Source organism: Chryseobacterium joostei, assembly GCF_003815775.1.
GTDB classification, from domain to species: domain Bacteria; phylum Bacteroidota; class Bacteroidia; order Flavobacteriales; family Weeksellaceae; genus Chryseobacterium; species Chryseobacterium joostei.
The window spans coordinates 1,730,141-1,845,483 of the sequence record NZ_CP033926.1 but is presented as its reverse complement, the minus strand read 5'-3'; the positions used below and the strand labels follow the sequence as shown (position 1 = coordinate 1,845,483).

The following is a 115,343-nucleotide window of genomic DNA, read 5'->3' as shown; positions in this document are numbered from 1 at the left end:
CATATCATAGTTCTCAGGAATGATATCTTCCCCAATTCCTTCTGTAATGTAAGTATAAGCATGATCGTAATGAAGTTCTCCTGTTTCGTGGAATTCCTTAAGAATAGATCCGTAAGTATCAACACCAATTACCTTGATTTCTTTATTTTTTTCCTTAAAGAATGTTCCACATCCTGTAATAGTACCTCCTGTTCCTGCACCTGCTACAAAGTGAGTTAGTTTACCTTCCGTCTGTTCCCAGATCTCAGGAGCTGTAGATTCATAGTGAGCAGTTCTGTTGGATAAGTTGTCATATTGGTTTACATACCATCCGTTTTCTGTTTCCTTAGCCAGTCTTTTTGACACTGAGTAATAAGAACGCGGGTCAGTAGGCTTTACATCTGTAGGGCAAACAATTACTTCTGCTCCTACAGCACGAAGAATATCACACTTTTCCTTAGATTGTTTAGAATTGGTTACAAAAATACATTTGTAGCCTTTGATGATAGCAGCAAGTGCCAATCCCATTCCTGTATTTCCGGAAGTTCCCTCAATGATGGTTCCTCCTGGTTTTAATCTGCCGTCTTTTTCGGCATCTTCTATCATTTTAAGAGCCATTCTGTCCTTTACAGAGTTTCCGGGATTGAATGTCTCAACTTTTGCTAAAACTAGTGCTGGGAAGTCTTCACCTAACACCTTGTTAAGTTTTACCAGCGGTGTGTTACCTATCGTTTCAAGGATATTTTTTGCGTATTTCATAAATGTTTTATATGCGGTGCAAAGATAATGCTTTTAAAATTATCTCTGTCCTGTATGATTTGCAGACGAAACTGAAGCATTGAAAAGAGTTCCAATGATCAACAAACATCAACTTCTAATAATTAATTGTACTTAATTGCTTTCACTGGAGAGATCTTACTGATCAGATAACTCGGAATAATTAAAGCAAGTGCTGAGATCGCCAGAATCCCTAATGAAATGGAAACAATGGCAATAGGGTTAAGATCTACCGGAACTGTACTTACGTAATAGTTTTCTGGATTCAACTTGATAACCCCAAAGAATTTTTGAATTAGAATTAATCCTAATCCAATGGCATTTCCATACAAAAGCCCTGGAATCATGATGATTAGTGTATAGTTGATAAAGGTAGCTCGGATCTGTGCGTTATTGGCACCCAATGTTTTTAGCAAACCGATGGAATTTGTTCTTTCAATAATAAGGATAAGAAGAACCATAATAATATTGATGACTACCACAATCAGCATGATGATGATAATGAGTGCAATATTAGTATCAAAAATACTGATCCAGTCATTGATCTGGGGAAACTTTTCAGTGGCTTTTTCTGCATAGTTTTTATAGCCGATGAGTTTTTCAATGTCAGGAAAATCCTTGTCGATATCATTGACATTTTTCAGGAAAATATCCACCCCACCAATCTCGTCGCCTTTCATATCCAGAATTTTTCTTACATGATTGATTCCGCCAATAACGAACTGTTCATCAATCATTTTAATATCTGTTCTATAGATTCCGATAATTTTGAATTTTCGGTAGATCGGCTTTTGATCAGTCTTCAAAAATACAGTAACTATGCTGTCATTTACCTTAAGGTGAAGATCATTGGCTACTTTTTGTGAAATGGCAACATCATTATTGAATCCTACTTCAGTAACCTTTGGTGTGGTACCGGCAAGAAGAAATTTTTTAAACCTTAAGCTGTCAAAATCCTTTCCTATTCCTTTAAAAATGATTCCTGCGAAATTATGTTCATTACGCATAATACCTGTTACGGTTGCATATTTTTGAACAGTTTCCACATCAGGAAGCTCCTTTATTTTTGAAATATTTAATCCTTGATTATCCAATACCGAAGTATTGTATGAAGAATTGGATCGTGTAGATCTTACTGTAATATGTCCGCTGAAATCTGCAAGTCTCTCCTTGATCGCCTTTTTGGAACCTAATCCGGTGGCTACAGTAATCAGGGAAACAATGATTCCAAGAGCTACAGAAAGCCTGCCAATGAAGATGATAACCCGTGATAGGTTATTTTTGTTATCTTTGGAAAATGCTATTTTTCTAGAGAAATATAAAGGAAACTTCAAGCTTATGAATTTAGATTTCAAAATTAAAAATTTACTTCTGATTTGCCTAATTTTTTTAGGAGTATTCAACCAATATTATTCTCAAACTCAAGTTCAATCGGATTTTAAAACCGGTGCGGACCAACCTGAGCTTTATTTGCCCTTATTAAAAGGAAAAACAATTGGTGTAGTAACCAATCAGACAGGTTTGATGAGTGACAGAACTCATCTGGTAGACTTTTTAGTGAAAAATGGTGTTAAGATCAAATCTATTTTTGCACCGGAACATGGTTTCAGGGGAGACGCTGATGCAGGGGCTAAAGTAAAAAATGGAGTAGACGTTAAAACAGGAATTCCAATTGTTTCTTTGTATGCGAGCAATAAGAAACCCAAGCCAGAACAACTGGCAGGGATAGATATTGTTGTGTTTGATATTCAGGATGTTGGGGTAAGGTTTTATACATATATCTCAACGTTAACATACCTGATGGAGGCTGGAGCTGAAAATAATGTGGAAGTCATGGTACTAGACCGTCCGAACCCCCATGATGGATATACCGACGGGCCTGTTTTGAGAAAGAAATGGACAAGTTTTGTAGGAATGCATGAAGTTCCTGTAGTATATGGATTAACAATAGGTGAATACGGAAAAATGGTAAACGGTGAAAAGTGGCTGAAAAATGAAGTTCAGGCGAAATACACCTTAATTCCAATGAAAAATTATCATAAAAAACAACGTTATCCAATATTAGATAAACCATCACCTAATTTACCTAATGATAAAGCCATTAACTTGTATCCGAGTTTATGCTTTTTTGAAGGAACCCAGGTTTCTGTAGGAAGGGGAACGGAGCAGCCTTTTCAGATTTATGGTTCTCCATGGACAGAAAGTTTACCTTATCAATTTACTCCAAAACCAAGTTATGGCGCAAAAGATCCTTTCTTGAACGGAAAGCTTTGCTATGGAGAAAACCTATCTAATTATCCTAAAGATCTAAGAGAACTTAATTTGGAATGGGTAATAAAAGCCTATCAAAACTATAAGAACCCACAATTAGATTTCTTTTTGAAGAACTTATGGTTTGATACCCTGTCCGGAACTGATGAATTCAGAAAGCAGATTATTGCTGGAAAATCAATTCCGGAAATTAAGGCGTCATGGAAAAAAGATTTAGAGGGTTTTGAAAAAATCAGAACCCGATATGTTATTTATGAAGATTAATCAAAATTTTGGGGTGGAGTCTTATCATTTTTGCCCCTATTTAATATAAAAAGTCCAATGGTAAGACCAACAACACCTGCAAAGGCTGTTAATAAGGCTCTTTGTAATTTGTCAGGAAGATCATTTCCAAGATAGTTCATTAAAAAAAGGATCACAAAAGTGATCACTGAAATGATAATATGGTTTTTTCCGAATAACTTCATTGTTTTATTTAAATTTGTAAGAGATCATTACGCCCCCTCTGTAAGGCATAATTTCACCACTTTTATTAAATTTTTCAGCCCCATCGTAGCGTTTTCCTGTTGTGCGATCATAACCTTTATAAAAACCTTGGGAAGTTCCTACTGTAGCGTATAGATCAAGATTCCAACGGTCTGATAATTGAAACTGATAACCACCTGTAACACCCAACATCACAGAAAATCCTTTTTGATAAAGATTGGAGTTTACAATAGTTTCACCATTCTCGTTTATGGCAGATTTATCGTTCCAGTAGTTCCATTTTTGTGCATTATAGGCAGCAAAAGAAAGGTTGGCTCCTACATACCAATGCTTGAAAGCTTCATTAAAATAATATCTTCCTTCAACAGAAGCTGAGTAAAACTGTAATTCATGTCCTGCAAATGATTTCCATGGTGAAATAAAGACATCTCCCTGAATAGTATATTTTGGACTGATCTGTTTTTCTAAAGCCAGGTTAACAATACCTAGTGGTAAAAAAAGAGCATTGCCCTTTATATATAAACTTTTTTCCTCATTTTGCTCTTGTGCATTAAGAGTTCCTATTGCCAAAAATGCCAAGGCACCTGCTAATACTCTGTACTTCATCAATATGTGTTATTTTATTTGATTTAATAATTCTTCTGCTAATTTGGAGTCCTTATTGGACTGAGTGGCTATATTCCTAGACATTTCAGCATAATTTTTTGCCATTTCCTTGTTACCAGTTAAAAAGTAAAGCTTACCAAGGATATAGGTGTTTTCAGAGGTTTCTCCTCTCATCACTGATTTTTCTGCCCATTCAGTGGCTTTTTTCAAGGAGGATGGGGTTTTTACATGGTCTAAGAATACCCATGATGCTCTTAACAACTCATCAGGATTAAATGAATCTGAGTTTTTATAATAATCCAAGGCTGCTTTTTCATACTCAGGGAAATTGGCATTTTGCTCATAATAGCTAAGTTTAGTCTGGTTAAGCTTTGCGGTAGCTAGTTGCTTGCCTACTAATGGTTCAGCCGTTTTCAGAAAATACTCATCATTGATTCTTTTATTTTTATCATCAATGGATTGTTCTACAATTTTTGATAGCTTCAGTTGAGCATCAAATTCATTGTAGGTTTGTTCCGGAAGGTACTTTATAATTTCTGCCTTTCTTGCAGAAAAAGTTTTATAATTGGAATCTTCAGTTGATTTTAGGAAAAATAATAAAAATCCTATTTCATCCTTTGAAAACTCTTCCGTATTTTTTTTGTTTTCAAAATATCTTTCAGAGGCTTTCTTGGCAAACTCATAATCAGTATCAGAATTAAGTTTCATAATATTGATAAGGAAAGTAGGATCCTTTTCGCCCTTGGCAAAGCGGTCTTTTAGAGAGTTTTTATTGTTCCCCGGTGAATTGATATCCTGAGCCATTGCTACAAATAGACTTTCCTCCATATAGCCGGTATTTCTGGAAACAAGCTCGCCGTCACCATTCAGGAAAAGATAAGTAGGGTAGGAACGAACTCCATATTTGGCGGCAATGTCTCTTCCTTCTCCTTTTTCCATATCAAATCTTGCATTGATGAAGTTGGTATTGTAATAGTCTTTTACCGATTTCTGAGGAAAAACATTTTTTTCCATCATTTTGCAGGGGCCACACCAAGAAGCATATGCATCAATAAAAACCAATTTTTTTTCCTTTTTGGCTTTTGCTATAATTTCCTTGAAAGGGAGTTCCTGGAACTGAATAGATTCCTGTGCTGAAATAATGATAGAGCAAAAAATAGAGATTCCGGAGATGATCTTCTTCATTTTCAAATTAGATTTGTAGGCGAAGATAATTAATTTCAGAATATTTAAGAGCGTAATCTGCTGATTGAATATCTATATTAACTAATTTTAAGATTTATAGCTTTCCTGATCCTATTGTAAGACATAGAAAAACTTATTTTTTAGAAAAAATATTTTGACCGTACATTTCTCTCCTCAAAAGAGCTCTGTTTATCGATTGTTTCATATATTTTTAATTCACTTTTTGGTCCTGAAATCTTTGTTATATCTTTGCAAACTAATAAATTATCTACGGAAGAATTACAAAAATAGGCTTTGCTATAAGTATTGCCCGTATCTTTCTTTTGAGGAAATAACAATGTAGAAGAGCTTGAGCATTCAATTTAAACATACCCTATCCCGAAAATCCGTTTACATTACAGCGCTTTCTGTCTGCTTCATTGCAGTGGCAGCATTTGCTGTTCTAAGTCTTTTAATTACAGAAGACAGCCGGAAAAATACTGAGGATTTTGCAAGAAAAACTTTCTTCCGAAAATATGAATCGGTAGAAAATGAATTTAGAAATATTGAAGATTACCAATACCTGCTTCGTGAATTGATTCAAAAAGACGGACTGAAGAATTATAAGGACTACTCTTTGGTTTTAAATGGTTTAAACAAAAAAAGAAATCTTTTAACTTACAGCTGGTACTATTATGACAAGAATGGAACGGGAAAGTCGGAAAGCAATAATCCTTTAGCTGATCTTTTTAAAAATAGGGAAAGTACTGGAAAGTCTGTTGCTATAAAAAATAATGGCCCGGGACACTTTAAAGATCTTCTGATCACTCGCAGAGATAGCATGTACTGGGTAAGTTATGATTCCCTTGTGCTTCCTGGTAAAAATAGGCTGTATTATGGTTCTACAGTGAGCCTGGATGATCTTCACCAGTATTTTATCAATGTAGATAAAAGCTCAAATACCTACGCCTATGTGTTCACAAAGGAGGGGATTTGTATGACTCATCCGGAAAAAAAATATCTTGGAAAGAATATTTTCGATTTTACAGATATCAAACCACAAGATACGATATGCAATACTGTAAAGTCAGGTTATACAGAAAGAACTGCTGTTTCTGAATATCTTGGAGTGGAAGTCACCCGATTTATAAAGCCTTTAAAAACGGATAATTTTGATGGATATACGGTCGTAAATCATGTTAACTTTATTATTGATGAAAATACTAACAAAGTAAAAGCTTATACTGTTTACATATTTCTGGCGGCTTTATTTCTGATTGTAACGGTTTTTATTTTATTTCAAAGATCAGCAAATATTGCTTACAGGGAAAAGGAAAAGATACAAACAGAAAAAAATCTACTGCTAATTGAGAATGAAAAAATGCACAAGGCAGAGGTGATTAATCAGTTGCAGCAGCTTAAAAATAACATCAATCCACATTTTTTGTTCAATTCATTGAACTCACTTTATATGCTGATTGGGATTAATAAGGATAATGCTCAAAAGTTTACCATGAACCTTTCCAAGATTTACAGGTATTTGATTGTTCCCCCAAAGGAAAATATTGTTTCCGTTGCCAAGGAGATTGATTTTATCAAAAAATATATGGAGCTTCTGAAAAGTAGGTTTGATGAGGAGCTGAGATTTGAACTCATCATCAATTGCCCGGAAAGTTTAGAAAAACGGATTCCTTATCTATCCCTGCAAATTGTAGTGGAAAATGCTATAAAACATAATATTGCGACGATAGATCAACCGTTGGAGATCATTATTATAATAGAAAAGAACGAGATTATGGTGAAGAACACCTGGCAGCCCAAAACGGAAGTTGTTCAGGGTGAGAAATTCGGGATTGATTATTTGAATCAGGTTTATGAGTATTTTAAGAATAATCTGCTTCATATTTCTGTAGATGGTGAAAATTTCATATGTTTTTTGCCATTAATGAAGTAAAATAAAAAAATCCATTCACTCCCAAAAAACAACCTCTCACTCCCTAATATTATTTAATAATTCACTATACCTATAGCTTTGCTAGCTGAAACTAAGATATTTACTATTTGGAATGAATCGGACTATTTTAATGAAGAATTACAGACTTGCCCTGTATCTAGGACTTGCATTGGCTTCGCCGGCGGTAATGGCACAGAAAAAGGATACTGTAAAAACGGCCAAGGACAAAGCTGAAAAAACAGATGTTTCATCATCAAAAAAAACAAAAAAAATTGACGAACTGATCAAAAAAGGTACCTATAAAAAAGGTCTTTTTAATACGATACAGGTAAAAACGGATGTTTATTTTGAAATACCTGACAGTTTGATGGGACGCCAGTTTTTGGTGGTCAATAAACTATCTCAGGTACCTATGCAGGTGAATGAAGCGGGTTTAAATAAGGGAATGAACTATGAAAATAAGATCATTTCTTTTCACCGTGACAGATTAGCCAAGAAAGTATGGGTTAAAACCTCTGAAGCTAAAGTGTCGTCACCTAAAAATGATGCCATTACAAAATCTGTTAAGGATAACTTTTCAGAGTCTGTAATTGAGGTTTTTGATATTGAAGCACAAAACAATGACTCCACTTCAGTAGCCATTAAGGTGAACAAGGTTTTTGATGGAAATCAGAAGAGTTTTAATGATGTTTTGGCGAATGTAGGCCTTGGTGGATCAGTAAAATCAAGTCTTTCCTATATAGAAGGAGTAAAAACATTTCCCCAAAACCTTGTTGTGAAGTCTCAATTGAGTACTTCCGTGAATGAGGGAGGTGTAGATTTACCGGTGACGTTGGGGGTTACAAGTAATCTTGTATTGCTTCCTAGCGTACCTATGAAACCCAGAGTTTCAGACGCGAGAGTAGGGTTTTTCTCTGAAAAGCACTGGACTTTCAATGACCGTCAGCAGAAAATGGACGAAAAATTCTTCATCACAAGATGGAACCTTGAACCTAAAGATGAAGACAAGGAGAAATATCTGAGAGGAGAATTGGTAGAACCTAAAAAACAGATTGTTTATTATATAGATCCTGCCACTCCAAAACAATGGCGTGAAAAGATCATTGCAGGAGTACATGATTGGCAGGTTGCCTTTGAGCAGGCTGGTTTTAAAAATGCTGTAATTGCAAAAATGCCGGACGAAAAGGATGAAGATTTTGATATTGATGATGTAAGATATTCTGTAATCACCTATGCGGCTTCACCTAAGTCGAATGCCATGGGGCCATCAGTAGTAGATCCAAGAAGTGGTGAAATTATTGAAGCCGATATCATTTGGTGGCATAATGTAATGACTTCTCTTCATGACTGGATGAGGATTCAGACAGGGGCAATAGATCCAAAAGCCAGAGGAAATAAGTTTAGTGATGAACATATGGGAGAAGCTATCCGATTTGTTTCATCCCATGAAGTAGGACATACTTTTGGATTGAAGCATAATATGGGAGCATCTTTCTCATTCCCTGTAGAATCACTTCGCTCAAAGGAATTTACGGATAGAATGGGTGGAACTGCACCTTCCATTATGGATTATGCACGTTACAACTATGTGGCTCAGCCGGAAGATGGTGTTACGGCAATCACTCCGAAAATCGGGCTTTATGATAAATATGCCATTGAATGGGGTTATCGTTGGTACCCGGATGAGTTTGTTGAGAAAAAAGCATTGAGAAACCTGATTGAAAAACATCAAGATGATCCAATGTACTTCTACGGAGAACAGCAGAGTTATCTGGAAACAATAGATCCGCGTTCGCAGTCTGAAGACTTGGGAGATGATGCAATGAAGGCCAGCGAATACGGAATGAAAAACCTGAAAGTAGTGGTAGATAATCTTTTAAAATGGACCTATGAAGATGGTAAAGATTACACAGCAACAGGTAAATTGTATTTGGAAGCTATCGGGCAATGGGACTTGTATACAGGTCATGTAATGGCGAATGTAGGAGGGATTTACCTGAATAACACTGTTTTTGGTAACAATAAAAAGGCATACGAACCAGTTCCTGCCGAAATACAAAGAAGAGCAGTTGATTACCTTGTTAAGAATTCAATCAACCTTCCGGAATGGTTATTCTTCAATCCAATTACAGAGAAGACCTATCCGGTTAAAAACTCACCGATGGGACCATTTGAGCAGACGCCTTATACCCTGGCAAGAGGAATGCAGTATGCCAACATTTATTCCCTGTTTATGGATGACAGATTGCTTAGGTTGCTTGAAAATGAGTTAAAGCATGAAGTTTCAGGTTCTAAGGATGAGATTTATACTGTTGAAAATCTATTTGATCAGGTAAGAGGAGCCATTTTTAATAAAAGAGGAAGCCTTACAATCTTTGAAAAAATGGCACAGAAGAACTATGTAGATGCGATGATTGTTTCAGTGAATAAACTGTTCGAAAAAACAGCAGTGAAGGGGTTAAAGACAGATCATAATCTGAATATGCCCATGATCTGTAATTATCATGAAGAAGATAAGAACCTTAGAAACATTAATTACTCATCCATGAAAAGAGTATCTGAAGTAACTACCTATAAAAGAGCAGAGCTACAGAAAGTTCTGGACTTACTGAATAGAACCAGATACAAAGGTGATGACTCTTCAAGAGCTCATTACACAGATTTAATCATTCGTATTGAAGAGGCTTTAAAATAAATAAACAGCTATGAAAAAAACTCTAATACTTTTACCTCTTTTAGCTGCTCAGGTTGCGTTTGCTCAGGAAAAGAAAACGATCACAGGAAAGATAGAAGATGGTAATACTTCCGGCGCAATTGCCGGTGCATCTATAAAAATAGAAGCCCAATCTGTTTCTACAAAAACGGATCTGGACGGAATTATTGAAAGTGTATCAGTAGGTACAGTTGCCGATAAGGACGGAAAGTTTATACTGGAAGTACCAACCGGTACAAAATCTATATTGGTAAGTTATCCAGGATATGAATCCAGGATGATTCTGATCAATGAAGACAAAACCAATTATACGGTGAGACTGAGCTCTGAGGTTTCAGATAAAAATAAAATTCAGGAGGTTATCATTACCGGATATCAGAAGATTGAAAAGCGTAAGCAAACTTCAGCAGTTGCTACGGTAAAAATGGATAATATCAACCAGGCTGGGGTAGCGAGTGTAGACCAAATGTTGGCTGGACAGATTGCAGGGGTTGCAGTTGCTCCTCAGACCGGGGCTCCTGGTGCACCGGCAAAAATCAGAATTCGTGGAACAGCTTCATTGTCCGGTCCACAGGATCCGCTATGGGTAATTGACGGGCTTCCATTAGAAGGAAATGACGTACCGAACTTCACCGATAAGGATAATATTGATCAGCTTCAGAATTTTTCTATTGCAGGATTAAACCCTAACGATATTGAGGATATTACGATCCTGAAAGATGCTGCTGCAACAGCAATTTACGGAGCAAGAGCTGCTAATGGTGTAATTTCCATTACAACAAAAAAAGGGAAAAAGGGAAGCATGAAATTAAACTTCTCGGCTGATACTTTCATCACAGCCCGCCCTGATTTTGATCGTCTGAACCTTTTGAATGCATCTGAAAAAGTAGACCTTGAGCTAATGCTTGCAAAACGTGCAGATCTTACTTACCGTGCAGACAAAGGTGAAGTGATGAGAATTTTAACTCAGAATCACCAGCTTGATGATTTCAGAAGTGGAGGCTTGGATGCTTTGAATCCATTGACACGTCAGCAGCTTAACTCGTTAAGAAATAATAATACCGACTGGGGGAAATTACTATACAGAAATGCCATAAACAAACAATATGGAGTAAGTATTTCCGGAGGTAGTGATAATTCTGACTATTACTTCTCGCTAGGGTATTTTGATGAAGAGGGAACAACAATTGGGACTGGTTTTAAAAGATATAACCTTACCCTAAAAAATAATTATAAACTAAGTGATAAGTTAAATGCAGGAATCTCTATTTTCGGTACACAGAGCGAGAGACAATCGTTCATGACGGATGCAGATGCTGCAGCGAGCCCTGTTAACTATTCAAGAAATGCCAATCCGTACATGAATCCGTTCAATCCGGATGGAAGTTACAGATATGATAAGGATATAGATGGTTTTGCAGATACTTATATTCCCTTCAATTTCCTTGAAGAAAGAGAGAATACAAGTTATACACTGAAAAATCACTCGTTAAAGGCAATATTGGACTTAGAGTATAAGGCAACCAAAAATCTGAGATTTACTTCACAGTTGGGACTTCAATATGATACCAATAAGACGGAGAAATATGCCGGACAGGAGACCTACTTTACCAGAAAGATGAAGGAGGGAACCCGTTACTATAAAGATGGTGCATACCGCTATTTCCTGCCTGCCGGAGATATTAAGCAAAACTGGAATAACGACTTCTTTCAATATAACTGGAAGCTACAGGGAACCTACAATACAAAAATCAATTCTGTACATGAAATTGATTTGATGGCAGGAACAGAACTTCGTAAAACGGAAGATAATACTACGCTTACAAGAGCTTTTGGTTATAATAAAAATACGAGAACAGGAACTCCTATAGCTTTCCCTACTGCTAATTTTGCAGCAGACAAGAGGTATGAAACCTATCGTGAAATCCCTCCTGTAGAGAACGCTTATGCATCCATGTTTGCTACGGCTTCCTATACCTATGACCAAAAATATACCTTTTTTGGAAGTGTGAGATATGATGGGACCAATTTATTCGGGGTTAATAAAAAGTATAAGTATCTTCCAATATGGGCTGTTTCAGGATCTTGGTTGGTAACGAAGGAAAACTTCATGAAGAATATCACAGCTGTTTCCAATCTTAGGCTAAGAGCTTCTTATGGTTTGCAGGGGAATATTGACCGTAATACTTCACCATTCTTTATTGGTGAATACAACTATGCAAACATTCTTCCGGGGATGAGAGAAGATGTTATTAACGTAATCAGCCCGCCAAATGATAAACTTCGTTGGGAAAAAACAACCAATATCAACTTTGGACTTGATTTGGGGTTATTTAATAACCGTGTGAATCTTACTGCTGATGTTTACAACAGAAAAGGGACGGATATGATCAGCATGAAGGAAACTCCGCTTGAAACCGGATTTGAATATACCATGATGAACTGGGGAAGCCTTACCAACAAAGGTTTTGAATTGGCACTATCCACCAGAAACATCAACAAGGAGAACTTTAAATGGTCAACGACCATCAACTTTGCCCATAACAAAAGTAACGTTCTTAGCGAACAGCCTCGTGACAATGCAATGCTTCCGTCCAGAGAAGGACTTCCTGTAAACGCTGTTTTTGCTCTAAAAACTGCAGGAATGGACGAAAATGGAAACCCAATGTTCTGGAAAGGAAATGAAAAAGTAAAAGCTGCAGATTTCTTCAAGCTTTATGATGTATATGCAGATTTTCTTCCGGGTCAGTTTGTAGATACACAACTTTCAAATGAAGAATTGAGAAACCTGTTTACCTATGTAGGAGATAGAGACCCTAAGTTTACCGGAGGTATTATCAACACCTTTAAGGTTCATAATTTTGACCTTACTGTTGCTGCTACATTCAATTTCAAGCAGACAGTAATGCGTACTCCATCTTATAGAGGGATGGATCTGGACAGAGGAAGAAACTATACAAGGGAGATTTACGAAGCAGGAAATTCATTGCCGGGCATTACAAGTCCTGACATGGATGCAAATCCTGATGGATGGATGGCTAACAAATGGTTTGCTGGTAATCGTTCCAATACCTATGGTTTACTGGATATATGGGCTAAAGAGGTGAGCTATGTAAGAATCAGCAGTATTCGTTTAGGATATACACTTCCTAAGGAATTTACCGCTCCTATGGGAATCACTAGTCTTAGGCTAAGCGTTGAAGGACGTAACCTGTTTGTATTCAGTAATGGCTACGAAGGATATTTTGATCCGGAAACCTATGGTAATATCTATGCACAGCCTATTACCAAATCTGTTACAATAGGATTTAATGTTTCTTTTTAAAACTTGAAAACAATGAAAAAAATCACTACAATTATAGCCTTAGCAGCAATCAGTTTTACCAGTATAGGGTGTGACAGATTTTTGGATGTACAGCCGGAGGGAAAAGTTATCCCGGTAACGGTAGAAGATTATCGTAAAGTTCTTACATCTGCTTATGCAAAATATCCGTCTCACAAATCTTTGTCTGTGCTTCGTACAGATGAGGTAACCATTAATGAAAATATAAGTGACTTCAACGTTTATCGTGAAATCGCAATGTGGAAGGATACCAATAATGACTCGGCAACAGCAGAATTTCCTTGGGTAAAGTTTTATTCAGTGGTTTTTTATCTGAACCAGATCATTAACGAAGGAAGCAAGACCATGCAAGACTCTCCAGAGAAGCAGCAGATCCTTGCAGAAGCTTATGCATTACGTGCCTATGTATATTTCGATATGGTGAATCTATATGGGAAACCATACAATAGTGCTACAGCCTCTACAGACAGAGGAGTTCCTATCAATCTTGAAATGGATCTTGAAGCAGTATTGAAACCGTCTTCTGTACAAGAAGTATATAATCAGGTTCATGCAGATATGAGCAAAGCAGAAGGGCTTATGGTAGAGCAGCAGCAGTCTGCAGGTATCAATTATAGATTCTCCAAGGTAGCATTGTTGGCTTTACAGGCTAGAACTGCCCTTTATGAGAATGACTGGAATAAAGCCTTATCCTACGCAGATCAGGTATTGGCAGTAAAAGGAGAGCTGAGCAACTTAAACACGAGCAATACAGCCCCTCATCATTATATGTCTGTAGAGTCTATTATGGCTTTGGATGATGTATTTGACAGTGCTGCACAGAACTTATCCTTTGCATCTACAGATTTGATTTCAAAATACAACGACGCTACAGATAAAAGGTTTAAAATTTATTTTGAAAAAAATGGCAGCCAGTATAAAATCATTAAAAGAGGAAGTTCTGAATTCAAAGTATCCTTTAGAACTACTGAAATGTATTTTATAAAATCTGAAGCATTATTGAAGCTTGGGAAACTTAGTGAGGCAAAAGAGATCTTATCAAAGGTATTAAAAAACAGATATACCCCTGAAGGATATACTTCAGTTCAAAATAATATTATCCCAATGAATGCTACAGACTTCATGAACTTTATTCTTGATGAAAGGTTCAGAGAGTTTGCAGCAGAGGGACATAGATGGTTCGATCTTAGAAGAGCAAACCAGAAAAAAATTACACATACCATTAATGGTAAGGAATATATTCTTCAGCAGAATGACGTGAGATATACCATAGAATATCCGATGAGTGCGAAGAAGAATAATCCTAATTTATAACACTTCATATTAACAACCCTTGAAACCGCTTGAACTTGATTGTTTTAGCGGTTTTTTTGTACTTTTGCAATGTTATGAAAATTGCAATTATAGAAGATGAATTGCTGGCAGTTAATTATCTGAAGAATTTATTAGATACACAAAACATCGTCTCTGTCTCTGAGACTGTGGTTCTTCGGTCAAAAAAACAGGCAATAGAATTCTTCGAAAACGACTCAGCAGACCTTATCTTTATGGATATCCATTTGGGAGATGGGATGAGTCTTGAAATCTTTGAACAGGTTGAGCTTTTTACCCCAATTATTTTCATAACTGCCTTTGATGACTATGCTATGAGAGTTTTCAGGCATTTTACCATAGATTATCTTCTTAAGCCTTTTGAAGAAGAAGACTTACATAAAGCATTACAGAAATTCATTTCCATTAGTAATTTTGACCCCGAACCAGTATTGAGGTCCATTTCTACCTTGCGTCAGGATGATTCTGAGGTGATGAAGCGCTTCATGGTAAGAGAAGGAAATAAGCTTAAATCTGTGGATGAACAGAATATTGCATACTTCTTTGCTTCCGGAAAATATCTTTTTCTTACTACAAAAGATCATCAAACCTATATTTATGACGATACCATCAAGGATATTATTCAAAAACTGAATCTACAGGTTTTCTTTAAAATAAACCGTAAGTTTATCATCAATAAAGAAGCAGTCACAGAAATCATTAAGCATTCAAGCCAGAAAGTAGAACTTAGGCTTTCTCCTGAACCTGAAGTAAATACAGGTGTTTTTATTAGTAAAGTGCAAATCACTGAGTGTCTGAACTGGTTAAGAAACTAATGAAATAGAGTGACATAAGCATTGATGATGTATATTACCATGTACAGATTGATCCCATGATAAAAATTAATAGGGCGATATGAGAGTCTTAAGGAAAAATAAATTGATTGCCTTATTTCTATTATTAATTCTTTCTTCTTGTAACTCATTGGATAATGATGAATACAAGATCTTAAATAAGTAAATATGTCTTTAAGGAATTAGATCCGGAAGAAATATCCAAAATAGCCAATCAGTATAAAGTAAGCAGCAGTGAAGCTATAGATATTATAGACGCCAGAATGAAAAATGAGCAATATACCTTTACCATGTCTGATACACTGGATGCAGTAGATATTTCAAAGGATAATTGGGACGCTCTTCATTATACTTATATTTTTAATGAAATTAAGAACCGATCAGATCAGGCAATTCCAGTCGATTTTAGCAGGATTGAAGATTTTAAAAATATAAAAAGGGTTACGAAAGCTATTGATAACAAAAACTACGTAGGACATTATAAATTTCATAGAGTGTTGTTTGACAAAAGTGGAAAAAGAGCCTACCTTCAGATTGACCTCCCAAAAGATCAAATTAGATTTGGGACTGTTGGGTTAAGGTTAAAGAAAGAAAGTGGAAAATGGGAATTTGAAAAGTAACTTGGTATATAACGTATAAGCCCATTCATATTCTATATCACATTGGATCATAAAAGCAAAAAAACCTCTGACTAATCAGAGGTTTTAAAGTGGTTTCTCCAGGAATCGAACCAGGGACACATGGATTTTCAATCCATTGCTCTACCAACTGAGCTAAGAAACCATTATATTTTTGTTTGACTTACTTCGTTGTTTTAAAGTGATGCAAAAGTATAACATTTTGTAATACCATGCAAGTTTTTGTTTGGTTTTTTTGATGAAATCTAATGATGGCTAAAAACTATTTTTTAATTGGCTGATATGCAGCAGATTTGTTTTATGATGAAATTTAAAAAACATCCATTATTTTAAACCTAAATATTATTTTGAGTATTTACCATATTTACTTTTTTACAGCAGGAGTACGTTTTTTATGATGATTAAATAAGGGATTGTAGGAGATTTTAATGTTAAATATCAAAGTTATGTGAAATAAATTAACATTGTGTTTGGATTATTTTTATATTAGTAGTCAGTTAGTTAACACTAAAAACCATAATCATGAATACAGAAAATTTTAGTACACTTGAGCTTCTGTACAAGGAGTTTAGGTACCCGTTCCCCACGTTAAAAAATCCCTATGCCGAACAATTGCAGGAAATTACCGAGAATCAATGGATTGATGGTGAATACCTGTGGCTTTATGAGCAAAACCCTGATCTTCGCAAAAAATACAAGAAGACTAAAACAGCGCATATTGCCGCTCAATGGTTTCCTACCGCAACACCAGAACGGTTCAGGCCTATTTGTAGATTAATGCTTTGGACCCTTTATAATGATGATCTTTATGAAGAAAGCGAGCCGGAAGATATTGGATATGTACATGCCCAATCAGTAGCTGTTTTAAAAGGAGAGCTAAGCGGTGAAGATTCAGGAATACCCTTAGGAAAGATGCTGGCTACCCTGAGGGTAGAATTGCTGCAGTTTATTCCGGAAGAATCAATTTCTCGTTTCACACAAATGATCAGTAAATATTTTTTAGGGTTAGAAACTGAGTTGAAGTACAAAAAAAATAAAACCTATCCCAGTGTATCAGAGTGTATCGCTCTGCGCGAAAATTCCATCTGTCTATATCCTTTTCTTCAGCTTACAGAAGTAGAAACAGGCGTTACCCTTCCCCCGGAGATTCATGCCCATCCGGTGATCCAACGTTTACAAGCCTTAGCCTGCCATTTAGTTACTTTTTTTAATGAAGTACAATCTGTTATAAAAGATGAGGCAACGGGTAGTATTTATTACAATATTGTAAAAGTAATCCAGAATGAACACCAAATGTCCCTGAAAGAAGCTTGCCTTGAAGATCTGCGCCTACATAACAAAGACCTGAAAGAATTTTTGGAACTACAAGCTTCTCTTCCTGATTTTGGAATATGGCAGGAAGCTGTGGTCAATTGGGTACACTACATGAGTATGGTACTCAGTGGGTGGAAAAACATTTCTACCAAGCTGGACCGCTATAATATGATGGAGTTTCCTAATGTTGCCGAACTTAAGGAAAAGCTGAATAAAATATAAAGAAACAGCAAACTGGAAATAAATTTATAATCATTAATACAAAGAACTAAAACAACATGAAACCAGAAGAATATAATTCCAAAGATTATTTGCCACGCGGTCATTATCCTTGGCCTGATCTTATCAATCCTCATGCAGAACAGATGGGAAAAGATATGGATGGATGGATTGACAATGATTACACTTTCCTGACGGAAAAACAGCGTGGGATATACAAGAAAATGAAGCTGCACATGTGTACGGCACGTATGTGGCCCGATTTAACTTATGAACAAACTATTCCATGCAATAGATTTATGCTTCAATACGTTGCTCTTGATGATCAGGTAGAAAACTCCTCTCAGGAGGAAATTCAGCAATTACGGATTCGTTGTGTAGATATTCTTAGAGGTGATCAGCCGAGACCGGAGGAGAATGCTCTCTATCAGCATATGGCTTTGATAAGGGATGAGTTCCGTGCTTTAATGCCTGATATATGGGTTGAGCGCTTTATTTACTATTTCTATCAATCTTTCAGATATGGAATTGAATTGGAGTATCCTTATAAAATAGCACAACGTCCACCATCTCTTACACTTTTCAAGACCATTCGTGAATATTCTGTTCTTATGCGTCCCTATTTGATCTTGGGTGAAATTGAATCAGGCCTCGTTCTTCCTGAGCATATTTTTGAGCATATTGTCGTTCAGAAAATGATATCTCATATGACCCTGGTTGTTGCATGGCAAAACGATATCCACTCCCTTCCGAAAGAAATGGCAAAAGGAACAGAGGTCTTTAACTTGGTATTTGTATTGCAGCAAGAATACAATCTTTCACTAAAGGATGCCTGTGATCAAGCGTTTCGTATACATAATGAAGAATTGGCAAAATTACTTGCCTTACATGCCGAGTATCGTGAGTTTGGTGAATATCAGGAACATGTAGATAAATTCGTTTATTATGCAGGAGTTGGGCTTCAGGGAGTAAACTCTTTTTATCTTGAAACTGAAAGATATCAGCATGGGGGAGTAGGTTTTGCATGGCCGGAAATAAGTAATATGTAATCAGAAAATTTTTATAAAATATTTACCCCCTTAAATTTTAACTTTAAGGGGGTATTATTATATTTAACCGTATTTGTTGATTTAAAAGCCATTGAATTGAATAAAATAATACTAATGAACATGATGAAAAAGCCCCTTTTAAAAATACTTTTTATAGCTTCTTTAGCAAGCGTTATATATTCCTGTAAAAAAGAAATAAAGAAAACTGTTATTCTTAAAAATGATAGTCATGGTGTAAAGAAAGATAGTAACGCTGCAAAAAACGATCAAAATGTAGAAAACCATCAAGTAGTCTATAATGAGATTAAAGCCCTTAAAAAGGCAAGTAATTATGCCGATGGGCCCATTCAAAGCTTTGATATGAGCTTTACAAATCAAATTTTTAAGGTCAGATATATTGAAGACAGGGCATATATTCGATATGAGATTGATGGTAAGGTTATTCAGGACTGGCAGTTTTTAAATGTCAACTTTTATTACGACAGTTCCTATGAAATAGCACAGAAGGATTCTCATATGCTTTACAATGAATCCAATTCTTCGGGAATTTTATTGTTTCCGAGCTTTACTGAAGAATATGCAGCCTATTTTGTGTATGAATTCAATAATAATAAACTTCAATATGTAAAAGAGATTATACTCAATATGAGCATGCCTGCTGAGGTTTGGTCCAATGTTCATATATTTAAAGCGGTTCGAGAAAAAAACACAATGCAGATCAGTCTTTCGGATAATAAGGGCAAAGAATATCTATTCCAAGACAGGGAAGAGGTACGGGAAAATGAGTCACCTGAAAATAGAAACCTTTCTAAGGATTTGATCCTGTTAAATAGTAAAAAGTAAATGCATTAAAGCTTTGTTTTTAGAGTAGTAAATATTTCCAAATCTATACATCTACTTCCCAAATATGTAAACGCAAAAAAACCTCTGACTAATCAGAGGTTTTAAAGTGGTTTCTCCAGGAATCGAACCAGGGACACATGGATTTTCAATCCATTGCTCTACCAACTGAGCTAAGAAACCATTATATTTTTGTTTGACTTACTTCGTTGTTTTTAAAGTGATGCAAAAGTAATACATTTTTTTAGATTCTTCTAAGATTTTTACATTTTTTTATTACTGCTAGTCTTATTTTAGACCTAAGAGCAAGAATAACAGGCTATAAAATTTCACAAATAAAGTCCTGGATCTACTTAACTCTCATTTTCAACTCTATTTTGCAGATTGAAATTTTGATGTTTGCGAGCTTTTTTCTGAAAAACAAAAAAACCTCTGACTAATCAGAGGTTTTAAAGTGGTTTCTCCAGGAATCGAACCAGGGACACATGGATTTTCAATCCATTGCTCTACCAACTGAGCTAAGAAACCATTATATTTTTGTTTGACTTACTTCGTTGTTTTAAAGTGATGCAAAAGTAGCGCGTTTTAGTATACAAAGCAAGTATTCATCGTACTTTTTTTACTAAAGTTAAAAAACTTATTGATTATCAGCCGGATTATTTTCCTGCTCCTTTCGGATTTGCTCACTCATCTCTTCCAATACAGGTTTTATCGTGTTTTCAGGAAGATCACTGATTCTGATATACATCAGTCCGTCAATCGCATCATTGAAGTTAGGGTCAACGTTGAAAGCAATCACTTTTGCGTTTTGCTTAATGTATTTTTTGATCAAAACAGGTAATCTCAATTCAGGTTCAAGATCATCAATAATCTTGTCCAACTTGTTAAGATCCGATTCCATTTCTTCAAAGAAGATATTTTTATCCCTGTCACGAAGCTTCACCTTATATTCATTTCTCGGAGTGATGTATTGAGCCACTGCAGAGTCAAAATAATTAGAACGCATGAATTCGATCATCAGAGACTTTGAAAATTCTGAGAACTTATTGGAGATACTTACACCACCCATTAGGAATTTGTGATCAGGATTTCTCAGACATACATGTACAATTCCTCGCCACAAAAGGAAAAGAGGAAGAGGTTTCTGCTGATATTCCTGGCAGATGTAGGCACGACCCATTTCGATCACCTTTTTAAAGAAAGGGTGAATGTCCTGCTCAAATTCAAATAAAGAACTTGTATAGAAGCCTTTGATGCCATATTTTTTCATTACCTCTCTACCAAGAGCCATTCTGTAAGCTCCTGCCAGTTTTTTCTCACCATTGTCCCAAAGGAAAAGATGATGGTAATGCTTGTCATACTCATCAAGGTCAAACGGAAGATTACTTCCTTCACCTACCGCACGGAAAGTGAGCTCTCTTTGACGCCCGATTTCCCTCATAATGGATGGGATTTCCTCATATGTCGTAAAGTAGATTTCATAATTCCCGTTGCTGAACAACATTTTATCTGTTCCTCTCAGCTTGTCCACATCTTTTATGATATCTTCCAATGGAGTTTCGTCAATAATGTTCTGAACAATATTTTCCTCCTTTAATAAAGGGAATTTTACAGATAAATTCTGAAGATTGATGCTTTGGGCTAGTGATTTTCTTTTTTCATAGTAAGATTTCATCATATAAACCTTACGTTTCAAAAACTCTCCAAGCTCCTCAATGGTTTCCATATCATCCATTGCTTTTACAGTAATCGGTCGCCCGATTCTTATTCTGATTGGCTTTTCTCTGTCATTCATCATTTCAGAGGGAAGCATGATCGTCTGTAAATTGGGATGAAGTTTAGCCACCTGATAAAAAAGACGGCTGTTCTTGGCATGGAAATACATAGGAACCACCGGCACTTTAGCCATTCTGATAAGCTTAAGTGCCGTTTTTTCCCATTCCTTATCTAAAATTTCTCCATAAGGATTGTTCTTGTTAGAAACTTCTCCTGCAGGAAAAATACCTACGCAGCCTCCGTTTTGTAAATGCTTGAGTGTTTCACGCATTCCTGAAGAGCTGCTGTAAGCTTCTTTTCTATTTTCAAAAGGGTTTACAGCGATTACGTAAGGCTCCATAGGTTTTATCTTTTCCAAAAGGAAATTTCCCATTACCTTGAAGTCCGGACGAACCTCTGATAAGATCTTGCACATCAAAATCCCGTCAATAGCACCCAGCGGGTGATTGGAGACCAAAATAAATGGCCCCGTTTTAGGGATTTTTGCCAGATCCTCTTCAAAAGCTACATAGCTTAGGTTTCTTTCTCTTACAAATGAGTCGAAAAAGTCTTTGCCTTCCTTGTCTTTTAGTTTATCGTATAGTCTATTTACTTCATTTATTTTAGCAATGCTCATAACAGCAGATGCTACCGGATTCTTGAGGAACCCGATTTTACTTAAGCCGGAAGCTTTGATCAGATCGTTTTTCGAAATTAAACTCATGTGTGTTTAGTCGCAATTAATATTATTGTGTTACCATTTGAAGAGTATTCTTGGAAATCTGTTCCAATAATACATTTTTTTCATGGTAAAATCTATCAATGTGATCCATCTTCGCATTTCTTACTGTGAATAAAGATACATTTTTAATTGCTTCAGTTTTAAAAATTTTTTGAAGCTCTTCGTTAAGCTCTTCAAGATGATTAAATTTATCTTCAAGGCACAGTGCCAGGGAGATCGCAGAATTCTGCATTAAGGAAACTTTGATCTTATATTTAGATAAATATCCGAAAATTAGGCTCATATGATCTTCCGCAATGAAAGAGAAGTCTCTGGTAGAAATCTTCAAAAGCTCCTGATTTTCTTTTAAAATATAAGTTTCTTCCTGCTGATTTTTTTCTGAAGCCCCTACTTTAGTTCCTTCTTTAGTAGGATCTACAAAGGATTTTACATAAAAAGGAATGTTTTTTTGTTGTAACGGCTGTAATGTTTTCGGGTGAATAACGCTTGCTCCATAATAAGCCATTTCAATAGCTTCTTCATAAGAGATATTAGAAAGAAGAGATACATCCTTGAACTTTCTAGGATCTCCGGTCATTACCCCTGGTACATCTTTCCAGATGGTCATGGCTTCAGCATCTAAGCAATAAGCAAAAATAGCAGCCGAGTAATCAGAACCCTCTCTTCCTAACGTTACGGTAAAGTTGTTTTCGTCAGAACCTATGAAACCTTGGGTTACATAGCAGATCTCAGAATTCAGATTGGAAATAAAAGCTTCTGTTTTTGTCCAGTCTACAACCCCGTCTCTGTAAGAATTGTCTGTTTTTATATAGTCTCTGGCATCTAGCCACTGGTTGGTAAACTGAATTTCATTCAGGTATTCACTTAGGATTTTTGTAGAAATCATTTCTCCACAACTTACCACCTGATCATACACAAAGCTGTAATTAGGAGACTTATTTCTTCTTAAAAAAGAATCAATGTCATCAAAAAAGATATTGATTTCAGCAAAAACTGCATGATTTTCAGGAAACAAACCGTCCGCAATCTCGATGTGTTTTCGTTTTATCTTTTCAATCTCAGTTTGATAATTATCTTTCTTGAAATAAAGTTCTACCACTTTTTCCAACTCGTTTGTCGTCTTGCCCATTGCTGAAATCACCAGCAAACATTTGGCAAATCCTTGGCTTTTTAGAACCATGGACACATTTTTTACACTCTCGGCATCCTTTACAGATGCTCCACCAAACTTGAAAATTTTCATTAAATTGTTAAAAATAAAATTGTTAGATTAAAAATTACATGAGTTTTTTACGGACGTCAAAATTATAAATTTACAACGAGATATGAAATAGCCAGATGGGTTGATAGAATTAAGATTTCCTTAAAAATCAATAATTAACAAAATAATCTGAATTTTTCGTGAGTCTGACGGAACAAATTTGGTGACATAATTTTCAATAACTACTTAATATTATGTTGAGTTTTGTTTGTATTGGGTTGAAATACAGGTAGTAATCTCTTTTGTAATTAAATTTTCTTAATGCGATAAATTTTCCGAAATTTGGGGAAAACGTAAAAAGAAAAATATGTCAAATCAACCATTACAGACTTTAGGAGAATTTCTTATAGATAAACAGGACGATTTTCAGTATTCTACAGGTGAATTTTCTCGTCTTCTGAGTGCAATAAGATTGGCTTCGAAAGTGGTAAACAGAGAAGTAAATAAAGCCGGAATTGTAGATATAACAGGAGCTGCCGGAAACCAGAATGTTCAAGGTGAGGAGCAGCAGAAACTTGATGTAATCGCTAATGAAATTTTTATTACGGCTTTGTCTCAAAGAGAGGTTGTTTGTGGTATTGCTTCTGAGGAAAATGATGACTTTATTGATATTAAATGTGGAGAAAACGGTCATTTAAGTAAATATGTTGTACTGATAGATCCTTTGGACGGATCTTCAAACATTGATGTAAATGTTTCCGTAGGAACTATTTTCTCTATCTACAGGAGAGTTTCTGAACCAGGAACTCCCGTACAGCTGGAAGACTTTTTACAGAAAGGGGTTAACCAGATTGCTGCAGGATATGTGATTTATGGTTCTTCAACAATGATTGTTTATACAACAGGAAATGGAGTGAACGGATTTACATTGGATCCATCTTTAGGAACCTATTATCTTTCTCATCCTAATATGACTTTCCCAAAAACAGGTAAAATCTATTCCATCAACGAAGGAAACTATATCAAATTCCCTCAAGGGGTGAAAAACTATCTTAAATATTGCCAGATGGAAGAGGGCGACCGTCCTTATACTTCCAGATATATTGGGTCTTTGGTAGCTGATTTCCACAGAAATATGCTTAAAGGAGGAATTTATATTTATCCATCCTATTCCCAGGCTCCAAATGGTAAACTAAGATTACTATATGAGTGTAATCCAATGGCATTCCTTGCAGAACAGGCAGGAGGAAAGGCTACGGACGGTTTCAGAAGAATTCTTGAAGTAGAACCTACAGAACTTCACCAAAGAATTCCGTTCTTCTGTGGAAGTATTGACATGGTGGAGAAAGCAGAGGAGTTTATGCGTATTGACAGTGTAAAATAAATGATAGCATCATATCATAAATATCTATTAGAATTCAAACGCCCGAGTGGAACATCTCGCGGCGTTTTGCTTGATAAAGAAACCTTTATCCTTGAAATTTCAGAAAATGGAAATAAGGGGGTGGGAGAGTGTGCAATCTTCAGAGGATTAAGCTTTGATGACAGACCTGATTATGAAGAGAAACTAAAATGGCTGTGTGGGAATATTGACAAGGATCCAGATTTTTTAAAAGAAGAATTAAAAGATTTTCCGTCTATATGGTTTGGATATGAACAGGCAGTTCAGAACCTTAAATATGGTGACAGCCTTTATTTTCCAAGTGAATTTACCCAAGGGAAATCTGCGATTACCATCAATGGGCTGATCTGGATGGGTGATGTAGGCTATATGGAGGAGCAAATTCAGGACAAGCTGGAAAAAGGATTTCATTGCATTAAACTAAAAATTGGGGTTGACTGGAAATCGGAGCATATTATTCTACAGAAATTAAGAGAAAAATTTTCCAAGGATCAGCTGGAGCTTCGTGTTGATGCCAATGGCGGCTTTACAAAAGAAGAGGCTGTGATTGTTTTGCAACAACTGGCAGATTTACATATTCATTCCATTGAGCAGCCTGTCAAGGCAGGAAATTGGAAAGATATGGCGGAATTGTGTGCCCAAACACCAACACCTATTGCTTTGGATGAAGAATTAATAGGAGTTACTGATCCAAAAGAGAAGAAAAAACTTTTAAAAAGAATACAACCTCAGTATATTATTCTGAAGCCAGCCTTAGTAGGTGGTTTTTCAGGGACTGATGAATGGATTTCACTGGCAGAACAACTGAATATCGGCTGGTGGATCACTTCGGCGTTGGAAAGTAATATCGGCTTAAATGCCATTGCTCAGTATACCTTTACAAAAAATAGCCCAATGCCTCAAGGTTTGGGAACCGGAGCTTTATTTGTTAATAATTTTGAATCCAGCTTGGATCTTAGAAATGAGTTGTTGTGGTTCAAGATATAAAATATGAATTAAAGCCAAATTGGCTATCCAAATAATAGAAAAACTCCAATACCAAAGTTAGGCATTGGAGTTTTTTTCTGTCAATAATTTTGAATTCAACTTAAATCTTAAAAATGATTGATCATGATTCAAAATATAGCTGTGAAAAATTAACTAGCAAAATGGAGGTGGTGAATCTGGGCAGGTAGTATTGCCACAGTAATCAGGAGCCCATGACCTGCAGCACATGGTAGATGGGTTCCAGCTGTTGCACCCAAGAGGAGGTCTTCCTCCATAGATAGTCTTTAATTCTCCTTTGTTTAACTTTTTTAGATTTTTCATTGTAAATATTTTAATTTGATTGGTAAGTAAATATCCAAAATCATTTTAAATTACACAATGAATGGTGATTTATTTTATTGATTTTTAACACAATAATAGAATTTTTATATCAGTATAAAAAAAATAAAAGCCAGAATATATTATCCATTATCCTTAATCACTTATAAATAATAATATCATGAAAATAAATTCCTGCAAAATAGATGTGGGAATTATAAAAGTAATTCGGAAATATTTAAAGGATAAAGTAATTATTGAGTCGGATAGTGTATGGTTTTATTAATTTAATATTCATTTTAAATCACATCTTTTACGAAAATGGCTTTCTTAATATACGTTAGGATATAGGAAACCTTTTTTTTAATTTTTTTCATAATAAAAAAATTGTAATTCTCTATGCTATGAATTGGCAATCTCTATGCCATTTTTATGGTTATTAGTAACTTTAACATTGAGTTAATTTTATAGGATTTTTTTAATTAACCGTTAAGAAATAATTGTGAAAACATTTTCGTTATCTTTAGTTCTATTGGTAATAAGATTCCTATCTATTCCATATAAATTTTGGAAAATATCATTCTGTACTTGTGAACTGGAAAGATAGCCCCAGTGATTTCCTACTTCAAACTTAAAGCTGTTCAGAAGGTCATCTTTCACAAAGGTGCAATCAATGATAGAGACAATATCCTTGTAATGAGTAATGTCACTCGGTCCATTTTTGCCCAGACGCGGGGTAAGAATATTTTTGGTAAACTGAGAAATCCCAAGGATGGCATCTTGCCTGTTCAGGTAAATAGAAATCCGGTTGGCAAGCAAAGGGAGTTTATTGAATGAATCTTCGGAATCTTCAAATACCTTATAACTTACATCAGCATTTAAGAGTAATACCTGATCAATAACCCTAAGGATGTTTTCCCTTTTAAGGCTATAAAGCATACTTTGAAGAACTCTGTTTCCCAAGGAATGCGTCATGATATGGATTCTCTGATTGCAAGGTACAAGATGTCTGTTGGAGAAGATATCTTTTAGAAATTGAGTGTAAAAGTAGAAAAGTCTGAGTAACGAAGTGCCGGAATTGATGCTTGATGCTTTATCATCAAAATAAGTAAGCGGAATAATACTGCTTGATGCAGGCCAGCTTACAAATAAAATATGTTCTACAGGGGAAGCCGGATTATCAATGAATAATTTCTTCAGGTCAATGATAGCCTTTAATTCATCATCGAAATCATAGGCGTAGCCATGGATAAATATCAGAACATCACTTCTGTCCTTGGTGGCAGACATATTTTTGTACAACTCGTAAAACATCCTTTGGGTTCCACCAAGATTGTCGGCTGTTAGGGGAGATTCTTTAACTCCCTTTTCACTCAAAAGAACGTCCAATACTTCTCCGTAGCCTTGTTTTTCAGGCTCTGAGAAGAGTTGATAATCTAAAATATTCCGATTGGTATAATCTTTCTTTTTTTTGGCTTGGGAAGTAGCCTCCTTGTGATTGTCAAAATTACATTTGGCAATCCTGAAATTTGGGATTGAATATTCATCATTGGAAAAAGAATCTACTTTTTCTCCATGATGCCGAATAATCTTCCGGTTGCTTAATATATAAACGGCCATGATTATTAATTGGTTTAAACGGTTTTAGCTTTCTCTAAATTAATAAAAAATATTGAATTACAATGAATAAGCGTTTTAAATTAGCACTTTCACAAAAGCTTATTTTTCCGTAACTTTGTACAACTTTTTTTGCTAAAAAATAAAAGCTAATCTTAATGGAAGAAGAAAAAAAATCACTCAATTTTATTGAGCAAATTATTGAAGATGATCTGGCAAACGGTTTGAATAGAGATCAGATCCGTTTCCGTTTTCCACCTGAACCCAACGGTTACCTGCATGTAGGGCATACAAAAGCCATCTGCATCAACTTCGGTCTTGGTGAAAAATACAACGCTCCCGTAAACCTTCGTTTCGACGATACGAACCCTGAAAAAGAAGAACAGGAATTCGTAGATTCTATCATGAAAGACGTTGAATGGCTCGGTTTCAAATGGGATAAAGTGTTGTACGCATCCGATTACTTCCAGCAGCTTTACGATTGGGCAGTTCAGTTGATTAAAGAAGAAAAAGCTTATGTAGATGAGCAGCCTTCTGAAGTAATTACTGAACAAAGAAAGAATCCTGCAGAACCAGGAATAGAATCTCCATACAGAAACCGTCCTGTTGAAGAATCGTTAGATTTATTTGAAAGGATGAAAAACGGAGAATTTGAAAGTGGTTCAATGTCTCTTCGTGCAAAAATCGACATGGTTTCACCAAACATGAACATGCGTGACCCTGTTATGTACAGAATTTTGAATAAACCTCACCACAGAACAGGTACCGCTTGGAAAATTTATCCCATGTACGACTGGGCTCATGGTGAATCCGATTATATTGAACAAATTTCACACTCGCTTTGTTCTTTGGAGTTTGAAAACCACAGACCTTTGTACAACTGGTATTTGGATCAGGTTTACGAAGAAGGAAAAGTTAAAAACAAGCAAAGAGAATTTGCAAGGATGAATGTTTCCTACATGATTACTTCCAAAAGAAAGCTGCAGAGATTGGTAGCTGAAGGGGTGGTAACAGGATGGGATGATCCTAGAATGCCTACCATTTCAGGAATGAGAAGAAAAGGTTTTACACCAACATCTATCAGAAACTTTATTGACAAGGTAGGAGTTGCAAAGAGAGAAAACCTGATTGAAATTCAGTTGCTTGACTTCTGTGTGCGTGAAGATCTGAATAAGGTAGCAAAGCGTGTAATGGCAGTGGTAGATCCGGTAAAACTAGTGATCGAAAACTATCCTGAAGGTAAGGAAGAGTGGTTGGAGACTGAAAACAATCCTGAGCAGGAAAATGCAGGAACAAGAGAAGTTCCTTTCTCAAGAGAATTATATATTGAACGTGAAGACTTCAAGGAAGAAGCTAACAATAAATTCTTCAGACTGAAATTAGGCGGAGAAGTTCGTCTGAAGTCAGGGTACATCATCAAAGCTGAAAGAGTAGATAAAGATGAGAATGGAGAGATTACGACGATCTATGCTACTTATGATGAAAAGAGTAAGTCTGGAAGCGGCACGGAAGAAAGCTTAAGAAAAGTAAAGGGAACTTTACATTGGGTATCTGCTCAACATGCAATCCCGGTTGAGGTAAGAATTTACAACCATTTGTTTACGGTAGAACAGCCTGATGCCGAGAAAGATGTAGACTTCTTAAACTTCATCAATCCGGAGTCTATAGCTACCATTCAAGGTTTTGCAGAGCCAAGCCTAAAAGATGTAGCGGTGGGAGAACCTCTTCAGTTCCAAAGAATCGGATACTTTACAAAGGATCAGGATTCTACGGATTCTACATTGGTATTCAACCGTACGGTAACTTTAAAGGATTCTTTTAAGCCTTAATAATGTAAGGATATCAAAAATAAACAAAAGCAGGACTTATTTTAAGTCCTGCTTTTTTATGTTTAATGATGTTCACTGGATAAGCGCAAAGACGCGGTTTTTTATGTGATACAGATCTTAGCTTGAGAAACTCGAAGATAAAATTATGACATCTTGAAGTACGAAGTATAAAATTTTGCGCCTTTGCGTTGTCCAGCTTCAACATCTTATACTTTCTAGCCTTTAACTCCCTTGATCCATTCCTGGAATTTACCAACCTGTTCCATAAAGAAAGATTCATGTTCTTCTTTTTCCTCAGCACGGTTGACTAGTACATGTTCAAAATAGGTTCCTTTCAGTACTTTTCTTAAAATTCCCTCTCCAAGGAATGGCTTATAGTCATTCAAGGCTTGAGTTGCTTTTAATAAATGTCGAATGTCATACTGTAAAGGGTTAATATCCGGAACTTGTTTATTAAGGTTAAGGAGATTGTATACCGCTATTCTTGCCGTTCTTACAGAACTTTCCATAGTGAATACCACATCATTATTGGTTTCCACAAATTGTCCAACCAATCCTAAATTGGTACAGCCTTCAGGAACCACTCTTGGACGGTCACCCTTAGCTCTTGGCATAAACATAGACGTGATATAAGGCATAAATGCAGTACGAACGATGGTGTTTTCTACCACATTATCAAGCTGATCGATAAGCCCCAAATGATGACATAATTCAGCAAGAATTTCGTTTCCGGTACATTGTGGCATTGCTTTTTTGATGTAGTTCCCTTCTTTATCCATTAGGAGGGCATATACCCATACTACAAGAACATCATCAGGCTGAGTAGGGTAGTGTGGTTGTCTGTTGCAGGTAAAACTCATCACCCAGTTAGAATCTGTAATCGTAATGATACCTCCTGTAGCCGTTTTTCCGGAATAAGGGTCATTTACACAAAGCTCTTTCAATTTCTCGGTGAATGCAGATGGTCGGCACGTTAATGTTGCAGATTCCCAAGAAGATTTTTCGATGTGGCTACAGAATTTCTCTGGTTTTCCAAAGACTTCAGATTTTGCGGCAAGATTCTTCCAAAGCATCCATCCGGCACTTTGCCCTGCACTGCTGTTATCTATCGTAACTTCAGGAACAGTAGTGTTGTTTCCGTAGAATGTACTCTCCGTCATGGATCCTGTGGTTACAATTACATAATCCTCTTTTCCAATCGGTATTCTTACTTCTTCTCCGCTTTGCTCAGTAATAATTCCCTCAACAGTTTTTCCTTCAGTATTGATATGGATATCAAGATCTTTTACTAAGGTATTAAACTGTATCTGTACTCCTTTTTCAACCAAAAAGTTTTTTAATGGAGTTACGAATGTATCATACTGGTTATATTTAGGGAATACAAGGCATGAAAAGTCTTTCATTCCGTCTATTGCATGTAGGAATCTGTGCATATACAGTTTCAGTTCTAGCAAACTATGCCAGTTTTCAAAAGCAAACATGGAACGCCAGAAAAACCAGAAATTACTGTTGAGGAATGATTCTGCGAAGTAATCTTCAATGCTCAGGTCATCAAGCTCCTCTTTTTTCTTTAATAAAAGTTTTACAATCGCCAGCTGGTCTTTTTTCTCAAGTCCGAATTTGCTGAAATCCTGAATCTGTCCCTGATTATGGATTAATCTTGCTTTTGAATAATTGGGGTCATTGTCATTAACGAGGCGGTACTCATCCAGTACACTATAAGGAACAGGCAGTTCCAATGCAGGAATGTCCTGAAATAGATCCCAAAGGTTTTCATACGTCATGTCCATTTCTCGTCCACCACGGATGATGTAGCCATCCTTTGCATTTCCGGCGCCATCCAGAGATCCACCTTCTATATTAAGCTGATCAAGGAAAATAATATTTTTACCGGGAACATGGCCATCACGAATGAAGTAGTACGCTGCAGACATCCCCGCAATTCCGCTTCCTACAATATAGATTTTGCTGTTTTCGTAAGATTGTAAAGGAATACCTTTATTTCGTTGATAATTTCCGATTTGGTCTGAAAAAGGCATTGTCTTTTCAGGAGTGTTAATCTGGACTTCTTTACTTGAATCCGGTTCATGGTTTACTTTTCCAAACTGTTCAGAAGTATTTAAAACGTTGTTGAATTTTGAATTGATCGTACTCATTTTGTATTGTTTTTAATTAACATTATAAAGGTACCCCTATTCAGAAAGCGACATATATCCCTAATGTCAGAATTAGTATCCCCAAATTCCTAAGACTGGATGTTTTCCTTAATCCTGTATTCAGAGGGGGAAAGAGAAGTGTGTTTTTTGAAAAAACGGCCGAATGCAGATGCCGAATTAAACTGAAGTTCAAAGGCTACTTCTGATATTGTAACTTCCGGATTTCCAAGCATCACATAGGCTTCCTTGAGTAATGTTTCATCAATGACCTCATGAGGCGTTTTTCCACTTGCCTTTTTAATGACTTCAATAAGATATTTATTAGAAACACAAAGTGCATTAGCATAGAACTGAACGGTTCTGTGTTGTCGGATATTTTCCCGGATTAGTTTACTGAACTTGAGATAAAGGTCTTTTTTCCCTTCCTCTTTCTCAGAACCTATTTGGTTTTTCTTTTCCATCATCTCAGCCGTTTCCAGCAGGAGATTGAAAATTATGGTACGAACAATTTCCTCAGTGAATTTTCCCTGTTTTCTCGATTTCTTTTTAAGATAGTCCAGAAGATTTTGAAGCAGGACAGAATTCTTTTCAGTGGTTTTTACAATGCTATAAGATCCTTTAGAGAAAAGATCCATTTTTTCAATGATGAAAGGATTGGAAATGTTTTTGATCAGAAAATTTTTATCAAAAAACAGCAGCTTCATCATAAAGTCATTACTGGTTTTCAGAAATTTCACAATAGTAGAAGGTGCTGATATAAGGAAGCTGTCTGCTTCTACTTTATATTGATGACGGTCTATTTCAATGCTTATTTCTCCTGCTGTACAGATGCACAAGGCATAATAATCCATTCGGAAAGGAGCTTTAGGAAATTCAAAGATGGGGTTCCCCGAAGAAATATAGTAGGATTGATGGCAGTCAATACTGTAAAAAGATAAAGTGTCATGTAAGTTTTCGTAGGTTACCATTCTTACGTATTGATTAATTTTTTATATGTGTTTTCTAATATTTTAGGCTGAAAACCTTGTTGTTACTGCAATTTACGAATTTTATAAAAGTATTTAAGCTTTATGTATCAAAAATCTTCTCTTTTTTTAGGATACAGCTGATAGTATATTTTTATGAATGTTATTTATAAAAATAGGCATAAATAAGGGGTTTTGGGGGCTATTTTGCCTAACTTTGCATTCTTAAATTTCCCCACCAAATATTATTGTGAGATTAATTAACTTATATACGAGTTCTTTCAAGGGACTCTCGCAGGAGAGTTGGATGCTGGCGTTGGTAATGCTCATCAACAGGGCGGGTTCTATGGTGCTTCCATTTTTGGGAGTTTACATGACAAATCATTTACATTTTAGCATTGAAAATTCTGGAATAGTGTTGAGCTTTTTCGGGATAGGATCTGTTATTGGTTCTTGGTTTGGAGGAATGGTAACCGATAAAATCGGTGAATACAAGGTACAGAGCCTAAGTTTACTGCTTAGTGTACCGCTATTCTGCCTAATTCCGTTTTTTAAGACTGAGGCAGGATTGGCTGGGATTATTTTGGTTCAAAGTATTGTAAGTGAAACTTTCCGTCCGGCAAACTCAGTAGCCATTACGAAATATGCCAGACCTGAGAATATTACCAGGGCTTTTTCACTGAACAGGATGGCCGTAAACCTTGGGTTTTCCATAGGTCCTGCATTGGGTGGTATTTTGTCTGCTATTTCCTATGAATTTTTGTTTTATAGTAACGCCTTGGCTGCTTTTCTGGCCGGACTGATGTATATCTGGTTCTTCAGAGGGCGTGCAAAGCTGGCTAAACAACAGGCAAAAAAAGTGAAAGAAGCAATTATTGTAAAAAAAGAAAATTCTCCTTACCGCGATAATAAGTTTTTAATATTCTGCTTATTATGCATGCTATTCTCTATTTGTTTTTTCCAGCTGTTCAGTACCCTAACCATTTTTTATAAGGATACCGCACACCTGAGCCAGCAGAATATCGGGTATATTTTAGGATATAGCGGATTTCTGATTGTTCTTCTTGAAATGGGCTTTGTACAGCTTGCAGAAAAATATTTTACTTTAGCCTTTACCATGTTAATAGGAACTTTCCTTTGTGGGCTTTCTTATGCAATGCTGGCTTTTGATTACAGTATGGTGACATTATTGTTCGCTATGACCCTCCTTTGTATAGGTGAGATCTGGACACTCCCATTTATGGCTACCATTACAGCACTTCGTTCAGGAGAAAACAATAAAGGGGCCTATATGGGGCTGAACGGGATGTCTTTTTCCATTGCATTTATTATTACCCCCTATATAGGAACTTTAATTGCCGAAAAATTGGGTTTCAATACCCTTTGGATTGGAACCGGAATACTGGCTACGGCTATTGCAATAGCTTTTTACTTTGTGATTCCGTGGATGTTGAAAGGGAAGAATAAAGTGGAGTAAGATCTTACTTTAAAAGAAGATTAATGTCTTTTAGATCAATATAAAAACCCCAGCTAAAGAGTATTCAGCTGGGGTTAAATTTTTTCTTTATTATTTTTTTGAAAGAATAGAATTGATAATCATGCTTGCATGAACTCTTGAGTTTTCAATAAACCAAAGGTGAGTATCCTTTCCACCACAAACAACACCGGCCAGATAAAGGTTGGAGACATTGGTTTCCATTGTTTCAGGGTTATAGAATGGATTCAGGCAATCACCATTCAGCTCAATGCCGGAGTTTCTCAGAAAATCAAAATCAGGGAGATAACCGGTCATGGCCAGAACAAAGTCATTTTCTATCTCATGGATCTGATTATTTTCATCTTTGAAAACAACAGAATTTTCCTTTACTTCAACCATTTCAGAATTAAAGTGAGCCGTAATGCTTCCCTCTGCAATCCTGTTTTCAATGTCAGGCTTTACCCAATATTTTACACTTTTTGAAATTTCAGAATGACGAATGATCATGGTAACTTCAGCTCCTTTTCTATACGTTTCGAGAGCAGCATCCACCGCCGAATTACTGGAGCCTACAACCACGATTTTTTGTCTTGCATAGGGATAAGGTTCCGTATAATAATGCAATACTTTTGGGAGATTTTCACCTGGAATATTCATGGGATTTGGAATGTCATAAAACCCTGTAGCAATCACTACATTTTTGGCCTGATAATTACCTTTCGTAGTTTTAATTTCAAAGACGTCATTCTTTTTAGAAACATGCAAAACTTTCTCATACAGATGAATATTCAAATTCTTTTGTCGGGCAATTCCCTGATAATATTCCAAGGCATCCTGTCTTCCTGGTTTTGGAGCTGTAGAAATAAAGGGGGTTCCGTCAATTTCCAGTTTCTCAGCTGTTGAAAAGAAACGCATGTATAAAGGATAATGATACAAGGAATTGACAATGGTTCCTTTTTCCAGAATTAAATACGTTAGGTTGTTTTTTTCAGCCTCAATGGCGCAGTTTAAGCCGATGGGTCCGGCTCCTATAATGAGAATATCCAAAATTTCCATATAACAAATGTACGATGTAATTGGGAAAATGTATTAATGAACTGTGAATGACATCCATTTATATTTTAAATCTTGTACCTCTTATTCCATATCCCTTTATGGCATCAGTTTTGGTGTTTTTTACCTACTACAAAATAAAAAATATGAAAAAACTACTTATTTCAATGTTGGTATTGGGTTTTGTTGTAGCCTGTAAAAAAGAAGCCGGAAAACCGGTTCCAAATGAAATTGATACTATAATTCGGGTAAAAACGGACAGTGCCACAATTATTAAAGATAAAGCTAAGAAAGAAGAGGCTTTGAAGTTGGCAAATGATGAGGTGCTGAAAGCTTTAAAAGCTAAGGATTATAAGACTTTCGCTTCATTTATTCATCCTGAAAAAGGAATTAGCTTCTCCATGTATGCCTTTGTGAATCAAAAAGAAGATAAACATTTCTCTAAAGCTGATTTCGAAAAATATCAACCTACAAAAACTTTGTTTACCTGGGGAGCGAAGGATGGGTCGGGAGATCCATATAAAGCTACCATTAATGATTATCTTGGTAAATGGGTTTTTTCCAAGGATTTTACAGCCTCTCAATATTCACTGAATAAATTTGTAGGGGGCGGAAATTCACTCAATAATCTTGAGGAAGCCTATCCTAAGCATGACTTTACAGAAAACTATATCAAAGGAACTGAAAAAAGCAGTGAGATGGATTGGAAGACACTTCGTTTGGTATTTGAAGAATTTCAGGGAAAATATTATGTGATTGCTGTGGTGAATGACCAATGGACGATCTAAAAATAGAAAGCTGGAGATTAATCTCCAGCTTTTATTATGATAAAATTTCTGTAAGCTGCTTTGTAAGGCTCTTTCTTGCAAACTGTTCAATATTCTGAGTGTTTTCCGAAAGGTTTCCGTTTTTCCAAAGGTTAAATTTTTCCAGAATAAATGTTTTCACCGTTTCAGAATCATGGTAGCTGAAATGTTTTCCGGCACTGGTTTCCTCTAATATCTTGGAGACATCCGCTTTATCCGGTCCAAATGAGAGAATCTGTTTTCCGGAAGCAAGGTATTCAAATATTTTTCCGGGAATGATACCTTTTGAGGATTCATTCGGAAAGTTGGTAATCAATAACATTTCTGAATTCTGCATTTCCTCAACGGCTTTGCCATGCGAAAGGTAACCTAAATTCAGAATGTGATTCTTCAGATTTGAATTTTCAATAGAATGGAGAATCTTATCATCAATTCTTCCTACAAATTTTAAGCTGAAATACTTGGCAAATTCCACATTATCCCTTACCAGTTCATCTAATGCTTTCCAAAGATTTTTTGGATTTCTAAGTTGTTCCAAAACCCCGATATAGCTTAAGGTAAACTTATCTTCAGCATTCTTCAGTGCTTTTACCTTTTTGCTTCCATCACTTTCATCAAAACCGTTTGTAATACAAAAAGCATTAGCTCCGGCTTTACGGAAATTATCAGCATCAGTATAGCTTGTAGCTAGGGTAATATCTGCATTTTTAAAAACAGCACTTTCTAGCTGACGATGTTTTTTATCTGAGCTTTTGGTTAATTTTAAATGCTTGTAATAGGATATTTCTGTCCAAGGATCACGGAAATCGGCAATCCATTTAAGATTGGAAAATTTATTTTTAAGACCTAGTCCAATCAAATGGAGAGAGTGGGGCGGGCCGGAAGTGACAATGGTGTCAATCTTATTTTCCTTGATATATTTTTCAAGGAATTGAACGGATGGCTTTACCCAAAAAACTCTTGCATCGGGAATGAAGAAGTTTCCTCTTACCCAGATAGAAAGCTTGGATTTCCAGCTTTGGTTTTTTCCTACATCAAATTGCCCAGCCTTAAATTTTTTATTGCTTTTATTAAGCTTTTCCGCCAATTGGTAAGGTTCCCAAATTTTTGTTCTGACGATTTCAATGTTTTCGGGAACATCTTTCATCAGTGTCTCATCCAGCAAAGGATAGCTTGGGTTTTCAGGAGTATAAATAATGGGTTTCCAGCCAAAATCAGGAAGATATTTGGCAAACTTCAACCATCTTTGAACACCAGGACCTCCCGCAGGAGGCCAGTAATAGGTGATAATCAATATTTTCTTCTGTTCCATTAACTTGATACAGTCTGCTTTAAAATTTGAACTTAAGCGGTTTGAGGGAGTTCTTTTTTCTTATTCTTATTCATCCAGAAAATTCCAAAGGCAGCCAATGCAATGAATAATCCGAAGCATAGAAGCGAGATCCATTTTCCTTTTTCAATTACCTCAGGTTCAAAAACCATTCTGATATGGTGATTTCCTGCAGGAACATGCACTGCACGTAATAAGTAATCTGCTTTAATGTAAGGAACTTCTTGCTCATCAACAAGAACTTTCCACCCGTGAGGATAATAAACCTCAGAGAATACTGCTAATTGAGGTGTCTTCGACTGTGATTTAAATTCAAGCTCGTTAGGCTGGTACTTCGTTAGGTTGATAAACGCTGTAGAATCTGCCTGAACCGGTTTGTTGCTGAAATATGACTTATCAGACGATGCAATAACTGCTGTCTTTTTATTGTCGATAACTCCAATGGATTTGATTTCCTCATTAGGTGTCTCTACAAACTTTAAGTCACTTACAAACCATGCATTTCCATTGGCTTTTGGGTTAGGTACAACCTGTGGCTGTTCCGGACCTCCGAAAACCATGTACTTAGCATTCAGTAAATTCAATATTTTAGGTGTTTTTACACTGTCAATATTATTGATGTACTCATTCAATACATCGTCATATCTTCTAAGTTTTACAGCGTGGTAACCACCAATTGATGCCTTGAAATAAGACGTGTTGGTTTCACTAGTAACTCCCAGAGTCTGGTTGTAAATTCTGTAGTGTGCTTTATCTTTATCAGCAATCGTTTCTAATGTCTTGTTGATATTTACATTGGATAAAATGGACTCAAGGTTTGGATTTCCCTGAACTTTTTCAGCCAAAAGATCTGAACTTTCTGTCTGAAAAGGATTTTCAGCAAAGATCTTATCTACATAGTTTTCGTCATTTAAATAACGCTTGTTTACCGTCCATAGATCGAATAAACTTACAGCTCCAATAATCACCAAAGCGATATTCTGACTTAATTTCTTCTTTAAGCTTAAGAATAAAGCTGCAGCTGTAATTGCTACATAGATAAATGCTTTTATCGCATCTATTTTAAACAGCTTAAATCTTTCATCTACCAGATAATCCAATAGGAAAGGAGGGAAGTAAGTCTTCTCATTTTCTGTGGAGAATCCTAGTAATGATTTTCCGAATATTAAAAGAATTAATAATAATCCTAATGTACCTCCACTTACATATGTTAGAATCTTTTGCTTGTATTCCTCTGTCAGTTTTTCATCCGTAAAGAATCTGTATAATCCTAAAATGGCAATTAACGGGAATAATAATTCCACAACTACCAGGATAGAAGATGGGGCTCTGAACTTATTATAAAAAGGAACGAAATCAATAAAGAAATCAGATAATGGCATAAAGTTGCTTCCCCAAGCCAGTAAAATGGTAAGGATTGAAGCTCCCAAAATCCAGTAACGATACTTTTTCCAGGCAAAGAAGAATCCTAATAAGGCAAGGAAACATACAATAGCACCCTGATAGGCAGGTCCTGAAGTTCCCGGCTGATCACCCCAATAGGTCATTCCGCTGAACCCTTTTGAAATTCTGTCCATTTCAGCCTGTGATCCTACATTTTCCTGTACAAGTTCCTGAACTTTGTTCATCATTTCCTTTCCTTCCGGTTCCTGGCTTCCGCCTCCCATTAATCTTGGGATGAAAAGGTTTAACGTTTCAAGTTGCCCATAACTCCACATCAGCATACTTTCCTTATCCATTCCGGATTTTCCTGAAGTATGGCTGTCGTTGGTTAGGATTTGCTTTCCACGAACGGTCTCCTTTACATATTCAGAGTTGGCCATGATTCTTTGTGCGTTCATTCCAACGCCAATGATACATGCTGAAGCAATGATTCCAGATGAAATAAGGAAATGTTTCATCGGGGTCTTTTTCTGAATCGCTCTGATTAATTCAGACAGGAATAAAAATCCTAGAGCCAGAAACAGATAATAGGTCATCTGTGGATGGTTCGCTGCAATCTGAAGCCCCATAAATAGGGTTGTTACAATGAACCCCCAGATGTATTGTTTTCTGATGTATACCAGTAGAATTCCGGCTAAAAGCGGGGCGAAATATTCAATGGTATTTACTTTTCCATTGTGCCCTGCTGCAATAATAATGTAGAAATAGGTTGAAAGCCCAAAGAAAGTTGCCCCGAGAAGAGCATATTTCCAGTTTCTGACCACTACCATTCCCAAAAGGAAAAAACCTGCAAAAAGCAGGAAGAGATAATTGACCGGCCTTGGCAGGAAATTTAGATTGCTATCAATTTTCTTGATGATGTCACCCTTAAACTGGCTACCCATCTGATAAGTAGGCATTCCTCCGAACATGGAGTCGCTCCAATAGGTTTCATTTCCGGTATTGGCTCTATAGTCAAGCAGTTCTTTTGCTCCTCCTCTGTATTGTACAATATCATGCTGAAAAAGCTGTTTTCCTGAAAATACAGGAGTGGAATATAAAAATGCTAAAACTATAAATACTACTAATGAAATTGCAATATAAATTAAGTTTTTATTTTTTGCCATGCTGGTTATTATCTTTTATTTCTTGGATTTTTTACCTTTTGTCATTACTCTCTTTCACCTCTTCATAGTCTACCGTTTCTGCATCCCATTTGAGATTGTTATTCTTATTCGAGTTGTTTATATCTTGCTGTCTGTTATCCTGATTATTGTTATTGTTGAAACGATAGCTATAAAATGTCTTAAAGAAAATCCTTTTCAGAATGTTCCAGACAAAGAAAATAACGATGGCAGACAGTACTAACTCAAGAATGTACTTCATAATTTTAAAATTTAAAGTTTAAGGTCCAGAGTTTAAAGTTTTTAGTTTTTCCTCCTGTGCTTATCTTCAAACCTGGTTGTTCAATTATTTTGCAGATGGGTTTACCATTACAGAAGAATTAGAAACACTTGTCATAGACTGAGATTGCTTTCCGTCTGTAATAGATTCAATCTGAGTTGTTTTTACGTTGATATTCTGGTTCGTAATCCATCCTGTGCTTTCGTCAAACTTAATGGTTCCATTCTGAACAAGTTCACTGCTAAGGCTATGAGTAATAGGTCCCTGAGCTTTCTTTTCAGTTTTCTTAGGAATACCTCCGGATACTGTAATTTCAGCAGTTCCGTTTCCTAGGCTTTTCAAAACATAGTTTGAAGTTACCTTAATGTTTCCGCTTGGGTCTGCATTTTCAGAAGTGGTCCATTTTTCACCTATTTTAACACCTTTTTTAGGGATAACTGCTAAGTTTTTAGTGAATTGATCTTTTAATACTTTCTCGTTAAAAGACTGCTTAAGGCTTGCTACAACGCTCGCTCTTTCATTAGCTTCCTTAATTAGGGGTGTAAGAGCTTTTGTAACTTTGGTATAAACAGCATCAAAACCTGTAATTGAAATTACATTACCTTTTGTGTCCATCTTCATATCAAGCTTGTTGCTGGTAAGGGCTTTGTTGATATTCCAGATCATTTTTAGGTCATCTTCTTTAGGAAGAGGAAGTTTTGTATCTACTACCACTGTTTTTCCCTGTGCAGACTGAGAACTTCTTTTAGAAACAAGATTAAGAGTCATTTCATATACATTTCCCTTAATATCGTTTACTGTAAAGTTCATTTCATCCGTAGACTCAGTAGTTGCTGTGATAGATTTTCCCTGAGGATCTGTCATAGTCTTTACATCTCTCTGGTAAGTTGTAAGAGGATAGGTTTTTCCTTTTTCAAGCTTAAAAGACTGTGTAACGATCCCAGCAGAATCTTTGATAGCTGGGTTTTCTGCAACTTTTGCTACAGAGTCAGCCGGTACTTCTACTGTTACCGTTTTTCCGGTTTTAGGATCTACTTTAGTTATTTTTGCAGTTTCTTTTTTACAAGAAACAAGAGCTATAGATGAGATTAGCGCTAATGCTGCTATGTTTTTCATTTTCTGATTTTTTTAAGTGTTGTGTTATCGAATTAATTATTTCAACATTTTCTGTCTTACGGCTTCATATAAGATGGCACCACATGCAACAGAAACGTTTAGTGATTGAGTTTTCCCTTCGATAGGAAGTTTGATTTTTTCATCCGCATGATGCAATACTTCCTTGGAGATTCCGGTTTCTTCATTTCCCATAACAATAGCGCAAGGTTCAGTGAAGTTAACGTCATAGATTAGCTTTTGTGCTTTTTCAGAAGCTGCAAATACAGTAATTCCACTTTGTTGTAAGAAATCTACCACATGTGCAAGATTATTTTCCTTACAGATTTTGATATTGTAAATACCTCCTGCAGAAGTCTTGATTGCATCAGAATTGATAGGTGCTGCTCCTTTTTCAGGAATAATGATAGCATCTACTCCTACGCATTCTGCAGTTCTACAGATGGCTCCAAAGTTTCTTACATCTGTAAGTCTGTCCAAAATCAATAAGAAAGGAGTCTTTCCTTCTTCAAACAATTGTGGAACAATATCCTCTACCTTGTGAAACGGAACATCTGAAATAAAAGCAACCACCCCCTGGTGATTTTTTCTTGTAAAACGATTAAGTTTTTCAATCGGAACATAATTGGGACGAATTTTATTTTTTGCTAAAATCGCCTTCAGTTCAGCATAAATAGGACCCTGAAGTGCATTCTGCACAAAGATCTTGTCAATCGTTTTTCCTGCTTCAATTGCTTCAATCACGGGACGTAGCCCGAAAATAAAATCGTCTTTCATTGAGTTGTTTAATGTTTATGTTTAAGCTGTTGGATTAGAAATTACAGGAGTTTGCAAAGTATTGTCACTTCAAACTTCCTGTTTTATTTTATCCTGCTTTGTATTAATATTTTTCTCCTAAAATTGCTCTTTTCTGCGCCATTGCATAGCCATAATGTAAGCTTTCATGCATGTTGTTGAAGATAATAGCATCCTGAATGCTCTTCAGATCCATTCCAAAACTGGTGGTATAGGGAGTGTAGTCTGAAAAGAAATCACTATCATAATCCTTCATTAAAATCTTAGAAGTTTCAGTGAGTAAAAACTCCAGGTCTTCTACTTCAGATTTTTGAACATTGAGGTTAGGTAAAGTCCCTTTTTTATAAGTTTCAATCCAGTACTTATCTATACGGAAAGGATTTCCACTAAGGTAATAATGCAAAAGTTGCTGTGTAGCAACTGTATGGGCAATATTCCAGTAGATATTGTTGTTGAAACCGTCCGGAATCAGCAGAAGATCTTCATGAGAAGTGTTCTGCAGGATATCTAAAAGGTTCTTTCTCACCTGTCTGTGTGCTTGAAAATGATAATTCATTTTGCAGAAATTTTAATCTCCAAAAATAGTTTAATAAACTGGAAATGACAATTTTTTAGACAGGGGATTAAAGTAAAAGTTCTATAGTGCTGAAAATACACATTATTTATTATTTTCTTTTTAAAGGGAAATTTGATGGTATACTAATGGGTTTTAGAAAATTTAACTTCTACTTTTTAGATATTTATCATTTTTTATGAAGCTAAAATCCTCCTTTGATTTTTTTCAAAAGAGGATTTTTTATTGTTTTATTAACTGTTTTTTATGAATTTCTTTATGTTTTTATAAAGATTTTGAGAACGAATTGTTATTCTGATGAATATTGAAATCTATTATTTCTTTATGATTTTATGTTTAAAAGTGGTTCCGTCTTTCAATACAATATTTAAAAAGTAAACTCCTGCCGCATAAGAAGAAAGATTAATTCTGTTTTCTTTATAAATTTCAGTTAGTTTTCTACCATCAATGCTGAAAAGACTCATTGAGGCCACGTCTTCCTTAGATTTTACAGTAACGAAATCAGAAGTAGGATTGGGGTAAATATTAACATCAATGGTTTTGATATCCTTAACATTCAAGGTAGCATCACTTTTTCCCTGCATATAAACTGATAAATATACATCTCCCTGTTGCTGGTTAAATACCGCTGTTGGTATTGTGTGTTTTAATGTGTGGTTTCCTGCAGTCATGCTAGGGATGGTGAATCCTCTGATAGGAACAGAATTCCCCGGGCACCAGTTATTCCATGCAGTCCATTCTGCAAATGAAGATGGTGCTCCACCATAAATTCCATTGCCTTGGGTATTGTATACTCTGAAAGGTTCACAGGATATTCCTCCTGGTGTATAGGTCAAGACCTGTACATCATCTACGTAAGTGTAGTTTTGTCTTCGTATATATTCTTCACCACCTTCATTAGCACCGTGAGGAGTAGATATTACAGAGAAATGGGCATTGGTAACAGGGTTGGGTAAATTGAAACTTACAATTCTCACCGTTTCACCGGTAACGTCTGTACTGTTATAATTATTGACCCTGCTATAGCTTAACAGAGGAACAAGTGTATTGTAATCAGTAGGAGTTGCTCCTACATCTGTTGAGAAGAAAGTCAGGGTTCCTGAAAAAACATCAATTCTTCCTGTGCATCCTTGAACCTGTGTTTGGGCAGCATAAGGAACTCCAAAAACATCCAGTTCCATATACATATCATAGGTATTTCGGAGCGTTGTGTCGTGAAATACATTATAAAGATTACTGATGTCGTAGGTATAAGGAACTTCGTTAGGAGTACGGTTCTTATTCATGAATGGAGTAATGTATCTGCCTACTTCAATTCTTTTAACATTGGCATCATCCATGGTGTATGTAGGTTGGTTTTTGGGTACCATAGCCAGAAAAACCTCGCCCAAACGGTCATAATTATCACATAAGGCTCCTATGCTCACCCTCATGGCAATCTTTGCTTTAAAAGAATCCAGTTCCGCATCTGTAATTTTTTTTGCGTACCGGGTGTTTCCAAGTCTGATAAGACCGGAAGGTACAGGAGTTGAGACTGGTGCTGCATAACCGTCATAATAGACTGCCTGCGAGATCAAATTAGTCATCGTGGTGGTTTGTGACTTAAAAAGACCTGCAAGGAAGATACTTGAAAAAAATAGCCTTTTATACATATGGTGGGTATTTCCTGTAAATATATTAAAATATGTACGAAAAATATTATTTTAACGATTATATTTTCATGTTAAATAGTTTTTGTTATTGAATGTGTAAATGTTTTCTTGATGGGGCATTAAATTTGCGGTTATTATATTAACTTTATGGGTATATAGTAGTGATTAATTTTTTTTATTATAAAAATTAATATTTTATTATTAAATTAGCATCATATTCGATGTTAATATTATTAATAATGAAAAGAATTTTACTTTTGTCTTTGTTACTTGCAGTGTTGAGTGTTAAGGCTCAAATCAATATCAATATTGGAAGTACAAATGTGGGAACTGCACCTGTAAGCAGCTTTTTTTCCTATTCCTATGTTCAACAGATATACCTTAAACAGGAGATAAATGCTAATGCAGCAGGAAATATTACCGGGCTTACGTTTTATGTAGACCCGTCTGCTACTATTTCCGATTCGTCCAATTGGACGGTTTATCTTGGGCATACCAATAAAACAGCATTTGCTTCCGGCACAGACTGGATTGCTTCACCACAGCTTACTCAGGTTTTTGCAGGTACTGTAACAAAGAATAATGGTAAAGTGGAAGTGGTTTTTACGACGCCATTTGCTTATAATAATATAGATAACTTGGTGGTGGCGGCAAAAGAAAATGCGCCAAGTATTGATATTAATAATTTTGATGAAGCCTTCCGTGTTTATCCATATATTCCAAATTCTACCCTTTACTATAAAGGAGATAATGCGGTTGTTGATCCGGCATCTCCACCAGGAGGGATCAGAGCTGATTATAAATCATCAATAACAATTTCAGGATTAACAGTTAACTCTACTCCTGGTTGCCCTTTCGTGCTTTATCCTTCAAATAATGCTCAGTTTATATCCTTATCTCCTAATATTAGCTGGCAGCCCGTTATAGGAGCTACTTCTTATAAAATTTCATTAGGAACCACACCTGGAGGTACAGAGGTTATTAATCAACAGGTAGTAAATGCTACTAATTTTAATCTTTCACCATCCATTGTTTTGAATAGGGATACCAACTATTATTTGAAAGTGACAGCTGTTTCAGCTAATGGTGAGTCTAGCGGTTGTGCGAATAATATTTTTAAAACTATTCCTCCAATACCGGCAAATGATGCTTGTTCCGGAGCTTTACAGGCAACTACTTTTCCATACACCTACGTACAAAGTGACGGAATGTCTTCTACCAATAATGCAGGTTTTGTAACAGCATGTCCTAATGATGGGATGAATGATGGTCTCTGGTTCAGATTTACAGGAGATGGCGGCCAATTTACCATTAAAGCATCGCCTGCTACTATCACTTTTGATCCGAAAATAGGGATCTACAGCGGTACATGTAATAATCTAGTTTGTGTAGGTACACAAGATAATGGTGGGGGCGGTAGTTCCGAAACTAAGACCATTACAACCACTGCAGGAACTGAATATTATATTAATGTAGGATCTTATGAAGATTCAGTAGATAAGCCGGAGGATGTGTTTACTATTACCATCACAAAGCTTTAATACATCAATACATTCTTTTATTTTAACCGATCTGTAATTTACAATAATCAAAATGTTGCGGTAATTCCATCGCAACATTTTTATTTTAGGTTATGATGATGTGAAACAATTGAAGCAGTATTGCTTTTAATTCGATATTGTCTTCAGAATATTTAACAAACTTTAACTCAAAAATGGCATTGATTGTGTTGATTAATGCAAGTATTTATCAGAAATTTACCACCTATTTTAAATCAAGCTATGTCAGATATACATCAAGCAGAAGATATTCGTCAATTGACGGAAAAAGTAAAAGAAAAAAACTATTTATTTTCTCTTCTGAGACAAGAAATCAATAAGGTTATCATTGGACAGGAATACATGATAGACCGCCTTTTGATAGGGCTTCTAGGAAATGGTCATGTACTATTAGAGGGAGTTCCCGGGCTGGCAAAAACCTTAGCCATTAAAACATTGGCAGATGCTGTTCATGGCGAGTTCTCAAGAATTCAGTTTACACCGGATTTGCTTCCTGCAGATGTGGTGGGAACAATGATCTTTAATATCAAAGACAACGATTTTTCTATAAAAAAAGGTCCTGTATTTGCAAACTTTGTACTTGCGGATGAAATCAACCGTGCTCCGGCAAAGGTGCAGTCTGCACTTTTGGAAGTAATGCAGGAAAAGCAGGTGACCATAGGTGATGAAACCATGAAGCTTCCAAAACCGTTTTTGGTACTGGCAACACAGAACCCAATTGATCAGGAGGGAACTTATCTTTTGCCGGAAGCACAGAGTGACCGTTTCATGCTGAAGTGTACCATAGATTATCCCTCTTTCGAAGATGAAAGAAAGGTAATGAGAATGGTTTCCACATCACATCAGCCTACTGTAAACCCCGTGATTTCACTTCAGGATATTGTAGAGGCTAAGGAAATAATTAACCAGATCTATCTGGATGAAAAAATAGAAAAATATATTCTGGATATGGTTTTTGCAACCCGTTATCCGGAAAACTACGGACTTTCTGAGCTTAAAAATTATATCAGTTTTGGTGCTTCTCCAAGGGCTTCTATTAACCTTGCTATTGCTTCAAGAGCATATGCATTCTTAAAAGGAAGAGCCTTTGTTATTCCTGAAGATGTAAAAGCATTGGCTAAAGATGTATTAAGACACAGAATGGGCTTAACCTTTGAAGCGGAAGCAGAAGAAATATCAACAGAAGAGATTATCAATAGAATTTTAGCTAAAATCCAAGCACCATAATGAACGATGTTATTATTAGAAAAGCCATTCAGGAAGACTGCGCTTCAATGCTGGAATTAATTAAGGAGCTGGCAGAATATGAAAAAGCATTGCATGAAGTAACCGTAACACTGGATGATTTTATTGAAGATGGATTTGGGAAATCGCCTGTTTGGGGTGCCTTTGTTGCTGAGTTCAATGGTGAGGTTGTAGGGATTTCATTGTATTATGACAGATATTCAACCTGGAAAGGAAGAAGATTGTATCTTGAAGATTTGGTGGTAACCGAAAGGATGAGAGGAAAACAGATTGGAAAACTCTTATTTGAGGCTACATTGGAGCATGGAAAATCCAATGGATACAATGGAATGGTATTTCAGGTATTGAACTGGAATGAGCCGGCCATTAATTTCTATAAAAAATACAGTCCAAAGTTTGATGATGAATGGTTGAATGTATCCATTGAGTTCAAAGCTTAAAGTTTGAAATTTATACATTGAACATAAAACGATAGTATGCAGATAAAAGATATTGTAAAAAAAGTAAAGCAGATAGAAATCCGTACCAGAAAAAAGACGGAGGCTACTTTAATGGGACAATATCACAGTGCCTTTAAAGGGCAGGGAATGACATTTTCCGAAGTCCGTCCCTATCAGTTTGGTGACGAGATTAGAAGAATCGATTGGAATAAAACAGCACGTTTCCGGGAACCATTCGTTAAGGTAATGGAAGAAGAAAGAGAACTTACCATGATGATTTTGGTAGATATCTCCGCTTCTATGGACTACGGAACAAAGGTTCAGCTGAAAAGAGAATATGTAGCAGAAATTGCTGCCAGTTTAGGATTTTCAGCAGCAGGCAATAATGATAAGGTTGGGCTGATCCTTTTTGCAGATAAAGTATATAAAGTGATTCCACCTCAAAAAGGAAGAAAGCATATTCTTTCAATTATCAGTAATATTCTGACTGCAGATTATGTTCCGGCTGAATCCAAAATAGACAAAGCCATGGAATATATGATGGGGATCTTTAAAAGAAAATCATTGGTATTTCTGTTTTCAGATTTTGAGGATGAATATGACTCCAAAATGCTGAGAGTAGCAGCCAAAAAACATCAACTGCTGGGAATGAGGATTTATGATGAAAAAGACAACGAAATTCCTGATGTAGGATATACATTATTATACGATGCAGAAACAGGAAAACAAATATGGGCAAATACTTCCAGTGCAAGATGGAGATACACTTTTGCTGAAGCTCAAAAAAAGAAGCTAAGAGCATTAGAAGAAGATTTTGCCAACAGTTCGGCCAGTTTTATGAATATTAATACAGGCTCGGATTACTCAAAATTATTATATAATTATTTTCAGAAAAAATAACATCGGATTTTAACCGTAAATAAAACATAAGGCTTGACCTTTATTATTTAACATTGAAAAAAATACTTTTAATACTATCTTTTCTAATCTGTGCAAATGCTTTTTCACAGATATTATCCTCCAACATAGAGAAGAAGACCATTGCCCTTGGTGAAGTCAATCATCTTACCATAAAAGTTGATAACCTTAATGATCAACAGGTGATCTCTGCACCCAAAAACGAATTGCTTCCTTTTCATTTTGAAGAAACAAAGGACAGTATCGGACAAAATGCCAATTCATATGAAAGAAAAATAGAATTTGCAGTTTTTGATGAAGGGAAATTTACCATTCCTGAACTGGAATTTAAAGTGGGAGATAAGGTTCTTAAAACAATTCCTTACGAAATAGACGTCATTAATACAGCTCAAAAAGCAGATCAGATTAATGATATCATGAAGAATAAAGAGGTTAAGCTGGCTCCTAAAGACTATTGGGAGTTATACAAATTCTATATTCTTGCAGCATTGGCAGGTATCGCATTGATCATTGCCATCTTTATGATTGTAAAATGGGGAAGAAAATCAAAAAGTTCTCCGGTTATTGCAACTAACCAAACCCTGAAAGAACTGGACTCACTTAAAAAGAAAAAATATATTGAAGGAGGAAACTTTCGTGCGTTTTATGTTGAACTAATTGATATTTCAAGAGATTTTATTGCCAAGCAGTATCATTTGCCTGCAGATGTTCTTCTTACCGATGATCTTATTGATGTCATGAAAAAGAACAATACAATTTCCCAGGATAATGAAAAGGTAATTGAAGATGTTTTTCTGAGAGGAGACTTGGTGAAATTTGCCAAGACCTTTCCGGATCAGCAGACAATGGAAAAGGATTTTGCAGATATCAAGGATTTTGTAAAAAGATCATCCAAGGATTTAGAATTTGAAAACTTAAGAAAGGATGTTTGATTTCGAGTTTTATAGTCCGTGGTTCTTATTACTTTTTCTACTGTTTATTCCACTTTTTATAAAAGATGCGGGTAAACAGAAAAGGAAAGGAGTAAAAGTTCCTACGGTAAAAAATATGGATGTCAGCAATGGAATTCAAGGGGTGCTTTTTTTACTGAAATTATCAAAGTATATTATTCTTTCCGCACTTATTATTGCGATGGCAAGGCCAAGAACCTTTACCGTTTCACAAGATAGGGACGATACCAAGGGAGTTGATATTATGCTGTCAATTGATGTTTCTCTCAGTATGTTGGCAAAGGATCTTAATCCGGACCGTATTACTGCGCTCAAGGATATTGCGGTGAAGTTTGTTCAGAAGCGCCCGAATGACAGAATAGGAATTGTTGCCTACGCAGCAGAGGCCTTTACAAAGGTCCCTGTTACCTCAGATCATCAGGTGGTGATTGATGAAATTAAAAACCTTAACTCTGCAGGATTGGAGCCGGGAACTGCCATTGGAGAGGGGCTTTCTGTTGCAGTAAATCATTTGATTAAAAGTAAAGCCAAAAGCAAGGTGGTTATCCTGATGACGGATGGGGTAAGCAATATACAAAATGCCATTCCGCCACAACTTGCTGCCGAGCTTGCAAAAAATAATAATATAAAGGTATATGCTATTGGAATAGGAACCAATGGTTATGCATTGATGCCCACATCACAGGATATTTTCGGAGATCTTATTTTTACAGAAGCAGAGGTTACCATTGATGAAAACACCCTTAGAGAAGTGGCACAAACAACAGGTGGAAAATATTTCAGAGCAACTTCAAACAGTAGTCTTGAAGAAGTGTACGACGAAATCAACCAGCTAGAAAAATCCGATGTAAAGGTTTCTAAATTGTATAACTACAATGAGTATTTTGCCATTTTCCTATGGATTGCCTTAGGAGTATTGATGCTGGATGCGTTATTGAGATGGGTATTTTATAAAATTTTAAGCTGATGAGTTGGTCGTTAGGAAATTATTGGTATTTATTATTACTGTTGCTTCTGCCGCTGTTAGCTTTCTTTTTGATCCGTTTTTTAAAATGGAGAAAGAAAAAAAGAGAAATCTTTGCCGCAAGCCAGTTTCATGATAATTTATTTGAAAAAGATTCAAGATTTATTAGGTTTTTTCCTGCACTATATCTGTTAGGAACATTATTCCTGATTTTCTCCATTATTGATCTTTTAAATGGTTCAGAAGAAGTGAAAAGCAACCAGAAGCTGAATAATGTGATTTTTATGCTGGATGTATCCAATTCAATGAATGCTGAGGATATTGATCCAAGCCGTCTTACTGAGGCAAAAAATCTGATGATAGGCACCATGCAGAAAATGAAGAACGATAAGATTGGAATTGTCATTTTTGCAGGACAGGCAACCTCCATTATGCCCTTGACAACAGATTACAATTCCGCAGAAACCTATATCAGTGGTATTGAAACAAACTCCATGCAGATTCAGGGAACAGATTTCCTGAAAGGAATGCAGGCTGCTGTTGAGAAATTTAAAAATGTAAGCAAAGGATCAAGAAAGATTATTCTGTTGAGTGATGGTGAAGATAATGAGGGAAATGATAATGCTGCCATAAGACTTGCCAACAAAGAAAGTATAAGCATTACCTCTGTAGGAATTGGTACAGAAGAAGGTGCCCCCGTTCCGGAATATGTCTTTGGCCAGTTGATGGGATATAAAACAGATGTAAATGGAGGTACCGTAATCTCAAAAAGACAAACAGAGGCTCTTAAGAAAATGGCAGAATCCACAGGTGGCACCTATATTGATGGAAATAACATTAATGAAGCTCCGGATAGGATTATTGATGCTCTAAATAAGAAATCTTCAGGAGCTGAAACACTAGTGAAATCACAAAATGCTAACCATTATTATCAGTATTTCTTAGCAGTATCTATCTTGTTTTTCTTTTTAATTTATATTTTTAATCCTAAAAATGATTTTAATGTGTAGTTTTCTTTATTATTGATAGGGATTGAAAACAGCTACTTTAACCGAACTTTAACAAATAAAACCCTGTTTCTTAACATATAAAGGAATAATTTTGCAAGTGATGAATACTAAAATCATATTTTTATCGTTAATAGTTGCTTTCTCATTCTCAAGCCTCTTGTTTGGGCAGGAGAACTATAGAACATTGGTTCATGAAGGCAATCAGAAATTTGATGGTAAAGACTATGATGGAGCCTCCTCAAAATACATGGAAGCAGTAAAGTTCAACGATAAGGATTTTATGGCTCACTACAATATGGGGAACGCTTTGTACAAGAGTAAAAAATATGAGGATGCAAAGGCAGAGTTTGAAAAGGCAGAGAAGCTTTCACAGACAATTCCCGATAAATCAGCAGCTCTTCATAATCTAGGAAATACCTATATGCAGATGAACCAGCCGGAAAAAGCGGCAGATTATTATAAAAAGGCTCTGAAGCAAAATCCATATAGTGAGGCAACCAGAAAAAACTATGAGATTGCCAAGTTAAAGGAAAAAGAAAAAGAACAACAGAAGAACCAGCAGAATAACTCAGGAAAAGGCGGTGGAGGTAATGATCAGAACAAAGGAGAGGATCAGAAAGGAGATAAAGATCAAAAGCAGGATCAAGGAAACGGTCAACAGAACGAAGGTAAAAGTGACCAAGGTAATAACCCTCAGCAAAATCAAAATAATGAAGGAAAAATACCAAAGAATCTTGAAAATGCAATCCTAGATAAAATAAACGAAAAAGAAAAAGAAACCGCCAGAAGAATTTTAAACAAAAATTCTTATTCGATGCCTGAAAGCAACGAGAAAGATTGGTGATGAAGCACAAATTGATTTACATATTGCTTACTCTAGCATCCGTGATTACTTACGGACAGGTAAATCTATCCCTAGACGCCGATAAATCTGATTACGCAGGAAAAGATGTTGTAAATCTTACCATTGTTTTGGAACTGAACGGAAGTGACCTTGTTCAGCAGACAGGTTTTCAGCTTCCGGATCTATCAAAATTTAACATTATAGGCAGTGGCTCTGTTACCAATACAGTCATTGACCCCGCAACCAATACACTGATTACTCAAAAAGTTTCCAGAATAGCCCTTGAACCTAAGAAAAAAGGAAAAATAAAAATAGGTTCAGTACTGGTAACGGTTAATAACAAAATTTACAAAACAGAACCTTTTGACGTCAATATCCGAGATATTGTTGATAAGCGGGCATTGGCCGGTAATACTTCCAATGATGTTTATCTGAATATGGAGATTGAGGACAGGGAAGTGTATCAGGATCAGCCAACCATTGCTGTCCTTAAGGTGTATTCCAGAAATATGGATAATCTCCGAAAGGTAAAGAATATTCGTCTTCCACAGCAGGAAAATATCAACGTACATGCTGTCAATTTCAATAAGTCTGAAATAGATCCTTCCGGTAATGGAAATATGGCATCTCAGGTTCTGGCTGTGTTTATGGTATTTCCGAATGAAGCAGGATATATTGAAGTTCCTGGCGTATCAGCATCAGTAAGTACCTATTCCAATAAAAATAAGATTGTTTCCAATAAGGTGAAGCTTAATGTGAGAAAACTTCCTGAGGGAGCTCCAGAGTGCTTTAAAAATGCTGTTGGAAACTTTAATGTAAGCGTTTATAACGCATCAAAGGAAAAACCAGAAGCAAAGAAACCATTAAATGTTGTTGTTAGGGTTTCAGGAGAAGGGAATTTGCCGGATATGGAGCTTCCAAAAATAATGGCTTCTCCAGATTATGAGGTTTTTGCGCCTAAGATTACATCCAAGGTTTCTCCGGGTTCTACAGGAATGAAAGGAGAGGTTTCTGCTAGTTATGTGATTGTTCCCAATAAATCAGGAGCAATCTCCATCAAGACAGAGCAATTTGCCTTTTTTAATCCTGAGAATAAAGAATACGTAGATCTTGGACAAAAGACATTGTCTGTAAATGCTTTCTCTCATGATCAGATTCTAGAATCCCGCACCGCTGTAGAAAAGGTAAATGAATACACCAATAATCTTCTGGAAACAGTTGATACACCTGTTTTAAAGACTACATCATTTAAAGTAAAAGAGAAAAATAAGTTCCATTGGAATATTCTTTTAACCAATATTGTCATTCTTTTAGGCTTATTTATTGTCTATCTGTTATTTAAGACTTGGCAAAAAAAACGTACATTAGTTAGGGAAACTGTATCTCAAAAACCTTTAGGTTCAGTAGCTGAAACAGAAAAAGAAATCAGAGAATCATTGAAAACTGATATCAATGATTATTTTGGTTACCTTGAAAACCTTAAGGATAACGGTGATTATGAGAAGTTCTTTGTAACACTGGAGGAGTTAGATCAGGAAGTAAGAAACCAGCACGTTCAAGGCTCTGTTATGGAGTTTAAGACTTTTCTTGAAAAACACAATGGTTCTTTAGTGGCAGAAGAGTATGGAAAACTACAGCAAAGAATTCAGATAGAGAAATATTCTCCTGTGAAATCTGCTGATGGAATTGATGAACTTTTGAAAACAATTGTTAATTTATATTCACAAATTAGCAAATAGTTAATTTATTTTCATATTTTTGCGAAATTTTTAATTACAAAGAGATGGAAATTTTTGATGGTTTCTCTATTAAAGAGATCGTTACCAGCTTTATGGTTCTTTTTGCCGTTATCGATATTATCGGCTCAGTTCCTATTATAGTAAGCCTTCAACAGAAGTTCGGGAAGATTGAAGCCGGTAAGGCTGCAATTACTGCCGGAGCAATTATGATTGTTTTCCTATTTGTAGGGAATAAGATTCTAAAACTCATTGGAGTGGATGTAAATTCCTTTGCCATTGCCGGAGCTTTTGTGATTTTTGTCATAGCGCTGGAAATGATTTTAGGAATTGAGATCAATAAAACCACAGAAGCAAAGGCCGCATCCATCGTTCCCATCGCATTTCCGCTGGTTGCAGGTGCAGGAACCTTAACAACTGCTTTATCCCTGAGAGCTGAATTCCATGATATTAATATTATCTGCGGAATTATTCTTAATACAATTTTCGTATATTTGGTGCTGAAATCAGCGAAATGGTTAGAGAGGAAAATAGGGGATGCTACATTAATGATCCTTCAGAAAGTTTTCGGTATTATCCTTTTAGCAATTTCCATTAAATTATTTACCGCAAATTTCGCACAGTTGGTGCTGAATTATGTTAATTTTTAAAATTATGAAGAAGTTTTATAAAGTATTTTTAGTAGTGTTTATTGCATTCATGGCCATTAATCTTTATGCTATAAACTGGCAGTTACCGGATATCTTGGCAGACGAAGATAATCTGAGATTTGTATTTTCAGCAGGAGCCGCTGCTATAGGTCTTATCCTACTTTTTGTAATGGATACCTGGAGCAGAATCGGTTTGAAAAAATAATCAAATATTTACAATAGATAATAAAAACCTCTTTCAATTTGAAAGAGGTTTTTTGTTTTTTTGAATTAAAAAGTAACTAGATTTTTCAAAATAGCTTCTGATTTCAGTTCTGTTTCTGTCCATTCCTTTTCCGGATTGCTTTGTGCAGTAATTCCGCCACCTACAAAAACATGCACAGAATCTTTATAAAGTCTTGCACATCGTAGGTTTACAAAATATAGAATGTTTTCTTCAGTTTCAACTTTAATGTAGCCGGCATAGAATTCACGTGGGAATTTCTCGTATTTCCTGATGTTTTCATTGCAAAAGTCTTTTGGAATGCCACAAACTGCGGGAGTAGGATGGAGGTCTTTAATAATTTTGTCAAGATCTTCTGGCTTTATGGTCGTTTTAAAATCTGTACGCAGATGTTTGATATTCCCGGAAACATGATCATAGGTCTCGGATTGTTGAATTTGTTCCGAGAAGTTTTTCAGGATATTCTGAATGTAGGTGGTAACAGGTTTTTGTTCTTCAATTTCTTTTTCAGACCATTCTTCCAAAACAGGAAGGGTTCCTGCCAAAGCCATGGTTTCAAACTCATGGGTTATCTTATTGAACTTTCCCAATACCTCGGAAAAAGCTCCCATCCAGGCATTTTCACCATCATTAAAAAGATATCTGAACGCATTTGGGTAGGATTTACATAAGTTATTAAAACTCTCTTTATAATCGATGATATTAAAATCTGTGAAGATCTTCCTGCGTGAATAAACAAGCTTGGGAAGATCGTTTTCTTTAATAACACCAATAACCTGTTGTAAGGTGTTGCAATATTCCTCCTTAGTTTCGGCAATGAAGTTTGTAGTGTCATTGATTAATGATTCACTGGTGATTGGAGTAGTATTAAATTCCTCCTGATTAACTTTGATAATGTTTCCATTAAAGTCAATATGACTAAGGCTGTTGTAGGAATAAAAATTAACAGCATTTTTATGGGCTTCTTTATCTACAGAATGCAGTCTTTCATCGAAAGGAAGTTTGAAATAAATCATTAGCTATGAATGGATTTTGAAAATCACCGGCCGGAAATGATATAGGAAATTCCGAGGCTGATTTTCCTTTCTGCAAAGGTATTACTAGTCTTAAAGATCTCAAAATTAAAAGCGCTCTTTTTTAACGAAACATTATTTATTCTTGGTTGTATTTCAAAGGGCTTATTATTGAATCTTGTGAAAAATAAGAGTTGTGATAAGTATAAAAAAAGACCCAAAAGAATTGAGCCTTATATTTTGTACACTTATTGTCTTGATTATCTCAGGATGATGTTATTGGTCATCGTGGTATGATTAATAAGGGTTCCTTTCTCATCCCTAATTTCAATTTCAGAGACGTGCATGGTTTTTCCCTTTCTGATAAAACGTGCGGTAGCAGTTACCACTCCGTCTTTTTTACTTCTTAAATGGTTGGAGTTAATATTGGTTCCTACACCATAATATTTTTCACCATCGATGAAGATGTTGGACAGGCTTGAACCCAAAGTTTCAGCCAAGACACAACTTGCTCCTCCGTGCATAATTCCAAAGGGCTGATGTGTTCTTGGGAGTACCGGCATGGTAGCGGTAAGGGTTTCATTCTCGAGATCAATATCGATGAATTTTATTTCAAGGGTTTTTGCCAGGGTTACGTCTCCCCAGTTATTGATAAATGCTAAGATTTCTTCTTTTGTTTGACCTTTCATTATATGATGAATAGATGATTAATAAGTAACTCTGCTTCTAACTTCTAACCTTTGGCTTCCTCTCCATTCCCCATAATATTAGGGTTCCAGTTGGCAGGAATTTTAGGGCCGATGTCATTTTTTATATAATATTCTTCAATCTCCTGCATGATTTCTGAAAAAGGAACGGATGCAAGTCTTTCATAAGGTATCGTGTAGCCTAAATATACAATATTCCTTTTGAAATCTCCTGCTGCCAGTACAATAGGAACCTTTGCTGCCAGAGCCATATGATAGAAGCCTTTTCTCCATTTCGGAACCCAGCTTCTCGTACCTTCAGGGGTGATAACAAGGCTGAAGTCCTCCTTTGCAAATTGATTCGCTACAAAGTTAACCAAATCATTTTTCTGGCTTCTGTCTATACCTATTCCTCCCAGTCCTCTTACCACACTTCCGTACCAGGCTTTGGTATGTGCGTCCTTAATGATTATTTTTAATGGCTTTTCTAAGGACCAATAGGCAAGGTTTCCTAAAATATATTCCATATTGTGGGTATGTGGTGCTACCACAAGGATGCATCTGTTCAGGTTGTTTACATCGCCTTGCAGAACGACTTTCCAGCCTAATAATTTTAACATCAGTTTGCCTATCAGCTTTTTCATAGATTTTTGAATTAAAAACAAAAAAGTATAACCAATTATTGGTTATACTTTTACAAATATATTGAAATATTATTGCTCTTAAAACAAACCGTTGATTAAATCTACGATTTTCATTACGAATTCCATTGCAAATTGTATCATGATAAGAGTGTGTTTTTGGTTGTTTGGTTATTAAATTTTAACTATACGAAATTAAACTTTTTTTTTCACATAGAGAACTAAATACTAGGTTTTTTCACTTTTTTGAGAGAAGAAGGATGTGAATTTCAAACGGTTGCCATCCATTCACATCTTCTACCACTCTCTAAAGTTAATTATTTAGTTTGTATGGAAATTTCGTTTTTTCCGTCCTTGATTTTGATGTCCATATCCTTATTTATTTTCTTAATATCGGATGCTACGGAATCAATTACTTTCTTAGCCTGGTTATTAGGAACTTTTTTACCATTGATAATGATACTGTCCTTATCATCAGAGTTGTATTCTATACTAGAACCATTTACTGTGATTTTATTTTTTTCGATTCTTACCCCGTGGTGGTTTTCATCGTTGTTCTCATCGTCATCATTAATGCCATCGCCATCCAGATCCCCGTTGAAATCAATTCTGTCTTTTTTCAATGGAATTACAACAGCCTTTTGAGGAACTACAAGTTCATAATCTACTCTGTAGTCTCTGAATCTGTGATCGTAAGGATATTTGATGTAGTTAGGAAGTATAACCTTATTGTTTATAACTTCTACAGGAACTGTCAGCTGAAGAGGATAGTTGTACCCGTTTCCTTCTTTCTTAATGATCAGATAAGGTGTTTTTACATCAGGTTTTCTGGTTACTTCTACAGAGATATAGTCTTCCTCATACACTGAATTTTTGTCTGAATAGATGTCATCATCATAAGCCTTGTAGTTCTGCGGAATGCTTACCTGCTTTATGTCTACATAAATGGTATCAGATGTAGTATTAATGGCTACGTTTTCCGTGTCTTCCTTGCTTCCTTTATAGATCAGGTTTTTCTTTGCCATGCTAAGTCCAAAGTAAGTTCCCAGTCCGATCAGAAGAAGAAATAAACCTCCTATTACCCATCCGATATTTCTAAGTTTTGTTTTCGGAGAGAAGATTTTGATGCTTAATAAGCTGAAAAGTATAGCAGGAATTAAACTTCCAATCACCATAATGGCTGCCAATACCTTATCCAGACCATTATCATCCATATAGAATCTTATCTGATTGGCTCCTGGAAAATCAGTATCCATTCCGAAAAGCCCAAACAATACAAATACTCCGATAATGCTTCCTACCGCCATCAATACGAAGAACCCTCCTACGATGTACTTGAATACATTCCAGATACCGCTTCCGGCATTGTTGATGTAAGGTTTGTTTTCTGTGTAGATTTCTCCGACCCTCTGAGTAGATTCATTGGCAAATTGTACCAGTTTATTAGACTCATTCTTAAGATTGTCGAAGTTCATAGGCTTTCCCTGCATTTTCAGGAAATCTGCTGCTGTTTCAGCTTTTGGAAGTACAATCCAAAGAATTACATAGAGAAGTCCGATCAATGAAGAAGAAATTGCTGCTGTGAAGATTCCTAAGACGAAAATCCCTAGCCAGATGGCTCTCATAGCAGTAATATCCATTCCTACATATTGAGCTAAACCTGCGCAAACTCCTGCAATTTTTTGTTTTTCAGGATCACGGAACAATTGTTTTTTGTCTGTGTAACTATTTCCGGTGTTGTTTGTATTTTTAGTCGTATTTTTTTCAGAAAAATAAGCCTCTTCTTGTTCTTCAATCTTCTCAGGGGTTCCGATCTGTGCGATTACTTTTTCTACATCTGTATCGTTGATCACTTCACGTTTTCCCAGAGAATCTCTGAAAATCTCCACCATTCTTATTTCTATGTCATGCATTACCTCATCCGCTTCAGAAGCATCCAGTGAGCTTCTTAGTGCGTTCAGGTAATCGCTGAGCTTTATATATGCGTGTTCTTCTATGGTAAAAGAAAAACCTGCGAGTCCTATTGAGAGTGTCTTGTTCATAGCTTTGTTTTTTAATTTTGTTGGGTGATTTGGTTTACTGAGGCTGTAAGCTCATTCCACGTATTGAGAAGTTCATCCAGGAAAAGTTTTCCTTTTTCTGTAATTTGATAATATTTTCTGGGTGGTCCCCCGGTAGATTCTTCCCATCTGTAGGAGAGAAACTCTCCATTTTTAAGTCTTGTAAGAAGAGGGTAGAGGGTCCCTTCCACTACATCCAGTTTTCCTTTTTTCAGTTCATCTATAAGATCGGAAACATACATTTCGCGATTATTGATGAGACTTAGAATACAGAATTCCAGAATCCCTTTTCGCATTTGCGCTTTGGTATTTTCAGTATTCATCTTTGATAAGTTTTGTTAATTAGTTATATATTTTAGAAAAATACCCCTAGCTAGTTGGGCCTATTCTAATTTTACATTACAAAGATATGTAAATAAAATGGTATTATGCAATACAAAGTAGTGAAATTTTTAAAATAAATAGTTTAACTAATTGATAATCAGCATTATAATTTTATTGCAGATTTTAAGGAATTCTTATTAAAGGCAAAATAATTGATTTTAACCTTAAAAATTGAGTGCTTTAGATAGAGAAATGTAATGAGATAATATTTGTTTTACTTTAAATAGGATTGAAACATCAAGGATTTTATGACAGCCGGTATTTTGCAATCCTGATCAAATTGATTGATACCCAATGGCAACATTGCTTATAATGAGACTTCATAGCCCCGATAGTAGCGGTTACCCCGCAGCATATTGGGGTTTTGGAGTGGTGCGAGGAGTATGAGCGGATAGCGGGAACAGCTTCTAAAAACCAGAGATCTGATTTCATATTTTGAGATATAAAGGCGTATGAATTTTGAGATGGGTAGTAGGATTCGTATTTTTGTTATGGAGATTTTTACAGAAACAGTTGAATTCACATTTACTATTACCATGAATATTTTAAATTACTACAAAGGTTTATCTGCCTTTATTTTATTAGGGCCTGTGTGTTTTGGACAATATCAATTTGAGGTTAAAGATGCGTCGAAAAACTACGATGCTGTGATCCATATTGAAAACTGTTATAATGACGGATGTATGGGTAAGGGAACTGTAGAATTGTTTGATAACAAAAATGCCAAGGTACAAACTTTTACGTCTGATAATCTGGTGCTAAGTTTCGAAAATGATCAAAAACCGATGCCGGGAAAAATGATTCAACTAAAAAAGGAACAAAGTCCTGTGGTTTTTGATGACTTTAATTTTGACGGAACGGAGGACATAGCAATAAGAAATGGAAATCTTGGTAACTATAGCAGTGCTTCTTATGATGTATATGTGTTTAACAGTACAAGGATGGCCTTTGTAAAAAGTAAAGAGCTTACAGACATTGCATCAAGCTATTTTGATCTTTTTGAAACGGATCCTGTTCGTAAACGTTTGATTTGCTATGGAAAGTCGGGATGTTGTAATTTTTTTACCACAGAATATAGGGTGATTCCGAATAAAGGACTGGATAAGGTACTTGAAAAGGAAGAGGATAAGAGTGATGAAAAGTATGTAAAGGTGATTACACAAGAAAAAATAAATAATAAATGGATTACCAAAACCAAGGTATATCCAGCCGAAGAATATCATAAATAAAAAGTAAGATGAAGATACAGAAAGAGATCGATTTTATCCTGGCAGTGGATGCCCTGAAAAATGTACAAAGAAGAAATTATAATGCAGATGACTCCCGAAGAGAGAATACGGCAGAGCATTCATGGCAAATTATTATTCTGGCACAAATCCTTTATCCATATGCGAAAAACCGTACAGATATTGATTTGCTGAGGGTAATAAGAATGCTTTCTATTCATGATCTTGTAGAGATTGAAGCTGGTGATACTTTTTTGTTTGATGAGAAAGCAATGGTTGGAAAATTTGAAAGAGAAAAAGTCTCTGCCCAAAAGATCTTTGGAATTCTGGATGAGCCTTTGCGTACAGAGTTCTTTAATTTATGGCTGGAATTTGAAGAGGAAAAGACTCCTGATGCTATTTTTGCTTGTGCCATCGATAGAATTATGCCTTTTATCCTGAATTCTCATACTTCAGGAAAAAGCTGGACAGAAGCCGGAGTTACGGAAAAGCAAATTAGAAATATGCTTGAAAATGCCATTACCAGAGCATCGGACGAGATGGGTGAAGCATTTGAACTCTTATTAAACAGAAGCCTGGAAACTGAAAAAGTAGTGAAATCATAAAATAACTCAATATCCGGTCTTATTTCTATGAAAGAAAGAGATTGGTTATTCCTGTTTTGGAAAATTTTCGGGCGGCCATTGGCCGCCCGAAAATTATTATAGTATTTGAATTGGCTTTTTGAATTCGTCAATTGCTACAAAGGTAAAATCACCTACAATTGCTTTTTCTCTTTCGTAGGAGTACATTTGTTCTGTAAAGATCTCCACACTCACTTTCATACTTGTTTTTCCAACATGTGAAACTCTTCCAATCAGTTCAACAATAGTTCCGGCAGGAATAGGTTTTTTAAAATCAATCTTATCGCTGCTTACCGTTACCACTCTTTTTCTTGCAAATCGGGTAGCAGTAATAAAGGCTACTTCATCCATCAGCTGCATGGCAGTACCTCCGAAAAGAGTATCATAATGATTGGTTGTGTTGGGGAAAACCGCTTTAAAGATTCTGGTTTCGGCTGCTTCAATTCTTTCTTCTGTAGTCATATTTCATTATTAATTAAGGCGAAATGAAATAATATTAAAACAACAGAATAATGACAGGAATCTTAGAAATCCCTGAAACAATCCATCAGATCAATAAAACTTCAGATCGCGAAAGTTTCTTGTTTAAGAAAAGGCAGGTCTCCTGACTTGTAACATCTTTTATCTCCTTCCCATGCCTCGCACAGTGGATCTTTTGATAAAGATTTCAGTTACTTACAGTTGCGCGACAGTCCGTGATTTTCACACGGTTCCCTTTTAATCTGCGGTTAGGCAGAACCAGTTTCTGTGATGAATAAGCGTTAAACTTTTTCGGTACAAAAATAATGAATTTATTCCGGATTATGATAAATAATCTGGCTGATCACTCTTCCTTTCTTGATCGTCCAAAGGGTGGTATATCTGTTTTCTCCCGAACCATTGATCATATAAAGGAAAATATTGTCGTTGTCCAGAGAAGTAACCCCTATGTTGTTAAAATCCATGGTAGGCTGGAACATGTTTTTGATAGCTTCCCTTACAAAAACAGACCCTCTTCCGGGTTGTTGTACTCTGATAGACTTAATTTCCGTCATTCCTTCGGGAAGATCGTTTCCTATTCCCCAAGGTTTTACTTTATCAATCGTAAGAAGCTTTCCTTCCGCATCCTTTTCCTTTTTACGGTAGCCGGCATTGGATGGGTAAATATCAATGACCACTTTGCTTCTTTGAGAAGTCAGAACTTTGGGATCAGAATTATCTGTGAAAATTAATGATTTTCCGTTTTTAGATTTTGAAGGAGTATAGGCTGGAAGCTGATCAATATAAGCGATACGTTCCTTATTGACCATTCCTTCCTTGTCAAGAGTTTCATAACGTACAAAAGGCTTATCATCATCCTGTTTTTCAGGATATTTGATCCATATCCACTCAGTTTCTCCCGGAGCAGGCTTTACATAAACAAATACATCACCTTTACGCATACGGATTTTGTCGACAATTTTTCTGTAATTGTCCTTGTGTACACGTACATTGGCATATCCTTCCTCTGCTTTTACAACACCAAAGGGAACTTTATTCTGACCCTTAACGAGTGCTAAAGAAAAAATACTGAAAGCGGATAAGTAGAATGCTTTGTTTATGAAAATCATGGTGACTTTTTTTGATGCTCCAAATATATAAATTAAATGCTTTTCAGAATTCTGAATTTTAAAATTATATTTGAACTTCCTATTAAATAATCATGAAGAATATATTTAAATTCATAGCCCTACTTTTTCCTGTGATATTCTCAGCACAGTTCAATTTCTTTTCATATACCTACGCAGATTGTCTGGAAGAATCTTTTCAGGAGCAGTTGGGTATCAATTTATCAATTTCAAAAGAGGGAAGCTATAAAAAGGCAAAGGATTTGTTGAAATCTGATTATTACCAAAAGCATACAAAGGAATCTTTTTTTATTCAAACATTACTGGATTATAACACTCTGGGTAAGGAGAAAGCATACCGCAAAATTTCAGAATCTAAACTTTCAGGAGAAGACCAGGATTTTTTAAAAGTATGGTTGGCATTATATACTCAAAACCCGGCAGATTATGAAATTTTATATTCTGGCTTCAGGAAAAAGTATCCTTATAATATGGAAGCTATGAAACTTTATTTCCGAAGTAAGATGATAGATGCGAATAGATTGTCAGGTGTTTCATATACAGAAAAACAGAAAGCTTTGGTAAGTATTGATAGCCTTATGAGTACGAAACTTAGCTCCGATGCCCAGTTATACTTTTCCTTATTAAAATTAGATTTCAAGGATTTTGACAGAGCAAGTATTAAAAATTCGCAGATAAAGTTTTCTGAATTTAGAAAGCTTTGGAATAGTTCACGAGATAAAATGAATTACATTGGGGTAGGCAGAATCATTGGTCACTGTGAGGCAGACTGCGACTCCGTTTCGGTATGGATTTCTGAAAAAAGAGAAGAAGACAGACCATTCACCAGTACTGAAAAAGTGTATGTACTTCTCAATAGACAAATGAAAAAGGATACAGAAAAGCTTTCTGTTTTTGAGCTTCAAAAAAAGATTTCCGAAATTTATGAAAAGGAAAATAATGAAGAACAAAAAGATCACTTAAGAGGTTTGGTTACTGCTTTTTCTATGGATAAGGTTCCGGATTTAGGGTTTTTAATGGAGGGAGCAGTTAGAAAAATCAATTTTAGCCCTGAATTTTTGAAGAAATTTACTCTTCAGTGCAAGAGTCGGGAAGCTTGTTTCGAAAAACTTAAAGTACTGATTAAACAAACAGATTATTCTGTCTTGGGGAATTCGGAGGAAGTGCAAAGTCAGGTTCTATCAGAAGTTCAGAAAGAACTTGGCAAATATCCGTTGGAAATTGTGAAACAGGGATATGGGTTGCTGGTATATACCAATACAATGAATAAGTTATTGCTGCTTTTTATGGAAGATGGATTGGGAAAATATAAGGAAAATACACCTACAGAAATCTATTCTTCAACATCTTCCTTATTGGAATATATTGCAGAAAATCCTTTGTATTACGAAGAAGTAAACTATGGATCAGAAAACGGTTACAAGGAAATAAATTCAAAAGAAAAACTTAGAGAGTTTAATACTAAAATGGAAAAAATAATTTCAGATTTTCCTGGAGCTTTAGGGATAAGACTCAAGTATATTTTTCTGAAAAATCAATTCAGTGAGCTTGTTCCCCAAAATGAAAGGCAGAATTTCTACTTTGATTATTTAAAAAATATAGTGGACTTCTTTTGCCTGAATCAGAGATTAGATTTTGTAGATTTTGAAAATTTATTTTTCAGTTCATTCATGGAAAAGAGGGAAGACCTTTTGATGCCTTTTAAAGAATTTTATACAAAATTAGATATTTCTACTCAAAAGAAAATCAATGACTATCTTAATTTGAAAATAAAAGAATTTCCGAGATCTGAAAACCTGAAGAGAATTTCAGAAAAGCTGGGCAAGGAATAATAAATGATAAAAAATAGAAAGAGAGTACTGAAAAGCACTCTCTTTTATAATTTGAATAATCTTCAAACAGATTAAATTCTCTCTAATTCGTCAGAATTAATCGTCGTCTTGAAAGTTCCGTAATTAACGATCACTTTGTTTCTGGAAATTTTCTCAATTGTTCCAACACTGGTACTTCCGGTGATGCGAACACGCTGGCCAATTTTCATCCAAACTGCACGATCGGTTTTGCGTTTTTCTTCCAGCTTTTCATTGGTTTCAGTGATTTTCTCAATGACTTCTTCTTTTTTAAGCTGTTGAGTAATCTTTCTCTTCACTACCTGAAGTCGCTTGGTTTCATCTTTATCAGCTCCAATTTTCCTGAACTTTTCCTGTTCTAAAATTTTCACGAAATCCTTTACCACATCCTTTCGTGATTTTCCTTTTACATAACTGTCGATAAAAGCTTCAATCTTATTTCCAAACTGTAGTTTACGGTGTTCTTCTTCATAAAGCTTCTGGAAATTGAAGAGTTTCTGCTGAAGCTGATCATTCAGTTTTTGGAGATTATCACGTTTATCTTCTACAGATTCTTTTCTTTCGGCAAGATCTGTTTTCAGTTTTTCAACTTCATATTTTTCCTGCTGTAGCTTTACGATGGTTTTATCAAGATTAACAATATCGTGCTCTACCTTTTTCTTTGCAGAATGAATGATAAACCTCGGGATTTTATTCTTTTCCGCCACTTCAAAGGTGAATGAACTTCCTGCCTGGCCAACTTCCAGTTTGTACATGGGTTCCAGAGTTTCCTCATTGAAAAGCATAGCCGCATTCTGGGCATTTGGAAGTTGTTCTATGACTAATTTGATGTTGGTATAATGCGTTGTAATAATCGCAAAACTTTTCTTATCATAGAAAAACTCCATAAAGCTTTCTGCTAAGGCACCTCCCAATTCAGGATCAGATCCGGTTCCGAACTCATCAATCAGTAAAAGAGTATTAGCATCAGCCTCACGAATGATTCCTGACATTTTCTTTAACCTCGAAGAATACGTCGATAGATGGTTTTCAATAGATTGATTATCACCAATGTCGGTCATTACTTTTTCAAAGAAAAACATTTCAGACTTCGGATGTACGGGGACCAAAATACCACTCTGAATCATCAACTGCAGTAATCCAACTGTTTTCAGCGTAATAGATTTTCCTCCGGCATTAGGCCCGGAAATACAGATGATCCTGTTGTGTTCCGTTAAAGCCAGTGTCTGTGGATGAATCGTCTTGTTCTCAACCTTATTTCTTAACCATAATAATGGATGGAAAGCATCTTTCAGCTTCAATGTTTTATGGCGGTTGATCTTCGGAAGAATTCCGTTTACCAAATCTGCAAACTTTGCCTTAGCTCTTGTAAGGTCAAGATCAAAAATATAAATCTGATACCTCCAAAGCTGAGGTTGAAACTCTGCCAGTTCTGCAGTAAGCTTTCTGAGAACCTTGTCGATCTCTTTTTTCTCCTCCTCCTCATTTTCACGAAGCTTGAAGTAATGTTTTACTACACTATCCGGCTGGATGTAGGTAATGGAACCTGTTTTTGAAATTCCCAAGGTTCTTCCAGGAACTCTTTTCTTAAATCCTGACTTTACGGCTAAAACCCTTTGATCATCAATAATTGTTTCTCGTATGTCGTCCAAAAAGTCACTCTGTCCATAAGTGGTAAGAGCACGGTTGAAGTTTTCCTGAATAGCTTTCTTGGCATGCTGTATCTCGGTTCTCAAATCTTTTAAGGCCGGAGAAGCTTCACTTTTTACCTCACCAAAACGGTTAAAAACCTTATCTACCTTATCAATGATCTCTTTTCTGAATTCCAGTACAGAAATCTCTTCCAATAAAGTAGGAAATGTCTCAGGCATGGTAGGGAAGAACTTTTGTAATCTTCCGATCTGTTCCGTGATGGTTTTTATTTTGATGAAAGCACTGTTTTCCAGACGGTAATTCTCAATCAGCATCAATTTCAGCTCACTTTCAATATCTTCATATTCATCAAACGGAATAGCATTTGAACTTTCAAAACTAGACAGATATTCTGATGTTTTTTTTAATGAAAGTTCCGCCTCGTCAATTTCCATGGGACGAAGTTGAAGAATTTTTTCTCTTGTTTTCGGAGAATACGCAAATGGGGAAATTTCCGCGAGCAATTGCGGAAACTCTAATTCGTCTAAATCTTCTTTATCTATATACACAATGCAAAGTTAGTGAGAATTTTGATTATTATGTATATTTGAGTGATTTACAAAATATATCCATCCGGGAAAATATGACCCAGATCTTTTTAAGACCAAAATAATTGGAAAAGTAGTCAAGTTGGATGACAAAAACAGAATGTAGATGGAGAAACCTTAATAAAGAAGATTAAATGAAACTGGAAACTGAAAGATTGATTTTAAGCGGCATCAATGAAAGTCATGTAGAAGATATTCTGAAAATCCGAAGCAATGAGGTTATTAATCAGTATGTAAAAAGAAATTCTCCAAAAACCAATTATGATGCTCTGGAGTTTATTCTACATATCAAAAGAAAAGCTCAGGAGAAAGAAATTATTTTCTGGGGAATCTCTTATAAAGGTTATCCAAACCTTATTGGAACAATTTGTCTGTGGAAGTTTTCTGAGGATAGGAAAACAGCAGAAGTTGGGTATGAATTATTGCCGGATTATCATCACAAAGGAATCATGTCAGAAGCCTTGAAAGCCATTTTGGAGTTTGGATTTAATCAATTGAACTTACAGAACGTGCTTGCCTTTACAAATAGGCTAAACACTAATTCGCAGTTGCTGCTCTTAAAGCATCATTTTGTTTTGGAAGAAAGTAAAAAAGATGAAAATAATCCAGATAATTTTATTTTTAGCTTAAAAAATCCGCTCTGAGGGATTAATCCTTGAATCCATCATGTTTTTTTTTATCTTTATCGCCAGACAGATCGATATTATAGAGCATATATGAAAAATGAAATAAAATCCTTAACCGGGTTGAGAGGAATTGTAGCATTGTGGGTAACCTTTTTTCATTTTATCCATTTTAAAATAGATCTGATTCAAACTGTTGTAAAGAAAGGCTATGTTGCCGTGGATATCTTTTTTGTGTTAAGCGCTTTTTTATTGGCAATTTCTTATGCTGATAAATTTAAGGCCCTAAACTTTAGTGTAATACAGAAATTTTATAAGAAAAGGGTAAACAGGATTTATCCCGTCTATTTTTTATCCGTTATTTTCATTGCAGTATTCTTAATAGACACTTCTAAAACGAAATTTCTGATTAATGCTGCTTTACTGCAGTGTTTTTTTAATCCTAATTATTCATTAGGGAGTGTTTATTGGTCATTAAGTACCGAGTGGATTTGTTATCTCATATTTCCTTTCTTGCTTTTCTTTATCGTTCGTTACAAAATACGTAGTGAAATATTAATTGTGGCAGGTCTGGTTTTAAGACTGATCTTTCCGTACTTTCCGGATAACCTGTACCTAGGCTCAGACATGCAGATGCAAATGATTAAATCTTCGGCCTATCTTGATATTACTTTTGGCCTAAATTCCTTAGTAAGAACCATATCCTCTTACTTGCTGGGAATAGGAGTTGCTTTTTTACCTAGCATTACATTGCGAAAAAATCTGGTTACTTATATTGCATTGATTCTGTCTTTGTTATTACTGTATACAGAAAAAGGACTGTTCTTTATTCCATTATTATCGGCGATAATGATTAAACAGTTGTATGATGGGGAAGATAGTATTGTTAAAAGGTTCTTGGGAAGTAATGCCGTTTATTTTCTGGGAAATATTTCCTACTCATTATATATTATCCATTATATAGTATTAGTGCAGAAAATTGTTTTTGTATCCTCAGAGCTGTTGAATAGCTTCATATTAATTGCTTTGTCTATTGTATTATCCTATTTCTCCTATATTTTGATTGAAAGAAAAGTGAAGATATTTAAGGTATAGACTATGCTTTTATTTTAATATTAATTATTTTTGCAACATGACCTGGACAGAAATTTTAGCCCCAATAAAAAGTACTGAATACTTCAAAACCCTTTGGGAGAAAGTAAAAAATGAATATGCAACCACAAAGGTTTTTCCACCAAAAGATCAGATCTTCAGAGCATTGGAACTGACTTCATTTGAAGATGTTGAGGTAGTTATCATTGGTCAGGATCCTTATCATAATGATTATCAAGCCAACGGGTTGTGTTTTTCTGTTTCTGAGCAGGTTACTGCACCACCATCCCTTAAGAATATTTTTATTGAACTGAAAGATGATCTTGGAGTAGTAAGAACTTCAAAGGAATTGGATGACTGGGGAAAACAAGGCGTTCTTTTGCTGAATGCTACCCTTACAGTTCGTGCACACACGCCAAATTCTCATAAAGACCTTGGCTGGGAACAATTTACCAATTTTATCATTAAGGAAATTTCTGATAAAAAAGAAAATGTGGTTTTTGTATTGTGGGGAGCTTTTGCACAGAAAAAAGCCGAACTTATAGATCCGGCTAAACATTTTATTATAAAATCGGCACACCCGTCGCCCTTCTCTGTTTATAGAGGTTTTTTTGGAAGCAAGCCCTTCTCAAAAATTAACGAGTATCTTGTTTCCAAAGGGAAAAAGCCTATTGCGTGGTAGAATCGGAAGTTTTTCCGGCTTTTTTGATGGAAATCCCGATCTTATATTTGCCGTTTAATGCCGTTGTTCCTCCATCTGCCTTAGGATAAGGGTTTACCTCCTGCAATGTAATCGTATATCCGTTAAAATCGGCTGATTGTCGATAGTTCCTATTGGGGTAATCCATACTGGCGAGATTTAAAACCATAGGTCGGGTAGAGATTCCCATGACTTCAACCTGAGCAAGTGCTGCTCCGGCCCAAATACAATTTACCCCTTCAGGGCATCGGCTGTCCTCAGAAATTCCCTTGAAAGTAACATTCATCTGGAATTCTTTCAGGAATTTGTTTTCACCCTGATTCAAATAAACGATACCGTTCTTTTGATCAGGAGTTGTATTTGTAGTCATTTCAGAAGTTTTTGGAGTTGCCTTGGCTTTCTTTTGGGCATCGCATCCTGTTAATGCAAATATTCCCAGACTAAGTATGATAGCTTTATGAAACATGATTTCTCTTTTTTTGTTAAATAATATCAAACATATTCAGAAGTACTACCAAAAACATTGCCACTCCCACTACAAAGCTAAATCCGGTTCCGTAAATAAACCCAATTAATGCTCCTTTAGTGGATTGTAATGCCTTGTTCATATCCTTGCTGTCATGCAGAAGCTCCCCAATAAATACCCCTGCAAACATTCCGATCAGGAAGCCTAAGGGTATCGGAATAAATATTCCTACAATGGTTCCGATTACAGATCCAATGCTTCCCCAGCGCGTCCCTCCATATTTCCTGTTGGTTTTAGCAGGAATTACATAGCTCAAGATTACAGAAGCCAACGTGAGAATACCAAACGCCCAGATATAGATCATCGGAAGATCAGCATCAGTCCCGAATTTATAGATCAGCAATCCGCAGATACTTAGCAATAAGCCGGGAAGAACCGGGAGAAAAGTACCCAATATTCCGACAAATAATAAAACAAGACAGAGAATATTAATGATTGTTGTATCCATTTTTTTAAATATAAACTAAGATATGAAAAAAGTAAATTGATAAAAGGTTTAAAATTTGGGATGAAAATTGATAATGAATAGTAAATTCATCATTCTTAATTTTATAAATTTGCTGTAATGAAAAACGAAATACAAGATACCAGAGATTTTCTGCAGAATATCAGTGATCAGATCCATTATTTTGTGAGAGATCATGTATATGCTGATCTGGCACTTCCTATTCAGATTATGCTGAAATTTTTATTTCTGGCAGGGATGATCTATCTCTTGGATTTTGTTTTTAAATTCATTGTCAATACTATTTTCAAATTCTTTTTTGATAAAGAAAAATTCCCTATTTTAAAGTCAATCTATGATTCAAGAATTACCAATTCCGTGGTTCATCTAGGAGCATTGAACTTTGCGGGATATGCATTGCTTTCCGTCTTTTACAGACATCCGAAAAGCTTTGCATTGTTGGAGATTATTGTTGGGGTTGCTACTATTTTTGTGATTGCAGGATTATTATTTAGAGCTTTAACGGCTTTTAGAAATTATTTTGTAATCAAACAAGATTACTACAAAATCATGACTCTTAATGCCATTTCTGAAACAGTAAAAATCTTTGGAATTTTTGTACTTTCTGTAATAGGAATCTGTTTGATTTTTGGAATTAAAGGAGGAACCATTTTAGGAAGTTTGGGGGCAATAACAGCTGTTCTGGTTTTAGTTTTCAGAGATACCATTTTAGGATTTGTTACCGGACTTCACGTTGCTACATCCAAAAACATGAAAGTAGGTGACTGGATCAGTATTCCCAAGTACAGCATTGAAGGAAACATTACAGAGATCAATCTTTTGACTACAAAAATCACCAATTTTGATAAAACGGTTTCCACAATTCCTACTTATGATTTACTGACCACTGAGATCAAAAATCTGCAGGTGATGTCAGAATCCAATACCAGAAGAATCAAGAAATCCATTTATTTCAATATCAATTCCTTTAAATTCCTTACTGATGAAGATATTGAGCGCTTAAAGGAAATCAACTTAATTGCAGATTATCTGGAAGAAAAAAGACAGGAAATCAAAAAAGAAAAAGAGAATGTGAGCCATAATGATAAAGAAATCAACGGAAGACAGCTTACCAATATCGGTGTTTTCAGATATTATGCACAAAAATATATAGAAAACGATCCTGATATTGAGAAAAGTGGAGCCAGAATGGTTCGTCAGCTGGAGATTACTCCACAAGGGCTTCCTCTGGAAATCTACTGTTTTGCAAATGATTCAAAGTGGGAGCATTTTGAACAGATTCAGGCAGATATTTTCGACCATTTGCTGGTAGCTTCGAAGGAATTTGAGCTTCAGGTAATGCAGGTAAGTGTAAAAGTATAATGAACAGAAAGTGAGATATTAAGGCTAGAAATTAGTTTTTAAAACCTTACTCAAAAAATAATAAAAGAGTCAGCATTAGAAGTTAATCTTACGATACTATATTGTAAGTCTACATCCGATATCTGACGTCTAATATCTTAAATAAAAAAATGACAAAACTAAGCGTAAACATTAATAAGATTGCGACCTTAAGAAATGCAAGAGGAGGAGAAACACCAAGTGTTACAGAAGCAGCGATAAAGATCCAGGAATTCGGAGGACAGGGAATTACCATTCATCCAAGACCTGATGAAAGACATATTACAAGAAAAGATGTCTATGATCTGAAACCATTGGTTACGACTGAGTTCAACATTGAGGGAAATCCACATCAGTCTTTTATTGATATGGTGCTAGATGTAAAACCTGAGCAGGTGACATTGGTTCCTGATGCAGATGATGCCATCACTTCAAATGCAGGTTGGGATACAAAAAAACATTTGGATTATCTTACGGAAATCATCGCAGAATTTAAAAAAGCAGGAATCCGTACTTCAATTTTCCTTGATCCAATGCCTGAGCTGGTAGAATATGCAGCAAAGACAGGAGCAGACAGAATTGAACTATATACTGAAGCTTACGCGAAAGATTATTTGACAAATAAAGAACAGGCTATAAAACCTTATTATGATACAGCTGTTGCAGCTACTGAGTTTGGACTAGGAATCAATGCAGGACATGATCTGAGCTTAGAGAATCTAAAATACTTTGCAGACAATATCCCTAATCTATTGGAAGTATCCATCGGGCATGCTTTAGTTTCCGAGGCACTTTATATGGGACTGGAAAATACAGTTCAATCTTATTTGAAGAGATTGGCAAAATGGTAATAAATAATGGAGAAGCTAGAAGTTAGAGGAAACCAATGCCTTTTTCTAACTTCTACTTTTTCGTATCTAACTTCTAAAAAATATGGAAATCTTAAACTCAAAAATATTTGGTGAGGCTTCAACGGCTACACCGCTTTTGGTATTCCACGGATTGTTCGGGATGCTTGACAACTGGGGAAGTTTCGGAAAAGATCTTGGAGAATATCTTCCGGTACATCTGATTGATCTTAGAAACCACGGAAGAAGTTTTCATTCAGATGATATGTCCCATGATGATCTGGCGGATGATATTGCCCGTTATATGGATCATTACGGAATTCAAAAAGCACATGTTTTGGGACATTCTTTAGGTGGAAAAGCGGTAATGCAGTTTGCCATAAAATATCCTGAAAGAGTTGAAAAGCTGATTGTAGTGGATATTTCTCCAAAAGCTTATCCACCACATCATCAAGGAGTAATCAAGGCTTTGGAAAGTGTTGACTTTAATACCGTGGGTTCCAGAAATGATGTGGAAGCTATTTTAAGCCAGTACATTCCTGAAAAATCAACGATCCAGTTTTTAACAAAAAACCTGTATTGGGATGATAATAAAAAGCTGAACTGGAGGTTTAACCTTAAAACACTATCCGAAAAGTATAATGAATTTGTTTCCAACGCTGTGAAATTCGGAATCTTTGATGGTGAAGCCTTATTTATTGCCGGAGAGAAATCCAACTATATCCTTCCACAGGACGAATATGGGATAAAGCAGCAGTTTCCAAAGGCTAAAATTGTTACTGTGAAAAATGCAGGACATTGGGTGCAGGCTGAAAATCCTGTAGATTTTGCTAATGTAGTTAAGCAATTTCTGGGATTAAGCTAATGATATGCTGTTGTTTTTTGTTGATTATGTTAAAATTTTCTTAAAATGTGAAAATATTTCTCCATGAGTTGAAAATTGTGTATTTTCGATTATCAAATAAACAAACATATTCACTTATGGAAAACAAAAACTCAAAAAAGAAACCGTTTTTCGCGTCATTTCTTGAAAAACAACTTAAAGATCCTGAAACAGTAAAAGGAGGAACGGATATTATCACGATTCCTGAAAGAGACAGTATTACAAAGCCTACAATAGACAATGTAACTTCTCCTCAGGCTGATTTGCAGCATACTATGAAATATCCTTCTGATGGTGATGATGATGCGATCTTACTATAAAATGATCATTTTACAGTAACATATTAACAAAATTGTAATAATAGGGAAACTTAAACTTTAAGTTTCCCTTTTTAGTAAAACTGGCAAATGATTCTCTGTATCACCCACTCGCAGGATTTTTATACTATTGATCTTTTCTTTCAATATCTTTCTTCTAAAAATATTCCTTATTTTAGGTTGAATTCCGATCAGCTTAATCATCTTCAGAAAATCAGCATCAATGAAAACTCATTTGAAATTACTGATGAGTCCGGAAATACCATCCATTCTGATGATATTAAAGGAGTATGGCACAGAAAAGCATGGCGGATAAGTGTTCCGGAAGAACTGGATGAGAACTACGAGAAGATCTTTCAGATCGAATATGGAAGTCTTCGTTATAATTTGTTCACTTCCCTTGAAGATATTCCTTGGATCAATCCCTTTGAAAAAGAAAAGAAAATTGATGGAAACAAGATGCTTCAGCTTAAAATTGCCCAAAGAAATCACCTGACCATTCCCAAAACTATGTTTTCTAATGATGAAGAGAAAATAACCACATTTTTTCATCAATATTGTTCAGGAAAAGCAATTGCCAAACTGCATGGTGTACAATCCAAAACCATGAGTGGTGAAAACCTTATTTCTACCATGATTATTGAGGAAGAAACCCTGGAATATCTTTCTGATATTGCCTACTGTCCAATGATCTTCCAGCCTTACATTGATAAAGAATATGAATTGCGAATCATGTATGTAGACGGAGTTTTCTTTACAGGTAAGATCAATAACAGTAGCAATGCAGACTGGAGAATAAGCAATGAAAACTACTTCTGGTCTGCCTATGAGCTACCTGAAAATATCAAAATAAATTTGACTTCCATGATGAAGGAAATGGGGCTTTATATGGGAGCCATTGATGTAATAAAAGGAAAAGACGGAGAATATTATTTTCTTGAAGTCAATCCGCAGGGAGAATGGGGAATGCTGCAAAAAGAACTAGGCTTTCCCATAGCAGAAAGAATTGCCGATAACCTTATCAAAAGAATTAATTTCCATGAATAAAATTTTAATTATAACACATACCGCAGATAATTTTTCAATTGAAAAAGTAACAGAATACGTTGCAGATAATAACTGTGAAGTCATTCGCTTTGATGTTGATTTATATCCCTTAGAAAATAAACTGTCAACCATTTTTCAGGATGGAGAATGGATAAGTATTCTTGAAACACCATCTGCCAAGTATCGTCTGGATGATATTTCAGCAGTATGGTACCGAAGAGCCTACAATATAGGAAAAGGTTTGAAAGAAGAGATGGATACTAAGTTTTTCGGAGCCGCAATGGGGGAAATTCGTAATACATTGTTCGGTTTTCTGGAGTCTATTGATGCTTATTCATTAGGTAAACCAAGTGTTTACAGAAGACTGGATAGCAAAGAAGAACAATTGAAATTAGCTCATAAAATAGGTCTTTCAGTTCCGGAAACCTGTCTTACAAACAATCCGGAAGAAGCAAAGAAATTTATTCTTAAACATCAGAATGTTGTTGCTAAAATGCAAACGGGTTTTGCTATTTACGAAGACGGAGTAGAAAATGTGGTTTTTACTAATGTGGTAAAAGAAGATAAGTTTGAAGAGCTGGATTCTCTGTTGTACTGCCCGATGCAGTTTCAGCAGATGATCGAAAAGAAAAGAGAGCTTCGTGTTACCATTGTAGGAAGAGATGTCTATGCTTTTGAAGTGGATTCGCAACAATTTGAAGACGCAAAGGTAGATTGGAGAAAGGATGGTGTTAATTTACTTGATAAATGGACAAAAACAGAACTTCCGAAGGATGTTGAAGAGAAACTGCTGGAGCTGCTGGATATTTATAATGTAGACTATGGTGCAATAGATATTATTGTTTCTCCTGAAGATCAATATTACTTTATTGAGATCAATGCCGCAGGTGAGTTTTTCTGGCTGGATAATCTTACGGAAGGAAATATGATTTCCAGAAGCATTGCAGATGTTCTTTGTGATAAGGCTCCAAGAAGAAATAATGTAGTTTTAGCATAAATAATAAGATGTTTTTAAAATCATAAGAAGTCCTGGAAGTTTTTCATTGAATACTTTCAGGGCTTCATTTTTTACAATCATTGAGGTTTAAACTATTTTAAGCTTCATAATTCTTGTTTTCAGAGTGATAATATTGGTTAAATAAAGTTGAATTTTGCTTTAAAAATCGCAAATTTGCAAAAGCAGTTTTTCAAAGGAACTTTTGCAGGAACCTGAAGAATTGCCGGATAGAAAATATTGTCATATTTTAGTCAGCAATCAAGTAAAATAATTAATGGTTTTTGTAACGGGTGCAACCGGAATTTTGGGAAGAATAATTGTGCTGGAACTTCTAAAAAGAGGTAAAAATGTACGTGCTTCCAAGAGACCTGGCAGCAATTTAAACGAAGTAAGGCATTCATACAGCTTTTATACAGAGAATCCTGACGATTTTTTCAATAAAATTGAATGGGTAAATGTCGATTTTGATGATATCGACTCTTTGACAGATGCTCTGAAAGGTGTGAATGAAGTCTATCACTGTGCCGCAAAGGTAAGCTTTCATCCCAAAGATGAGAAAGAAATGTACCATACCAATATTAAAGGTACAGAAAACCTATTGTTTGCCTGTGAGGGTTCCGAAGTTAAAAAATTCCTGCACGTAAGTTCTGTGGCAGTGTTAGATAGCTTTAATGAAAAGGGAGAACTGGATGAAGAATCTGATTTTAACCCAAAATTAGAGCATTCTGCCTATGCCATATCCAAGCATTTATCTGAAATGGAAGCCTGGAGAGCATCTGCAGAAGGATTGAATGTTGTTATCATCAATCCGGGAATGATTGTGGGAAGCGGAAACTGGAGCCAAAGTAGTGGTGAGCTTTTCTCAACATTTGAAGACAATAGTTTTACATTTGCAGGCGGCTCTGCTTACGTAGATGTAAGAGATGTTGCAAAAACAGCCATTGAACTGATGGATAATAACATTTTCGGGGAACGATTTATCATTGTTGCTGAAAATAATAAATATGCCGATCTGGCAAAACAGGTCAGAACCCGATTAGGTCTTAAAGAGGCAAGAATCCTTACAAGATCCCAACTGAATATCGGAAAATTAGCCAATACATTATTCGGATGGCTGATTCCAAAACTGAGAATGGCCACAGAATCAAATATTGAGGCCATCTCTTCATTCAACACCATTTCCAATCACAAAGTCAGGGAAAAACTGAACTATGAGTTTATTCCTGTAAAAGAAAGTATAGACTTTCACCTGAACAATTATATTAACGACAAAAAGCTGAAGAAATGAATCTTGCAGAGGCAATTATCCTTAAAAATGTAGAAAAACATCCTATAAAAGCTGCAATTGGCTTTAAAAAGAAAGATGAAGCCTGGAAAGAGCTAAGCTGGAAAAGATTCGGTGAAATTATCTTTAAAATGGGTAATGCATTGAAAGAAGCTGGGGTTCAGGAAAATGATAAAGTTGCTATTTATTCAGACAATTCCTCAGAATGGATGATCGTTGATCTGGCTGCAATGGCTATTGGAGCGATTACTGTTCCTATTTATTCTACCAATAATGCTGAACAGGCAGAATATATCATTAATGATTCCGGGGCTAAAGCGATTCTGGTAGGAAACCAGATGCAATATGATGCCTGTCTGGATATTTTACATAAAGAAGAGAACCATCTTGAGACCATCATTGTTTCCAAAAAAGCAGTGTGGATTAAGAAAGAATTCAACAGCTTCTATCTTGAGGATTTTATCGCAAAAGCTTCTGCTGAGCTAGAGATCTGTAAAAAAGAAAATGATGACACGGCAACGTTAATCTATACTTCAGGAACAACGGGAATTCCAAAAGGAGTGATGCTTACCCATGGAAATTTCATCAAGGCATTCGACTCTCACTTTGAGTTTTTTAAGTTTAAAAACTTTGAAGATGAGCTTTCATTAGCCTTTTTACCATTAAGCCATGTCTTTGAAAGAAGCTGGAGCTTACTATGTTTATACGGAGGGGCAAGGGTATATTTCCTCGAAGATCCGAAAAATATAGCAAAGGCATTGGAAGAAGTAAAACCCACTACCATGTGTGCGGTACCAAGATTTTTCCAGAAAGTATATGCCGGAGTTCTTGAAAAGGCAGAAGAGGGTTCATCATTAAAGAAAAAAATCTTTGATTGGGCCTTAAAAACCGGATGGGAAACCGCAGAATTAAGAAGAAATGAAAGATCAGTTCCTTTTGGGTTAAAATTAAAGGAATCTGTTGCAGATATGTTGGTCTTCAGTAAGATTAAAGATAAAATGGGGGGCAGACTATGGTTTTTACCATGTGGAGGAGCTTCTTTATCCCCTGAAGTAACCCGATTCTTTGAATCTGTGGGCATTCATGTGACGGTAGGATATGGGTTGACTGAAACTACAGCGACTTTAACTCTTTTCCCTTTGACTCACTTTGAACATGCTACCAGCGGGAAACCATTACCAGGCGTAGAAATCCGTATCGGTGAAAGCGATGAGATCCAGGCAAGAGGAAACGGAATCATGAAAGGGTACTACAACAGACCTGAAGAAACTGAGAAAGTATTTACAGAAGACGGCTGGTTTAAAACCGGAGATGCAGGTAAGTTTGATGATAAAGGTAACCTGATCATTACAGACAGAATTAAAGACCTGATGAAGACTTCCAATGGAAAGTATATTGCTCCGCAGCAAATTGAAAATCTTCTCACCAATAATAATTTCATTCAGCAGATCATGCTGGTGGCTGAGGGAAGACAGTTTGTTTCAGCGCTAATCGTTCCTAACTTTGAATTTCTACAGGACTATATTAAAAAGAATAATATCCCTTTCACCAATTGGGAGGATGCTGTAAAAAATGATAAGGTAATAAGCCTTTATAAAGAAAAACTTAAGGAATTACAAGATCACCTTGCCGACTATGAGAAAGTGAAAAAGTTTACCTTAATGCCGGCAGAGTTTGACATCAATACAGGAGAAATTACCCCTACATTGAAAGTAAAGAGAAATGTGGTTCTTAAAAAATATGCAGATATTATAGAGAAGATGTACTAATTTTTTATCCATCTGCGTCAAAGCTAATCTCAATTTATCTTATGCTTGAAATCGAATTTGAAGAACCTAATGTTGGGATTTGTGATTGTTGTGGGAATATAATAACACAACTTACTAGATTTGTATATTTAGATGATAGTGCTTTCGCAATATATTATGCAAATTTTACGGAGGGACATGAGGGAAAAAATGTATTAGGATTAATATCTCTTGGTGAATGGGGAACTGGTGACATTCCTGATTGTAGAACATCATTTCTTTTTAGATTAGGAATTGAGAATGATGAGTATAGTGTTATTATTTTAGATGGTAGCGAATCTCCATGGCAAAATAAAATACTGGGAAAAATACTGCACAGAGAAGAGGCTTTACAACATCCTTGGAAACAAGATGTGTTCCATATTACAAATCATATTGTAAATGAAGACAAGGAAATAATTAAATATCTTAAGAATTAAGATTTTATAATAGAGAAACAAAATGCAACAACAATTTATAGGAAAAGAAAATTTTACCATCCATACACAGACGGTTTCAGAAAGCTGCCCGTCCAATATTGCCCTGATTAAATATTGGGGAAAATATAACAACCAGATTCCTGCAAACCCAAGTATCAGTTATACTTTAAACCATTGTAAAACCAATACAACAATGGAATTTTTAGCAGATGAATCTTTTTCTGTTCAGACTTTTCTGGCTGGAAATGAAGAAGTGAAATTTGCTGAAAAAATAGAAAAATATTTCAAAAATATCGAGCAATATCTTCCGTGGATATTGAAAGGAAAATATATCATCAGAACAGAAAATACATTTCCGCATAGTTCAGGAATTGCCAGTTCTGCATCTGGATTTGGAGCAATTGCAAAATGTCTGATGGCTTTGGATGAAACATTTACAGGGAAAAACTCTGAAGAAGAGTCTCTGAGAAAAGCTTCATTTTTAGCAAGATTGGGAAGTGGAAGCGCTTGTAGAAGTTTATACAACGGACTTGTAGTGTGGGGAGAAACTGATGAAGTTAACGGAAGTTCAGACCTGTTTGCGGTACAATATCCCGACACAGAAATTCATGAGGTATTCAAGAATTTTAATGACTGGGTTTTATTGATCCATGAAGGACAGAAAAGTGTTTCTTCAACTGTAGGACATGGCTTAATGAATACCAATCCTTATGCAGAAAGAAGATTTCAGGAAGCAAGAGAAAACTTTGTTCCGATGAAAGACATCCTGAAAAGCGGAGACATGGAGCGTTTTATCAAATTGGTAGAACATGAAGCCCTTACGCTGCACGCGATGATGATGATGAGTGATCCTGCTTTTATTCTGATGAAGACAGGAACATTGGAAGTGATCAATAAGATCTGGGATTTCAGAAGAGAAACCGGATTGCCATTATTCTTTACTTTGGATGCAGGTGCTAACGTACACCTTTTATTCCCAAGTGATACATCCGAAGAGCAGATCAAAACATTCATTGAAGCAGAGTTATTGCAGCATACACAGAAGAATGGAGTAGTGAAGGATGTGATGAAATTTTAAAATTAAAAAATATTCAATAGAAGTGGGCCTTACTTAGCCCACTTTTTTTAATCCTCAGTAACAACTGTTTCCCGTTCGCCATCTTCTTTCTTTCCTTCTTCTATCATGATTTCGGCCTCTTCTTTCTCCTCAGAAGTCGCTGTTTCTATAAGCTCTTCCTGTTCATCATTGTGATGATCTATGAAAAACTCACAATATACCGGCAGGTGATCTGAACCAAAATTCTCCAATGTCTTCAGCTGGTTAATAAAAATATCTTCACTGTGAAACATCAGATCGATAGGAAACCTTAAAAGACGGTATTTTGCATGAAAGGTGGAAACAAAAGAATGCCCGATTCTCGGATCTATCAGATGACTTGTTTTTCTGAAAAGTACAGATGATCTTGACCATGCAACATTATTGAAATCTCCCACTACAATAACAGGTTTTTTGATGTCTTTTACACATTTGGCTGTGCTTAGAAGGTCGCCATCTCTTTCCTTTGATGTTTCTTCTTCCGTAGGACTTGGTGGTGGTGGGTGAACTCCAAAGAAGACAAAAGAAAAACCATCAGCTGTTTTCATATGTACCTCAATACTTGGAATATCATCAGCTACGAAATAATGAGTCTTAGCTTCTTTGATTTCAATTCTGGAATAGAAATGCATGCCGTAGGTGTTTTCAAGGGTCACCTTATGCTGGTAACTATACTCTTTTTCTAAAGGTCTCATTGCTTTTTCCCAGTCACCATTACTTTCCATAGTCATGAAAAAATCAGGATTATGCTTTTTAACAAGTCCAGTGAATTTTTCATATTCTTTATTGAACTGATAGACATTAGCAGAAATAAAATGTAGTTGATCAGAAGATTTGTGACGCTGTCTGTGCTTCTTTACAGGGTAGAAACGGGTGTACTTGATAAGAGTATGGCTATGATGAAAAAACAAGACCAGCAAAACGCCCTGGTAATACCATAAATATTCTATAGAATCAGTAAGAAAACCTAATAGAAAAGTGAAAAAGATAAGATACGTAACCTGTATTTTAGCAAATTCCGGAACTCTGAATATCCAGTGAGAATGCTGGATTTTTGGCAGTATTGTCATGACCAGAAGGAGTATGGCCAAAGTCAGATAAATAATCCACATATAAAAGCTATGAAATAATTTTGACTACAATTTAAGAAAAATGATTTTTAAAATTTGTTAATCAATTTAAATTTTATTTTATCTATTTTTATTTATCTAAATCTATTCTATGAATAAAATTATAGCATTGTTACTGCTGATCAGTATTTCAGCTTTCGGTCAGCAAAATAAGGATATTGAAAAACCGATCCGTAATTTGTTCCTTGCGATGAAAAATGCAGATCCAGAACTTATGAAAACGGTCTTTACAGAGAATGCAGTTCTTCAGACCATCACTAAAGACGGTACTGTAAAAAGTGATAGCATACAGGAATTCGTAGCTTCTGTTTCAAAATTTACAAAAGGAGATCTGGATGAAAGAATTATAATAGAAGCCGTTCATGCGGATGGAAATCTGGCTAGTGTATTTACGCCATATTCTTTTTATTTAAAAGGGAAATTATCACATTGCGGAGCTAATAGTTTTCAGCTTGTAAAGCAGAGTGAGGAATGGAAAATCCAATATATTATAGACACAAGAAGAAAAGATAACTGTAAAGAAATCCAATAATAAAAATAAGAAGTAGTTTAAAATTAAAAAAATGAAGATCCATCATATTGCAATCATCTGTTCAGATTATGAAGTGTCAAAGAAGTTCTATACTGACGTCTTAGGCTTACATATTATTCGTGAGGTTTATCGCGAGGAAAGACAATCTTACAAGCTTGATCTTGCTATTGGAGATCATTATGTAATTGAGCTTTTTTCCTTTCCAGATCCTCCCAATCGTCCTTCCAGACCAGAAGCATGTGGTTTAAGGCATCTTGCCTTTTCAGTGGACAATGTAAACGAAAAACGAAACGAACTTATAGAAAAGGGACTGGTTTGTGAAGAAATCCGAATAGATGAATTCACCGGAAAAGAATTTTTCTTTACCCAGGATCCTGATCAGTTGCCGTTGGAGTTTTATGAAATGTAAATTAGTGTGCGTAGCCTGCAAAGAAGCTTACCGCCATAATCGCTAAAACAATTGAGGAAATGACTACATACACGTAGTCTTTTTCTTTTAGATACCCTATTAAAGCAAAGATAATCCTCATCAAAGGAGTGAAAATCAACAAAAGGATTCCCAGTTGGATGATGCCCATTCCTTCTCCCTTGGATAAAGAGTCCCAAAACTGGCCCCATACTTTTTCAGAAGAATTACCTACAACAAGGTTGGTATATTTTTTAGGCATTTCAAAGCCTTCAGTAAATAACTTGATAAAGCCAATAAACGAAGTGGCTACAGAAAGAATAACCCCCAGTCTCAGAAGATTTCCTACGGAACGGTTCAGATCTACATCTGTAAAATTCTTTTTCATTACCTGAAGCTTTTATTGATACCGTTATACATCATGTAAATAGACAGAATGGTGATGACAATCGCGAAAAATACTTTTAGCTTTTTTGTCTTGGAAACCATTAATGTTTTCGAACCAATGAAACTTCCTATTACAACACCTATTACTACAGGTGCAGCAATTACGGGAATAATTTCACCTCTTTGAAAGTAGATCAATGCACTGGCTACAGCAGTTACCCCAATCATAAAATTACTGGTAGTTGTAGAAACCTTAAATGGCAGTTTCATCATATTATCCATTGCCAATACCTTCAATGCCCCGGAACCTATTCCTAAAAGTCCGGACATGGCTCCTGCAAACATCATCATCAAAAATCCGGGAACTGTATTTCTTGCAGAATAGCTTTTTAGAATTCCTTTATCAGGAAAAGTTCCGTAAAGCTTCAGTTTTTCTTCCAGACTTCCTTTAATTAAAGGTTCCTGATGATCAGGTTTCCCTTTGAGATTTAAAACAACAGTGAGAAGAAGAATACTTGCAAAAATAATTCCGATGGTATTCGGGTTAAGCATTCCAGAAACTAAGGCTCCCACAATAGCTCCTGCCGTAGTCGCTATTTCGAGGAACATTCCGATCCTCATATTGGTGAAACCTTCTTTTACGAAAGCTACAGCAGCTCCCGAAGAAGTACCGATTACAGAGATAAGGGAAGCGCCGATGGCATAATGCATTGGAACACCAAAACCCAGCGTTAATAAAGGAATGATAATAACTCCACCTCCTAAACCCGTAAGTGACCCTAAAAGACCTGCGGAAATAGCGCCAAGGAAGAGTATGATGATTTCTGACATACTACAATTAATGCTACAAATATAAAATTATTGTAGTAGTCTGCCAAACATTTGAAAAAGATAAATTTAACGTATTTTTGCATGCATGAAAAGTGAAATGAAATTATTTTATATTATTCTTGGAGCAACTCCTAAAGGAAGAAATATAGAGCAGCACGATGTATTTTTCGGGATTGCAGAGAACCTTAAGGATTTGGTTCCTGATATGAAAGACTTCTGGAAAGAAGCAGAAGGGAAAATTCACCTTGATTGTTATCAGGAAGTGAAGTTTGCAGATGGATATGAAGTAAAGATTGTAGAAAAGGGCGAGAAAACATCGGAGGAGCAATTGTACTTTCTTAATCTGGGAGGGTATAAAAGAGGTTTTTTCGAAGAATTCCATGAGCAGCATTTGATGGTGGGCCAATCAATGGGAGAAATCGTGAAAAGAGCAAAGGCTACCGAGTTTTATCAAACCATGGGATTTGAGGGAGCAGTAAGTCATATTGATGATAAGCATGGAGTAGATATTGACGATATTTTCAATGTGAGTGATATTCTTCCGGAAAAAATGAAAGAAAAGTATTCCATTGTTCTTCAGAAATCTGATGCTGAAAATCAGGAGAACCCAATGGGACTTGGATATTTAAAAATTGATAAAATTCAATAAGAAATAAATCTAATAAAAATAAAAAATGAAAATAGGAATTCTGGGTGGCGGACAGCTGGGAAGAATGTTGATACAAAGTGCACTGAAATATGATGATGAGTTTTATACACTAGATCCGGCTTCTGATGCACCATGTCATAACATTTCTTACTTTACGCAGGGAAATTTCAATGATTATGAAACAGTTTTGAACTTTGGAAAAGATAAAGATGTTGTTACCATTGAGATAGAACACGTAAATGCAGATGCATTGGCCGAACTTGAAAAACAGGGAATCCGAGTGGTTCCTAATGCCAATATCATCAAAACCATTCAGCAGAAGATTCTTCAGAAAGAATTTTATAAGACTCATGATATCCCAAGTCCGGAATTTCAGGTAGTTTGGAACAGTGATGAAAAAATTATCATGCCATTACCTTTCGTTCAGAAAATGAATACGGGAGGCTATGACGGAAAAGGGGTACAGGTGATCAAAACAGAAGAGGATTATCAGTACCTATGGAAAGAGGCTTCTGTAATTGAAAGCCTTGTAGATATTGACAAAGAGCTTTCCGTGATTGTTGCCAGAAATGAAAGAGGAGAAACCAATACTTTTCCGGTAACAGAAATGGTTGCTGATCCTAAACTTAATCTGTTAGATTTCAATGTTTGTCCGGTTCTTCTTACGGAGGATGTGCAGCAGCAGATTGATTCTATTACAGAGAAGTTTTTAGGTACCATAAATTCTCCGGGACTTTTTGCCATCGAATTATTCCTTGATAAAGAAGGAAAAGTCTGGGTAAATGAAACCGCTCCAAGGCTTCACAATTCTGGGCACCAGACTCAGGAAGGAAATACAAACTCACAGTTTGAGCAGATGTACCGTGTAGTGAAAAATCTTCCTTTAGCAGATACGGATGCCATTACCTATAGTGGAATGCTGAATCTGGTAGGTGCAGAAGGATATGAGGGAAAAGTAGTGTATGAAGGAATGGATGAGGTTCTTAAATTACCTGAAACTTATATTCATTTATACGGAAAAACAGAAACCAAGCCGGGAAGAAAAATGGGACACATCAATGTGTTGGCAGATTCCAGAGAAGAGCTTATGGAAAAGCTTATCATGGTGAAGGGAATGATGAGGGTGATTGCGAAATAATTGAACTCAAAATATAAAACGCGGCCTATTTCAAACATTGAAATAGGCCGCACTTATTGTTATAGTTCTATCAAGACTTAAAAAATGCAGTCCCTTTTAAAAGCCTTTAAAAAGGCATCTTTACGACTCTTCCTTTGTATTCTCCTTTCACAATCTTAAAAAGAGCTACATAGCCACCGGCACCGTCAGAGTTGAGCATGGTGATATACAAAGTGTCATTTTTACGATCAAAGTAGCAGTTGGTATATTCATTACTGACATTAAAAAGGTTTTCAATTTCTTTGCCGGGAATTTTAATCTTCCTATCTCCAATTTGTACTATGATTGATTGGTAGTGGGTTTGAGGAATTGTTCCATCTGTTCCCCATATCTGTTGACCCTTATATTGATCTTCAATTTTTTGACCACTGTACTCTGAAGAGGAAAAGAACTTTTTATTTTCCTTATAATTGAACTTTTCAGAGAGGATATCTACCTTAATATTTCCGGATTTAAAAACAGCCTTGTTTTCATCGCGTACCACTGGCGTTACCTTTTCATAAGATTCTATAAACTTCAGCCTTGAACGGTGAATATATCCGCCCGTTTTTTCATTATAGTCTACGTTGAGCCAGTCAGTGTTAGGCTGATCAGCTTCAAAGACATAGACAATCTCATCCGAATTGATTTTTCCCGTAATCTTACTTTTTGCATCTCCGTTTTCCCTTACATTCACATAGCCGTCCTTGTCCACAATCTTTGCAAATTGGGCAAAGGATAATTGTGTGATGAGAGCAGCTGCTAAAAGAAATATCTTCGTTGTTTTCAATATTATTTTATGAGTTTTAATTGGAATAAAAATACCGGTTATTATTTAAAAATTTTCTGAATCACGTTTCCAATCTCCACAAAATCTCCGTGATTTCCTACAGAGCGTATTTCGGGACTGTTTTTGTCATATTCCGAGAATGGGAAGATCAGAAGATAATTATTATCATTCAGGTTTCTGTTCAATAGCTCCGGAATAAGCCTCATTCGTGGAATATAGGACTGCATTCCTCGTTTTGCCATGAAAATAATCAGAGCCTCATCATCCTTCAGCTGAGCAGCGGTTCTTTCACCATCCTGCCAGGTATTCATAATGATAAATTCAGCTTCTATATTGGCTTTTTTGATGATCTTCTGAAGGATATCCACGATGTTTTCAGGAGCATAAAAAACGACAGTGGCTCCAGAATTTCGTGCAATGTTCCAAACCCTTAAAAGTGCATGGAAGAATCCTGCCTCCTTGTGCGCATTCTCAGGAATCATTACAGCGTATCTTTTGATGGTAGAAAGTGGCTGTGCGGCATGGTATACCAAGACATTTACATCATCATTCTGAAGATAACCATTATACAGATTATAAATGAAAGATGGAGAGAACCCTTTTTCATCCTCCAGACCAATAATAAGATCTGTGATATTCTGTTCCTTAATGACATTATTTACCCCATTGATGACGTCATTATCATATCTTTTAAGAGCCTGTAGCTTTACATCAGCTGCGGCTGCGGCATCAGTTGCCTGGTGAAGAAGTTTCTCTGCATTTTTAACGGATGACTCGTTTTTATCTTCATTAATGACATTTAAGGCAAACAAATCCTCCGTATTGGAATGTGCCTTTATCAGAATTCCTAAATTAACCATTCTCTCAATGGTTTCCTCATGATTGATGGCCAAAAGGATGTTTTCTTCCTCGTGGCTGTTTCCGGAAACAGTGTCTTCATTATCAGCCTCTGCAATTTTTTGAGCACTGGCCATTGAAATAAAGGATGAGATGGTACATGAAATAAGAATCAGTAAAATACTTCCGTTCAGAACGTGTTCATTCAATAATCTTACAGGTTCTCCTGTTTCGGTTTCAGAAAGAATAATGTTATAACCCACCATTACGGAAGCCAGTGTGGCAGCAGCAGAAGCAGAGCTCAATCCAAAAATTAATTTTCCTTCCTCCTTAGTCAGCCTGAAAGTTTTTTGTGTGGCTACCGCAGAAATATATTTACCCCCAATGGAGGCTACGAGCATAATTCCGGCTACCTCAAGGGTTTCCCAGCTTTTAAAGAATACCTTAAAATCAATCAACATTCCTACGCTGATCAGGAAGAATGGGATAAAGATGGCATTTCCTACAAACTCAACCCTGTTCATCAGAGAAGAAGTATGAGGAATCAGCCTGTTTAAAGCTAATCCTGCAAAGAATGCTCCGATGATGGCCTCTACACCCGCCAATTCGGCAAGCATTGCTGCAAGATAAATCATCACCAATACAAAAATATATTGCGAAATCTTATCATCCACCCTTTTGAAAAACCAACGTCCGATAATAGGGAAGACGATTAAAACGATCAAGGCAAAAACAATAAAGGAAACAGAGAGCTTAACCCAAAATTCTGTCCCTACATCTCCCTGAGACATTCCTACAATGATGGCAAGTACCAATAAGGCAAGAATATCCGTAATCATGGTTCCTCCAACCGTAATATTGACGGCTTTGTTTTTTGCAATTCCCAACTTACTCACCAATGGATAGGCAATAAGTGTATGGGATGAAAAAAGGCTGGCAAATAATATGGAAGTCAGCATAGAGAAATGAAGAAGATAATATCCACCCAAATATCCCAGTACAAAAGGGGCTATAAAGGTATAAATACCAAAGGTGAGACTTTTCCATTTATTCTTTTTAAAATCACCCATGTCAATCTCCAGTCCGGCCAGAAACATGATGTAGAGAAGCCCTGTGGTTCCGGTAACTACAATACTGCTGTCCCTTGATAATACATTGAAGCCATTGGGACCGATAATAGCTCCGGCAATGATAAGTCCTAACAAGTGTGGAACTTTAATTTTATTTAGTAATAGGGGAGCCGCAAGAATTATAATCAGTACCAATAGGAACTTTAGTACCGGATCTTCGATAGGAAGACTCAGATTATGTATACTCAGTAAAATCATAAGTGTTTATTTTGTGGAACGTACTAATTCAACAGAGAACTTGGCCGTACAGCCGTCTGAGGTAACGGTTCTGGTACCTTTGATCTTGTTGTCGGAAATGTCATTGAGAAGAACATTCATTTCTACATTCTTTTTGGCTGTAGAATCGGTTTTGAAAGATAGCTTGATCTCATTATTTTCAAACTTACCGGAATATAACCTTACCAGATTGTTATTGTTGATGATTTTGGTGATGGGCTGGGTAGAATCATTATCGAATTCCCAAAGGTCTGTCCGTTGATCACCTATTGCATAATCACTGCAATTGGATTCTGTACAGATCACCTTTCCATTCCAGGCTCCTGAGATTTCTGTTGGCCAAACCGCAACTTTCACCGAATCTTTTTTGGCGAAGATACTGTCTCTCATTTTCAAAAGTGACTGGTACTCGGATTCTTTTTTAGCAAATATCTTTTCTTTCTCCAATAATTGTTTCTCTCTGTCTGTCAGACTCTTTTCCTTTTCCTTGTAATCACAGCTTACCAAAAGAAAGGAACTTGCAAGAAGGATGAAAAATGTGTTTTTTAGCATATCGTGTAGGTTGAGTATACAATATAGGAAAAAAATGACGGCGAGGCAAATTACAAATAGGTAAACTACCTGTTAAGTTCATCATATTTCGGCTTGATAAGATAGAAATTTCAGAAGATAATCATCATCAAAGTTTTGATTTTTAAACATTCCAATAAGATCAAAATAATCCCAAGCTAGAAATAGAAATGAGTTGAAAATTTTAGATTTTCAAAAAACTTAAGTGTTCTTTAGATACATCAACGTTATTACTTAAAAAACTTAAGTGTTATATGTTTATGCTTACAATAAAGAATGTTTTTATTGTACTGCTTTCTGCTTTTTAAACATTTCAGGTTTGTAATTGATGATAAATACTCCACAAATAATCAAGGCTGCTGCCAAAATAAACTTGACTGAGATAGGTTCATCCATAATCAACCAACCCAAAAATATGGCAATAATGGTATTGATATAGGCTAAAATAGAAACCTGTACCGGTGAGATCTTCGTTAAGGCATAATGAAATGCAAAAAAGGCTGCCACAGATCCGAATATAGAAAGATACAGCATTGCAGAGATGCTTTTCAATGTCCAGTTTCCAAAATTATAATTCTCTGAAAACAGAAACGCAAAAATAACCTGAACAACTCCTGCAAACAAAAACTGATAAAATAAATTAAGAGTAATATTACCGCTTTGAATATTTAATTTTTTAGTAAAGATTGTTCCGGAAGCCCAACCTGAAATAGCGCAAAAAAGAAAAAGCATTCCGGTTCTGTAATCCGGATTAGCCAGATCTTTAAGTCCGTCCCAGAACACAAAAAGCACACCACTAAAGCATATCAGGACTCCAGCCAAGGCGCGGAGACTGAATTTTTGTAAACCAAAGGCAAGACTCCCCAGAAAAACTAAAATAGGGGCACAGGCACTGATGAGTGAAGCCAGACTGCTGGTTACACTTTCTTCTGCTACCGTAACCATTCCGTTGGCTATGATGAGCATTAGGGAAGAAAAAATGATCTGATATTTTAGATTTTTCCAGCCAATCCATTTAAATTCTTTTCTTGAAAGAAGAATGACAAGCATGATGATGGAAGCAAAAAGTTGGCGGATTCCGGCAACAAACCATGCAGGGATAGTTTCTACGGCAATACGGATGGCTAAAAATGTAGTTCCCCATACAATGGCAACAGTAAAAACGGCAAAAATAAGTTTATAATCTTTCAAGGAAATCGTGGTGTAATAGGCAAATTTACCTGTTTTAAAATAAACATTATGGTTGCAGTTACTTTAATTTTTACAGGTACAGATTTAAATAATGAATTTATCTATCATTACAAAAAGCGTGAATTGATTATTTAAACCTATTGATTTCTTTTTGATTTATATTTTAAACTTTTAGACTAAATTTTAGTGACAGGTTTAAATTTTTTATCTTTGAACATCTAATAAAAATTGAAGATGGTAGGAATTATTATGGGCAGTCAGAGTGATCTGCCAATCATGGAACAGGCTGCAAATTTCCTGAAAAGTCTGGATATTCCATATGAATTGACAGTAGTTTCAGCACACAGAACACCTGAAAGAATGTTCGATTATGCAAAGACAGCCCATGAAAGAGGCTTAAAGGTAATTGTTGCCGGTGCAGGAGGAGCAGCACATCTTCCGGGAATGGTGGCAAGCTGTACAACACTTCCGGTAATCGGGGTTCCCATTTTATCAAGCAATTCTATTGATGGTTGGGATTCTGTACTATCAATTCTTCAGATGCCGGGAGGAATACCTGTGGCAACAGTGGCTTTGAATGGAGCATTGAATGCTGGTATTTTAGCTGCTAAAATTATAGGAAGCGGTAATGAGGAAGTGGCCGGAAAACTTCAAAAGTATCAGGATTCTTTAAAGGATAAAGTACTGGGAACGGTGGATGATATTAAAAATCACCATCCCAACTACTTCGACAAATAGTTTTTAAAGCTTAAAAATAAAAGCCTCACTCATTACAGTGGGGCTTTCTTGTTTTTATTTTTTGATGAATTCGTTATGTGCATTTGTTATCTGAAATGTAATGAAGAAAATAATAATAACAATGCTAGATTTTTGTATATGATAAGAGGGTAATGGTTGTGGATTTTATAAAATAAAAACTCTCCAGATCTGGAGAGTTTTTGTATTATTCTTGAAGCATATTGTCTCGGGTATTTTTCTGAACGGCGATGGCACCAAAAAGAGCGAGGAGAAATGCGAAGGCATAGAATCCTTTTTCACTCGGAAGTATGGTAGCATTCCAAAGTCCGATAGCCAGTAATACAATTGATGATAATGTAGCGAACCAGCAGATCCCATAGTAAATATCAGTTACCTGAATGTTTTCTAATTTATCACGCACCGCTTTTTGTAAGGATACTACTGCAAATAAACCATATAATAGAATGGTGAAATAGTAGCCTTTCTCGTTCAGCAGCATTTCAGCTCTTACAAGACCTACAATAAAACCAATCATTCCGGCTCCCAATGCTATCCAAGATGCTGCGACAAACGCATTCGATACTCTTTGTTTTTTCATGAATTAATGTTTTGTTTAAGGAGCTAAATATATTCATTTTTTGCTAACTTCCCTATGATGATGAAAAAATATGGGCAAAATACGGAACAGAAACAAAAATTTTAGCCCGGTAGAAGTGGATATCCCACAGTAAAAGCAAGGAAGTTGATAGATTAGAATAGGGAATGCAAGGCGTGAGGAGTATGAACGGATAGTGGGATTAGCTTCTATAAAATAAAAACTCCCCAAGAATGGAGAGCTTGTTTATTATTGGATAATATATTCGTAATCATATTGAACAATAGATTTTCCATTTTGGTTTTTTCCTAAAGATTTGATAGGAAACCCTGAGCTATTGTATTCTAAAGTATAAGTGATAGTATCATTGGGTAGCCAATTTCCTGAAGAGTTAGAGCTATTTTTATCTGTTAAGTAGTTATTTTTACTTAAAGTTTCGGTCCTTCTAAAGAAAATTTTCAGATACTTATTGATATTGGTGTAAGGAGTAAATTTATTATCAGAAGAATATTCGTTTTTTAGGCTAAAGTTAGTTTCACCAATATTTACAGTATATACAGAAACATTATCACCGTTATAGGTATAATATTCAATAGTAGGGCTGGAGCAATTTACAGAATTACAAATAGTTGAAGTGGCAAGCTGGCCGTTGAGAGCATAAGTGTATTTATAAGTTATATTGTTTTGAGGGGTTGGAGATACAACTTTATTACCTATCAACTGGTTTCCGTCGTAGCTAAATTCAGAATAATATTCTAATTTTTGTTGACTGTTGTAATAATTTGATTTTACGGGTTTATTATTATTATTATTATATTCAAAGGTAGTGGTTCCGTCTTTAGATTGCATTTTTACAAGTTGTCCCTTATTATTGTATTGAAATGTAAGTATGCCTGTTTCCACGTTGTCAGGAATACCCATATAGGTAGTGGTCACTTTGCTCAGGAGTAATTTTTTTTCTGAAGAATCATTGGTATTGTCATCACCGTTGCTGCAGCTGTTAAAGAGTATAACAGTGCTCATCATCCCTAGAAATAGGTAGTTTTTCATGTTAGTTTTTGTTTTCAAAAATAAAGAATATATTAAGTTTAGGAAATAAAAAAATCCCACTATTTCAAAATAGTGGGATTGTATCATATTTTTATGAATCCTAGTATCTGTAGTACTCAGGCTTGAATGGCCCTTTTACATCTACTCCGATATATTCAGCTTGCTCAGGAGAAAGCGTTTCAAGCTCTACACTTAATTTCTTAAGGTGTAAAGCAGCTACTTTTTCATCTAAATGCTTAGGTAGCATATATACTTCGTTTCCGTAAGCTGCAGAGTTGTTCCAAAGCTCGATCTGTGCCAAAGTCTGGTTAGAGAAAGAGTTAGACATTACGAAACTTGGGTGTCCTGTAGCACATCCTAGGTTTACTAGTCTTCCTTCTGCTAAAATGATTACTTCTTTTCCTTCGATTGTATAGATATCAACCTGAGGCTTCACTTCAGATTTAGTCTGACCGTAGTTTTGGTTTAACCAAGCCATATCGATTTCGTTATCGAAGTGACCGATGTTACAAACGATAGCCTTATCTTTCATTTTAAGGAAGTGTTCTCCTCTTACGATGTTGAAGTTACCCGTTGTAGTAATGATGATATCAGCATTGTCTACCACAGTATCTAATCTTTTTACTTCATAACCGTCCATTGCAGCCTGAAGCGCACAGATTGGGTCAATTTCAGTAACTGTAACAATAGAACCAGCACCTCTGAAAGAAGCAGCAGTACCTTTACCTACGTCTCCGTATCCGCAAACTACCACTCTTTTTCCTGCCAACATTACGTCAGTAGCTCTTCTTACAGCATCTACTGCAGATTCCTTACATCCGTATTTGTTGTCGAATTTAGATTTAGTTACAGAATCATTTACGTTGATAGCAGGCATTACTAAAGTTCCGTTCTTCATTCTTTCGTAAAGTCTGTGAACTCCTGTAGTAGTTTCTTCAGAAAGTCCTTTGATATCTTTTGTGAATTCAGGGTATTTATCAAAAACCATGTTTGTTAAATCTCCACCATCATCCAAGATCATGTTTAATGGTTTTCTGTCTTCACCGAAGAATAAAGTCTGCTCAATACACCAGTCAAATTCCTCTTCATTTAATCCTTTCCAAGCATAAACCGGAATTCCTGCAGCAGCAATAGCAGCAGCAGCGTGATCCTGTGTAGAGAAAATATTACAAGATGACCAAGTAACTTCAGCTCCTAAAGCTACCAATGTCTCGATAAGCACAGCTGTTTGGATCGTCATGTGAAGACATCCAGCAATTCTTGCTCCTTTAAGCGGTTGAGATGGTCCGTATTCTTCACGGATAGACATCAAACCTGGCATTTCTGCTTCTGCAAGGGTAATTTCTTTTCTTCCCCATTCTGCAAGGGAGATATCCTTAACTTTATAAGGAACGTATTGTGTTGTAGTACTCATATGTAATGAATATATTTAAATTCAGTTGATAACGAAAGGCAAAATTACAATTTATAATTAAGATAAAAAAACGACAGATCAATTTCAATTTCATGAGATTAAACATGATTAAAAGTTATTTAGTCTTAATATAAATAAATACTTTTATATGATAAATAATATCTTATGAATCATACCAATACAGAGAAAAAAACAAAACCGGTTGCTCCAAAAATAAAAGAACTAATAGCCAATACAAAAAGTGTAATGCTGGCTACTGTAGATGCTGAAGGAAATCCCAATTCCAGCTATGCACCATTCGTACAGATAGAACAGACATTTTATATCTTGGTTTCTTTCATGGCCAGACACACGAAAAACCTTTCAGAGGGAAGAAAAACTTCTGTAATGTTTATTGAAGATGAATCTGCTACAAAACAGATCTATGCCCGTGAACGTTTGACGCTTGAAGCTACAACTTCTCAGATAGCAAGAGATTCAGAGACATGGGATAATGTTATTGTAAAACTTAAGGAAACACACGGAAAAGTAGTAGATGTTATTTCTGAAATGGGAGATTTTATCCTAATTGCTCTACAGCCGGTAAAAGGTTCCTACGTAAACGGATTTGGAAGTGCCTATTTTGTAAATTCAAATCTTGAGATTATTGAACATCGAAATGATGCAAACCATCAATCTAAATAAAAAAATAAGGGCAGGAATTTAGACGTTGTGTTAATGGTTAATTTCTTTTTAACCTAATTGTACAGCTTTTTCTATTGGCAGATCATAGCTTCCAGATTCCTGCTCTCATCTTCTCTTCTTTCATCCATTTTCTCTTTCCACATCTTTTCACTATTTTTATCGAATAAAAAAACGATGCCCCTTTACCGAGATTTTTCAGATGATAATGCCACCATCCTTGTTTGGAAGTATGATGAAAGTGAAGAACTTGATATCAATGAACTTCTGGAACCGGAAAATGCCGAAAAAGTAAAAGATTATCATCCTAAAAAATTGCTTGAGGTATTGATGGTACGTAAGCTTTTAAAAGGTTTAAAACCTCAATCCAAGATCTTATATAAGGAAAGGGAGCCTTTTCTTTCTCCCAATGACGCAGAAATTTCCATTACCCATTCTTTTCCTTTTGCAGCCATTGCTATTTCTAAAAATAAGATAGGAATAGATGTGGAAAAATTCAACCCTAAGATTTTAAGGGTGATTGATAAATTCACGTATGAAAATGAGCGGGGTTTTATTCCGAAGGATAAGGCGGATACTTTTTACACCATTATCTGGAGTGTAAAGGAAAGTATGTACAAGATCCACCATTCCAAGTATTGGTCTTTAAAGAAAAACTATGAAGTGAAGCCATTTGAGCTGAAGCATCTTCATAAAATAAGCTGTAGGGTGTATGACGAGCAGTTTTCAGATGAATTTAAGGCCAGAGTGGAATTTTTTGATGACTACTGCTTTACGATTGTGGAGGAGTAGCATGCTTTTCGCTTCTGTATTTTTCAATGACCTTTCTCTGTTCTTTGGCCACGTCATAGATTAGTTCCAGAATATCATGAATATTTTTAAGCTCCGTTAGATGGGAAATCTTGTCAGGATCTCTTCTGTCAACAATTTCGTTTTCCTCAATCTCTGTTTTTCTTTTCATAAGCATATCTTCAATGGAAGAATCTTCTGGCTCAAGACGGCTTTCCATCTTAAGGGCTTCATCCACATCATCCCCATTTAAAAGGGTTGAGGTCTGTTGCATTTCTGCTTCTATTTTTCTACTCCAGCTCTCGGCATCTATCTCTGGATATTGTTCATTGCTTTTGGAGTATTGAGACAAAGATGCGGTGTAGGCGGTGACAAGATGTGATGTTGCCACAAACTGATGAACGACTTCAAGTTTTTTCTGCTGATTTTTAGGATCAGAAATCATTCTCTGGAAGTTATCGGAAAGGTTGGCCAATGAAATGATCGCATTTTTTCGTTTCATCTTATAATCTTCAATATCAAAATCTCCCTGTAGAAACTTCGAGATTACACTCTGAAAATAGATGAGATTATCTGCAGCAGATTTTTTCATCAGATCAAGGTTTTGTGTATGCTCCCAAACAGGCAATACAATATAAGAAACTGCAAAAGCAATAATTCCGGCAATGGCAGTATCCAGAACCCTATCCTTGAAGATAATGTTTACTTTTCCAGGATTTAAGAAATTAAAGCTTAGAAAAACATAGATCGTCATGAACAATACGGCCCAGAAATAGCGTCCTTTCAAGAAACTGAAGCACATAATCATACTGATGAGCAGAATGGCAAATAATACTCCATTGATATGTATAAAATGCAGAATAATATAGGCAATTGTAGCTCCGGTAACCGTTCCGTAGAGACGAAGCAGATTTCGTTGCTTGGTAATGGAGTATGCTGGCTTCAGGATGGCTGTAATGGTAATTAATATCCAATACGTGTGCCCCAGTCCCAGAAAATCAAACATGGAGAAAATATAGCCGAGTAACAGGGCTGTTGTAATTCTTATGGCATGACGGAATTGGGAAGAGGATAATGAAATATTATTTCTTAGAACCTTAGAATTAAGCTTAGGTTCATTAGGCATAAACTTTTTCAGGTCTAGTCCGGTGGATAGACTTTTTGCAAGCTTTACGTTTTGGGAGAATACCTTATAAATCTCGTTGATCTCTTTTGTAATTTCATTGATGCGCATCAGAATCTGGCGCAGAACCATGAAGTTTTCCAGACTGTCTGAGGACAGCTGTCTGTTTCTGAGTTCGAAGTAATTATAATTAAGATTCTTTAATTCAAGCTCAAGGTTAAACATTGGTTTTGCTCTTGTTCCGCTTTGGAGGGCAATCCCAATATTGGTTATTTCTTCAGCCAGAAGATTCAGATAATCGTGAATGTTGACAAGGATCATACTGTCCTCAAAGCTCTGCTGCAGCTTTTGGTAATCACTTTCAGAGGTCATCAGCTTCTCATGAAGGTCCATGGAATTCAAAAACATCAACATCAACAAACGGCTGGTTGTTGTAGATTCATTAACGATGGTTCTTGTTTTGAAAACGGTTTCCCTGGTTTCTTCCTGAAGGTTTTTTATTTCAATCTGCTTTGCAATGACCTGAGTCGTAAGCTTGTCAAAGTCCGGATTTTTTTGATAATAATTGGCTTTAATTTTTAAAAATTCTGCCAGCTGAAGATAGTTTTCTCCAATCATCTGCCCCGCCAGTGTATAGGGACGAATGGTGGTTACTATAAGGAATATCAATAAAAACCAGATGCATCCGCAGGCAAAGATCAGTAAACTTTTAAAAATATCACTTCCGGTAAGATGCCCATCAATAAAGATCGCGAGTACAACAAGTGATAAGGAACCTACGGCGGCCAATCGCTGGCCATATACCCCAATAAGGGAGAAAAACATACCGAATACTATGATTTCAAGGATGACCAACAATTTAAAGTTCATCACTAAACTTGCAATTAATGCAACAAAGACAAAACAGCAGATTGCAAAAGCAAGTGCATTTCTTCTTCGGATGAAAGGTCCTGGTTGGTCTGTAAGGGCTACAAAGCTGGTTCCAAGAGGGAAGAGGAAGTATTCTTTTAAGATTCCAAAGTGGGCGAGAACCAGACAAGGCAGAACAGTGGCTAATGTAATTCTGATGGCAGAATACAAATACTGACTGGTTACAAATTTCTTTAGCTCTGCCGAATAGTTCATACTACAAAAATAGCTATTGAATTTAACAAAATAGCCATAAAGAAGAGACTTTTGTGAACTTAAATGTTATATTTTTTTAATAATGGTGAGAAGGTTACATCATATAAGTACCAATGATTATAAAAAAAGCCTCATACATATTGATGAGGCTTTTTTATATAGTTGTTACAGTTCTTAACGATCGTTATTGGATGTTTCATCTCCAATGTTCCAGGTAAGCCCGAAACGAAGTGTATTATCTAAAGCACTGTTTACTTTTGACATATTGATCAGGTAAGAAAGATCCAATCCGAAAGAACGGTACTTCAATCCAAGACCTGCAGTAGCAAACTGTCTTGCTCCCTGCTCTTCACTTTCGTGGAAGTAACCACCTCTTACAGAGAAAGCATTGTCATATGAATATTCTAAGGCCCCACTATACATGATACTGTTTTTGTTCTTGAAAGATTTTCCGATACCGGCCATTGGGCCTACGTTTGGAATTTCATATCTAGGCTGTCTGTCTGGGCCCATTCCTGCATATTCAGATCCTGGTACCAAAAGCTTTGATCCCTCGAAGCTAATTCCTATTCTATTAAGATCATCCATATACATATCATAACCAACCCCTAATCTTGCCATGGTAGGTAAATAAGATCTTGATTCTTCGTTTCCTGTATAATCCAGTTTAGGACCTAAATTCTGTACTGCAAAACCAGCATTCAGTTTACCATCATATCCTCCAAAACTTGAGAATCTCTCGGAAGTGTAATATCCTGAAATATCTACAGCAAAAGAGTTTGCTGCTTTAAGTGTAGTATCTGTATTGAATCCTCCGGCTAAGTCTGAACGGATAAATCTACCTGTTACAGCCATTGAGTAGGAATCAGAAAGTTTCAAACCATAGGCAACATCAATAGAGAATTCATTAGGCTTAGATACTCCCATTGAGGCAACATCTGTTCCTACCAACTGAGTCAGGTCTACCTGCCCCATATTGAAATAATAAATACTCGCAGAGATCGTAGATCTTTCATCCTGTCCCAAGAATTTATGGAATGCACCATATAATAAGAATACATCATTGGTAAGCTTGCCCATATATGGTGTATAGGATAGACCTACGGAAGAACTTGTTCTGCTAAAAGGATATTTAGCTGCATTCCAGAATTGTGAGAATGCATCAGGCGAGGTTACTACCCCTTGATCTCCCATACCTCCTGATCTTGCGTCTGGTGCAATTCTTAGGAAAGGAGCTCCGGTTAGTACAGGGTTTATTTTACCTAAATCTTGCGAATAGCCTAGAAAACCAGCACTTAACCCAAATCCTAAAAGCAGTTTAGTAGTTAAATTCATATGTTGTCTTTTATATATTATCAGTTTTTTATTAATATTATTATCTATTGTATCAATTAATTATTTCAAAAGTACCATTTTTTCTACAGCTGTAGCACTTCCTTTGCATTTTTCTTGATTTTGACTTTTTGCAAATATCTTAAAAATATACGTACCTTTTGCAACTGTAGCCCCAAAATCATCTCTTCCGTCCCATTCTATAGCCTGACGAGGGGTTCTAAAGCCCTGTAGGAACGGTTCTGCAACTACCGGTTGAGATAAAGTTCTTACTAATCTTCCGGTTATTGTGTAGATCTGTACATTCACATCCAAAATATCATCACAGTTATGTTCAAACTGAATATATGTCTTGTTGGTGAAAGGATTTGGCCAGTTCAGCGGACGGTTTATGGTCAGATGTTGATCAGACTCATCCTTAACCTCAAAATTTAACGTAGTAGTTGTTGAATTATTGTTTATATCCCAAACTTTAAATGTCAATTGATGTTGTCCAATAGCAAGATTTCTGAAAGGATAGGTTACATTCCCTTTTTGATAGTCGGCAAGACTTGGATTTAAGCATCCGTTTCCTTCTCCTGAAGCATAGAAATCATTTAAGATAACAGTATTGATAATCTGGCCATCCAGGTATACTGTAATATCATGGCCAATCCCTGATCCTGTGGAGTTGATTCCTGTGTCATCTGTAAGACATGTCAGCAACATAGGGTTTTGGTTGGTGATTCCACCATCTGCAAAGTTCGTGTTATTCATGTATAACTTTACTTTTGGTGGTTGATTGTCATTTACTCCGTTAGGGTTAATGTCACCTACCTGTACAGACTGGTTGTTGAATACATCCATTACCTTATTATCTGCATATCCCAATAGTCTTCCTTCTCCTACGGCATAATTAATATCCTTTGGAACATAGAATTCTGCGGTAAATACACCGTTTACTGCCATTCCGGAAGCCTTTACAATAGCACTTCCTTCTTCTGTGTACGATAATATCGGGGATAGTGACCCGTTGTTATTCAGGGTCTTTTTATTTAATCTTTTATCAAAAATATTGATGGAAACTCTACCATTAAATGTATTATTCAAGGTTCCGTTCGGATTATTGATGTGTCCTTTGATTTTCACAAAGTCTAATCCTCTGATTAATCCGGGAACAGGAGTTTCAATATTATCAATCGCTAATAATCTTTGAGGTCTGCTTAATTTCATTGCAGGGTCACCCAGGAAATTTACTCTTAAGTGGTTGGCGTTGGCTCCTTTTTCTTTTCTTGCATTTAAGTGTGCATACCCTAGGGTATTAAAATCATCACTTGTTAATTTGAATATATTTCTTGTAAATACATCTGTAAAGTCACGTCCGTAATCTACCCCAATGGCACGGCTGGAAGTAATCATAGAAGCCGGACCTCCTTGCTTAAGCTTCATGAATTGTTCTCCCGCAGAATTTGTTGCTGGTTCATCCCATAAGGTAAATTCACAGGTTATTGTGGATACAAGCGGGAACCTACTGTATACATTAGAGAAGTTATTGGAGTTCTGGATCTCAGTACTTGTTAATACTCTTTCCTGTGCCCAACCGTTGATTCCCCCATGTCCGAAATAAAACAGATAAAGACTGTTTCCTATACTATTAGATATAGCCTGGTTTACCTGTGGATATCTTGGCCCTCCTGATGTACTTTGAATCGTAAAGGCATCCTGATATAATTTTTTGACATTATACTCCTTAAGCCCTTGCACACCTGGTTGCTCAAAAAGACCGGATAATGTGTTGTTCATTACATTATGGAATGGTCCTCCGCCTTCTCCATTATCATCCACTACGAAGTCAAGTCGCATACGCCACTCTCCAAAAGGACTGGATTGTCCCGGAAGTGAATTATAATAAGCCAGGGTTTTGTCAATCATGTTCCCTGCTTCCGTGATATTGGCTGCCGGAATTCTACCTACAGGAAGATCCGGTAAATTATGTTCAACAAATAAGGTTGTTTGTGGTTGAGTCATTACAATATAGTCATCCGTAACGAATGAAGCTATATAATCTGAAGAGTGCTCACTCTGATAAGAAGTAACAACGTTGGTGTTATTTGGAACCCTGTTTTTATAGTCATAGGATGTGTCACCAAGGATAAATACATACTTCAGTCTTCCGGCCGGAGTATTCAGCTTGGTTACGAAATCTCTTATAGCAGTAAGGTCTTTGCTTCCATTCCCAAATTCTTCATAGATCTTGTTTACATCTACAATTTCTACCTTATAGTTATTCTTTGTCTGATGATAATTGGCAAGTCTTTGTGCCTGTCCCATCATTTCAGGTACAGTAAGGATCAGATAATCTATTGCCTGCAATGCAGAAAGATTCTGATTAGAGATTCTCCCTACAAACTGTGGGGTATAAGCTGCATCTGCACGAAAGGCTACAAACTCATTATTGAAGTTCTGGTCGGCAGCAATATAACCAAAGTTAAAAGATCCTGCTCCCGCTTTATTTACTCTTCTATTAGCATTGGTAATATCTGTAACATCCCATACCTGTTCCAGACTGGATGCATTGGAGACACTAAATCCATAGTTTGTACTACTTCCACTTAGAAGAGAATAATCCCTGAAGTTCATCTGAGTACCATTAAAAGCTAGATTCTCCTTATACTGTACTTCAACATAGTCAAGGTAGAATGTTCCGTTAGGGTTTTTGGCAATATCCGGATTATATTTAAAGGTAATCTGGTTTCCTGTAAGGTTGGTAGTGGTTCCAGAATATAATATCGGGAAGAAAGTATATTGGTAGCTACTTGTATCAGTAGATACAGTTTGAGAAAACGCAGGAAGATCATTGAGTTTAATCTCAATGGAGTTCTGTTGGGATCTGTACCCTATTACTCGCGTTCTATATCTGATGAGGTCATTGGGTTGAATAGGAGAGTTGGTAGTAAGGGTGATTACCTTTTCAGAACTGAAAGGAGAATCTTCTACCCATGTTCTTCCTACTTTCAGAAGATTTTTCTGATCATTGTTGATGACCTGGTAGTTGTCATACCTTGTAATCAACTGTGGAGGGAGAGTTCCGTCAATAGTCTGAACCCTTTTTCCCATACCTTTATCAAAGTTGATATAATAATATGAAAAATCATCATATATATTTTTCAGATTGTTACTGGTGTCAGATCTGGTTTCTTTTCTCTTAATACCATTTCCATTGGAAGTATCATAAAGATTATATCCATCCGGACCCTGTGCGTAGAAAAGAGCATAGTCACTATCATTCCATACCCCGTCATCTTCACCTACTACCTGAATGGCATTTTCTTGTAATGAATTGTATCTTGGGTCTTGGTTGAACTCTGGAAGCATATTTCCACCATTTCCGTAAATTCTCATGTTTTTTGGATTTACAGAAGATGGATTGATTCCATTATCTCTTAAAAATTGTGCTGTCACTTTAAATACTCCGGACTTGTCAACTTTTATTTTGTAAAAGTTACCACTCGCCAATGGATTACCGGCTGTTCCTATTTTATTAACACCCCCGGAAGTATTCAATGGAGTAGAAGCTTCTGAAACATTAAAGGAAGACAGTCTTTGAATACGTCCTTTTACATTTTTAAATAAAGCAACATTAATACTTGCATATCTTTCTCCATCTAGTGTATAATAAACAACATCTGCAATATCATGATCAGGAAGGCTACTTTTGTCTAATTCAAATAAATCCTGGTTAGAAACACTGTCCCAGGTAAAGTCTGAAATCTTTAGCTGGTTTTCTCCTATTTTTTGCTTAGTTACGATAAAAACATTATTTTGGCTGAAAGAAAAACCTTCATTTTTGAAATTTGGAAGATTTATTTTTGTGTCACCAAAATCCTGAATTTTGGAACCACTCCATTCTATGGTGTTTCTTTGAGCGTAAAGTGCTGATGTAAAAGCGATTAAGGATAAAAGCGTGATTTTTCGTCTCATGTTTATTATTGAAATTGCTAAATTACAAAATAAATCAAAAATTTAGAATTAAATTGTGATACAATAAAATTAAATTGTTAACGTTTTTCAAAAAAATCAAATCTTTATTTGATTTATTGAATAATTTATTTTTTCTTTGTACTCTTGAAAATATTTATATCGACTATGAAAAAACTAAAGTTGTTTTCATTAATAGCATTAAGTTCTACACTTGCATTAACCAGTTGTGGCGGGTCCGGAACCAGCAAAGGTGGTGGTACCAAAAAATTTGTCAGTAAAACGGGTTGGAAGCCAAACGAAAAACAGGGTTGGTTTTTTGCAGGAAAGCAACAGAAGCAGAAGGGTTGGCCGGGAATGGTATATGTAGAAGGTGGAACTTTTACAATGGGATTAGTGAAAGATGATGTTATGCACGATTGGAATAACACACCGCGAAGAATGCAGGTGAGTTCATTCTTTATCGGAGAAACTGAGATTACTAACTACGAATACCGCGAATACCTTACATGGTTGAAGTATGTATTCCCTCCAAGTGACCCAAGTTTTAAGGAAATTTATAACGGTGCTTTACCGGATACCTTATTATGGGACAACAAACTAGCTAGAAACGATTATAATGAGACCTATCTACGTTCTCCGGAATTCGATTACTATCCGGTTGTAGGTGTTTCTTGGACTCAGGCAAACAGATACTGTGAATGGCTTACAGACAGAGCGAATGAAAAAGCTTTGATGCAGGCAGGTGTTATTGCTAAGGATTTGTACATCAATGAATCCAATAACCAAGGAGGTACTGCATTCAACATGGATAAATTCAAAGCGAATGATCCTGAAATGCAAGGGTATATCAACGAAAAAAGAATGCAGCAAAAATCTGGTATGAAAACAACCAACCAGAGATTATTATCTGCAAACAGAGCTCCAAATTCTGCAATGGTTCAGAAATTCAGACTTCCAACAGAAGTGGAATGGGAATATGCAGCTCTTGGTATGGCTAAAAACAGAGAATACAACCAATACCTAGGTAAAAAACCTGAAATCGAAAGATTAAGAGGTACCAAAGGAAAGGAGAGAGGAATGTTCCTTGAAAACTTTAAAATGGGTAAAGGTGACTATTCTGGTATCGCAGGATGGAAAAATGACGGATCTGCACAAACTTCAGACGTAAGACAATATCCATCTAACGACCTAGGAATCTATGGTATGTATGGTAACGTTGCAGAATGGACTGCTGATGTCTACAGACCTATTATTGATGAAGATTATAATGACTTCAATTACTACAGAGGAAATATGCCTCAGGCTATTGTAAGAAACGGAGACGGAACTTACAAAATGGTAGATGAAGGTACTATTAAATATGATACATTAGCTGACGGAAGATTAGTATATAAAGGACTTCCTGGGCAATTCGAAAGAGAAACAATCGCTGACTACAGAAACTATAGAGATGGAGACAGACAGTCTTCTCTAGAGTATTACAGAGCTTCAGATTCTGCTTCTGGATTCGATATGTATAACTCTCCTAGAAAAAGCTTTGTTGTAGATGCTAATGGTAGAGTGAAAATGCAGAAAGATGGTAAAGATAGAACTTCTGGAATTTCTAACGATGTTAGAGTAGTAAAAGGAGGATCTTGGCAAGATACAGCATATTGGCTGGATCCGGGACAAAGAAGATATAAAAATCAAGGTAGAGCTTATGGTTGGATTGGTTTCCGTGTTGCACAGGATGCTAGAACCAACGAGAAAGCTAGAACTAGAAGATAATATTTATCAAAAAAATACTTAAAAAAAACCTTCCGGATTTTCGGAAGGTTTTTTATTTTTGAACTATGAATATAGAACAATTTTATCCTTTATTTTTGAAGGCCAATAAAGTAACAATCGATAGCAGAAAAATAGGCGAAAATGACATCTTTTTTGCTTTCTCCGGTGATAACTTTAATGCAGCAACATTGGCAGAAAAAGCCATTGATGAGGGTGCATTGGCTGTAATTGTTGAACAATCTGAATTTGAAAATAAAGCAAGGAATATTTTCTATGTTCCATCTACCCTTGAATTCCTACAGCAATTGGCTATTCATCATAGAAGTTTGCTTAATATTCCTTTTATTGGGCTTACAGGAAGCAACGGTAAGACTACTACAAAGGAACTGATCCATGCTGTACTTTCTGAAAAATTTAATGTACAGTATACCTCAGGGAACCTGAATAACCATATTGGAGTTCCTCTTACCATTCTTTCCATCAAGCCGGAACACGAAATGGCTGTGATTGAAATGGGAGCAAATCATCAGAAAGAAATAGAGTTCCTTTGTACAATTTCAAAACCTGATTTTGGATATATTACGAACTTTGGGAAAGCTCACCTGGAAGGGTTTGGAGGCTTCGAAGGAGTGATTAAAGGAAAGTCTGAGCTTTATACTTACCTTAAGGAGAATCATCAAACCATTGTTGTTAATGAAAATGACCCTATTCAGGTTGAAAAAACAGAGGGATATTCTCCCACCATTACATTTGGAAAAGAAAGTGCAGATTATGATTTTGAAGCATTTTCAGAGGATCATTTTGTAGGGTTGATTTATCAGGGTGAAAAAGCGGTGTCAAAGTTAACCGGGGAATATAACTTTACCAATCTGTGTGCTGCGGCAAGCCTTGGGCTTCACTTCGGAATTAGCTTTGAAAAAATAAAGCATGCTGTAGAGCAGTATACGCCAACAAATATGCGCTCACAGGTCGTAAAGAAAGAGAACAGAACATTAGTTTTGGATACGTATAATGCCAACCCAAGTTCGATGACTGCTTCATTGAATAACTTTATCACTTTTGAGGGCAGTAAAACCATTATTATTGGTGATATGCTGGAATTGGGTGCTGAGAGTGAAAAAGAGCATCAGAATATCCTTAATCTGGCTCAGGAGCTTAAGTTTAACGAAATTATTACAGTAGGAAAATATTTTAAGGCAATCAATCTTTCAGATCTTGCTTTTGAAAATACATCTGCTTTGATTGAATACCTTAAACAGCATAAAATTCACTCAGAAAATATACTACTGAAAGGATCAAGAGGAATAGCTCTGGAAAGGGTAATAGAATTTATTTAGCCTTTGAATCCCAGAACTCCCTTACAATAAGTTTAATATTCTGGAATGTGCTTGGGAAAACTTCATCTTCAATCTGAGTGGTGTTTTTCCAGGCAACTTCAGTAATTCCTTCCTCTATCTGTGGTTTTGAAGTATCTTCTCCATCGAAATTCATTTCAAACCAATGGGTACATTTCAGGATTTTGTCACCATTTCTTTCTATATAGATATGGTAGGTAGTATTAATGAATTCTGCAAGCTCTACATCTAACAGTCCGGTTTCTTCTTCAATTTCCCTTATGGCAGACTCTTCCCTGGATTCTCCTTTCTCCATTTTTCCTTTCGGAAGATCCCATTTACCCAATCTTTTGATAAAAAGCATTTCTCCTCCGGGATTATTCACAAGGCCGCCTGCAGCTTCTATAATTCTGAATAGCTTTTGGAACTCGTGCCAGATCTCATCAATATTCTCTCCAAAAACATTAAGTTCCTTTACAGAAGTATTCTCCAGAAGATCCAATGCAATTTCTAAAGTGGTGAAACTTTCATACTCAAGGTTTTTTTCAAGTTCCTCGGAATGCTTAGATATCAATAATTTTTTTTCGTTCACAAAAACTTTATACATTTCTAATATTTATTGAGGGTATTGATAATCAGTAAAATGGGTTTTGTAAAGATGTGAAAATATGCCGGTATTCCGACATGTTTTATTTTCTCTTCGCTACAATATATTCGCAAATATATAAAATAAAGCACAATATGTTCTGCTTAAGAGCTTTATTTTTACGTTCTATTGCGGGCTTTAGGAACATTTATATTATCAATCAGCATTCTCCTGATTATCCGTTCTTTCAATCTTATAATATAATACATCTTCACTAATCATAAAATGATAAGTAAGGTAATCATCCGTATTGAAAGAGGCCATATAAACATCCAGATCATCTGTATTTTGACTTTGCAAAAATTTTATAGCTTCATTATATTCGTTAAACTTATTTAGCTGCCCTCGAACCACCACGTTTATTTCAATCAGCTTTAATTTATCCGAATAATATTTTACAATATCATACCAGTTTTTACTTGTATATTGTTTGTCTAGTTTAATTTTGCTATAAAAATTAATACTGCCCACTTTATCATTATCTTCTGTCTCCAGAAAAGAGAGATAGTAATACTTATTAATATGAACAGACTTAATGCTTATTCCAAAAGATTCTTGTTCAATCTTCTTTTGCTTGAAGTTCTTTAGTATATTATTTATAGGAGCCCCTATTTTAGATTTATACTTTTCTACATCAAGATAGGTTTGTGAAAAGCCGTAAGCAGGAATAAAAAGAACAAGAGCTATTAGGAATTTAGGCAGGCTTCTATTTTTTTTCATGATTTAATTGAATTATCAATGATTATTTAGTTTTTTAAGTTTCTCAGGATGCTTAGGTATTAATAATTTTTTTTCGTTCAAAAAACTTTATACATTTGTAAGAAGTAAGAAACTAAAAACAAAAATAAAAAATGAATTTAGAAGGACGAAAAATTATTGTCAATAAATCATCTAAAGAGCTGTCGGAATTATTGAAAACGCCTGAAAATTACAAAGATTTTATGCCAGACGGTCTTCAAAAATTTGAAACAAAAGATAATGGCTTTAAGTTTGGACTGCAGGGGATGCCGGAAATTGCATTGAAAATAGATGAAGTAACTGACCAAAAAGCTATTTTGAAGTCTGCAAGCTCAAGCTTGGATTTTTCATTAACAGCAACTTTAAATCCTATCAATGAGAACCAGACTGAAGTTCAGATGTTGTTTGAAGGAAAATTCAATCCATTTATCAAAATGATGGTAGAAAAACCATTACAGAACTTTATCAATACGTTGACAGATAAGATCGAAGCTTATAAATAATAAATAAAAAACCTTCATGAAAATGAAGGTTTTTTTATGCTGTAAATTGTACTGTTAAGCAATGACTCCTGAGCTGTGGTCAGAAGTGCTTCCTGTGGCTGAAGATAAGATATTTATCTCGTTATTTATTTTTAAAACACCCATGAATGCAAAGATCAGAGCTTCCTTATAATCAATGATCTCCTTTTCAGGGATGATTACCTCAGATTTTGTTTTTGCCTTTATTTTTTCTATTAAAAAGGTGTTATAGGCACCTCCTCCGGTTATCAATATATCTTTAATCTTATTTTTATTGATGGTATTTGAAATTTGCTGGGCAATATGTTCTGTAAAAGTAGCAAGTGCCTCTAGTGGTTCTATGTTTTCAAGCAATGGAAATACATGCTGATTGCACCATTCTATACCCAAAGATTTTGGGTGAGACTGTTGGTAGAAGTCCAGGGAATTAAATTGGTTGAGTAAACGTTCATTTATTTTTCCTTTTCTTGCAAGATCGCCGTTTTCATCAAAACCTTTATCGAGCTGCCTGGCTAGAGTATTCAAAATAATATTAACAGGAGCAATATCAAAGGCTATTCTTTTCCCATTGTCTTGAAGGGAGATATTTGAAAATCCACCCAGATTAAGACAGGCACCATATTCTGAAAAAAGAAGCTCATCACCAATAGGTACCAAAGGTGCTCCGTTTCCTTTCATCAAAACATCCTGGCTTCTGAAATCATAGATAACGGGTAAATTCGTTTCTAGTTTGATAGCTCTGCCATCTCCGACCTGAAGGGTGAATTTTCTTTGAGGCTGATGAAAAACCGTATGCCCATGAGATGAAATCATGTCAATATCTTCAAGCTGATATTTTTCAATAAATTCTTTCACCTGTTGTCCCAAATAAAAGCCATACTCCGAGTGGAGCTCCAACAGGTCGTCTACGGAAAGATGAATAGAGTTTCTAAGCTTATTCTCCCAATCTGTGGAATAGGGCAGGGTATCGGCATTTAGGATCTCAAAGGTCCATCTGTCTTGTTTCTTAAACTCTACAAGACAAATATCCAAGCCGTCCAGACTTGTTCCGGACATAAGCCCGATAACCCGAAATTTCATGATTAAGGAGTCGTTTTTTTATTCTCAGAAAGTCTTTTTGAACTGAAATCTCCTGAGTTGTTGTAAAATGTATATTCAGAGAAGTCATCTTTAGCAGTCATCCCATTGGCGCCTACTAGGGTAGAGCCGTCTTCCATGGTTACATACACTGTATCTTTCGTATAGATTCTATTTTTCTTTTGATCCCAATAAATACTTTGCATGGCAAATCTTTGCCCTTCATTGGTCTTAATCCTTACATCACCTTTTGCCTCGTAGAATTTTTTATATTCAAAAATACGGGCGTACTTGGCTGTAATTCTTCCCGGAATCTTGGGTTTTTTCTTATCGAAGAATTCAATATCAATCCCTTTTCTGGCTACCACATATGGGCTGTCAATTAACTCGTATTTTTCAATAATCGGGGCCTTGGCCTTTAGGACTACAAAACCCGAATCACGTTGTACAATATTGGCGTTATTAATGATCTGTGATGGAAAGTTCTTGCTTTTGCTACCTTTATTTTTGGTAAGATCCTCCTCACAGGATGTCAATATAAAAAATATAGCACAACTAAAAAGGCATGCTATATTTTTATATACTATTTTTTTTGAAAAGTTCATTCTAGTTATAAAGAGACTTTCTGAACCATTTATCAGCAAAGTTAAAGCCGATTTTTAGGTTGATAAAGTTCTGGTTGATAAGGTTATCATTAAGAGTTCCTCTCTTACCTACTTCTATACCAAGTTCAAGGCCACTCATTCTCGTAATACTACTGTTTTTGAATGGAAGCATTACACCGGCTGAAATACCAAATTTATTGATGCTGTTCCCTTCTAATTTCAGATTTCCTCTTTCATAGAACGCTCCATATCTATAGACTACCCTTGAGAAGTAGTTTCTGAAGTTGTTATAGTTAGGTAAATACCATCCTCCGGCAGAAATTCTATAAGTATCCTGGAAGTCAAATGTTTTACCAAAATAAGAAATCTCCTCTCCCTTTTTATAGTCAACCTGCCCGGAAACAAACCAATGGTTATCACTTCCATATCCTACCCCTACAGAAGCCTGTAATGGAAGTAGATTTTTGGATTTTGTATCTTGTTGTTCCAAGATATTTTCATCAACTTTAGTTCCTGCTGCATCTGCATATCTGTAAGTACTGTTGATATATTCGGTAGTCATATTGCTAGTGTTCCCGAAAGTAGCTGTAGCCCCTATCGTTAACTTTTTATCAGTACGAGTATTTAACGTCTGGTAGCTGGTACCCAATGTAAAGTTAAAGTTTCTAACTCTGTTTTTCGTTTCATATCCATTGATGTACTCAGAATATGAAGTACGAAACTCATTAAGGTCATATAAATCTCCAAAATAAAGATTGGCTCTTGCCCCTACAGAGAATTCCTGGTTAATCTTGTAAGAAACAGCAACTGCTGCAGTGTTCAACGTACCACTTCCTTTAAATGCGTTATAGTATGTAGTGCCACCCTCAGTAACCTGCTGAGTTGCTATATCATAACTTTTTGAACTATAAGGCTGATAGGAAATCCCCATTTTTACCCTTGAAGAGATAGGAAATGCCAAAGCAATATTAGAAAGGTAAGTTGAATGCTTTGTAGATTTCATATCGTTATAATTCGATTTGAAATAATTGTTTTCGTTGGTGGCCTCCAGTTTTATACTTGTAAGCTCGAAATTGGTGTTGTTTGCAGGGTTTGCAAAGTTGAAACTACTCGTAAAGTCACTTATATAAGCAGTAGATATACCTCCCATGGAAGCAGTTTCGATCGTATTATCATATTTTACATCTCCAATTCCATATGTTGCATAAGGCGAGTTGCTTAGACTCTGTGCATTAAGGAAATATCCAACCGATATGAATGATACTACAAAGATTTTTTTCATTCTTTATTTTTAAAACAATGCGCAAATATCTTAAATATTAATGAATTGTAAAAATTATATGTGGTTAAAGTTTGTTAAGGGCCTTTCTTTAAGAGAAAAATGCAATTTTTTATTCATAAAAATAGTAATTCTATTATAGCAAAAAGACCGTTTATAATCCTATAACGGCCTTTTTTTAGTAACAGGGTTTATAGAATTATTTCACCTTAAGAACAGAACGGCTGTGGCTAAAACTTTCAAAGCTGAATCTTCCATGATATTTTCCCATTCCTGAAGTTCCTACACCTCCAAAAGGTAAATAATGAGAGCCTACATGAATAATTGTGCTGTTGATTTCTGCATCACCACTTGTTGTATGGCTTAAAATATAATCTGCAAATTCCTGATCTTCTGTAAAAACATATAAAGCCAATGGTTTTGGACGATTATTAATTTCTTCCAGAGCCTCATTAATATCATGATAAGTCATAATAGGAAGTATAGGTCCGAAAATTTCCTGCTGCATTATCTGATCGTCCCAGTTTATATGATCCATTAAAGTAGCTTCAAAATGACGGGTTTCAAGATCGTAGTTTCCTCCATAGATTACTTTTTCAGGAGTTGCTTCCAGATAACCAGCCAGATTCTTAATCTGATTCTGACTCACAATCTTTCCTATTTTTCCTAAAGATTCATCATTGTAAACGGTTTTTAAATGAGCCTTGAATTTTTCAATAAAGGCACTTTTTACAGACTCATGAATATAGATGTAGTCAGGAGCAACACATGTTTGCCCGCAGTTAATCCATTTTCCGTAGGATATTCTTTCCACTGCCTTATCAAGATCCGCATCTTTGTGAACAATGGTAGGAGACTTGCCTCCAAGCTCTAAGGCTAAAGGAATCAATTGTTCAGCAGCAGCTTTCATTACAATTTTCCCCACATTCGGGCTTCCTGTAAAGAAGATATAATCAAAAGGAAGGCTTAATAATAATGTGTTTTCTTCAATAGCTCCCTGAATCACCGTCACATAAGACTCTTCAAAAGACTCTTTCACAATTTTTTCCAGGATTTTGGCAACATGAGGGGTATTTTCTGATGGTTTTAAGATAGCAGTATTTCCCGAAATCAAGGCTCCGATTAGTGGGCTGAATGTCAGTTGAACAGGATAATTAAATGGCCCGATGATGTAATTCACTCCGTACGGCTCATACATGATCTTACTGATGACTTCGGTGCCGGATGGATGTTGTTTTGAGGGGACAGATGTAGGTTTTGCCCATTCATCTATATTTTCCAGAAAATAATCAAGTTCACTGATCACAATTTGAATTTCCACATATTCAGCTTCTTTTCGGCTTTTCCCCAAATCTATAAACAAAGCCTGACAAAGAGCATCCGTGTGATTTAAAAATACTTCACGGAATTTTCTTAACTGGGCCTTTCTGAATTCTATATCTTTCGTTTGATTGGTTTTGAAAAATGCTTTCTGTTGCTGAAAAACCTCTCTTATTTTCTGTTCGGATTCTTTATTCATTTTTAATTTATTTTGATGATTAAAATTGGCTGAATTCTTTGTATTAAGTTAGCTTAAAATTTATAATGCAAATGTATTTTCAAAAATTAAATTGTACGCAATTTAATTTCAAATTTATTCTAATTAAATGATTGATGTTTCCTATAATAGGGCTTGGAGTGCCCTAAAATGTATATAAGGGATTTTTATCACAGATTAAACCGACTTAATTTTATAAATTGAAATAAGATTTTTTATCTTTGGAACATGAATTGGGAGAACATCGCCGGACAGGGGAATCTGAAAAAACTTCTTAGAGAAAGCATCACCGAAAATAGAGTGAGCCATGCCCAACTTTTTGTAGGAAAAGAAGGCTACGGAACATTACCCATGGTTTTGGCCTATGCTAAGGAAATTTTGAATCAGGAAAATGAGCATGCCGCTTCAAAAGTGGAGCACCTTAATCATCTTGACCTTCACTTTAGTTTTCCGGTTTTTACGGACAACAAAAATTCATTAAGCAAAAATAAATTCGAGGAATTTAGGGAAATGATTTTAGCATCTCCCTATGCAAGCTATGATGACTGGACTGCCTTTTTGGAGTCTGAAAACAAGCAACTTTTCATTTCTGCAGATGAGATTGATGACCAGAACCAAAAATTTGCTCTAAAAAGCTTTGAGGGCGGAACCAAGATGCTTATTGTCTGGAGAGCTGATAAAATGAATGTAGCCGCCTCCAATAAGTTTCTAAAGTTTCTGGAAGAGCCACCGGCAAAAACCATTATTCTTCTTACTGCAGAAAACACCAATGATATTCTTCCCACCATTCTTTCCAGAACCCAGATCGTAGAGGTTCCGAGAATTAATGATGAAGACCTTGAAAATTATTTAAAAAAGAACTTTTCTGTTTCTGATGAAAAAATAAGAGAGATTGTTCATGAAGCACAGGGAAATCTGAATGAAGCTATAAAACTGCTGAATTCAGGGGATAAAAGCAATGAGTTTGAAAAACTATTTGTACAATGGGTTCGTGATGCCTTTATGGTAAAAAAGAAACCTGAATACCTTAGAAGCATTATTGTATGGGCAAGAGAAATTGCCGGCTGGAACAGGGAAAAGCAAAAGAATTTTTTAAATTACTGTTCTGAGATTTTCAGACTTGCTCTTCTTCAGAACTATCAGTCAGAAAATTTGGTATATAAAAAGATTAATGCCAATGGATTCAACTGGGCGGGTTTTTCAAAATTCATCAGTGGGGCCAATATTGAAAGTATTCTGGAAGAAATCAATACTGCAGATCTGCATCTTACCAGAAATGGAAACCCTAAAATAGTATGGACTGATCTTGGGATAAAGCTATCGAGATATATTCATAAAAGTACATAATAAAAAACTCCGGACAATTTCCGGAGTTTTATTTTTCTATAAGGTATAATAATTTTAAGCTGCCTTTTTTTCCTTTACAGTTTTTTTATCTTTTGCCTTTGGAGTATTTTCTGCTGTTTTCATCTTTGCATCACAACCTTTATGGTGAGCGTCAGAACATGCCTTTTTATCTTTTACAGAGCATTCTTTCTTATCTTTTCCTGCACAACATCCGCCTTCTTTAGGTTTTTCCTGTGCATAAGTAAATGCAAATAAACTGATGGCCAGAACTGAGATTATTTTTTTCATGATTTAAAATTTTTAAAGTCGATAAAAATAATAATTTTTTTGAATTGTTTTAGAATATTTAAATAATCTTTAAAATTGTATTCATTATTTCTGTGAATTTAACCTTTCTGTATGACTTCCTTATTCTTTCATAGAGGCTGTCTTTTATTCCTGATAAATTAAATCAATCTTAAAAAACCAATCAATCGTTTGATTCAGTTGAAAACTTATGTAAATTTGCGCCCTGAAAAATGGACACTGACATGATTTCAAAAGAAGAAAATATATTGTTTGCAGCTGAAAAGCTCTTTGCTGAAAAGGGTTTCGATGGAACTTCCACCAGGGAAATTGCAAAAATGGCTAATGTAAACATCTCTATGATTTCGTATTATTTTGGTTCTAAGGAAAAACTCTATGAAAAATTGGTTGAATACAGAATGAATGAGGGGCAGTTTTTTTCAAAGGATATTGTAGAGAGAACTGACCTTAATGAATGGCAGAAAATTGAGAAAATAATAGACCAGTTTTCCAATAGAATAAGAACCCAAAAATGCTTTTACAGGATTATGCAGAGAGAACAGCTTCATGCAGAGAATCCGCAGATTGTAGCGTTTTTAAAGGAAACCAAAATGTCATTCCTTTCCATGTATTCCCGAATATTGGAAAGTGGGCTGAAGAGTGGTGTTTTTACAAAAAATCCTCCTATTTATCTGCTTCATTCTACGATAAGCGGAACTTTATTCTATGCATTCAATGCCAAGGAAATGTATAAGGAATTCCTTAATGATACAGCAGAAGATGATGTTTTTGACGAAACATACTATACCGAACTTAATAAACATATAAAACATTTACTAAAAGACCTTTTAGGTTATGAAGAGAATAAATAACTCAGTGATTGCATTATCACTATTCGTAGGAATAGCAAATGCAAATGCTCAGGAGAAAAAAAATCTTTCTCTTGACGAAGCTGTGCAGCTGGGAATCCAGAACAGCAAGAATCTCAAGATCGATGCAGCCAAGATCGAAGAGGCTACAGCTGATCTTCTGGAGGCTAAAAACAGACAACTTCCGGAATTGAAAGTTTCAGGAAGCTATATGTATCTTCCGATAAAACCCAA

104 protein-coding genes, 3 tRNA genes and 1 riboswitch (2 of these 108 running past the window's edge) are annotated in these 115,343 nt (G+C 35.8%); of the genes, 55 read left to right on the top strand and 52 right to left on the bottom strand.

Features of this window, described 5'->3' with window-relative positions; all coding sequences use genetic code 11:
* Positions 1-738 carry the 5' portion of a PLP-dependent cysteine synthase family protein gene (locus EG359_RS08370; protein WP_076352408.1) on the bottom strand. It extends 246 nt beyond the left edge of the window, so only the first 738 of its 984 coding nucleotides appear in the window; it begins with the start codon at positions 736-738; its stop codon lies beyond the left edge, outside the window.
* 122 nt (positions 739-860) lie between these two features.
* Positions 861-2,090 carry an ABC transporter permease gene (locus tag EG359_RS08365; RefSeq protein ID WP_076352407.1) on the bottom strand — a complete coding sequence of 410 codons (1,230 nt, stop codon included), beginning with the start codon at positions 2,088-2,090 and terminating at the stop codon, positions 861-863.
* Positions 2,091-2,094: 4 nt separating this feature from the next.
* On the opposite strand from EG359_RS08365, the gene EG359_RS08360 reads away from it, so the two are divergent.
* Complete coding sequence (locus EG359_RS08360) at positions 2,095-3,291, top strand: exo-beta-N-acetylmuramidase NamZ family protein (protein ID WP_076352752.1); 1,197 nt, start codon at positions 2,095-2,097, stop codon at positions 3,289-3,291.
* On the opposite strand, the gene EG359_RS08355 is transcribed toward EG359_RS08360, so the two are convergent.
* Genes EG359_RS08355 through EG359_RS08345 form a run of 3 tightly spaced genes read right to left on the bottom strand, consistent with a single transcriptional unit; the run spans position 3,288 to position 5,304 of the window.
* On the bottom strand, positions 3,288-3,494 hold the full coding sequence (locus EG359_RS08355; protein ID WP_076352406.1) for a hypothetical protein: 207 nt from the start codon (positions 3,492-3,494) through the stop codon (positions 3,288-3,290). The two genes, EG359_RS08360 and EG359_RS08355, sit on opposite strands and share 4 nt — an antisense overlap.
* Before the next feature lie 4 nt (positions 3,495-3,498).
* Positions 3,499-4,119, bottom strand: a complete 621-nt coding sequence (locus EG359_RS08350) for a DUF3575 domain-containing protein (protein WP_076352405.1) — start codon at positions 4,117-4,119, stop codon at positions 3,499-3,501.
* A 9-nt stretch (positions 4,120-4,128) separates the two neighbouring features.
* Positions 4,129-5,304 carry a thioredoxin family protein gene (locus EG359_RS08345; RefSeq protein ID WP_076352404.1) on the bottom strand — a complete coding sequence of 392 codons (1,176 nt, stop codon included), beginning with the start codon at positions 5,302-5,304 and terminating at the stop codon, positions 4,129-4,131.
* Positions 5,305-5,653: 349 nt separating this feature from the next.
* Here EG359_RS08345 and EG359_RS08340 point away from each other — a divergent pair, with 349 nt between their 5' ends.
* The 6 genes from EG359_RS08340 to EG359_RS08315 all read left to right on the top strand — a co-directional run bounded on the left by EG359_RS08340 (position 5,654) and on the right by EG359_RS08315 (position 16,078).
* Positions 5,654-7,237 (top strand): histidine kinase, encoded by a 1,584-nt coding sequence (locus EG359_RS08340; RefSeq protein ID WP_076352403.1) that lies wholly within the window; start codon positions 5,654-5,656, stop codon positions 7,235-7,237.
* 112 nt (positions 7,238-7,349) lie between these two features.
* The gene (locus tag EG359_RS08335) at positions 7,350-9,932 is read left to right on the top strand and encodes a zinc-dependent metalloprotease (protein ID WP_076352402.1); all 2,583 of its coding nucleotides are present in this window, start codon (positions 7,350-7,352) and stop codon (positions 9,930-9,932) included.
* A gap of 10 nt (positions 9,933-9,942) precedes the next feature.
* Complete coding sequence (locus EG359_RS08330; protein ID WP_076352401.1) at positions 9,943-13,275, top strand: SusC/RagA family TonB-linked outer membrane protein; 3,333 nt, start codon at positions 9,943-9,945, stop codon at positions 13,273-13,275.
* A gap of 12 nt (positions 13,276-13,287) precedes the next feature.
* Positions 13,288-14,607 carry a RagB/SusD family nutrient uptake outer membrane protein gene (locus EG359_RS08325; protein ID WP_076352400.1) on the top strand — a complete coding sequence of 440 codons (1,320 nt, stop codon included), beginning with the start codon at positions 13,288-13,290 and terminating at the stop codon, positions 14,605-14,607.
* A gap of 74 nt (positions 14,608-14,681) precedes the next feature.
* Positions 14,682-15,440: a LytR/AlgR family response regulator transcription factor gene (locus tag EG359_RS08320; RefSeq protein ID WP_076352399.1), complete on the top strand. Its 759-nt coding sequence runs from the start codon at positions 14,682-14,684 to the stop codon at positions 15,438-15,440.
* A gap of 281 nt (positions 15,441-15,721) precedes the next feature.
* On the top strand, positions 15,722-16,078 hold the full coding sequence (locus EG359_RS08315; protein WP_076352398.1) for a hypothetical protein: 357 nt from the start codon (positions 15,722-15,724) through the stop codon (positions 16,076-16,078).
* 90 nt (positions 16,079-16,168) lie between these two features.
* Here the strand turns inward: EG359_RS08315 and EG359_RS08310 are convergent.
* A tRNA-Phe gene (locus tag EG359_RS08310) sits at positions 16,169-16,241 on the bottom strand.
* Positions 16,242-16,618: 377 nt separating this feature from the next.
* Here EG359_RS08310 and EG359_RS08305 point away from each other — a divergent pair.
* The 3 genes from EG359_RS08305 (at position 16,619) to EG359_RS08295 (ending at position 19,521) form a co-directional block, all read left to right on the top strand.
* Positions 16,619-17,632 (top strand): terpene synthase family protein, encoded by a 1,014-nt coding sequence (locus EG359_RS08305; protein ID WP_076356785.1) that lies wholly within the window; start codon positions 16,619-16,621, stop codon positions 17,630-17,632.
* A gap of 56 nt (positions 17,633-17,688) precedes the next feature.
* A complete protein-coding gene (locus tag EG359_RS08300) occupies positions 17,689-18,678 on the top strand; it encodes a terpene synthase family protein (protein WP_076356783.1) in 990 nt (329 codons plus the stop codon).
* Between the two features lie 120 nt (positions 18,679-18,798).
* A complete protein-coding gene (locus tag EG359_RS08295; protein ID WP_123867304.1) occupies positions 18,799-19,521 on the top strand; it encodes a hypothetical protein in 723 nt (240 codons plus the stop codon).
* 107 nt (positions 19,522-19,628) lie between these two features.
* Here EG359_RS08295 and EG359_RS08290 read toward each other — a convergent pair.
* The 4 genes from EG359_RS08290 to EG359_RS08275 all read right to left on the bottom strand — a co-directional run bounded on the left by EG359_RS08290 (position 19,629) and on the right by EG359_RS08275 (position 23,258).
* Positions 19,629-19,701, bottom strand: a tRNA-Phe gene (locus tag EG359_RS08290).
* A gap of 272 nt (positions 19,702-19,973) precedes the next feature.
* Positions 19,974-20,046: transfer RNA gene (locus tag EG359_RS08285), tRNA-Phe, on the bottom strand.
* Between the two features lie 109 nt (positions 20,047-20,155).
* Positions 20,156-21,997, bottom strand: a complete 1,842-nt coding sequence (locus tag EG359_RS08280) for a lysophospholipid acyltransferase family protein (protein WP_076352397.1) — start codon at positions 21,995-21,997, stop codon at positions 20,156-20,158.
* A gap of 22 nt (positions 21,998-22,019) precedes the next feature.
* Positions 22,020-23,258, bottom strand: coding sequence for an aspartate kinase (locus tag EG359_RS08275; protein ID WP_076352396.1), 1,239 nt, complete (start codon positions 23,256-23,258; stop codon positions 22,020-22,022).
* Positions 23,259-23,583: 325 nt separating this feature from the next.
* Between EG359_RS08275 and fbp the strand changes: the two genes are divergently transcribed.
* Positions 23,584-24,600, top strand: a complete 1,017-nt coding sequence (gene fbp / locus EG359_RS08270) for a class 1 fructose-bisphosphatase (protein WP_076352395.1) — start codon at positions 23,584-23,586, stop codon at positions 24,598-24,600.
* Positions 24,601-25,605, top strand: a complete 1,005-nt coding sequence (locus EG359_RS08265) for an o-succinylbenzoate synthase (protein WP_076352394.1) — start codon at positions 24,601-24,603, stop codon at positions 25,603-25,605. It abuts the gene before it with no gap.
* A gap of 153 nt (positions 25,606-25,758) precedes the next feature.
* On the opposite strand, the gene EG359_RS22990 is transcribed toward EG359_RS08265, so the two are convergent.
* Both EG359_RS22990 and EG359_RS08260 read right to left on the bottom strand, forming a co-directional pair.
* Positions 25,759-25,926 (bottom strand): bacteriocin-like protein, encoded by a 168-nt coding sequence (locus tag EG359_RS22990; protein ID WP_449384912.1) that lies wholly within the window; start codon positions 25,924-25,926, stop codon positions 25,759-25,761.
* Positions 25,927-26,412: 486 nt separating this feature from the next.
* Positions 26,413-27,543 (bottom strand): alpha/beta hydrolase, encoded by a 1,131-nt coding sequence (locus EG359_RS08260; protein WP_076352393.1) that lies wholly within the window; start codon positions 27,541-27,543, stop codon positions 26,413-26,415.
* Between the two features lie 155 nt (positions 27,544-27,698).
* Here EG359_RS08260 and EG359_RS08255 point away from each other — a divergent pair, with 155 nt between their 5' ends.
* On the top strand, positions 27,699-29,369 hold the full coding sequence (locus EG359_RS08255) for a glutamine--tRNA ligase/YqeY domain fusion protein (RefSeq protein WP_076352392.1): 1,671 nt from the start codon (positions 27,699-27,701) through the stop codon (positions 29,367-29,369).
* A gap of 215 nt (positions 29,370-29,584) precedes the next feature.
* Here EG359_RS08255 and EG359_RS08250 read toward each other — a convergent pair whose 3' ends face one another.
* Entirely contained in the window at positions 29,585-31,525 is a 1,941-nt protein-coding gene (locus EG359_RS08250) for an oleate hydratase (protein WP_076352391.1), read from the bottom strand.
* A gap of 89 nt (positions 31,526-31,614) precedes the next feature.
* Positions 31,615-32,493 (bottom strand): AraC family transcriptional regulator, encoded by an 879-nt coding sequence (locus EG359_RS08245; protein ID WP_076352390.1) that lies wholly within the window; start codon positions 32,491-32,493, stop codon positions 31,615-31,617.
* A gap of 304 nt (positions 32,494-32,797) precedes the next feature.
* Here EG359_RS08245 and EG359_RS08240 point away from each other — a divergent pair, with 304 nt between their 5' ends.
* On the top strand, positions 32,798-33,967 hold the full coding sequence (locus tag EG359_RS08240) for an MFS transporter (protein ID WP_076352389.1): 1,170 nt from the start codon (positions 32,798-32,800) through the stop codon (positions 33,965-33,967).
* Between the two features lie 90 nt (positions 33,968-34,057).
* Here EG359_RS08240 and EG359_RS08235 read toward each other — a convergent pair whose 3' ends face one another.
* Positions 34,058-35,023, bottom strand: coding sequence for a YpdA family putative bacillithiol disulfide reductase (locus EG359_RS08235; RefSeq protein WP_076352388.1), 966 nt, complete (start codon positions 35,021-35,023; stop codon positions 34,058-34,060).
* Positions 35,024-35,166: 143 nt separating this feature from the next.
* On the opposite strand from EG359_RS08235, the gene EG359_RS08230 reads away from it, so the two are divergent.
* The gene (locus EG359_RS08230; RefSeq protein WP_076352751.1) at positions 35,167-35,808 is read left to right on the top strand and encodes a hypothetical protein; all 642 of its coding nucleotides are present in this window, start codon (positions 35,167-35,169) and stop codon (positions 35,806-35,808) included.
* A 34-nt stretch (positions 35,809-35,842) separates the two neighbouring features.
* On the opposite strand, the gene EG359_RS08225 is transcribed toward EG359_RS08230, so the two are convergent.
* From EG359_RS08225 to EG359_RS08195, 7 genes are all read right to left on the bottom strand, one after another.
* On the bottom strand, positions 35,843-37,138 hold the full coding sequence (locus tag EG359_RS08225) for a glycosyltransferase family protein (RefSeq protein ID WP_076352387.1): 1,296 nt from the start codon (positions 37,136-37,138) through the stop codon (positions 35,843-35,845).
* A gap of 32 nt (positions 37,139-37,170) precedes the next feature.
* Complete coding sequence (locus EG359_RS08220; RefSeq protein ID WP_076352386.1) at positions 37,171-39,705, bottom strand: YfhO family protein; 2,535 nt, start codon at positions 39,703-39,705, stop codon at positions 37,171-37,173.
* Positions 39,706-39,736: 31 nt separating this feature from the next.
* Positions 39,737-39,964 (bottom strand): hypothetical protein, encoded by a 228-nt coding sequence (locus EG359_RS08215; protein WP_076352385.1) that lies wholly within the window; start codon positions 39,962-39,964, stop codon positions 39,737-39,739.
* 84 nt (positions 39,965-40,048) lie between these two features.
* On the bottom strand, positions 40,049-41,098 hold the full coding sequence (locus EG359_RS08210; RefSeq protein WP_076352384.1) for a DUF6263 family protein: 1,050 nt from the start codon (positions 41,096-41,098) through the stop codon (positions 40,049-40,051).
* Between the two features lie 36 nt (positions 41,099-41,134).
* Complete coding sequence (gene rlmB, locus EG359_RS08205; RefSeq protein ID WP_076352383.1) at positions 41,135-41,872, bottom strand: 23S rRNA (guanosine(2251)-2'-O)-methyltransferase RlmB; 738 nt, start codon at positions 41,870-41,872, stop codon at positions 41,135-41,137.
* Positions 41,873-41,975: 103 nt separating this feature from the next.
* Positions 41,976-42,446, bottom strand: a complete 471-nt coding sequence (locus EG359_RS08200) for a DinB family protein (RefSeq protein WP_076352382.1) — start codon at positions 42,444-42,446, stop codon at positions 41,976-41,978.
* A 332-nt stretch (positions 42,447-42,778) separates the two neighbouring features.
* The gene (locus EG359_RS08195; protein WP_076352381.1) at positions 42,779-44,116 is read right to left on the bottom strand and encodes a peptide-N-glycosidase F-related protein; all 1,338 of its coding nucleotides are present in this window, start codon (positions 44,114-44,116) and stop codon (positions 42,779-42,781) included.
* A 239-nt stretch (positions 44,117-44,355) separates the two neighbouring features.
* Between EG359_RS08195 and EG359_RS08190 the strand changes: the two genes are divergently transcribed.
* The 11 genes from EG359_RS08190 (at position 44,356) to EG359_RS08140 (ending at position 54,637) form a co-directional block, all read left to right on the top strand.
* Positions 44,356-45,657 (top strand): hypothetical protein, encoded by a 1,302-nt coding sequence (locus EG359_RS08190; RefSeq protein ID WP_076352380.1) that lies wholly within the window; start codon positions 44,356-44,358, stop codon positions 45,655-45,657.
* A gap of 240 nt (positions 45,658-45,897) precedes the next feature.
* The gene (locus EG359_RS08185; protein WP_076352379.1) at positions 45,898-46,902 is read left to right on the top strand and encodes an AAA family ATPase; all 1,005 of its coding nucleotides are present in this window, start codon (positions 45,898-45,900) and stop codon (positions 46,900-46,902) included.
* Entirely contained in the window at positions 46,902-47,360 is a 459-nt protein-coding gene (locus EG359_RS08180) for a GNAT family N-acetyltransferase (RefSeq protein ID WP_076352378.1), read from the top strand. The genes EG359_RS08185 and EG359_RS08180 overlap by 1 nt, the downstream gene beginning before the upstream one ends.
* Positions 47,361-47,396: 36 nt before the next feature.
* Positions 47,397-48,260: a DUF58 domain-containing protein gene (locus tag EG359_RS08175; RefSeq protein ID WP_076352377.1), complete on the top strand. Its 864-nt coding sequence runs from the start codon at positions 47,397-47,399 to the stop codon at positions 48,258-48,260.
* 53 nt (positions 48,261-48,313) lie between these two features.
* The gene (locus EG359_RS08170) at positions 48,314-49,210 is read left to right on the top strand and encodes a BatD family protein (protein WP_076352376.1); all 897 of its coding nucleotides are present in this window, start codon (positions 48,314-48,316) and stop codon (positions 49,208-49,210) included.
* Positions 49,203-50,195 (top strand): VWA domain-containing protein, encoded by a 993-nt coding sequence (locus tag EG359_RS08165; protein ID WP_076352375.1) that lies wholly within the window; start codon positions 49,203-49,205, stop codon positions 50,193-50,195. The genes EG359_RS08170 and EG359_RS08165 overlap by 8 nt, the downstream gene beginning before the upstream one ends.
* Positions 50,195-51,202 carry a vWA domain-containing protein gene (locus tag EG359_RS08160; protein WP_076352374.1) on the top strand — a complete coding sequence of 336 codons (1,008 nt, stop codon included), beginning with the start codon at positions 50,195-50,197 and terminating at the stop codon, positions 51,200-51,202. The genes EG359_RS08165 and EG359_RS08160 overlap by 1 nt, the downstream gene beginning before the upstream one ends.
* A gap of 100 nt (positions 51,203-51,302) precedes the next feature.
* Positions 51,303-52,046 (top strand): tetratricopeptide repeat protein, encoded by a 744-nt coding sequence (locus EG359_RS08155; protein WP_084180319.1) that lies wholly within the window; start codon positions 51,303-51,305, stop codon positions 52,044-52,046.
* Positions 52,046-53,785: a BatD family protein gene (locus EG359_RS08150; RefSeq protein ID WP_076352373.1), complete on the top strand. Its 1,740-nt coding sequence runs from the start codon at positions 52,046-52,048 to the stop codon at positions 53,783-53,785. Before EG359_RS08155 ends, EG359_RS08150 begins: the two co-directional genes overlap by 1 nt.
* Positions 53,786-53,829: 44 nt before the next feature.
* Complete coding sequence (locus EG359_RS08145; RefSeq protein ID WP_076352372.1) at positions 53,830-54,432, top strand: MarC family protein; 603 nt, start codon at positions 53,830-53,832, stop codon at positions 54,430-54,432.
* 4 nt (positions 54,433-54,436) lie between these two features.
* Positions 54,437-54,637, top strand: a complete 201-nt coding sequence (locus EG359_RS08140) for a hypothetical protein (protein ID WP_076352749.1) — start codon at positions 54,437-54,439, stop codon at positions 54,635-54,637.
* A gap of 65 nt (positions 54,638-54,702) precedes the next feature.
* On the opposite strand, the gene EG359_RS08135 is transcribed toward EG359_RS08140, so the two are convergent.
* The 5 genes from EG359_RS08135 to EG359_RS08115 form a co-directional block, all read right to left on the bottom strand.
* Complete coding sequence (locus tag EG359_RS08135) at positions 54,703-55,671, bottom strand: chorismate-binding protein (RefSeq protein WP_076352371.1); 969 nt, start codon at positions 55,669-55,671, stop codon at positions 54,703-54,705.
* Positions 55,672-55,928: 257 nt separating this feature from the next.
* Positions 55,929-56,357, bottom strand: coding sequence for a PaaI family thioesterase (locus tag EG359_RS08130; RefSeq protein ID WP_076352370.1), 429 nt, complete (start codon positions 56,355-56,357; stop codon positions 55,929-55,931).
* A gap of 44 nt (positions 56,358-56,401) precedes the next feature.
* Entirely contained in the window at positions 56,402-56,998 is a 597-nt protein-coding gene (locus EG359_RS08125) for a 1-acyl-sn-glycerol-3-phosphate acyltransferase (RefSeq protein WP_076352369.1), read from the bottom strand.
* A 314-nt stretch (positions 56,999-57,312) separates the two neighbouring features.
* Complete coding sequence (locus EG359_RS08120; RefSeq protein WP_076352368.1) at positions 57,313-59,037, bottom strand: PspC domain-containing protein; 1,725 nt, start codon at positions 59,035-59,037, stop codon at positions 57,313-57,315.
* An 11-nt stretch (positions 59,038-59,048) separates the two neighbouring features.
* Positions 59,049-59,378, bottom strand: coding sequence for a PadR family transcriptional regulator (locus EG359_RS08115; protein ID WP_002977573.1), 330 nt, complete (start codon positions 59,376-59,378; stop codon positions 59,049-59,051).
* A gap of 552 nt (positions 59,379-59,930) precedes the next feature.
* Between EG359_RS08115 and EG359_RS08110 the strand changes: the two genes are divergently transcribed.
* Both EG359_RS08110 and EG359_RS08105 read left to right on the top strand, forming a co-directional pair.
* A complete protein-coding gene (locus tag EG359_RS08110) occupies positions 59,931-60,668 on the top strand; it encodes an XAC2610-related protein (RefSeq protein ID WP_084180318.1) in 738 nt (245 codons plus the stop codon).
* Positions 60,669-60,676: 8 nt separating this feature from the next.
* Positions 60,677-61,270 (top strand): HD domain-containing protein, encoded by a 594-nt coding sequence (locus tag EG359_RS08105; RefSeq protein WP_076352367.1) that lies wholly within the window; start codon positions 60,677-60,679, stop codon positions 61,268-61,270.
* A gap of 96 nt (positions 61,271-61,366) precedes the next feature.
* Here the strand turns inward: EG359_RS08105 and EG359_RS08100 are convergent, their stop codons facing one another.
* On the bottom strand, positions 61,367-61,750 hold the full coding sequence (locus EG359_RS08100) for an acyl-CoA thioesterase (RefSeq protein WP_076352366.1): 384 nt from the start codon (positions 61,748-61,750) through the stop codon (positions 61,367-61,369).
* A 115-nt stretch (positions 61,751-61,865) separates the two neighbouring features.
* Positions 61,866-62,046, bottom strand: a riboswitch (cobalamin riboswitch).
* Positions 62,047-62,079: 33 nt separating this feature from the next.
* Complete coding sequence (locus EG359_RS08095) at positions 62,080-62,877, bottom strand: hypothetical protein (protein ID WP_076352365.1); 798 nt, start codon at positions 62,875-62,877, stop codon at positions 62,080-62,082.
* A gap of 92 nt (positions 62,878-62,969) precedes the next feature.
* Between EG359_RS08095 and EG359_RS08090 the strand changes: the two genes are divergently transcribed.
* Positions 62,970-64,727, top strand: a complete 1,758-nt coding sequence (locus tag EG359_RS08090) for a hypothetical protein (protein WP_076352364.1) — start codon at positions 62,970-62,972, stop codon at positions 64,725-64,727.
* Between the two features lie 71 nt (positions 64,728-64,798).
* Here EG359_RS08090 and EG359_RS08085 read toward each other — a convergent pair whose 3' ends face one another.
* On the bottom strand, positions 64,799-66,946 hold the full coding sequence (locus EG359_RS08085) for an endonuclease MutS2 (protein ID WP_076352363.1): 2,148 nt from the start codon (positions 66,944-66,946) through the stop codon (positions 64,799-64,801).
* Positions 66,947-67,119: 173 nt separating this feature from the next.
* On the opposite strand from EG359_RS08085, the gene EG359_RS08080 reads away from it, so the two are divergent.
* The 3 genes from EG359_RS08080 (at position 67,120) to EG359_RS08070 (ending at position 69,382) form a co-directional block, all read left to right on the top strand.
* Entirely contained in the window at positions 67,120-67,629 is a 510-nt protein-coding gene (locus EG359_RS08080) for a GNAT family N-acetyltransferase (protein ID WP_076352362.1), read from the top strand.
* A gap of 72 nt (positions 67,630-67,701) precedes the next feature.
* Positions 67,702-68,703 carry an acyltransferase family protein gene (locus tag EG359_RS08075; RefSeq protein ID WP_076352361.1) on the top strand — a complete coding sequence of 334 codons (1,002 nt, stop codon included), beginning with the start codon at positions 67,702-67,704 and terminating at the stop codon, positions 68,701-68,703.
* A 37-nt stretch (positions 68,704-68,740) separates the two neighbouring features.
* On the top strand, positions 68,741-69,382 hold the full coding sequence (locus tag EG359_RS08070) for a uracil-DNA glycosylase (protein WP_076352360.1): 642 nt from the start codon (positions 68,741-68,743) through the stop codon (positions 69,380-69,382).
* On the opposite strand, the gene EG359_RS08065 is transcribed toward EG359_RS08070, so the two are convergent.
* Together EG359_RS08065 and EG359_RS08060 are read right to left on the bottom strand one after the other, a co-directional pair.
* The gene (locus EG359_RS08065; RefSeq protein ID WP_076352747.1) at positions 69,369-69,866 is read right to left on the bottom strand and encodes a hypothetical protein; all 498 of its coding nucleotides are present in this window, start codon (positions 69,864-69,866) and stop codon (positions 69,369-69,371) included. The two genes, EG359_RS08070 and EG359_RS08065, sit on opposite strands and share 14 nt — an antisense overlap.
* A 16-nt stretch (positions 69,867-69,882) precedes the next feature.
* Positions 69,883-70,374: a DUF456 domain-containing protein gene (locus EG359_RS08060; RefSeq protein ID WP_076352359.1), complete on the bottom strand. Its 492-nt coding sequence runs from the start codon at positions 70,372-70,374 to the stop codon at positions 69,883-69,885.
* A 117-nt stretch (positions 70,375-70,491) separates the two neighbouring features.
* On the opposite strand from EG359_RS08060, the gene EG359_RS08055 reads away from it, so the two are divergent.
* From EG359_RS08055 to EG359_RS08010, 10 genes are all read left to right on the top strand, one after another.
* Positions 70,492-71,754, top strand: coding sequence for a mechanosensitive ion channel family protein (locus EG359_RS08055; RefSeq protein WP_076352358.1), 1,263 nt, complete (start codon positions 70,492-70,494; stop codon positions 71,752-71,754).
* A 149-nt stretch (positions 71,755-71,903) separates the two neighbouring features.
* A complete protein-coding gene (locus EG359_RS08050; RefSeq protein WP_076352357.1) occupies positions 71,904-72,623 on the top strand; it encodes a pyridoxine 5'-phosphate synthase in 720 nt (239 codons plus the stop codon).
* Positions 72,624-72,705: 82 nt separating this feature from the next.
* Positions 72,706-73,485, top strand: coding sequence for an alpha/beta fold hydrolase (locus tag EG359_RS08045; RefSeq protein WP_076352356.1), 780 nt, complete (start codon positions 72,706-72,708; stop codon positions 73,483-73,485).
* A 116-nt stretch (positions 73,486-73,601) separates the two neighbouring features.
* On the top strand, positions 73,602-73,823 hold the full coding sequence (locus EG359_RS08040; protein WP_076352355.1) for a microviridin/marinostatin family tricyclic proteinase inhibitor: 222 nt from the start codon (positions 73,602-73,604) through the stop codon (positions 73,821-73,823).
* 87 nt (positions 73,824-73,910) lie between these two features.
* Positions 73,911-74,867, top strand: a complete 957-nt coding sequence (locus tag EG359_RS08035; protein ID WP_076352354.1) for an MvdC/MvdD family ATP grasp protein — start codon at positions 73,911-73,913, stop codon at positions 74,865-74,867.
* Positions 74,860-75,864 (top strand): MvdD family ATP-grasp ribosomal peptide maturase, encoded by a 1,005-nt coding sequence (locus tag EG359_RS08030; RefSeq protein ID WP_076352353.1) that lies wholly within the window; start codon positions 74,860-74,862, stop codon positions 75,862-75,864. The genes EG359_RS08035 and EG359_RS08030 overlap by 8 nt, the downstream gene beginning before the upstream one ends.
* 274 nt (positions 75,865-76,138) lie before the next feature.
* Positions 76,139-77,152, top strand: a complete 1,014-nt coding sequence (locus tag EG359_RS08025) for an NAD-dependent epimerase/dehydratase family protein (RefSeq protein WP_076352352.1) — start codon at positions 76,139-76,141, stop codon at positions 77,150-77,152.
* Entirely contained in the window at positions 77,149-78,918 is a 1,770-nt protein-coding gene (locus EG359_RS08020; protein ID WP_076352351.1) for an AMP-dependent synthetase/ligase, read from the top strand. Before EG359_RS08025 ends, EG359_RS08020 begins: the two co-directional genes overlap by 4 nt.
* Before the next feature lie 41 nt (positions 78,919-78,959).
* The gene (locus EG359_RS08015) at positions 78,960-79,376 is read left to right on the top strand and encodes a hypothetical protein (RefSeq protein WP_076352350.1); all 417 of its coding nucleotides are present in this window, start codon (positions 78,960-78,962) and stop codon (positions 79,374-79,376) included.
* A gap of 22 nt (positions 79,377-79,398) precedes the next feature.
* The gene (locus tag EG359_RS08010) at positions 79,399-80,454 is read left to right on the top strand and encodes a diphosphomevalonate/mevalonate 3,5-bisphosphate decarboxylase family protein (protein WP_076352349.1); all 1,056 of its coding nucleotides are present in this window, start codon (positions 79,399-79,401) and stop codon (positions 80,452-80,454) included.
* Between the two features lie 47 nt (positions 80,455-80,501).
* Here the strand turns inward: EG359_RS08010 and EG359_RS08005 are convergent, their stop codons facing one another.
* On the bottom strand, positions 80,502-81,542 hold the full coding sequence (locus tag EG359_RS08005; RefSeq protein WP_228434935.1) for an endonuclease/exonuclease/phosphatase family protein: 1,041 nt from the start codon (positions 81,540-81,542) through the stop codon (positions 80,502-80,504).
* A 151-nt stretch (positions 81,543-81,693) separates the two neighbouring features.
* On the opposite strand from EG359_RS08005, the gene EG359_RS08000 reads away from it, so the two are divergent.
* Together EG359_RS08000 and gloA2 are read left to right on the top strand one after the other, a co-directional pair.
* Positions 81,694-82,134 carry a nuclear transport factor 2 family protein gene (locus EG359_RS08000; RefSeq protein WP_076352347.1) on the top strand — a complete coding sequence of 147 codons (441 nt, stop codon included), beginning with the start codon at positions 81,694-81,696 and terminating at the stop codon, positions 82,132-82,134.
* Positions 82,135-82,165: 31 nt separating this feature from the next.
* Positions 82,166-82,543 carry an SMU1112c/YaeR family gloxylase I-like metalloprotein gene (gene gloA2 / locus EG359_RS07995; protein ID WP_076352346.1) on the top strand — a complete coding sequence of 126 codons (378 nt, stop codon included), beginning with the start codon at positions 82,166-82,168 and terminating at the stop codon, positions 82,541-82,543.
* Between the two features lies 1 nt (position 82,544).
* Here the strand turns inward: gloA2 and EG359_RS07990 are convergent, their stop codons facing one another.
* Positions 82,545-82,928, bottom strand: coding sequence for a DUF1634 domain-containing protein (locus tag EG359_RS07990; RefSeq protein ID WP_076352345.1), 384 nt, complete (start codon positions 82,926-82,928; stop codon positions 82,545-82,547).
* Positions 82,928-83,758 (bottom strand): sulfite exporter TauE/SafE family protein, encoded by an 831-nt coding sequence (locus EG359_RS07985; RefSeq protein ID WP_076352344.1) that lies wholly within the window; start codon positions 83,756-83,758, stop codon positions 82,928-82,930. Before EG359_RS07985 ends, EG359_RS07990 begins: the two co-directional genes overlap by 1 nt.
* A gap of 97 nt (positions 83,759-83,855) precedes the next feature.
* Here EG359_RS07985 and EG359_RS07980 point away from each other — a divergent pair, with 97 nt between their 5' ends.
* Both EG359_RS07980 and EG359_RS07975 read left to right on the top strand, forming a co-directional pair.
* Positions 83,856-84,407 carry a DUF1543 domain-containing protein gene (locus tag EG359_RS07980; protein ID WP_076352746.1) on the top strand — a complete coding sequence of 184 codons (552 nt, stop codon included), beginning with the start codon at positions 83,856-83,858 and terminating at the stop codon, positions 84,405-84,407.
* Positions 84,408-84,432: 25 nt separating this feature from the next.
* A complete protein-coding gene (locus EG359_RS07975) occupies positions 84,433-85,545 on the top strand; it encodes a 5-(carboxyamino)imidazole ribonucleotide synthase (protein ID WP_076352343.1) in 1,113 nt (370 codons plus the stop codon).
* A 106-nt stretch (positions 85,546-85,651) separates the two neighbouring features.
* On the opposite strand, the gene EG359_RS07970 is transcribed toward EG359_RS07975, so the two are convergent.
* The 4 genes from EG359_RS07970 to EG359_RS07955 form a co-directional block, all read right to left on the bottom strand.
* On the bottom strand, positions 85,652-86,353 hold the full coding sequence (locus EG359_RS07970; protein WP_076352342.1) for an SH3 domain-containing protein: 702 nt from the start codon (positions 86,351-86,353) through the stop codon (positions 85,652-85,654).
* A gap of 41 nt (positions 86,354-86,394) precedes the next feature.
* Positions 86,395-88,518, bottom strand: coding sequence for a cation:proton antiporter (locus EG359_RS07965; RefSeq protein WP_076352341.1), 2,124 nt, complete (start codon positions 88,516-88,518; stop codon positions 86,395-86,397).
* Between the two features lie 6 nt (positions 88,519-88,524).
* Complete coding sequence (locus EG359_RS07960; protein WP_076352340.1) at positions 88,525-89,088, bottom strand: hypothetical protein; 564 nt, start codon at positions 89,086-89,088, stop codon at positions 88,525-88,527.
* A gap of 300 nt (positions 89,089-89,388) precedes the next feature.
* Positions 89,389-90,297 (bottom strand): DMT family transporter, encoded by a 909-nt coding sequence (locus tag EG359_RS07955; RefSeq protein WP_076352339.1) that lies wholly within the window; start codon positions 90,295-90,297, stop codon positions 89,389-89,391.
* A gap of 234 nt (positions 90,298-90,531) precedes the next feature.
* Here EG359_RS07955 and purE point away from each other — a divergent pair, with 234 nt between their 5' ends.
* Positions 90,532-91,035: a 5-(carboxyamino)imidazole ribonucleotide mutase gene (purE, locus tag EG359_RS07950; RefSeq protein ID WP_076352338.1), complete on the top strand. Its 504-nt coding sequence runs from the start codon at positions 90,532-90,534 to the stop codon at positions 91,033-91,035.
* A gap of 205 nt (positions 91,036-91,240) precedes the next feature.
* Here purE and yiaA read toward each other — a convergent pair whose 3' ends face one another.
* The 3 genes from yiaA to ahcY all read right to left on the bottom strand — a co-directional run bounded on the left by yiaA (position 91,241) and on the right by ahcY (position 94,094).
* Positions 91,241-91,633, bottom strand: a complete 393-nt coding sequence (gene yiaA / locus EG359_RS07945) for an inner membrane protein YiaA (protein ID WP_076352337.1) — start codon at positions 91,631-91,633, stop codon at positions 91,241-91,243.
* A 246-nt stretch (positions 91,634-91,879) separates the two neighbouring features.
* Positions 91,880-92,680 (bottom strand): hypothetical protein, encoded by an 801-nt coding sequence (locus EG359_RS07940; protein WP_076352336.1) that lies wholly within the window; start codon positions 92,678-92,680, stop codon positions 91,880-91,882.
* Positions 92,681-92,780: 100 nt separating this feature from the next.
* The gene (gene ahcY / locus EG359_RS07935; RefSeq protein ID WP_076352335.1) at positions 92,781-94,094 is read right to left on the bottom strand and encodes an adenosylhomocysteinase; all 1,314 of its coding nucleotides are present in this window, start codon (positions 94,092-94,094) and stop codon (positions 92,781-92,783) included.
* Between the two features lie 165 nt (positions 94,095-94,259).
* Here ahcY and EG359_RS07930 point away from each other — a divergent pair, with 165 nt between their 5' ends.
* Positions 94,260-94,778 (top strand): pyridoxamine 5'-phosphate oxidase family protein, encoded by a 519-nt coding sequence (locus tag EG359_RS07930; RefSeq protein ID WP_076352334.1) that lies wholly within the window; start codon positions 94,260-94,262, stop codon positions 94,776-94,778.
* Positions 94,779-94,952: 174 nt separating this feature from the next.
* Entirely contained in the window at positions 94,953-95,567 is a 615-nt protein-coding gene (locus EG359_RS07925; RefSeq protein WP_076352333.1) for a 4'-phosphopantetheinyl transferase family protein, read from the top strand.
* On the opposite strand, the gene EG359_RS07920 is transcribed toward EG359_RS07925, so the two are convergent.
* From EG359_RS07920 to porU, 3 genes are all read right to left on the bottom strand, one after another.
* Complete coding sequence (locus tag EG359_RS07920) at positions 95,548-97,812, bottom strand: FUSC family membrane protein (protein ID WP_076352332.1); 2,265 nt, start codon at positions 97,810-97,812, stop codon at positions 95,548-95,550. The genes EG359_RS07925 and EG359_RS07920 overlap by 20 nt on opposite strands.
* Positions 97,813-97,986: 174 nt before the next feature.
* The gene (gene porV, locus EG359_RS07915; protein WP_076352331.1) at positions 97,987-99,147 is read right to left on the bottom strand and encodes a type IX secretion system outer membrane channel protein PorV; all 1,161 of its coding nucleotides are present in this window, start codon (positions 99,145-99,147) and stop codon (positions 97,987-97,989) included.
* A 60-nt stretch (positions 99,148-99,207) separates the two neighbouring features.
* Complete coding sequence (gene porU, locus EG359_RS07910) at positions 99,208-103,104, bottom strand: type IX secretion system sortase PorU (RefSeq protein WP_076352330.1); 3,897 nt, start codon at positions 103,102-103,104, stop codon at positions 99,208-99,210.
* A gap of 165 nt (positions 103,105-103,269) precedes the next feature.
* Here porU and gldJ point away from each other — a divergent pair, with 165 nt between their 5' ends.
* Entirely contained in the window at positions 103,270-104,871 is a 1,602-nt protein-coding gene (gldJ, locus tag EG359_RS07905; protein ID WP_076352329.1) for a gliding motility lipoprotein GldJ, read from the top strand.
* Positions 104,872-104,936: 65 nt separating this feature from the next.
* Positions 104,937-106,208 carry a UDP-N-acetylmuramoyl-tripeptide--D-alanyl-D-alanine ligase gene (locus tag EG359_RS07900; RefSeq protein WP_076352328.1) on the top strand — a complete coding sequence of 424 codons (1,272 nt, stop codon included), beginning with the start codon at positions 104,937-104,939 and terminating at the stop codon, positions 106,206-106,208.
* On the opposite strand, the gene EG359_RS07895 is transcribed toward EG359_RS07900, so the two are convergent.
* Both EG359_RS07895 and EG359_RS07890 read right to left on the bottom strand, forming a co-directional pair.
* Positions 106,201-106,812 (bottom strand): NUDIX hydrolase, encoded by a 612-nt coding sequence (locus EG359_RS07895; protein ID WP_076352327.1) that lies wholly within the window; start codon positions 106,810-106,812, stop codon positions 106,201-106,203. The two genes, EG359_RS07900 and EG359_RS07895, sit on opposite strands and share 8 nt — an antisense overlap.
* A 195-nt stretch (positions 106,813-107,007) precedes the next feature.
* Positions 107,008-107,571 (bottom strand): hypothetical protein, encoded by a 564-nt coding sequence (locus tag EG359_RS07890; RefSeq protein ID WP_076352326.1) that lies wholly within the window; start codon positions 107,569-107,571, stop codon positions 107,008-107,010.
* Between the two features lie 131 nt (positions 107,572-107,702).
* Between EG359_RS07890 and EG359_RS07885 the strand changes: the two genes are divergently transcribed.
* Positions 107,703-108,092 (top strand): orotate phosphoribosyltransferase, encoded by a 390-nt coding sequence (locus EG359_RS07885; RefSeq protein ID WP_076352325.1) that lies wholly within the window; start codon positions 107,703-107,705, stop codon positions 108,090-108,092.
* Between the two features lie 54 nt (positions 108,093-108,146).
* Here the strand turns inward: EG359_RS07885 and EG359_RS07880 are convergent, their stop codons facing one another.
* The 4 genes from EG359_RS07880 to mdlD all read right to left on the bottom strand — a co-directional run bounded on the left by EG359_RS07880 (position 108,147) and on the right by mdlD (position 112,590).
* Complete coding sequence (locus tag EG359_RS07880) at positions 108,147-109,190, bottom strand: anhydro-N-acetylmuramic acid kinase (protein WP_076352324.1); 1,044 nt, start codon at positions 109,188-109,190, stop codon at positions 108,147-108,149.
* A gap of 2 nt (positions 109,191-109,192) precedes the next feature.
* On the bottom strand, positions 109,193-109,792 hold the full coding sequence (gene lptC / locus EG359_RS07875) for an LPS export ABC transporter periplasmic protein LptC (protein WP_076352323.1): 600 nt from the start codon (positions 109,790-109,792) through the stop codon (positions 109,193-109,195).
* A gap of 1 nt (position 109,793) precedes the next feature.
* Positions 109,794-111,074: a hypothetical protein gene (locus EG359_RS07870; RefSeq protein WP_076352322.1), complete on the bottom strand. Its 1,281-nt coding sequence runs from the start codon at positions 111,072-111,074 to the stop codon at positions 109,794-109,796.
* Between the two features lie 196 nt (positions 111,075-111,270).
* Entirely contained in the window at positions 111,271-112,590 is a 1,320-nt protein-coding gene (gene mdlD, locus EG359_RS07865; RefSeq protein ID WP_076352321.1) for an NAD(P)-dependent benzaldehyde dehydrogenase MdlD, read from the bottom strand.
* Positions 112,591-112,836: 246 nt separating this feature from the next.
* On the opposite strand from mdlD, the gene EG359_RS07860 reads away from it, so the two are divergent.
* Positions 112,837-113,955, top strand: coding sequence for a DNA polymerase III subunit (locus EG359_RS07860; RefSeq protein WP_076352320.1), 1,119 nt, complete (start codon positions 112,837-112,839; stop codon positions 113,953-113,955).
* Positions 113,956-114,009: 54 nt separating this feature from the next.
* Here the strand turns inward: EG359_RS07860 and EG359_RS07855 are convergent, their stop codons facing one another.
* Complete coding sequence (locus EG359_RS07855) at positions 114,010-114,243, bottom strand: hypothetical protein (RefSeq protein WP_076352319.1); 234 nt, start codon at positions 114,241-114,243, stop codon at positions 114,010-114,012.
* A 242-nt stretch (positions 114,244-114,485) separates the two neighbouring features.
* Between EG359_RS07855 and EG359_RS07850 the strand changes: the two genes are divergently transcribed.
* The gene (locus tag EG359_RS07850; protein ID WP_228422174.1) at positions 114,486-115,112 is read left to right on the top strand and encodes a TetR/AcrR family transcriptional regulator; all 627 of its coding nucleotides are present in this window, start codon (positions 114,486-114,488) and stop codon (positions 115,110-115,112) included.
* Positions 115,096-115,343, top strand: partial view of a TolC family protein gene (locus tag EG359_RS07845; RefSeq protein WP_076352317.1) — the 5' portion only. It continues 1,069 nt past the right edge of the window; 248 of the gene's 1,317 nt are visible here — the first part of the coding sequence; its start codon is at positions 115,096-115,098; its stop codon lies beyond the right edge, outside the window. Before EG359_RS07850 ends, EG359_RS07845 begins: the two co-directional genes overlap by 17 nt.

Coding starts and splice junctions, on each gene's coding strand:
- EG359_RS08360 (WP_076352752.1), top strand. CDS start 2,095: ATGAATTTAGATTTCAAAATTAAAAATTTACTTCTGATTTGCCTAATT.
- EG359_RS08355 (WP_076352406.1), bottom strand. CDS start 3,494: ATGAAGTTATTCGGAAAAAACCATATTATCATTTCAGTGATCACTTTT.
- EG359_RS08350 (WP_076352405.1), bottom strand. CDS start 4,119: ATGAAGTACAGAGTATTAGCAGGTGCCTTGGCATTTTTGGCAATAGGA.
- EG359_RS08345 (WP_076352404.1), bottom strand. CDS start 5,304: ATGAAGAAGATCATCTCCGGAATCTCTATTTTTTGCTCTATCATTATT.
- EG359_RS08335 (WP_076352402.1), top strand. CDS start 7,350: ATGAATCGGACTATTTTAATGAAGAATTACAGACTTGCCCTGTATCTA.
- EG359_RS08330 (WP_076352401.1), top strand. CDS start 9,943: ATGAAAAAAACTCTAATACTTTTACCTCTTTTAGCTGCTCAGGTTGCG.
- EG359_RS08325 (WP_076352400.1), top strand. CDS start 13,288: ATGAAAAAAATCACTACAATTATAGCCTTAGCAGCAATCAGTTTTACC.
- EG359_RS08320 (WP_076352399.1), top strand. CDS start 14,682: ATGAAAATTGCAATTATAGAAGATGAATTGCTGGCAGTTAATTATCTG.
- EG359_RS08315 (WP_076352398.1), top strand. CDS start 15,722: ATGAAAAATGAGCAATATACCTTTACCATGTCTGATACACTGGATGCA.
- EG359_RS08305 (WP_076356785.1), top strand. CDS start 16,619: ATGAATACAGAAAATTTTAGTACACTTGAGCTTCTGTACAAGGAGTTT.
- EG359_RS08300 (WP_076356783.1), top strand. CDS start 17,689: ATGAAACCAGAAGAATATAATTCCAAAGATTATTTGCCACGCGGTCAT.
- EG359_RS08295 (WP_123867304.1), top strand. CDS start 18,799: ATGATGAAAAAGCCCCTTTTAAAAATACTTTTTATAGCTTCTTTAGCA.
- EG359_RS08280 (WP_076352397.1), bottom strand. CDS start 21,997: ATGAGTTTAATTTCGAAAAACGATCTGATCAAAGCTTCCGGCTTAAGT.
- EG359_RS08275 (WP_076352396.1), bottom strand. CDS start 23,258: ATGAAAATTTTCAAGTTTGGTGGAGCATCTGTAAAGGATGCCGAGAGT.
- fbp (WP_076352395.1), top strand. CDS start 23,584: ATGTCAAATCAACCATTACAGACTTTAGGAGAATTTCTTATAGATAAA.
- EG359_RS08265 (WP_076352394.1), top strand. CDS start 24,601: ATGATAGCATCATATCATAAATATCTATTAGAATTCAAACGCCCGAGT.
- EG359_RS22990 (WP_449384912.1), bottom strand. CDS start 25,926: ATGAAAAATCTAAAAAAGTTAAACAAAGGAGAATTAAAGACTATCTAT.
- EG359_RS08260 (WP_076352393.1), bottom strand. CDS start 27,543: ATGGCCGTTTATATATTAAGCAACCGGAAGATTATTCGGCATCATGGA.
- EG359_RS08255 (WP_076352392.1), top strand. CDS start 27,699: ATGGAAGAAGAAAAAAAATCACTCAATTTTATTGAGCAAATTATTGAA.
- EG359_RS08250 (WP_076352391.1), bottom strand. CDS start 31,525: ATGAGTACGATCAATTCAAAATTCAACAACGTTTTAAATACTTCTGAA.
- EG359_RS08245 (WP_076352390.1), bottom strand. CDS start 32,493: ATGGTAACCTACGAAAACTTACATGACACTTTATCTTTTTACAGTATT.
- EG359_RS08240 (WP_076352389.1), top strand. CDS start 32,798: ATGCTGGCGTTGGTAATGCTCATCAACAGGGCGGGTTCTATGGTGCTT.
- EG359_RS08235 (WP_076352388.1), bottom strand. CDS start 35,023: ATGGAAATTTTGGATATTCTCATTATAGGAGCCGGACCCATCGGCTTA.
- EG359_RS08230 (WP_076352751.1), top strand. CDS start 35,167: ATGAAAAAACTACTTATTTCAATGTTGGTATTGGGTTTTGTTGTAGCC.
- EG359_RS08225 (WP_076352387.1), bottom strand. CDS start 37,138: ATGGAACAGAAGAAAATATTGATTATCACCTATTACTGGCCTCCTGCG.
- EG359_RS08220 (WP_076352386.1), bottom strand. CDS start 39,705: ATGGCAAAAAATAAAAACTTAATTTATATTGCAATTTCATTAGTAGTA.
- EG359_RS08215 (WP_076352385.1), bottom strand. CDS start 39,964: ATGAAGTACATTCTTGAGTTAGTACTGTCTGCCATCGTTATTTTCTTT.
- EG359_RS08210 (WP_076352384.1), bottom strand. CDS start 41,098: ATGAAAAACATAGCAGCATTAGCGCTAATCTCATCTATAGCTCTTGTT.
- rlmB (WP_076352383.1), bottom strand. CDS start 41,872: ATGAAAGACGATTTTATTTTCGGGCTACGTCCCGTGATTGAAGCAATT.
- EG359_RS08200 (WP_076352382.1), bottom strand. CDS start 42,446: ATGAATTATCATTTTCAAGCACACAGACAGGTGAGAAAGAACCTTTTA.
- EG359_RS08195 (WP_076352381.1), bottom strand. CDS start 44,116: ATGTATAAAAGGCTATTTTTTTCAAGTATCTTCCTTGCAGGTCTTTTT.
- EG359_RS08190 (WP_076352380.1), top strand. CDS start 44,356: ATGAAAAGAATTTTACTTTTGTCTTTGTTACTTGCAGTGTTGAGTGTT.
- EG359_RS08185 (WP_076352379.1), top strand. CDS start 45,898: ATGTCAGATATACATCAAGCAGAAGATATTCGTCAATTGACGGAAAAA.
- EG359_RS08180 (WP_076352378.1), top strand. CDS start 46,902: ATGAACGATGTTATTATTAGAAAAGCCATTCAGGAAGACTGCGCTTCA.
- EG359_RS08175 (WP_076352377.1), top strand. CDS start 47,397: ATGCAGATAAAAGATATTGTAAAAAAAGTAAAGCAGATAGAAATCCGT.
- EG359_RS08165 (WP_076352375.1), top strand. CDS start 49,203: ATGTTTGATTTCGAGTTTTATAGTCCGTGGTTCTTATTACTTTTTCTA.
- EG359_RS08160 (WP_076352374.1), top strand. CDS start 50,195: ATGAGTTGGTCGTTAGGAAATTATTGGTATTTATTATTACTGTTGCTT.
- EG359_RS08155 (WP_084180319.1), top strand. CDS start 51,303: ATGAATACTAAAATCATATTTTTATCGTTAATAGTTGCTTTCTCATTC.
- EG359_RS08150 (WP_076352373.1), top strand. CDS start 52,046: ATGAAGCACAAATTGATTTACATATTGCTTACTCTAGCATCCGTGATT.
- EG359_RS08145 (WP_076352372.1), top strand. CDS start 53,830: ATGGAAATTTTTGATGGTTTCTCTATTAAAGAGATCGTTACCAGCTTT.
- EG359_RS08140 (WP_076352749.1), top strand. CDS start 54,437: ATGAAGAAGTTTTATAAAGTATTTTTAGTAGTGTTTATTGCATTCATG.
- EG359_RS08135 (WP_076352371.1), bottom strand. CDS start 55,671: ATGATTTATTTCAAACTTCCTTTCGATGAAAGACTGCATTCTGTAGAT.
- EG359_RS08130 (WP_076352370.1), bottom strand. CDS start 56,357: ATGAAAGGTCAAACAAAAGAAGAAATCTTAGCATTTATCAATAACTGG.
- EG359_RS08125 (WP_076352369.1), bottom strand. CDS start 56,998: ATGAAAAAGCTGATAGGCAAACTGATGTTAAAATTATTAGGCTGGAAA.
- EG359_RS08120 (WP_076352368.1), bottom strand. CDS start 59,037: ATGAACAAGACACTCTCAATAGGACTCGCAGGTTTTTCTTTTACCATA.
- EG359_RS08115 (WP_002977573.1), bottom strand. CDS start 59,378: ATGAATACTGAAAATACCAAAGCGCAAATGCGAAAAGGGATTCTGGAA.
- EG359_RS08110 (WP_084180318.1), top strand. CDS start 59,931: ATGGAGATTTTTACAGAAACAGTTGAATTCACATTTACTATTACCATG.
- EG359_RS08105 (WP_076352367.1), top strand. CDS start 60,677: ATGAAGATACAGAAAGAGATCGATTTTATCCTGGCAGTGGATGCCCTG.
- EG359_RS08100 (WP_076352366.1), bottom strand. CDS start 61,750: ATGACTACAGAAGAAAGAATTGAAGCAGCCGAAACCAGAATCTTTAAA.
- EG359_RS08095 (WP_076352365.1), bottom strand. CDS start 62,877: ATGATTTTCATAAACAAAGCATTCTACTTATCCGCTTTCAGTATTTTT.
- EG359_RS08090 (WP_076352364.1), top strand. CDS start 62,970: ATGAAGAATATATTTAAATTCATAGCCCTACTTTTTCCTGTGATATTC.
- EG359_RS08080 (WP_076352362.1), top strand. CDS start 67,120: ATGAAACTGGAAACTGAAAGATTGATTTTAAGCGGCATCAATGAAAGT.
- EG359_RS08075 (WP_076352361.1), top strand. CDS start 67,702: ATGAAAAATGAAATAAAATCCTTAACCGGGTTGAGAGGAATTGTAGCA.
- EG359_RS08070 (WP_076352360.1), top strand. CDS start 68,741: ATGACCTGGACAGAAATTTTAGCCCCAATAAAAAGTACTGAATACTTC.
- EG359_RS08065 (WP_076352747.1), bottom strand. CDS start 69,866: ATGTTTCATAAAGCTATCATACTTAGTCTGGGAATATTTGCATTAACA.
- EG359_RS08060 (WP_076352359.1), bottom strand. CDS start 70,374: ATGGATACAACAATCATTAATATTCTCTGTCTTGTTTTATTATTTGTC.
- EG359_RS08055 (WP_076352358.1), top strand. CDS start 70,492: ATGAAAAACGAAATACAAGATACCAGAGATTTTCTGCAGAATATCAGT.
- EG359_RS08050 (WP_076352357.1), top strand. CDS start 71,904: ATGACAAAACTAAGCGTAAACATTAATAAGATTGCGACCTTAAGAAAT.
- EG359_RS08045 (WP_076352356.1), top strand. CDS start 72,706: ATGGAAATCTTAAACTCAAAAATATTTGGTGAGGCTTCAACGGCTACA.
- EG359_RS08040 (WP_076352355.1), top strand. CDS start 73,602: ATGGAAAACAAAAACTCAAAAAAGAAACCGTTTTTCGCGTCATTTCTT.
- EG359_RS08035 (WP_076352354.1), top strand. CDS start 73,911: ATGATTCTCTGTATCACCCACTCGCAGGATTTTTATACTATTGATCTT.
- EG359_RS08030 (WP_076352353.1), top strand. CDS start 74,860: ATGAATAAAATTTTAATTATAACACATACCGCAGATAATTTTTCAATT.
- EG359_RS08025 (WP_076352352.1), top strand. CDS start 76,139: ATGGTTTTTGTAACGGGTGCAACCGGAATTTTGGGAAGAATAATTGTG.
- EG359_RS08020 (WP_076352351.1), top strand. CDS start 77,149: ATGAATCTTGCAGAGGCAATTATCCTTAAAAATGTAGAAAAACATCCT.
- EG359_RS08015 (WP_076352350.1), top strand. CDS start 78,960: ATGCTTGAAATCGAATTTGAAGAACCTAATGTTGGGATTTGTGATTGT.
- EG359_RS08010 (WP_076352349.1), top strand. CDS start 79,399: ATGCAACAACAATTTATAGGAAAAGAAAATTTTACCATCCATACACAG.
- EG359_RS08005 (WP_228434935.1), bottom strand. CDS start 81,542: ATGACAATACTGCCAAAAATCCAGCATTCTCACTGGATATTCAGAGTT.
- EG359_RS08000 (WP_076352347.1), top strand. CDS start 81,694: ATGAATAAAATTATAGCATTGTTACTGCTGATCAGTATTTCAGCTTTC.
- gloA2 (WP_076352346.1), top strand. CDS start 82,166: ATGAAGATCCATCATATTGCAATCATCTGTTCAGATTATGAAGTGTCA.
- EG359_RS07990 (WP_076352345.1), bottom strand. CDS start 82,928: ATGAAAAAGAATTTTACAGATGTAGATCTGAACCGTTCCGTAGGAAAT.
- EG359_RS07985 (WP_076352344.1), bottom strand. CDS start 83,758: ATGTCAGAAATCATCATACTCTTCCTTGGCGCTATTTCCGCAGGTCTT.
- EG359_RS07980 (WP_076352746.1), top strand. CDS start 83,856: ATGAAATTATTTTATATTATTCTTGGAGCAACTCCTAAAGGAAGAAAT.
- EG359_RS07975 (WP_076352343.1), top strand. CDS start 84,433: ATGAAAATAGGAATTCTGGGTGGCGGACAGCTGGGAAGAATGTTGATA.
- EG359_RS07965 (WP_076352341.1), bottom strand. CDS start 88,518: ATGATTTTACTGAGTATACATAATCTGAGTCTTCCTATCGAAGATCCG.
- EG359_RS07960 (WP_076352340.1), bottom strand. CDS start 89,088: ATGCTAAAAAACACATTTTTCATCCTTCTTGCAAGTTCCTTTCTTTTG.
- purE (WP_076352338.1), top strand. CDS start 90,532: ATGGTAGGAATTATTATGGGCAGTCAGAGTGATCTGCCAATCATGGAA.
- yiaA (WP_076352337.1), bottom strand. CDS start 91,633: ATGAAAAAACAAAGAGTATCGAATGCGTTTGTCGCAGCATCTTGGATA.
- EG359_RS07940 (WP_076352336.1), bottom strand. CDS start 92,680: ATGAAAAACTACCTATTTCTAGGGATGATGAGCACTGTTATACTCTTT.
- ahcY (WP_076352335.1), bottom strand. CDS start 94,094: ATGAGTACTACAACACAATACGTTCCTTATAAAGTTAAGGATATCTCC.
- EG359_RS07930 (WP_076352334.1), top strand. CDS start 94,260: ATGAATCATACCAATACAGAGAAAAAAACAAAACCGGTTGCTCCAAAA.
- EG359_RS07925 (WP_076352333.1), top strand. CDS start 94,953: ATGCCCCTTTACCGAGATTTTTCAGATGATAATGCCACCATCCTTGTT.
- EG359_RS07920 (WP_076352332.1), bottom strand. CDS start 97,812: ATGAACTATTCGGCAGAGCTAAAGAAATTTGTAACCAGTCAGTATTTG.
- porV (WP_076352331.1), bottom strand. CDS start 99,147: ATGAATTTAACTACTAAACTGCTTTTAGGATTTGGGTTAAGTGCTGGT.
- porU (WP_076352330.1), bottom strand. CDS start 103,104: ATGAGACGAAAAATCACGCTTTTATCCTTAATCGCTTTTACATCAGCA.
- gldJ (WP_076352329.1), top strand. CDS start 103,270: ATGAAAAAACTAAAGTTGTTTTCATTAATAGCATTAAGTTCTACACTT.
- EG359_RS07900 (WP_076352328.1), top strand. CDS start 104,937: ATGAATATAGAACAATTTTATCCTTTATTTTTGAAGGCCAATAAAGTA.
- EG359_RS07895 (WP_076352327.1), bottom strand. CDS start 106,812: ATGTATAAAGTTTTTGTGAACGAAAAAAAATTATTGATATCTAAGCAT.
- EG359_RS07890 (WP_076352326.1), bottom strand. CDS start 107,571: ATGAAAAAAAATAGAAGCCTGCCTAAATTCCTAATAGCTCTTGTTCTT.
- EG359_RS07885 (WP_076352325.1), top strand. CDS start 107,703: ATGAATTTAGAAGGACGAAAAATTATTGTCAATAAATCATCTAAAGAG.
- EG359_RS07880 (WP_076352324.1), bottom strand. CDS start 109,190: ATGAAATTTCGGGTTATCGGGCTTATGTCCGGAACAAGTCTGGACGGC.
- lptC (WP_076352323.1), bottom strand. CDS start 109,792: ATGAACTTTTCAAAAAAAATAGTATATAAAAATATAGCATGCCTTTTT.
- EG359_RS07870 (WP_076352322.1), bottom strand. CDS start 111,074: ATGAAAAAAATCTTTGTAGTATCATTCATATCGGTTGGATATTTCCTT.
- mdlD (WP_076352321.1), bottom strand. CDS start 112,590: ATGAATAAAGAATCCGAACAGAAAATAAGAGAGGTTTTTCAGCAACAG.
- EG359_RS07860 (WP_076352320.1), top strand. CDS start 112,837: ATGAATTGGGAGAACATCGCCGGACAGGGGAATCTGAAAAAACTTCTT.
- EG359_RS07855 (WP_076352319.1), bottom strand. CDS start 114,243: ATGAAAAAAATAATCTCAGTTCTGGCCATCAGTTTATTTGCATTTACT.
- EG359_RS07850 (WP_228422174.1), top strand. CDS start 114,486: ATGATTTCAAAAGAAGAAAATATATTGTTTGCAGCTGAAAAGCTCTTT.